This is a genomic window from Halorientalis sp. IM1011 (assembly GCF_001989615.1).
In the GTDB taxonomy this organism is placed as follows: domain Archaea; phylum Halobacteriota; class Halobacteria; order Halobacteriales; family Haloarculaceae; genus Halorientalis.
On the sequence record NZ_CP019068.1, the window covers coordinates 115,343 to 230,685 of the forward strand.

The following is a 115,343-nucleotide window of genomic DNA, read 5'->3' on the forward strand; positions in this document are numbered from 1 at the left end:
CACAGTCAGCAAACTCTGAGGCGACTGCGACTGCAGTTACACTCGAGGACCTCTATAAGGAATTCCCGTCACCCGACGGCGGGACGATCACGGCAGTGAACGGCATCTCTCTCGAAATCAAAGACGGCGAATTCTTCACCTTCGTTGGTCCGTCCGGGTGTGGGAAAACGACGACACTTCGGATGATCGCAGGTCTCGAAACACCGACGAGCGGGTCCCTATACTTCCAAGGCGAGGACGTAACGGACCTGGCCGCCAACGACCGGAATCTCGCGATGATGTTCCAGAACATCGCGCTCTATCCGCACATGAAGATCAAGGATAACATCTCCTATCCACTGAAGGTTCGGAACGTCCCGAAATCCGAACGTTACGACAAGGCGGCAGACGCGGCCGAAGTGATGCAGATTCCGGATCTCCTCGAGAAACACCCGGCCGAACTCTCCGGTGGTCAGCGCCAGCGGGCAGCTCTCGCACGGACCATCGTGCAGGATCCGGTCGCATTCCTCATGGACGAACCACTGTCTGACCTCGACGCGAAACTCCAGGTCGAAATCCGGAAGGAAATCCAGCGAGTCCACAACCAAGTCGAGAAACCCACCATCTACGTTACCCACAATCAGGAGGAAGCTATGACTATGTCCGACCGCATCGCGGTACTCAACGACGGTGAAGTCGCACAGGTCGGCACCCCCGAGGAACTCTATAGCGAACCGGCCAACGTTTTCGTCGCGGAGTTCATCGGCATGCCGTCGATGAACTTCATCTCGGGCGAACTCCGCGAGCTCGACCAGAGTGAAACGACGGTGTCAAGCTATGGCGAAACCTTCACTTGGGGTATCGAAGGCATTCGGCGCGAACCATCGAGCGACGACGTCACGATCGGCTTCCGCCCGGAAGCAACCTCGTTGGCAAAAGACGAGGCCAACGCCGATATCGAAGGTGAAGTCCAGTTACTCGAACGCATCGGTGATCGACTGCTCGCGTATATCGATGGTCCAGAAGATGAGATTCGGCTGACTGTCGATGCCAGTGACGATATTCGAGAAGGCCAGCACATCCCCATTTGCATCGACACGGACGGGATGTACCTGTTCGACCGTGACACGGAGGAACTGATCGCCTGCGGCCAGGGCGCCTGAGACTGCCCCAGAACCTCTCTCTATATATCGAACTGTTCCGCTCGCTCGATGACGTCTTCAGCGTGTCTGACGTGTGCCAAATCGAGCATTTCACCCTTGTAGCTGACGCTCCCATGAGCAGCGGCCTCTGCTTCGTCGACAGCAGAGACGATTTCCCGACAGCGCTGGACTTCCTCGGGATCCGGTGTGAAGATCTCGTTTACGGGGGCAACCTGCGACGGGTGGATACATTGATAGCCGGTGAATCCAAGCTGACGGCACCACGCAGCCTCATCGACCAGTCCCTCGGCATCGTCGATATCGAGCCAGGGACCAGCGAGTAGCTGAGTAATACCAGCAGCGCGCCCATCCATTGCGATTTTTGAGAGCATATACTGTTTCTCGTCACCGGCTGCTGTCCACTCGTAGCCGAGTGCCCGTTCGACATCAGCCCCCTTGCTCGTAGCACCGATCAGCGCCCCAACGCGGTCGCTGGCTGCTGCGATGTCGTGAGCATTGTGAAAGCCTTGAGCGGTTTCGGGTAAGGCGAGTATCTCGATTGGATCACCAATACCACGCACCCGTTCCAGGTACGTTAGCAGATGATCGACTCGCTGGACATCCGCAGCCGTTTCGAGTTTCGGGAGGACAAGTGCATCGACCGCCGGTGTCACGATTCGATCGAGATCAGCTTCGAAGAACCGCGAGTCGACCGGATTGACACGGACGGTGATCGTTGCATCCGGATCGTCGAATGTTTCGAGTCCCTCTATAAGTGTATCGCGCGCTTGGGCCTTCTCGTCGACCGGAACAGCGTCTTCCAAGTCGAAGATGAAGGCATCTGCATCGGTGTTGGTGGGTGCATCGACGACCCACTCGTGACGGTTCGCTGGAATGTAGAGGAGTGTTCGTAGCGGTCGCATCTCTAGAGACCCTCCTGTTGATGACGGTCACTCACACGACGAGAATCGTCGACTGTATGTAAAAATATTCTCCCCACTAGTCCGGTGGTGTTCAGATACGGTCGAAAGATGAGGCGTCGCGTTTGCTGAGGTGTACATGGCCGAAAACAAGAGCTTCAACGGCACGACCAGATGGAGTTATAGTTCGTGGAACGAGAGGCGACACCGGAGTCGGTAATGCGGCTCAGTATACCCCTTTCATGTGGCAGAATTATATATTTCAAATACTGCTAGTAGATTCGATAGTTTCGACGTCCAGTATGCTCAACCCACCGTTCACAACTGGGTGCTCGAAGCTGATCTACAGCCATAAGATAGGAAGAGTCCGGATCACCTTGCGGCCGACGAAAACATGATTTAACTTAACTGTAAACTAATTTGTCAGTACGCTGCTGTCGATCCCAAACGAACGTGTTTCTGCATCTTAGGCTGTTTCCAACACGAACCACCGTCTTGACAATTCAGTTCCTGCAGGAAATCCAAGAGGAACATGACGTCGTCGATCCCGTGGTTCCCGTCGATGGCGTCCCATGGTTGCAGGCTGCGCTATTCGAAGTAGACCTTCGATTTCAGCACGTCACCCGTGGGAATCAGAATGGTCTCGAACGTGTTTTCAAAACGGTAATACAGTGTATGTGTCGGATCTCTGACTATTGTCACGCTTCAGCAGAATCCGCTAAAACATGGCTGCAAACGTTTGCGTTAGCGTGGACCCAGCTAATCTGAACAATTCCTGTCGAGTCAATCCGGCAGGGGAGATACTCTGGTCACTGGCAAACCTCTTTCCTGAGTCATACCACATATATGATCCGAAGTTAGGAATCAAACTATAGAGAGGCTATTCTCCCCGCGACCGTACGTATTCGATTAGTCCGAAGACCTCGGCGGAACACCCCAGGTAGCTCGTGCTGAAGAAAGTGACGTGCCCGCAGTCTCGCCCTTGTAGCCGAGGATGTCGTCGTATCCTGTCTCGGACATCAGGATGGGGACGAAGGCGTCGTCGGCCACGTACTCACGGTCTTCGCTCCGTGCGACAGTCGTCCCGGGTTCGACCACCTCGAAGTTCTCGATCTGAAGTTCATAGTCGGTATCGGGCTGTTTCGAGACGGCATCGGTCACCGTATAATATGTCGAATCAGTCGTCGGCACCTCTCCCGGGAGCGCGTCGGTCAGTCGTAGAAACGCCGCAACGATATCCGTGGCGTTTTCGGTCGCTTCCTCGGTGAGCTGTCGCCCTGCTTCCACACTGACGACGGGAGCGCAAGCTGGGAACGCTCCGTCGAAACAGGGCGTTGGATCGACGATGTGAGATACCGGAAGGCGCGCGGCCAGGCCCTGAACAGGTGGGTTCGACCGGGAGACGAGCGCGATCGGATCGTCGTAGGAGTGCGTCGAATGAAGCGAGAGGACGACGCTACAGTCGTTGATTTCCTTGAGTGTCGCAGCGGCGAGTCTGCGTTCCTGGTCCGGGCTGGCAGGATCGCCCGGAAACACCCGGTTCATGTCCACATCGAGGTAGCGGCGGTGACTCGCGACGGCGGGCGGATTCGCTATCACGAGTTTGACGGGCCGCTGAAAGGAGGGATTGGATTCGATGACGCGTCGGACTGCGCGAACGCCGCTCGGTTCGTCGCCGTGAATACCTCCGACGATGGCAACATCAGCGTCAGCACCTGGCCCGAGTATCGTCGTGGCCGGCGTGACGTCTGCTCCGAACACAGCAGGTATAGCCGTGTCGGGCCAATAGACCTACTGGTTCGGAAAGGCTAGTCCGAGTGGGCGGGAGATCCAAGCTGATCGTTGCCGTCGCTAGAGTCGGTCGCAGCCACCTGATCTCCGTTCGCCGAGAGCAGGCGGCGCTTCGAGTTGAAGACGACGATGAGACTACTGATTGCCATCATCACGGCGGCGATCAACGGCGTGATGAGGCCAGCCATCGCCAGTGGGAGCGCGATCGCGTTGTAGCCAGCCGCCCAGAGAAGGTTCTGTTTGATTCGGCCTCGCGTTTCACTCGCCAGCTCGAAGACCTCGGGAACGGCGTCGAGACGGTCGTCCAGTACTACCGCGTCGGCCGCCTCGATCGCCAGATCGGTGCTGCTCGAGACAGCGATCCCGAGATCCGCGCTCGCGAGAGCGGGCGCGTCGTTCGTTCCATCGCCGATCATCGTCGTCGTCCCGCGCTCGCGGAGGCCCTGGACGATCACTTCCTTCGACTCGGGGCGCACGCCTGCGAATACGTGATCGATCGCGGGATGGTTCGCGAACGTCTCGGTCATCCGTTCGTCGTCGCCGGTCAGCACGACGATGTCCCGGTCCGCAGCCGCGAGATCGGAAACCACGCGGTCCCAGTTCTCGCGCGGCGTGTCTCGGACCGAGACGATCCCCTGGACGACACCGTCCCAGGCAACCGCCGTGGGATGAGTCCCCGATTCGTAGGCGTCCGTGACGGCCGCGCCGATCTCCGCTGGAATCGTCCACTCGTCGGCGCCGAAGGAGTCCGGATGACCGACAACCACGCGAGTATCGTCGACGAGGGCCGACACGGTACGGTCGGCGCTCTCGAAACGCGACACCGAGCGTGTGGTCGGCGGGGCGGCATCGTCGATCGCAGCGGCGATGGGGTGGCTCGACCGGCGTTCGACGGCGGCCGCCATCGCGAGCACTTCGTCGGAGTCGTCGCCGACGACGTCCACGAGTTCCATCTCCCCCGTGGTGAGCGTTCCCGTCTTGTCGAACACGACGACTGCGGAGTCGTCGATCTGCTCGAGCACTGACTCGTTGAGAACGAGCATGCGATTGTCGGTGGCATCGCGGGTGGCCGCCGCGAGGGCGAGCGGGGTCGCGATACCGAGCGAACACGGACACGAGACCACTAGCACGGAGACACCGGCCAGTATCGCTGTATTCAGGTCGTTGCCGAGGACGAACCAGCCAGTGGTAGTCAGTGCGGCGAGTCCGAGTACGAACGGAACGAACAGTACCGCAAAGCGGTTGACGATGTGCTGGACACCTGTCGCCGAGCTCTTGACGTTCCAGAGGAGTTCGACGAGGCGATCCATCGTGCTGGTGTTTTCTGGCCCAACTTCGACGACGACCGCATTGTCAGTGAGGATCGACCCGCCGAGTACGGTGTCCCCGACGGATTTCCGTTGCGGGAGCGATTCACCTGTGACGAGCGCCTCGTCGATCGTGGCCGTTCCGTCGACGATCTGGCCGTCGACTGGGATCCGTTCGCCGGGTTTGACTAACAGCCGGTCGCCGGGCTCACACGCTGCAATGTCGATGGTTTCGGTGGCCTCGCTGTCGTCGTCGAGCCGGCGTGCCTCCTCGACGCGTGAATCAGTGAGGTCAGCGCGATTCCCGAGCGCAGCGCGTTTGACCCGTGACTCGAGATGGTTGCCGATAGTGACGATCGCGAGTACCATCACTGCGACGTCGAAGTACGGATCGCGACCGCCCGTGAGGTAGGTGGCCAGCGAGTAGAGATACGCTGCGAGCACCGCGATGGCGATCAACACGTCCATGTTCGGCCGCCCGACTTTCAGGCTCACGTAGGCCCCGCGGAAGATGGGGTATCCGAGCCCGATAACGATGAGTGTGCTCCAGACCGCTAGCGGCCCGAACACCATCGCCTCGACGGTACTCCCGTAGAGGAAGCTCTCGGGATAGATGCCGAGATACACCGGATAGATGAACAGGACGTAGAGAATCAACACGGGCATCATCAGTACCGCCGCGAGTACTGCACGGTATTTGCCGAACTCGACGCGCGAACGCAGCGAGTCGTTTTCCTCGTCGGGATCGCGGGCCTGATAGCCCAGTCGACTGAGTGCCGCAGCGATCGCGTTGCGATCGATCTGGGCGGGATCGTACACCACCTGCGCCATTTCGGTCGCGTAGCTCGCACGTGCCTCGTGAACGCCGTCCTCTTCCTCGGCAAGGAGTTCGATGAATCCTTCGCAGGTCTGACAGTGCATGCCGTCGATCGAGAGGTAGGCTGTCTCGGCACCCTCGGGGACATCGGGTCGGGAATCCCCGGCCGCGACGCGGTCACGGACGGCCGCAATGGAGAGGTCGACATCCTCACCGTTGTCGACCAGGCGTGCGACCTCTAGACACCCCCGACAGCAGAACTCGCCGTCGATGGCCTCGTCGATGATTGGGTCTTCGACAGGGAGGTCACAGAGTGTGCAGGTGGACATGTTACGCAACCGCCCCCGAGTCGGCGATCGGTTGATAGTACGGGATGTCGGGCAACGGGAGCATGACGCCAAACCGCATGAGCCCCATCGCCAACAGTACGTATCCGAGCCCGATGAACAACACACCGAGTCCATAGTGGACCACCTGTCGCTGGCGGGCGCTCACTGACTGGATCACCGTTCCGTAGAGGAACACACTCGGGATCGTCCCGAGGCCGAGCGCGGCGAGCGAGAGGAGGCCATGTACAGGCGAGCCCTGTGCGAACGCGTACAGGAATGCGGGATAGAGCAGCATACACGGCAACAGTCCATGCAGTGCGCCGAGGCCGACGATGCCGATGCCGTTGACCCAGCGGTCGATCCGTGTCGAGATCACTGTGTAGGTTCGCGCGAATACTGATCCGATACCAGTATCGGCAATCACACCTTCGACGGCTCCTTGTTGGTAGCCGGCTACCCGGGTGACTCCCATCCCGAGGATTGCCACGCCGATACAGATGCCGACGACACCCTGGACTGGCCCGAGAATCCCGGCGAGCCCGATCGTCCCGTAGAGGAGCGCGCCGGCAGTCCCGAAGACAGCTCCGATGAGGGCGTAGCTCATCGTCCGGCCGAGGTTGAACAGCGTGTGCTGTCGCACTTCAAAGAGGGTGAGTGCGCCCGACCAGCGGTCGTCGGTTTCCATACGCTCGGCGTAGGTTGCGACGAGCGGTCCGCACATTCCAATACAGTGTGCACCGCCGAGGAGGCCAATCAGAAAAAACACCGCGAGTCCGTAGCCACTCGCGATGCCGATCTCACTCAGTTGTACTAGAACTGCTGATATCAGACTCACGGCTGGCAAAGCCAGCATAGATTAGAGTGTACCACCCGTCCTGTGTAGTTGGTTTCGGTTCGGGCCGTGACCTCGGGGGTTAGTAACACCGTAATATTACTGTCGAGGCCCTGACGCACGTACCAGTATGGTACTACTCCAGACGGTATCCGTCGATCCACAGCAATATATTCCACCGATCGTGAGCGCGCTCACGACGGCCGTCTTGTTCGTCGTCGCGTTCGCGGTCATCTACTGGCTCGGGAAGTACTTCCTGTCCCGGACAGTCGAGCGCGGGCTCGAACACCGGGATTTCGATCAAACACTCATCGACCTCGCTGTGAGCACGACCGTCGTCGTGGTCGCCGTCGTCGCCGCCGCGTTGGCCGCGACGGTCGCGGGCTTCGGTGTCGTCCTCGCGGCGTTCGCGACGCTCGCTGGGGCACTCGCACTGGCGGTCGGCTTCGCCGCACAGGATATCATCGCGAACTTCGTCGCTGGCGTGTTCATCATTCAGGACGAACCGTTCACGACCGGCGACTGGATCGAGTGGAACGGCAACTCGGCCGTGGTCCGCGAAGTCCAGCTCAGGGTAACGAAACTCGAGACGTTCGACAACCAGCTCGTCACCGTTCCGAATAGCGACCTCGCCGGCGCTGCGCTGATCAACAACGAGGCGAACGACGAACGCCGCGTCTCGGTCGGGTTCGGGATCGGATACGAGGACGACATCGAACAGGCCCGTGAGGCGATACTCGACGAAGGATCGCGGATCGAGGGCGTGCTGGACGAGCCCGAACCGACCGCGCCCGTGACGGAACTGGGCGACTCGGCCGTCGTGCTTCAGGGCCGAATCTGGATCGATCCCGAGGAACACAGTTACGGAGCGGTCCGCGCCCAGTTCCTCGAGGCAGTCAAGGAGCGCTTCGATGCAGACGGGATCGACATGCCGTATCCCAACACCGAACTCTCCGGCGGGCTCGAAGTCACGAACGTCGGTGAGATTGAGTCGGGCGCTGACGACTGAGCGCGACGTCTCCCAGCGTGACGAACAGGCAGGGCACCGACTCCTCGTCCGAGGCTGGCTGCCGTCACCGCGACTCCGAGCGTTCGGTCTCGTCGCGGTCGGCGTACTGGTGCTCGTCAAATCGCTCCTTGAGGACGGGGACTCCACTCGACGAAATTGAACCACAGGTCGTGATAACAATTCCCTTGTAAACGGCCCACACGCACGCTCTATCGCCACTTTGTTATCAGATGTTGTAATCGAGCCATAACCATTAGACCGGCAACCGGGAAATTGACCGACGATGGCAACACGCGCTACTATGCAGGATTTGGTCCCGGAGTCGATGGAGGGCGGTCAGGAGTTCTGGCTGCAGACCTTCGAATCTCTAGTCACCGATCTCCCCGAACCGGCCTTCGTCGTCGACGCGGACGGTGTAATCACGCACTGGAACGAGGCAGTCGGCGAGCTACTGGGACTGCCGGCGAGCAAAGCCGTCGGGATGAACGCCTACGACGTATTCGGGACCGAAGGCGAATCCGAAACCCTCGCCGAGGAAGTGATCCGAACCGGCACTCCCATACGGGAATCCGACTTCCGGTCCGCGGAGCGACCGGACGGGTCGGTTGGGCACGCCCGCGCGGTGGCGGTCCCCTTGCAGGGCCCCGACGGTGATGCCATCGGCGCAATGGAGCTGTTGGTCGATTTCAGTGATATCGTCGAACAGCGCAAGGAGCTACAGGAACTCCAGTCACAGATGGCCGACGACGTCGAATCCGCTGTCGGAGAACTCAGTGACTCGGCCGACGCCGTCACAGCACAGTCCAGCGATATCAGGGACGTCGCCGACGACCAGGCCAGTGATCTGGAGGAAGTCCAGTCCGAGGTCTCCGGATTCAGCGCAAGCGTCGAGGAAATCGCCTCCAGCGCCGAGGAAGTGAGCAACCAGAGCAAACGAACGAAAGACCTCGCCGACGAGTCCGTCGAGACGGCAACCGAAACCATCGAGCGGGTCGAGAAAGCTACCGAATCCGCCGAACAGGTCGCCGAGGAGACGACAGAACTCCAGTCTCACATCGAGGAAATCGACGAGTTCGTCGAGGTCATCAACGATATCGCCGACCAGACGAACATCCTGGCGCTGAACGCCAACATCGAAGCCGCCCGCAGCGAAGGCAACAACGACGGATTCGCGGTGGTCGCTGACGAGATCAAGGAGTTAGCCAACGAGTCCAAACAGCACGCCGACGAGGTCGAACGCATCGTCACAGAGGTCAGTGAGATGGCCGACGACACTGTCGAAGGTGTCGAGGCAGCCACGGACGAGATCCAACGCGGGCTCTCGGAGCTGGAGACGGTGCTCGAAAATCAGGAAGCGATCCGCTCGGCAACGATCGAAACCGACGAGGGGATCAGCGAGATCGCCGAGGCCACCGACGACCAGGCGGCAAGCGCCGAGGAGATGGCCAGTATGATCGACGACGTCGCCCGCCGGGCCGCTGATATCTCCGACTCGATCGACGAACTGGCAGAAGCCAACGAAACCCAGCATCAAATGGTGCAGGATCTCGGCGAGAACGTCGAACGCGTCGAACACCAGCTCTCCACGATCACGGAGTGACGACGGCCCCGTTTCGAAACGTCAGCACAAAACTAGTTTTCGCCGTGGTATACGCACCGTTCCCAGCGCAGAGAACTCCGAGCGTTCCACCGTTCCAATTCAATCACAGTTCATACTGTGCTACTTCTGCGGACCCACACTCAGGACAGTTCTCGGTCGGGTCGTCGATAGTGGCGCCACAGTGGCGACACTCACAGAATCGACGCCGCTGTCGCTGCCGTGTGACCACTCGCGTTATCCGTTTGATCATGACTATCGGTGCATGACCGACACGGGATAAATAGGCCAGCCAGCCATACCGGAACTGAAAACCACAGGACGGAACGTCGGTCACGAAATTCGCGTCAGACGTTCGTCTGACGGCCCCAGTAGCGCGGGTGGCCTGCTTCCCGGGGGTTTGAGAGACTCCTTGTGTTCAAGACGAGGTGGGGCTCGGAACGTCACATTTCCCCGAGCCAGTCGGCTGAGGCCTCAGAGTAGTCGCCTGGGACTGGAGTACACTGAATCCAAACGCCGGATACAATCCCGCGTCGAAATTCCACCAGAATGAAGCGGCAGCCTCGAGCAATACGCCGCACACCCATGGCCCTCCCCGGTGGACTGGCGATCACGACACTCTTCGGCGGTGCGATGCTTCTGATCGGCGGCCTCGTGCTCGCCGTGAGCGGCCGATACATCTGGCGAGCGACTGCCGTCCTCCGTGCGACGGAACTCGAGACACTCGACGACGTCCCAGCCAACACACTCGTCCGAGTCACCGGTGCCATCACTGCGGGCGAGGAAGGAACGCTCGTCGCGCCGTTCAGTGACGTCGACTGCGTCGCACTCCGGTACCAGATCGAGGAACGACGGTTGTCAGTTCTCTATTTGCTCCCGTGGTACGTGACAGTTCACGAAGCGACGGCAGCCGTCCCGTTTACGGTTCGAACGGGGGCGGGAACAGTCGAAGTCGTCGAACCCGTGCGGACCGTCGCGCTCACGTCCCAGGTCGTCGAGACGACGGCAGCCACCGACGATCCACCAGCGCAAATCGACACCTTCGAACGCGACCACGACGAGATCCCGACGACGACACGCTGGCAGGATCCACCTGCACTGCTCGCACCACTCGCCGGTCTGCTCTCACTGGGAACCCGACGCTACAGTGAACAGCGAGCACCAATCGACGCGGACGTCACAGTGGTCGGGCGCGTCACTCCTGACGGGACGGGGCTGGATCCACTCGTCGTCTCCGATCGGTCCCCGACTGCAACGGTCGGTCGAATGGCGAAAACGTCGATCGCAGGCGTGCTTATCGGCGTCTGTGGATTGTTGCTTGGGGTTGGGCTGCTGGTGCTTTTGTGACCGGCGTCTTCAACACGCGCCGCCGCCACCGCCGGCCGCAGCGCCCGCCCCGGCACAGCTCGCTGCACTCGCGCTCGCACCGGCCGCGGCCGCTGCCCCGGCGACGACGATCGCGGCGTCGTCGGTCTGGCTGTAGTCCCGACACTCGCCCCAGGCCACCGGTGCGATCTCGTCGTCGATATCGTCGGCTGCGACGACGGCGTCGCGAAGCTGCGACAGCGAGAACGCGGGATCCGTCGCGTACTGGTCGACGAGCGTGTCTGTGAGGAGGACACGACGGCACGTTTCGGCCTCGAAGAGTTCGTCGCCGTCGAAGGTGAACTGGACGTCGTAGTGGCGGACGAACACGTCGTCGAAGGGGTTCTGGAGGGCAGCCGCCGCCTCACCGACGAGTTCCCAGACGCGGTCCTTGTCTGGCGTCTCGACGTCCTCGCCGAGCGAGAAGCGAGCGATGGGGACGACGACCGGGTCGCCATCCGGACCTTCGTTGACGACTGCGACGCCGGTGACGCCACAGTCGTCGACGTCGTACGCCTGTTGCTCGACGGCAGTTCGGAGGGCTTCGTCGGCGGCTTCCTGTCGCGATTCGAGATCGACCTGTTCGTCCGGCGTGTCGCTTCCGAGGAGTCGTTCGAGCAGGGAGGGCATCGTGGCTCGGGATTTGTGGGGGCGAGACTTTTGTGTTGGGGTCAGGGTGTCATAGAACGGTTCTGATCTACTAGAAGGCTGTTTGAAACACGTGCAAGACTTGAACCATAATTGTTTGATATACAGAAACTTAATGGGAGCTGGATAATAATTCAAACTATGCGCCGACGCGTCTACCTCTTGTCACTTCTTGCGGGAACTGTCGGGTTCGCTGGCTGTTTTGGGTCCACCAGTTCAGACAAGCCCTCCAGTACCTCCCCACCAAGTGCAACAAGTCCTGAGGAACGGGCAGAACTGACAGGAAGCGTCCACACGGCGACTGTTGATAATGGGAAACGGATCCGCTATACACTCACCATGTCCGAACCGCCAACGGATCACGATGGTGACGCTCCACCGACTATCGAGTTCCAAGAAGATGGAACACGGATCACCGTCTCAGGTGGAATGTTTTACGGCTCAAGTACGTGTGATGAAATCGCTGTGCAGGAATTTTCGATGACTGTCGGACCCGAATTGCGAATCGTCATCGGCGCAACAACGAGGGACGATGCACCGCGAACCTGTACCGCTGACATGGCGTATTCCCTGTATGACCTCGTGCTGGAAACGGAAGGCACCTCTCTGAGTAAGATAACGGTGGTCGAGAAACCAGAGGGTGAAGATCAACAGCAATGGACTGCGACACCACCCACAGAGTGATACATTCGCACACGTACTGATCGGGTAATTCCTCCCGGCAGACTTGCGATCAATCACATTGAGAACTGTTTTTTGACACCCTGTTGGGGGCTCCCCGTCTGTCGTGCTTCGGTCGGGACGTCTATCGGTGTGGGGCTGTCCGGACCCGAATGTTCACATTCGCGAAACACGATCACGGAGTGTGTGCTAGACAGTGTGAGCGCGGATCGCGTGGTGGTGCTTACGGGTGGGACGAGTGGCATTGGTCGGATTGCAGCGACGGAGCTAGCCGAGGAAGGCGGCACTATAGCAGTGGTCGGCCGGAATCAAAGCCGTGGTGAACAACTCGCGACTGAATCGAATACGATGCCAGGCGAGATCCGGTTCCACCAGGCCGATCTCGCGACCCAGGATGGGGTTCGTGCGCTTGCCGACGACCTTCGCGACTCGTACGACCGGATCGATGCACTCGTCCACAATGCCGGATTGTCCGTCTCGACACGGACGGAAACTGCTGACGGGATCGAACGCACACTCGCGGTCAATCACATCGCCCCGTATCTCCTGACCCACGAGCTGCTCGATATGGTGACGGCCTCGGCACCGTCCCGAATCGTCGTCACGTCTTCGGAACTGCACCGCCGTGCGACCCTGGATTTCGACGACTTGCAGTGCACCACCGATTACGATGCACGGCACGCCTATGCCCGCTCGAAATTGGCGGTGACTGCATTCACTATCGAACTCGCGGCCCGACTTTCGGACGACCAGCAGGTGACCGCGAATTGCGTCCATCCCGGATTTATCCCCTCGACGAGCCTGTTCCGCGACGCCTCGCTCAGAACACGTCTCATGATACGTGCGGCAGCACTCGTCCCTGGTGTCGGCACCACCCCACAGGCTGGGGCCCGGCGGCTACACCACGTCATCACGGACCCGCGATTTGCCGAGGAGACTGGTGCCTACGTGACTGACGACGGGACCGAGCCACCCTCGGCCGAAGCGTCTGATCCGGCGATCCGAGACCGACTCTGGACTGTCAGTGCCGACCTGGTCGGCATCGATCCGGACTGGCCGTGACGGTTCGTGTCTCGGACCTGGTGCCCCAGACAGAGTCACAGGGCAGAAATGGTCTCGGGGAGGTCGAACAGTCGAACATCGGCACGGGCGTCGGCAACACGCTCGAGATCGGTCGTAAATCCGGAGCGGCTAAACAAGACGTATAGCGTCTCACCGTCTGCGGGCGCCTCTGCCCACCTGACGTCCGCTGCGGTTCGTTCGAGGTCGGTGAGAACACCTTCGCTCACGGGAGTGGACGTGAACTTACATTCGCCGGCGACGAGTCCGTCGTCGGTGAGGCCGAGGACGTCCAACTCCTGTTCTTTGAACCACCATTGCCCGACCTGATGGAACGGTCGGTCGACGAGGCCCGGAAGCGCCTCCTGGCAGAGCCGCTCGAACAATGGACTCACGTAATCTGCCAGTTCAGGTGTAACGAGTTCGTCGTATGCGTCCGCGCCGAGCAGACGCAACTGATCCTGATTACCGTACACGAAGCGGAACCAGAACCGAAACAGCGGCGCGGCGATTCGGTACCGGCCGCGTTTCGAGGCCGTCGGTGACTCGGTCACGGGGATGTGTCGTTCGACCAGGCGGAGTCGGCGCAGCTTCTGCAGATACGTGCTGAGTGAACCGGAGTCGACACCCGCCATGCCGGCGATCTCGTTGGGGGTACGACGCCCGTGAGCGAGCGCCCGGAGGATGCTGAAATACGTATTCGGCTGTCGGAGTTCGGTCCGGAGCAAGAACTCGGGTTCGGAGTACAGGAGGCCGCGTTCCGAGAGAATCGTCCGCTGGACGTTCGGTCCCAACGGCTGGTCGGGGTCGATGGTCTGGAGGTAGTGCGGTGTCCCGCCAAAGATCGACCATGCCATAATAGCGGTCTCGGGGTCGTACGCTGGGAAGAACTGGCGGGCGCCGGCGACAGAGAGGGGCTGGAGGTCAATCGTCGCCGTCCGTCGGCCGTACAACGGCGCGCTTCCCGAGAGGACCGTATCTTCCATGACACTGATCGAGGAGCCGACCAGGACCAGTGTCATCCCTGTCTCCTGTAGTTCCATGTCCCAGACGCGTTGGATTCGCGAGGGCAGCGACTCGTCTTCCTCGATGAGGAACGGAAACTCGTCGATGACCACGATAGCGTCTTCACTCCCGAGTGTCTCGAGGAACACTTCCCAGTCACGGCGGACGTTTTGCAACGATGGGAACTGCGCGGTGGCTGTATCGACGAACTGCTCGAGTTGATTCTGTGCTGTGGACTCGACTGCCTGGTAGTACACAGCATCGGTCCGATCAGCGATCGACTGGCGGACGAGCTCGCTTTTTCCAAGGCGACGACGACCGTAGATGACGACGAAGTCTGCAGTTTCGGATTCGTAGCAGTCCGCGAGTTGATCGAGTTCGGCATCCCGATCAACGAATTGCTCCATACTGAGTGGACTATGTCTGGGGAAATAGAACTGGCGATTTCAGAAATCTGGATTTCTGAATTCGCAATCAGGTTTCAGTGGGTTGAGTACCCCTCGGCTGAAGCGTCTGATCCGGCGATCCGAGACCGACTCTGGACTGTCAGTGCCGACCTGGTCGGCATCGACCCGGACAGGCCGTGACTGCCAGACTCCGCTGCTACTCGCGGAACGAGAGGAGATCCCGTTCGTCGAGCTGGACGAGGAAGTACGAGAGCGTTTCGTCGACTGGCTCGACGCGTTCCGGGTCGTGCTCGTCGGCGACGATCGACGCGATCTCGGCGACGGTGTGGTCGCCATCACAGTGCTGCCAGACCGTCGACCCGACCGGGTCGAGCGTGAGCTCACGCTCCCGATCCGTCCCGAACAGGTCGAACAGGAAGCGATCGAGACGGTTCTGTGCCGTAAGCTGCCACGTGATCGTGGCTCGCTCGGTCCCGTCGACGGGCTCCATCGACCACTCGGCGCAGTCGCGAACCGGGACCGACTCGGGACCGTGCGTGCTCATTGGCTCGTTCCTGACCTGGTGCGGAGGATGCTGGCTGTGAACAGGACGACGAGCGCGATGATCGCGACGATCCCGAGACGCTGCTGCAGTGCAGGGGAGAATCCGAGCGGGAAGGGGGCACCACTACTGCTCCCGATACCGGTGATGTACAGGGCGCCGATGACGATGCCCAGGATCGCCTCGCCGGTGATGAGGCCGGCGGCGACGATGCGGCCCCGATACGTCGTTTCCTCGGCCCGTGTCCCGTCTTCGTCGTCTCCTCGCGCGACGTAGCGATCGATGCCGCCACGGAGGAGGCCGCCGAGGAAGATCGGCGTCGCGAGGGTGATCGGCAGATAGATGCCGACCGCGAACGGCAATACGGGGACTCGCATGAGGATGAGCACGAAGGCGAAGACCGCGCCGATGAGGATCATCCCCCACTGTGCGGTGCCGGTGAGCACGCCTTCGGAGATCAGCGCCATCATCCCGGCCTGCGGTGCGGGAATCGTACTGCTCCCGATGCCGTAAGCCTGGTTGAAGAAGTACAGGACGCCGCCGGAGAACACTGCAGAGATGGTGATGCCGATTACCTGTGCGATTTGCTGTTTTCGGGGCGTCGCTCCGATGAGATAGCCCGTTTTCAGGTCCTGGGAGGTGTCACCGGCCACGGCGGCGGCGATCGCGACGACCGACGCCGTCACCAGCACGACGACCGGGTCGGTCACACCGGTGGATTTCATCGCGAGTGCGGCGATGAGGATCGTCGCGACGGCCATCCCGGAGACGGGATTCGAGGAACTGCCGACGACACCGACGAGATACGCAGACACGGCGACGAAGAGGAAGGCAGCGATGACGGCGATGAAACCGCCGAGCAGACCGACCTGCACCTGGGGAAGGACGACGAGGGCCAGCGCGATGAGTATCGCACCGCCCCCGACCACCTTCATCGGGAGGTCGCGCTTCGTTCGTTTCTGCGTGGTGTCCCCGGTGCTCTCCCCACCCACGAGTTCGTCGGCGGTCGTCCGGAGGGCGTCGATGATCGTCTGCCGCATCGAGAGAATGGCGTGGAAGCCGCCGACGATCATGGCGCCGGCACCGACGTAGCGGATGTACTGATCCCAGACGGCATTCGCCTGCGCCATCAGGCCGGCATCGGCAGCAGCGGCGGGGACGAATCCCCCGGTGATCAGGATCGGGATCAACATTAGCCACGCGATCAGGCCACCGCCGAAGACGTATCCGGCGATTTTCGGCCCGATGATGTACCCGACACCGACGAGTGCCGGTGTGAAATCGCCACCAACGGCAAAGCCGCGGGTCTCACCGACGGAGAAGGCCGTCTGGAGCGTGGTCCGGAACGCGGCCATGCCGTTTGCGAGCCACATGTAGAGGGCGCTGAGGAGGAAGCCAAAGGAGATGAGTTTCACGCCGCTCTCGCCGCTGTCCCCGGCCTCGAGGACGTCGGCACACGCAGTCCCCTCCGGATAGGGGAGTGTATCGTGTTTGTCGACGATGAGATAGCGCCGCATCGGAATCATGAACAGAACGCCGAGCAGCCCGCCGAGGATAGCGACGGCTGCGGTGTCCACGATATTGATGGATTCGCCGAGGAAGGTGACACCGGCGATCGTGAAGATGACCCCCGCCGCGAGCGCTTCGCCGGCCGAGGTCATCGTCTGGACGATATTGTTTTCGAGGAGGGTGCCGCCGATGCCGACCTGCCGGAGAACGTAGAACAGTCCCATACTGATGACGGCCGCCGGAATCGAGGCGCTGATCGTCATGCCGGACCGCATTCCGAGATACATATTCGCGGTCAGCATGATGACGTTCAGCACCAGCCCGATGGCGACCGCTTTGACGGTGAGTTCGGCGACAGTCCGCCCGGCCGGTATCGTCGGTTCGGGCCCCCCTTCTGGAGCGCCCTCAGTACTACGTGTCTCGTTAGCGTGCTCAGGTACCGAATCTGATGTCATGAATATTTATAATCTGGGTTATAAACTATCCTAGTTATTTTCTAGCGTCACTTTTCTAAACGCCATATAGTATCGCATTACACTCAGTTCGGCACAATTAACCCCGTATACAAGTGACTTCTCCCACGACTAAAGTCGTGGGCTTCCCTCACGGAGGGTTAGGCCCACGTCTTCCGGGGAATTCGCAGGTTCCATCTCACCGTTGGTTCCCTTGAGTACGACCTGCGTTTCGGGCTGAGCCACAACAGCCCCCACCGTCGATAGCGGACTCTGAATGTTCTTACCGACGGCTCGTTTGCCGATGTTCGACGCCCCGTTCTTGTCTGCGTTGTCGTCCAGTCCACAGTCGTGACACTCCAGACGCCCCTGCACCTCACGACTCGTGTTCTGCGACCCACACCGCCAGCACGTCCGAGACGTGTCGTACTCTGACACCGGAACGCACTCTCGCCCGTCCAGATGAGCTTTGTACGTGAGGATGTTCGCCATCTTCGCATACGGCATCTTGTGGGTCTTGTCGTTCACGTACCGACCCTTGTCGTTGTCGAAGCGCAACCCCGTCATATCACCGAAGACGATGACGGCGTTGCGCTCCCGAGCGCGAGCGACGAGTTCGTTCGCCACCTGATGCAACTCGTGTTCAACCGTCCGGGATTCCTTGTCACCGAGACGTTCGATGACCTGCGCTCCCGAGCGCACCTTCGCCTTCCCGATGGACTTGCGGAGTTGCTTGTAGTGTTCGCGGACGCGACGGACTTCCGCACCGTGGAACGTGGTGTCGCGGTCGGAGAGAAACGTGCTGACGGCTATCCACTTCGCACCCATATCGACGGCGAGAACGTCGTCGTACTCGTCTGCGACGGCCACAGACCGTTTGCAGACGAGGTGGACGTACCACTCACCATCTCGGTGGACGAGTTCCGAGTCGCGGATGTACTCGTCGGTGAGCAGGTGGGTGTCCTTCTTGGGGACGCAAACGGGAACCCAGATGCTATCCCCACGTTCCTTCTCGGGGTTGTAGACGGGAAGTTTGAACCACCACGACGAGAGAACCGTATCCTCGTCGTGTTCGATGGTGATGCAGTCGTTGCGGAGGACGACGGGTTGCTCGGTGTCCGCTCGCGGATTCTTGTTCGACCGGACTTTGCCCGCCTGTTGTTTGGTGGCGGAGTAGAGGTTCGCGTCGTCGTCACCGTGAACGGCGTCTTGGAACGCGGAGTATTCGCGTCCGACGAGTCGGGCTTTCCGTTCGGTGAGCGAATGGAGTTTGACCCGTACCGTGGTGGTGATTTCTTGGCGCATCGTCATCGTCCAGTCTGTGCTTCGATGTACTCCTCGATGGTCTGACTCGACACTTCGCCTGCTGAGGAGACGAAGTACGAGCGCGTCCACAGCGAGGGGAGGCCGAAATCGAACTCTTCGCGGAGGTTCCGCGAGGTGTAGCCCTTGACCTGTTGGATGATTTTGTTCGGGGCGAGTTTCGGGTTACCCGTGATGAACAGGTGTACGTGGTCGGGCTGGATTGCCAGTCGGAGGATGTCGAGGTCGAGTTCGTCGGCTTTCTCCTCGATGAGTTGTTCGAGGCGGTCGGCAACCTCGTCTGTTAGCACCGGCTTGCGGTACTTCGGGCACCACACGAAGTGGTAGTGAAGGTTGTGAACCGACGTTCGCTCTCGACTGTACCCCCGTGGCATACGATTAGATAGACATCAACCTATATTAGATGTTACGCTTTCATCAACCCTCTATCGGCTATCGAGGATGGTTTGTGTTGTGTGTGGTCGGATTCATCCCACGACTGAAGTCGTGGGCTTTCTCCTCGATTTTGTGTAATTCGACGGTTGTTCCGACGCCCTCTAACGACTCCGTCGGTTCATCGACAACCGTGAATCCCTGCGACGTGAGCGTCTGGTAGACGTGCTCGAATTCGGAAACAACACCCACCGCGAGATCGATATCTTCTGTCTGGTCTTTCAGCCCACGGATCGTCATCGCCGACCCGCCGAGGAGATACACCGTCACGGATTCCGACAGCCAGCTATCGAACTCTTCGAGAAACTCTTTGATCGCTTCGCCACCCTTGAATATCGTCATTTGACTCCGTACTGCTCTTTGAGCGCCATAAATTCTGATTCACTTGGAAGGACGACAGGGAACTCCTCCGAGTCTTCGACCCCTCCCTGTAGTGCTTGGTACATTGCAGCGACCGTGGACTCCAGTTCGTACCACGTTGCAGTGTCTGTGAGCGTCTTTTGGTCGATGTCTAACGCCTCGATCAACAACATTGCATAGCTAACCTGGCGGGCGCCGCTATCGAGGGCGAGCGTGTGACACACCACTTCGCCCGGTGTGAGTTCCTCGTCGGGCGCGTACCAGAACGCGGGCTCACCTGCAAGGAAGAATTGCAGCCCGTACTCCTCGAACCGACCAAGCCCGGTCACCTGCCAATCTGGTGCGTCTAGTAGCGCGTCTGTATCTTCAGTGGTCTGCACGCGGACGAGTGTTCGTTTCGGGTCGCACCACTCGATAGTCGCACTCGGCGCGATCTCCCGGGCTCGCGATCGGTGCTCGTGGATCACGACGGCCTGCGCGAACGCCAGCAGCGGTGCGAGGTCCTCACTTACCGCGTACTCGGGGCCGGACGGGGACAGCATCGCCCGATTTTTGAGCGGCGACAGCGCCTTGTGAACGCCTTGGCGCGTAATCTCGAGTCGCTCTGCAATTTCGGATACGCGGCGGGCCTCGTCGAGAAACCAGCACACTTTGAGGGTGGCAGGTGAGAGGAGGTCGGCCCATTCAACGTGGCTGAGTTCCGACTGCAGCGTCCGGTACGCTTCAATGACTGGGTGGTCCGCGACACGGACTTTCCGTTGGTTGTTGGGCCCACGGCGTTCGACCAAGAGCCCCGCGTCCAACAAGTCATCGAGCACCTCGTAGATGTGTGCCTGTGAATACCCGGTTTCAGTTGCGAGATCCACTGGCGTCGCTTCTCGGCCGGTACTCAGAGCGTCAATCACGGCGATTCCGGCCTTTGAAATCACTGTGTATACTCTAAACCCCACTCGTATATATAGGTTTCTGGATTTGGGTTGACAACCAGGCTATTCCGGTACGAAGTCTTCGAGTGCGTTCTCTAGAGATCCGTGGAATTACCAACTTACCCACTTGAAGGCCCCGTCGGTCGGTCCGTCCTATCGCTGGTGCCCGGAATGCTCGCTCACCCTGACTCTGTACCGGTAGGAGTTCGGGGCTCGATGCAGGACGGCTCGCGCACCGGTCTCGGTGTTCCGATACGTGAGTGTCGGCGACCGGCTCTCGCGTCGCCAGTTGGTGATGCGGGACATTGTTCAGAGGTGGACGTCAGCGGGCACGATCCAGAGCTCTTCACTCTCCTCGAGGAGTCGATCCAGCTGTCCACGGTGGCGAATGCCGGTTCCGTGTTCGGTGTACAGGAAGATCGTCGGGCCGTCGTACGCACCGACTTGGTGGAAGGCGTGCCGAGCAAGGTCCTCGTCGCGCATGATCTCCTCGTCGGAGAGCTCGTCGATGGCCTCCTTCACCCGGTCGAGATTCCGCTCGAATTCCTCCTTCGTCGCCTCCCAGCCACGCTCGAGGAGATTCTGGCCGTCATCGGAGTCGACGGGGGCTGCAGTCGGAAGCTCACCCCATCGTGCCTTCCCCGCAACGGACGTGTCCTCCTCCTCGAACGTGACGTAGTAGTCGAAGACGGCGCCGGCGTGTGGGTCCGCGCCGACCAGGCGGTCGAACACCGACTTTCCGGTGGCCAGTGCGTCGTCGTGCGTCGATGCCTCTACGAGTGCGTATATCACCATGTGCATCTCGAACACCTCGAAACGCCGACGCACCGGGAATCGTTGCTCGCTCCAGCTGCGCCGGCACCCATCGCCGGCGCTCGAAAAACTCTCCTCGTGACGGCGGAGTCTCAGGGTTCGTCCGCTCGTTCGACAGTGATGGTCAGGTCGCCCGACGCGTAGTCAGCCTCGAAGTCGACCGCGAACGCGTTCGCCTCGTGGGCGGCGTGGTAGGCGCGGTGGCGTTCGAGCGAGCCTGTCGCCTTGAAGTGGAAGAACGCGGCCGCCGTGTAGGGCTAGCTCCGTGTTTCGACCTGCGACTCGACGGACGCGGGGAGCGCGATCTGGGGCGTCTCCGTGTGGATACTCGCAGCGAACTCCTTCGCTTCCTCGACGGTTGCTTGCGAGTGCGCTGGTGTCTCGCCAGTGAGCACGTTCACCGGGGTTTCCGTCTCATCGGTGAACAGGACGTCTCCGAAGGTGTGTGTCCCGAGGATCGCCTCGGGATCCAACTCGCAGTCGTGGAACGGGTCGTCGTCTGAGATCATTGGATCACGAGCCTACGGCGGGGCTCACCATTTCGGCCCCTGAAAAACAGAGCTGGCTTCGAGTAACCTCGCCTACTGATGGATCTCCAAAATCCCTATGGGTTCTGTATTCGACGTTTCGGTCAGATGCCCTCCATATCGCGCCGTGAATACCTTGCAGTCTCAGCCACGACAGTTCTCGCGGCAACTACCGGCTGCCAGACCAGCTCCTGTACGCCGACAGAGCCTGGCGTCGCGCAGTGGCCACAGACACGTGCCTCTCCGCACAATACGAACGCCGTTCCCGATCAGTCGACGCTCACGCCTGGCGGTGACTATTGGACGAATTCGCTTGCGGACGATATCGATATCACTGGACTCGTTGCCACAAATGATACGGCTGTCGTCGTTGGCCACACACCTGGCGAGCAGAATGGCTTCCTGACCACCGTGCAACTCGACGATGGGTCCTCCGATACGACCCACGAACTCAACCGGGGTCCAACTGGGCCACCAGCCCTCGCAGGTTCGATCGCTGTGACGCCCGTACTTGGCGACTATACCGAGCCATCGACCGGCGGGCTCGTCGCACTCGACACCGCTAGCTGGACGACCACTTGGACCCACGAGACGGCTGGACGGCCGAATCCACCGACCGTCGCTGACGACCTCCTCGTCGCCACGAGCGACCAAGGCGATGTAACTGCGCTTGCGGCGTCCACTGGCGAAACGCAGTGGACGCGGACGTTTGGTGACGATCACCAGCGTGCAAGCATCCCTGCACCGCCAGCCGTCGACGACGACCACGTGTACATCACGGCAGATGGCTCTGCTGCCCAGGGAATCTATGCGCTGGGCCGCGAGACGGGTGAAACACAGTGGGAAATTCCTGGGCCAAATATTCCGAAACCGTTAGTTCGCACGGAGGATGTCGTCCTCGCGAGCTACGACCGCTATGAACTCGCGGCGTTCGACACTCGGAGTGGAGATCGGCAGTGGTCGAAAGCGATGTACGATGGTGGTCTGTTCCCACCAGCAATCGGACAAAGCCGCGTCTTTAGCGCGGACGAAGAAACCGTGTACGCGCTTGCCGTCGAGAATGGTGACGTCCACTGGGTACAAGACCTCGATGTCGCAGGCTCCCCAATGGTCGTTGGGGAGTCTGTCGTCGTTCCGACGACTGACCGGATTGTGGGTCTGAGTATTGAGGACGGTAACGAGCTGTGGGCTCGGTCTGAGACATCTGCCACAGGATGCGTTCCTGTTGGTCTGGGCCTGCTTTACACATCAGGGAATACGGTGACGCTGCAAACAAACTGTGACTGAAAGAAGCCGGCCACGAGGCGCTTTTCAAGTGGATCGAACGCCAGCAGCACGCCGATCCGAACGGCCCGGCGTTCACCGTTCTCGACGACCTCGAGGACGAATCACTCCCAGCGTCGGCGGCGACGGACGCTCGCGAGGAAGACGATCTCGTCGACGAGTGGCACGGGAGTGACGAATCGTTCAGGCTCGTCGATGATCCGTCCACTCAGCCTGACACAGATGGTTGGCCCAGTTGACACACCGATCGGGACGGTCGCAGCCGACCATTTCCGCCCTACCCCGGTCATTTTTGTTCGCCATTACCGGCGAACTCAAAATTAGTTCGCCCCTACAGCCGAACACAGTCCCAACCACAACACTCATCCGAGTTCGGTGGAAAAACCGAACTAACGCCTGGTTCGGTAATGGAGGCGAACAAATGACCAAGAATCAAGCCGACGCCGTGTTCGTGGCCGTCATCGGGGACATCCGGGGGTCTCGGGAGCTCGCGGATCGGAGCGAAGCACAGCGAGAGTTCAAGCAGGTGGTCAACTCCCTGAACGACGAGTTCCCGGACAGCTCCATCGCCTCCCAGTTCACCGTCACGACGGGCGACGAGTTCCAGGTGCTCCTGACAGACGCGACCGATGCCGTCGAAGCGCTGGTCTCGGTAAGCGACCGGTTCCACCCGGCCCGACTCCGGTTCGGCATCGGGCTCGGGCCGCTGGATACGCAGCTGAACCCGAACCAGGCAATCGGGATGGATGGCCCGTGTTTCCACCGGGCACGAGAGGCGATCGAAGCGGCCAAGGACGCGGGGGCGTGGGTCCGCGTCGATGGCTGGTCGAGCGAGCTAGTGGCGCACGTCAACTCGATGTTCGACCTGGTGCAGTGTGTCCGTGAAGATTGGACGGATCGGCAGGCGCAGTTCGCGCGAGCCCTCAAAGAGGAGGGCACCCAGAAACGCGTCGTTGAGCGCTTCGACGTCTCGAAGTCCACGGTGAGTGAATCACTGAGTGCTGGACACGTCCAGGAGGTACGGAACGCCGAGACCTCCCTCGGAGAGCGGCTCCAGACGGCGCTCGAGGAGGAGCGGGCATGAGCGGGTGGCTGACCGGGCTTGGCCCGGCGGGGACCGCGCTTGCACTGCTCGTGCTGGGGCACGTCCTTGGTGACTTCGCCTTCCAGACGGAGGCCCTGGCGATGGCCAAGCATCGACTCCAACCGTTGCTCACGCACTGGGCCATTGTCCTCGTCGTCCACGTCGCCGTGTTCGTGCCGTTGTTGACCGTCCAGTCAGTGGTGGTCGTCGCGATTATCGGGTTACTTCATCTCCCCATCGACGCCGTCTCGGCGCAGCTCCGCGAGCGCAGAGACGGGTCGGCACTTCTGTTTCTCGGTGACCAACTGGCCCATCTTCTGGTCATCCTCGCGGGGTGGTCGTTGCTTGCCCCCGGTGTCTGGCGCCTCACACCGCTGCTGACCGGGATTCGTGGCGTGACGCAGCTTCCTTGGGCGGCGGTGACCACGGGAGCGGTGTACCTCGCAGCGTTCGTGTTCGCACACGACGGCGGGAACGCCATCGTCCGTGGCGTGCTCCCGGACGCGGATCCTGTGCCTGACACGGAGGACGATCTGGAGGTCGGGTCGCTCATCGGGAGCCTCGAACGGTGGATCATCCTCTTCCTCGGCGTGGCTGGGCTGTGGGGCGCGGTCGGGCTCGTCGTGGCCGCGAAGTCGATCGCCCGCTTCGAGGAGCTGAAGAAACAGCCCTTCGCCGAGTACTTCCTCGTCGGTACTCTCACCAGCGTGCTCGTCGCCATCGCGCTCGTCGGGCTGGTGTCGGTCCTCGTTTGACGGGAGGATTAATTGCAGGGTCGGGGTCGAAGCTGCTCGCGAACAGCGGACCGACGTGGCTGACCGCGCCATGCGCTATTGACATCCTCCTTCGCGTGAACGCGGAGGAATCCCGAGCGGTGGGAGTTTCAGGTTTGCAGTCCAGTTAGCAGACTACCAGACCTTTCGGGCGCGGGTAGTCCCACAGTGTCGGACTGGTGAACTTGTGGCGGTGCCAAACCGCCGTTACCCCTATCCTCGGCCGTCTAAGGCGTCCCGATGTTATTTTTGCCACGGGGACGCCAGCAGGCGTCAGCGGAGTCGGGGGTATCGTCTGGTTCGCTTTGAGCAGTCGGCACGTTGGCATACCCTTCGAGGATATGTGTTCACCGACTGTTCTTTCGGATACTGCCTCGTTGCATGGGCGGACAGGCCGTCGTCCGAGAGACTTCGTCTCTCGTGATCACGAACATCTTCGATTTTCGAACGACCTCCGAAGGACGGTTCGGAATCCGCTCCGTTCCGGCCGATTCCCACCAGTTTGTACGGTGGCCTGTCACTTAAACGCCGGTATTCTGAAACTCAAGAGGAGCGTGATACGTGGACCCTCTCCCAAGCTGACGGCGCGTATCCACGGCCTGAAGGCCGTGGTATTGCGCCTGTTCAGCGTATAATGTCACCGTACTTGAGGTCGTGGCTGCGCGCGCAGCGGAGTCCTCGTGAGCATCGCGAACGAGGGCACGTGAGACGAGCGAATGCGAGTCTCACGGAGCGAGCACGGAGCGGAGGGTGGGGTGGCGGGGCCTGGGCTGGTCCGGCACATAGCAAAAAAGAATGCCGGGTGGACTGGCTATGCGTCCCACCAGCGGCCGCGCTCCGGGAAGTGGATGGTGCTCCAGCCGGTGACAGCCAGTGAGACCCGGCCCTCGTACCAGTTCCTGGCTGCCCCGTGGATGCGAACCTGCTCACCTTCTTCGAGCCACGGCGCCTCTGATGCCTTCCAGATCGTCACCCGGGTCTGCCCACTATCGTCCGCAACGAGCCCGACCTGGGCGATGCTCGGATGGGAGGGAGTCCACAGTGTTTCGATTTGACCTTCGATGCTCACCTCCTTGCGATCGACGTCCTCGAGTCTCCCGATGGGGACTACTGTCCCGGAAGCCGTCTGCAACTCTTCGACCACCTCCAGGACTGCACTCCGCACGTCTGTACCGTCGGCTACGGCTGCACCCAACCGCCGGCCGATCGCCGCCCGTGACCAGCCATCCAGCTGGTCGGCCAGTCGCATCGACTGCTCGTTGACCGCCCCCAACTCGTCCTGCGTGAGTTCGGCTCGGGGATCGTCTACGTCGGGATCTGCCATCGGGTGCACGCTTGCAGCCCGCTTGTGGAACTCACCACGCCGCTCAGCGCTTCGTTTGACGGCGATGTCTCGCGTGCGCTGCTCCCGACCCTCCTGCGTCCCCAACTCGGCCTGGGCACTGATGTGCTCCAGTTCGGTTTCCCGCGCCCGAATGCGCTCTTCCTGTTCGAGGGTGACACCGTGAATCCGATCCTCGCTCGTGTCTGCGATCCCGTCTGGGTGGTTCGCATCCACCTTGGCCTGGGTCTCCTGCTCGACTGCCGCCTCGAACGCCGGCGTCTCGTCGACGACCGGGAACCTGTCGTCATCGACTGCCTGTTCGTCCGCGTTCTCGAATGCCTGTTCATCGACCGTAACGACCTTTCCGCTAGCGTTGTTACTAGACATTGGAGTTCACTAACCCCGAAGGCGCTCACGCGCCGCCACCGCGATGCCCTTACATCGCGGATTTCCTCGACATCACGTCCGACAGACCCATCTGCGCGCTCTCGCTCGCGCCTTCGCGAGCGCCCTGTGGGCGCGAGCGAGAGCGCGCCTGCACGAGGTGCCCCCAACCAGCACCGCGCGCCGTCTCACCGAGCGTAGCGAGGTGAGACTCGGAAGACGAACGGAGTGAGGCTTCCGGCGACCCGCCCGGAGCGAGCGGCCAGCTTTAAGCCGTTTCTCGCGTCCGGCCCGGACGGCGGGTTCGTGTCCAGCGCGACTGTCGCCGAGAACGCGCGCCGCCCTGTGGCGCGCGACAGCGCAGGCGGCACCAAGCGCTGGAACGCGAAACGCCCGCGAGGGGCGCAACCGAAAACGCGCTTAATGCTGGCGTCGAGACCAGATTTACTTTAGCCCGGAACGGGCGCGGGCGGTGCGGAGAGCGCCCGCATGCCCGGAATGGTCGGTCGCGAGCGACGCGGAGGTCCCGCGAATGAAGTGAGCGGGACGCCGGTGAGCTTGCTCACCGGAAGGCGGCACGCGGCGAGCGGGGCGTGCCGTAACAACGAACCTGGTCACCCGGGCTCGACGCTCAGCCACACAGCCGATATCCTGGTGGACTCAGAAAGGGCGAGATCGTCTCGGTCACCGGGAGACGGCGTCTCCCGAGCTCACGGCGCGAAGTGCCGTGAACGTCCCCCGACCCCGCAAGCACCGCAGGCACGGGGAGCGCAGCGGGGTTCCCGTGAGCGAAGCGAACGGGAGCAAGCGAGACTGCGTCTCGCGTGGTCGCGGGATGCCGAGCGTCTGAGGGCTTTCGAGACGAGCACGACTGTCGGTGACAGATAACCAGCAACCGGTAGACGGGATCGCCCGGAAGCGGACTACTCGAGCAGGTCCTCGACGAACCGGAAGCCATTCACGTACGTCACTGAGTCGACGTACCCCTCACTGGCGAGGACGGTCTCGGCACCCTCGCCAGCGAGCGTATCTGTCGTGTAGATGTACGCGTGGTCTGCAGCCCCCTCGACAAACGCATGGGCAGCGACGCCTGCCAGCGCCGGATCGGCACGCTCAATCTCGTCGGCTGGCCGGTCATCCGCGTTCGCGATGTATCGCTGGACGCCATCCATCGTCCGCGACACCAGTCCCAACGAGTAGTCCAGCGGCGCAGCGACACGCGCCCACCCCTCCTCGATCGCCGTGTCGATCGGCGGGGTGTCGACGCCGTCCACCTCAGCGGTCAATTCGTCGTAGACCCGCCCAGGAAGGACGAACGTTTTGTCGTTCTGGCGGGCGAACGTGCGGACGGCCTGATACCGGAGGTTCGGCGGTTGGCCCATCGCGACGAGCAGGCCGGTATCGGCGATATGGATGGCGGTCACGCGTCGTCGACGACGTCCTCGTCGACACCTTCGATATCTGCGACCGACGCGCCAGACGCCTCGACGTCGAAGTGCTCGAGAACGACGGGGCGGAGTGCCTGCAGGATGATTTCGGCGGCGAGTGGCGAGATATCGAGATCCTGGGCCATCAGGCGGTGGGTGATCTCGCCCAGTTCGCGGTCGACAGCATAGGTGAGCGCCGTCGCCAGCCCGGCGATTCCGTGCCGGTCGATGTACGTATCGATGTCGTCGTCGGTCGTCCGCCGGCCGACGGCGTCGATGAGCGCCGGCGTGATCGTGTACTCGCGAGTGCCATCGGCGGCAGTTACCGTCAGATCGATCTCGTGGGCGGTGTATCGCCGGGGCTGGTCCTCACTGGTTGTTTCGATGACGCCGGCGTCGACGAGCCGGTTGACGTAGGTGTAGGCTGTGCCCTGTGCGAGGTCGAGAGCGTCCATCAGTTCCTGGACGGTCGACTCGCCCTCGCGAGCGAGATACGCATACAGCTGGGCGAGGGCTGGTTCTTCGAGGAGGTCCGCGACCGAGAGGAAGTCCCGGATGATGTCGCCGTTGGTTCGGTTTGACGTGCGAGACATGGGCAATTGGCTGTTTACAGTTTACAGCGAATCAGTAAAGAGTGTTGGGGGTCAATCTGTCCGGACTAGGTACGAGCAACGCGGAGGGCGGCAGCAGCGAGCGGGGCGTGCCGTAACAACGAACCTGTTTAATCGGGCACGGCGCGAAGCGCTGTGAACGTCCCCCGACCCCGCAAGCACCGCAGGCACGAGGAGCACAGCGGGGTTCCCGTGAGCGAAGCGAACGGGAGCAAGTGAGACTGCGTCTCGCGTGGTCGGGGGATGCCGAGCGTCTGAGGGCTTTCTATCTGTTCTCGGCCACCGCCTGTCGTCTCGACGGAAGCATTATCTGGCATTTCTGTTCACTTCGAAATATCTTCCACGGTGTCAGGACTCTTCGAGCAATGAGCAAGCTCGCTGCACGTAACTGTTCGCACCCCAGCTACGGGCGTTGCTAATCTCATCGAGGAGCAGCCGCGCATCAGCAGCTGACAGGTGGTTAGTTCGAACGAGAACTGAAAGCAGCGTCGGTGTCGTGACGAGTCGCGTATCAGCGAGCGAGGCGTGGATCAAGCCAAGGTGGTTGAACTCGTCACAGAGCAAGAGCGCAGCATCGAGATCGTTCGCGAGCGTGACCGCCGCGTTTTCACCGTCATCGAGCGGGAACTCGGCGTCGAGGTCGACCGACTGTGTCGTGAATGACTCCGCCTGGTCGAGTACGGCGGACGCGGCGTGTCCATGGACGTCATCGTAGGAGGCGATCTCTTGGAGTTCATCGATGACCGCTGTTGGGGCGACGACCTCGTACTGGGAGAGACATAGTGTGAGTGGATCGGGATTGCCGTCAGTAACGATCCCGAGACTCACGAGGGCGGAGGCGTCTGCGATCAGCCGCGACATCTATGGGTCGGCGACCTCGTCGATGAAGTCCCCGTCTAACTGCTGTTTCAACACTCGGAGGTTTGCCGCCTCCTCGGCGCCGACGAGTGCTTTGAGCTGCTCGAAGGTGATCTCGTCGTCGTAATAGGCGGCGGCGATCTCTTGGGTGAGTGCGTCGTCGTGAGCGGCGTCTTGGAGGTACTCCCGAAGCGCGGTCACGAGGACGTCTGTTCGGTCTTCCCCGAGGACTGCGGCCAGTGCGTCGGCCCGGTCGATGAGCCGATTGGGGGCCCGAAACTGCACGCGCTTCTTATCGGTACTCATGATGTGTACATTGTGAGCCAACGTACTTAGCCGTTTTTGTGTGTACAATGTGAGCCACATTTGGCCGAGCGTCACTGGGTCGCAAAGCAGTCGTCGATTGCTACGGAGGTGCTGAGAACCCTTTAACTCACTCGTCTTCGAGCGCGGCGTAGATCTCTGCGTGGCGGCGTCAGTCGAGTTTCCCCCATTTCGAGGACGATCTCGCGTCGTTCGGCGTCGCTCTCGGCCGCCTGATACCGCTCGTGGAGTTGCCGGACCTCGTCGTCGACCGCCGGCGAAGAATCGGTACTGGGCGCCATCGTTCTGTCGTACCTACTCAGTGAGTCCCTTAATGGAAGTTACAAGGCTAAAACCCCGCCTTCAGGGCGGGGATACAGCCGACACCTCCTACAGAACCCACCGCCAGTGACATCCTCCGCGCCGTAAACGGCGCGGCTTCCCTGCATGGGAATACCGGCTAACTACCGGCAGTGGGTTCTGACCCGACCTCGCCGAGCGTCATCTGCCGTGGTTGGCTCTGCTCGGTGGGGGCCGCGGCGCTGTCACAGGCGCTCCCATCCCGTGAGATGTCATCGCCCGCCGGTTTCAGCGGCAGGCTCTCACCCCACGGGTCATGGCGGTCAGCGATGTTGACCGCCGCGTTGATGTCTGCGTGGTACTCCGACACCCAACACTCGTCGTTCTGACACCGGAACTCATCGCCGTCCCGATACCCGATGTGGCCGCACTCGTGGCACGTCTGGCTCGTGTACTCCGGGCGGATGTATTCGACCTGGATGCCAGCCTCTCGTGCTTTGTCCTCGATACGCTCCTGCAAGCGAGCGAACGCCCATGCGTGGAGGCGTCGGTTCATCCATTCGCCGTAGTCGAGGTCTTCGCGGATGTCCGAGAGGTCTTCCAGAACGACCACAGGCTTCTCGAATCGACAGGCGTACTCGACGGCACGTCGAGACGCCTTTTCGATGATGTCTGTGAGTGCGTTCTGGTAGTGGTCGAACCGTTCGTCAATCAGCCACTCGGCGGCGTCACGCTCTTGGAGGCGCTTGAGCGTCGTGTGCATCTCCTTGCGAAGGTGACGAGCGCGGCCACCGTTGATTAGTAGTGGGTCGGTCGGAGTGTCCTGCTCGCAGGCACAGCCCGCGAGCAGGTGTGCTTCGCCAATGTCGAAGCCGACTGGTGTTACATCGTCGTCTGTCGGTTCGTAGTTCGGTTCTTCGACCGGGAACTCGACGGTGACGTGGAGTGTCCACGACGTGCGGTGACGTTGTAGGCGGAGTTGGCCTGCCGACGCTTCACCGTCCACGAGGTCGTGCCACAGTTCTTCTTGAGCGGGGTTGATACGGAGTGGTATCCAGAAATTCGTCCCGCGACCGGGCTGTGGCACCCACCACGTGAACTCGTAGTCCCGTTCCGGTGAGTGGTCGAACTCGGCGGCTTGGTTGGTGAGTCGAACTGGGTGGTCGTCGTCCAACTCCTGTGCATTGTAGGTTCCGTGCAGTTGCGGGACGTAGTTACACAGGGCCGCCTTCGCCTGATACGGCAGGTCGTAGGGCGTCACTACATCGCTGGTGGCGGTCATCGTCCCGCACCCGGCCTCGAACGCCTCGTGGAGTCCTGCCCGGTAGGTGCCGAGCAGGTCGCACAGTTTGCGCTCTTTGTGGGCTGTCGGCGGGGCGAGCGTGGCCTCCAGCGTTTTCGTGGTTGTCGCGGTCATGCTACTGGTTTTCCACGTAGTCCATCAGCACGTCGATGCTCACTTGGCCGGTCGTGGCGAGGAAATATCCCGGTTGCCAGAACGCATCTTCGAGCGTCTGTTTCACCTCGGGGTACTCCTGCCGAATCCGGCGGGATGTGACGCCCTTGAGCGAGTTGATGAACTTCGTGAGGTCTGTGGTTGGTTTGGTCGTGAACAGGATATGAACGTGGTCAGTACCGCCGTCCACGTTCTTGATGTCGGCCTCGAAGTCCTCTGCAATCTCGTGTGCAACTTCAGCCACGCGCTCCAGTCGCTCATCGGTGAGGATGTCGGCGCGGTACTTCGTGACGGTCACAAAGTGATATTGGAGCGCGTAGACCGTGTGCGATCCGGATTGCAGGTTATACTCCATTTGGCCTCACAAAATATAAGATACCCAATCTCAATAACTCTTGTGCCGTTGGGTATTCGGCCGGGCAGAACCGCGTGGACTGTCGCACCGGGCTTACGCGATTCACGCCCGTCCCCAGAACGCTTCGCGTTCTGGTGTGCGAACGAGACGCAATGCGTCTCGTCAACGCCGTGAACGGCGGGATTCTCTCGCTGAATCAAGATCACTCGCCCCCCTCGCCGACGTCGCGAGCGGCCGTCCAGCCTCGATGGAAGACGGCCAACTGCGTGATCGAGTCGAAGGCTCGGCCACTCGGCTCGTGAACGAGCGCTTTGGTCTTGGGAACGGGTGTGACGACGTCTGCGTCGACGAGCTCACTGACCAGGTTCTGGGCCGTTGCTTCGTCGATGTCCGCCGTCGCGACACTGACAGCGTCGCGATCCCGAGCGACCAACGTTCGCTCGAACTGTTCGTAGTCGGCACTCGTGTCGTCGACTGAGTTGGAATCAATCATCGGTATCACACCGTGTACGCTACTGCGCGCTGCACGCCTGCTGGCGCGAACAAACAGTCCGTGTCGTGCAGCGGTGGGTCGTTCGTGGGTTGAGACCGTCGATCGAAGGAACGCCCATGACTCTCCCCGAATCTCGGATGGTGGGCTACCGGAGACAGATACGGCCTTAACCAACAAACCGTAGTGCGTGCTTCGATGTTGGTTAACCGAAGTCTGACTTGGTTCTGGATTGATCCCATCCGTCGGATCGATTCACTCGTCGGGTGTGATCGCCTGCTCGATAGGGGTGTCACCACCGAAGAGCCGGATGGTCTCGCCGACCGTCGCCTCGCGATTGAGACAGGCGACGACCGTCTGTGCGACGTCGGCGCGCGGGATGTCGTCGCCGTCCTCGTCAGGGTGCTCGAAGGCCACCGAGACCTGGCCCGTCCCGTCGTCGTCGGTGAGCGCGGTCGGGCGCACGATCGTCGCATCGAGTCCTGACGCCCGAAGATAGTCGTCGGCGGATCGCTTGGCCACCAGATACGGCCGAATTGCCTCGGGGGCGGCGAGCGGGTCGCTGGCTTGGAGAGAACTGATCATCACGTAGCGGTCGATGCCCTGCTCGACGCAGGCGTCGATCGTTCGCCGTGCGCCCCAGAGATCGATCATGAGTGTCTTGTCCCAGCCAGTGTCCCCACCGGCCCCGGCCGTGAACACGACCGCATCAGCGCCCTCGAGTGCCTGCGCGAACTCGCCTTCGAGGTCGCCGAGTCGAGGTTCTCCGCCGCGCTCGCGGATTGTCTCGAACTGGGCCTCGTCACGAACGACCCCGATCGGGTCGTGCCCGGCATCCGCGAGTCGCGGAACTAGTTCGCGGCCGATCCCACCGTTCGCGCCGATCACTGCGACGTCCATCGTGGGTGTATTCTCCGTGTTCACGACAATAGGCCTGTGGGCGGGTACTGCCGTCCAGTGGAACACGTTGATGGAGAGTGTCTCTGTCTGTGTCAGGACGGCGCAATCCAACGGTCACCGACAGACGACTGTCTCGCAGTGGGCCGGTGACGACAGTCGATCCGTTCGATCACCAGAACTGATAGAAGTGTTCGATACGAACACGCACCCCATGAGTGAGCGCCCGGGAGTCCAGGAGTGGAACGAGGCGCACTCCCAGCTGTACGAGATCATCCGCAGTGACCAGTCTCTCTTCGATCGGCTGGAACGGGCGCTCGAACTCGGTGTGGAATTTCTCGGCGTCGATCACGGCTACATCACGCGGATCGACCAGGAGACGAACGCGTGGGAGGCGATTGTCAGTACGGATGCCGAGGATGGTGTGATTCCGCCTGGGCTCGACCTCGATCTCTCGACCACGTACTGTCGACGCACGATCCAGGAAGCGGAACTCGTCTCGTTTGCTGACGCGCTCGAGGCAGGCTGGGAGACCGATCCCCCGTACCAGGCCCAGCAACTCCGCTGTTATCTCGGTGCGCCGGTCATCGTCGCCGATGAACCCTTCGGGACGGTGTGTTTTGCCTCACGGGAGCCGAAACCTGACGGATTCTCCGAGAGTGAGCGGTCGTTTACGCATCTGATCGCCCAGATGGCTGGGTACGAACTGGAGCAGCGAAATTACGAGCGCGATCTCGCCGAACAGGAACACACCCTGGAGACGCGCCGGGAGATCTATCGAGCCGTCATCGATGCCAGCTTCGACTTTTTGTTCCGCCTCGACCTCGACGGCCAGTTCACGTTCGTCTCGGCCACGGTCGCGGAGTTTCTGGGGCATACCGCGGACGAACTGGGCGGGCGTCCCTTTACAGATGTCCTTCCACATGCGGAGTCGGCAGACGCGGCGTGGAATCTGTACGAACAGGTGCTGGCCGGTGAGACGGTCGAGGAGACGTACCTCCCACTCGAGACCGACGCCGGTGAGATCGTCTACGCCGACATCCGGGCGACACCGATCTACGATGCCGACGTGTCACCGGCCGATCGGGCCCCAGCCGATATCGTCGCGGTCCAGGGGACCGCGCGCGACGCGACCGAGCGGAAGCGTCGGGACCGGCTGATTGGCGTCATCCACCGGGTACTCCGGCACAACCTCCGGAATGATATGGGTGTCATCCAGGGCTATACGGAACTTCTCGAGCAGTCGGTGTCCGAGACGGACGCGGAGAAGGTCCGCCGGATTCACGATACGGCCGACCGGTTGATCGACCTCAGCGAGACGGCACAGAAACTCGCGGAGAATCTCGACACACCGCCGGAGCTCGAACCGATCGATGTCGTCCCGCTCGTCACCCGGGTCGCCGCCCAGGTCGACGAAGGCCATCCCGAGGCCTCACTCACGATCGACGCCGCGGAGACCGCCGTCGCACGGGCCGCACCGCGACTGGAGACCGCGGTCTGGGAACTCGTCGATAACGCAGCCACACATGCTGGCGAGTCACCGACCATCGAGATCGAGGTGGAGACGACCGATGCGGACGTCCTGGTTCGTATTCTGGACGATGGTCCCGGGCTTCCCGACATCGAGCGATCGGTACTGCTGTCCGGCGAAGAGACGCCATTGGTTCATGGCCAACGGCTCGGGCTGTGGCTCGTCTATTGGATCGTGACGAGTCTCGATGGCGAACTTGATGTCCGCGATGATCGGGCCGGTACAGCCGTCGAGATTCGGCTGCCGGCATCCTGATCGTCAGCACTCTGTCTCGTTTCACGAACGGAGAATCGATTCGAAGGATCGGGGAGGACTTTGCTCATCGTCCGGCCGAGGTTGAACAGCGTGTGCTGCCGCACTTCATAGAGGGTGAGCGCACCCGACCAGCGGTCGTCGGTTTCCATACGCTCGGCGTAGGTTGCGACGAGCGGTCCGCACATTCCAATACAGTGTGCACCGCCGAGGAGGCCAATCAGAAAAAACACCGCGAGTCCGTAGCCACTCGCGATGCCGATCTCACTCAGTTGTACTAGAACTGCTGATATCATACTCACGGCTGGCAGAGCCAGCATAGATTAGAAGGTACCACTCGTACTGTGTAGTTGGTTTCGATTCAGCCCGTAATATCCCAACGCTCAGGATTCCTTCGCGTTCACGCGGAGGAGGATGTCAAAAAAGCAGATCGTTCGAGAAGCATCCCTCCGAATTCGCACAGCAACACCCACAGGTCTCGGAGACGGGGTCGTCCCAGAGCCATGAAAATCACTGAACACCGCATCGTGATATCGAGTTTCGTGGCCAGGCAGCCCCGAATATTGCGTTTGTCAATCACAACTGGTACAGCGATGCCTCACAAACCCTCATGTATGAGCAAGTACGTTGGCGGATCCAGGTGGGGAAGATGAATCGACGGCGAGCAGATACAGTAGTCGGTGGCTTGGTCGCTGCCGTCATCATCGTCGGCGGGGTGCTCACCTGGCAAACGTACCAGCAACAGCAAGCCTTCGAGCAGATGGGTTCGATGATGGGCTCGTCGATGGGAGCGGTTCACGGAACGAATCCGCTCTGGTATGTCCTCGGAACCCTTCTCGTCTCGGCTGTCATCGGTGGCGGGTATCTCGTGGTGCGGGACGAACTCACTAGCACAGACGGACCCGACCGCTCACAGATGGAGATGACGAACCCGACCGATCCTGAGAGTGTCGAATCACCGGAGGGAGACACCCAATCAGCAGGGGATATCAATCCAGAGGCTCAGCCACAGGCTCGCGTGTTGGACCTCTTGCCGGATGATGAACGCCGTATCCTCGAACCAGTTCTTTCCTCGCCCGGCATCACACAGATCGAAATCAGGGACCGCTCGGACTTCTCGAAGAGCAAGGTCAGTCAGACGGTGAGCGCTCTCGAGAAGCGCGGCCTGCTGTACCGCGAGCGCCAAGGGCGGACGTATCGTATCTATCCGAGTGACAACCTACAAGGGAAACAGGCGAGCTAGTGAACCGTTCCCACGAGTCCAGCCCCCAAGACGTTGTTCCACTGTCACAACCTGCACAATCTCGATGCAAGGATGGCACGTGTCGTGGAATACGTCGAATGACCTGGTTTCGGATCGTTCACACTGCCGTCCGTGTGGTCATGGTTCTGTCCCGTGAGAAGGGTCCAGTGCCAATCCGGCGAATTCGAGCCGGATGAACGATCCTATCCCTGAAAAACGTTTAGAGCGCTCTATAAACGGTCTCGAACGTTCTCCTGCATGGGTTCACACCCACGTCGATAACTCCCGAGCAGTCCTACGAGTAACCGAGGAGAAAGACAATGACCAACTTCAAACTCGGCCGGTGGCTGCTCGTGGCGCTCGCGATCGTCGGACTTGCGTTCGCCACCCCCGTGGTCAGCGCACACGGCAACGACACGACTGCTGACGACGCGCCCACGGACAATGCCACCGCAGATGAATGGGCCACTTGGATGGAGACGCAGATGACCGAACACATGGGCCCTGGTAGCGTCGAGTGGGTGGAGTCGCACATGGGTGTAACCGTCGACGAGATGGCCCAGGACATGGCTGACGAGGAATACCACGACGGAGCTAACGACGGGTACCACGATGGGGCTGACGAGGAATACCACGACGGCGGGATGTACGGGCAGGGCCACTGCTGACGGCCCTGACCGTTTCGATCGCTCCAATTGAACACCGCGATTCACCAACGCAAGATTATGACGCAACCCATCACTCACATCGGACGCACTGCTCGTCGACTCGCGATGCTCGCCGCCCCGCTGCTGGTCGCGGCGACTGGAACGGCTGCTGCCCACGGTAGTGGGAGCTACGGCGGGGGCATGATGGGCGGCGGCTGGGGCCTCTTCGGCGGAGCGATGGGGCTCTGGGGACTCCTCTGGATTGGGCTCCTCATCGCCGTCCCGCTCTACCTCGTCTCTGCGCTCCGCAACCGAGGATCCGGTGGGAACGAAGAGCAGTCGCTGTCGGTTCTCCGTGAGCGCTACGCCCGCGGGGAGTTCTCGGACGACGAATTCGATCGACGGCGAAACCAGCTCGAACGCACCGGATAACTGGGACAGTTGCTGTTCCAGCCGATACATCACACTCCCAACGCCCGCCGTTGCGGCACCCAACCGTTAACCCCGTGGACGGGGTATAATATTACATGGAATACACAATACAGACGTCAGTCACTGGCGAGTTCGACGACGTCGTCGACACGACAATCGCAGCGCTCGAAGACGAAGGATTCGGCGTCCTCTGTGACATCGATATCCAGGCGACGCTCAAGGAGAAACTCGGCGAAGAATTCCGCCAGTATCGCATTCTCGGTGCATGCAATCCACCGCTGGCCCACGAGGGACTGACCGAAGAAATCGAACTCGGTACACTCCTCCCGTGTAACGTCATCGTCTACGAAACCGATGACGGCGATATCGTTGTGAGTGCCGTCGATCCGCAGCAATTGGTCGGCATCGCAGGCAACGATTCACTCGACTCCATCGCGACCGAGGTCACCGAGCGTTTCGAGCGTGTTCTCTCGGCCGTCACCGACGAACTCGGATCCACGTCGGAGGCCTGATCTCGATGTCTTCATCGAACCAGCTCGATACCACAACCATCGTTCTCCTCATCCTCGGAGCAATCATTGTCTTGCCCGTGCTCACGATGGGGATGGGCTTCGGCGGAATGATGGGGTACGGCGGGATGATGGGCCAGTATGGCGGTACTGGTGGATGGTGGCCATTCGTCGGAATGCTCATGCCGCTCATCTTTCTCCTCATCCTCCTCGGTGGTGGCTACCTCGTCTTCCGGCGCACGAGCGAAACGCAGACATCTCGAAATCCGGCGATGGAGGAGCTCCGCACGGCATACGCTCGTGGCGACCTCACTGACGAAGAATTCGAATCCCGCCGCGAGAAACTCAAACGGTCGGAGTGAGCCAACGAGTACGCACCAAGGTGCGTATCCTCGTGCCTGTGTGATCGAATTCGTGATGCTACTCCCGATCACCACTGCGTGACCGCGCTTTCGAATCGAAGGGATGGAGCTCTCTCGGCTTACGATTCCGAACAGTAATGTGGTTAAGTTACAAGACCGTAGTATACGATGTGACCGGGGTCATCCTCTTCACCCGAGAGCGTGCGGAGCATGCGCAACACAACGGGAGAAAAACGACGGGATCGAGGAGAAGTATCCGGACGTGGAGTTCCGGGAGGTCGATATCCAGAAAGATCTGGAACGGGCCGACGAGTACGGCGTCCGGAAGACGCCGACGACACTCGTCTACGCGAACGGTGAACAGACCGCCGAGTTCATCGGCATCGTCGAGCGGAACGACCTCGAGTCGGCCATTGAGTGCGCGACCGGACACTCGTCTGGACTCGTCCAACGTCTCGTCGATGTCGTGCGAAAATATCGACCACTAGACCAATTCAAACCACATGACGAACTATAATCGACGTCAGTTCCTGGGAGTGCTCGGTGCCGGCGCAGTCGCCAGCACAGGCCTCTCTCAGCCAGCGAGCGCACAGGAGACGCCCGTCGTGAAGATGGGCAACAACTACTTCGACCCGATCGGGCTCCACGTCGAACCCGGCACGACCGTCCGCTTCGAGATCGCGGCCGGTGCACACTCGGCAACGGCCTACGAGAACCGGATTCCATCCGACGCCAGCGCATTCGATAGTGGGACCATCTCGTCGGGAGAGTTCGAGCATACGTTCGAGAAGCCGGGCACATACGACTACTACTGCATTCCGCACAAGTCGGCCGGGATGGTCGGTCGCATCGTCGTCGGCAGCCGCGGCGGTCCAGCCGAAGACAGCCCGATTCCGGACGGTGACGTGCCCGAGAGCGACGCGATCGTCAAGCAGGGCGCGATTGCGTATGGATCTAGCACCGGAGATGACGGGAACTCCGATGGTGGAATGATGGGTCCCGGAATGGGGTCTGGCCCGGGGATGATGAACGGCCGAAACGATGGATGGGTCGGTGGGCTGCCGTTCGTCGGTGGGGCACTCGGAGTGCTGGGGCTGGTCGGCGGACTTCTGTACTGGGCACTGGGTCGAGGTGACGCTCCGTCCCGGCGTGATCAGTCCGCGATGGAAACCCTCCAACGCCGTTACGCACGAGGCGAGATCGACGAAGAAGAGTTCCAGAAGCGTCGTGAGCGATTAGTTGAGAAGCAAGAAAACTGAACTACCGGAAGCCCACGACGATTCCCCACGCAGGCGTCCAGAAGTTACGATAGAAGTGTCCTGAGAGATTTTATACTACGGACTCAAAATCTGAGCGGTTCTATTTGTGGTGGAGGTCACAGAAGTACCAGCACGGAAGCACACGGCTTTAGCCGTGGGAGGAGGCGCGTGACATGGCTGGACATTGTCAGTGGTGGTCGTGTCCCCCGGACCCCGCATCAGCGACTGGCTCGATCGTCGCGAAGTTCTCCGGCGTCTCCTCGAACGCTCGTTTACAACTCCGGGAACAGAAGTGGTACGTCTCGCCGTTGTGGGTCGCGGTCGGTCCCTCTTCGACCGTCCGCATCCCGCAGACCGGATCGCGATACTGCCCTGGCGCGCCCAGTCCACGGCGGTAGACATAGAGAAGAAATCCGGAGAGCGCGAACGCGATGAGATTTAGATAGAACGTATAGTTCAGTTCGAAGTACGTCTGCTCGGACGCGGTCATGCCCCCTGTCAGGTCCGGCACGATTCCGAGGGCGTCGAACAGCTGCTCCATGAGAAAGCCGGTGAAGGCCATCGTCACGAAGAACACGCCGAGGATGTAGGCCATCACTTTCCAGCCGTAGTACTTCCGGTAGACGTTGAGGACGGGGATCGTGATTAGGTCGGCGTAGACGAACGCGATGACGCCGGCAAAGCTGACGCCACCGCCCCATAGTGCGACGGCGAACGGGACATTGCCCATACTGCCCACGAAACTGATGACCGCGATGGCGACGCCCATCACTGCGTTCTCCGCGCTGGCCACCAGGCTATCGCCCTGGAGGAACAGTGCGTTCCACACCCACTGCGGGACGAACACGATGACGAACCCCGAGATGAGAAAGCCCGCGATGACGTCCTTGTACAGCATCGACCACTCTTTGCGGTACTGGTTACCCACCTTGTACCAGCCACCCCACGACAGGAGTTCGTCGCGCCACCCGCCGCCACTGGCTGCCGCTTGCTGGTAAGTCTCCATGCACCCTTCCGAGCAGAATTTGAGCGTCTCACCGCCGTCGGTGACGATCGAGTACTCGTCTTTGCCTTCCATCCCGCAGGTCGGGTCCTCGGTGACGCCGTGATCGTGGTCGCGTTCGTTCAGTTCCTCCCGAACGCGGTCGAAGAGGGTCTCCGGAAGCGTCAGGTGCACGATCACTGCCATGACCGCGATGAGGATCACACCGCCCAGAAGCTCGGCCACCAGGAACTCCCACCCCAGCAGAATGAGGATCATCAGCCCGAGTTCGACGATAAGGTTCGTCGAGGCGAACATGAACGCGAGGAAGGTGACGACGTGTGCGCCTTTCTTGAACAGGCCCTTCCCGATGGCGACGGCACCGAAGCTACAGCCACTGCTCGCGGCACCGAAGAGGGTTGCCTTCGTGATTCCTACGGCGTCGCCGTCTCCGAGGACTGCGGCCATTCGCTCTTTCGAGACGTAGACCTGGACGAGACTGGTAATGACGAGTCCCATGATGATCGCCCACGCCGCCGTCCAGAGGAAGCCGACACCGATTCGAAGCGCTTCGATCACCTGGGTGGTGACTGTCGCTTGCATTGGTGGTACCTATTCGTCTCGTTCGAGCCGTTCTCGTCGCTGTTCGAACTCCTCATCGGTCAACTCGCCGCGTGCGTAGGCCGTCCGAAGCTCCTCGATGGCCGGATCAGTCGATCCGTCCCGATTTATGAGTGCCTTGTACGCGAGATACCCACCGGTAATCAGGACCGCGAGGAAGCCGAGTTGCATAATCGCGCCAACGACGAACATCCAGGTTGGGACCTGTCCGGTCCCGTCCCACATGCCGTGGTCCCAGGCTCCGTCCATCATCGGTCCGGTGCCCATCATGCCAAAGCCCATCCCGAACGTCGGGATGATGACGAGGGCTGCGATAATTGCGACGACGATCCAGCCCAGCTGTCGGTCGGTTGTGTTTCCTGCCATCGTATTCACCCCCGAGCAGAGCGAGTTACTCGAGTTCTAGTTGTAGAAACGGGTGCATTACTCAATGCGATTGTCCTTCAGAATACAAAGTTATCAGCCACGATACCGGGGGTTTTCGAAGGCCCCAATCGCTTCTCGTACGACTGTGTCGGGCTGCACAGCGGATTATCGTCTCGAAGTCGGACCAATCACGGCATGGTGGTGCTTTGGATACGAAGGCGTAATCGAGAAAGGCCGCAAGCCCGTTTCTCGAAGTACGATGAGTCCAACACTCACGGTCCAAGGGATGACCTGCGAGCACTGCGAACAGACCGTCGAAGAGGCGCTCGAAGGCGTCACGGGCGTCAGAGATGCACACGTCGACAGGAACGCCGAGCAGGTGACGGTCGACGGTGACGCTGACGAGGCACAACTCGTCGCGGCGGTCGAAGACGCGGGATACGACGCGTCAGCCTGATCCGAATCCGTTCACCATCGTCGGTACAATTCGTCCGACCCGGCAGACACGTTCACTAGGGCGACCACTCGCAGGCATCTCCCGTCGTGAGTTCGTTCTCCTCGATGTGGGCAGACAGACAGGCGTAGTTACAGAAATACTCCGGTGACCCGCAATCGTCGGTGCAATCGCGCACGCAGATCGGGTCGTGGTCGAATATCCGGGAGCCACAGTAGGTGCAGGACTGGTCAGCATCAGGGGTCCTAACGGTCGTCGACATACGTGTACATTCGGGGCGAACCTTGAATTCGTTTTGACTATCGAGTGGTACTCCGTCAGGTGACTGATCTTCGAGGCGGACTCTGTGAGAGACATCGTAGTCGTACGTTGGTACAAACGTGGGTCGATGGATTGCCTACAATTTCAGGGTAGGAACTGAGCCGAGAGCTCAGCGAGAATGAACGGCGGCCGACGACAGATTTCCATTTGTACCTGTAGTCGGGAGTCAACTGCCCCGCGCACGGTGGCGCGGGGCTTGTCAGTGAACTCGGCCTCTGCCGACCGTGGTTAGTCGGATGGGACAAACCCCCGGTTCGGCGTCACCGTTCCTGACTTCAGGGCGAGTTGACTGTCGCCCGTCCGCCGCGACGACTGGAGGCCGCGACGGACGTACCGCCACCCAACGTTCTTCGCTCCAACGTAGTCCGCGTTCGCCGTCGCACCACACTTCCCGCACTCAAACGTCGCCTGCCTGACGCGGTTCCCTTCGCTCGTGTGTCCACACTCGGGACACCGCCGACTCGTGTTCTCCGGATCGACGTACTCCGTACAAATGCCCTCCTCTTCCGCCTTGTACTCCACGAGGTCAACGAGCTGGCGGTGCGCCCACTGGTGGAACTCCTTCACTGGGGGCGCACGTTCCCTGATGTGTTTCAGGTTCTCGAACGCGATGTACTCGCAGTCGTGTGCCACCGCTTCCTCGATGATGTCGTTGGCCACCCGATGTAGGACATCTCGAACGTATCGGGATTCCCTGCCACTCATCTGCTGGATGGTACGGTGGGCGGACTGCGTACCGGTCTGTTGGAGACTGCTGCGAATCTGCTCGAACTCCCGGTGTCGATGTCTGAGTTCTCTGCCGGACGCGAAGTACGCCGTTGAGGTGGTGGCGATGTTGACGATGCCGAGATCGACGCCGAGAACTGTCCTGTCCTCGTCGTCGCCCTGTTGTTCGACCTGTTTCTCGGGCTTCGGTTTGCGGAACCCAAGGTGCAGGTAGTAGTCTCCATCGCGTCGGGTGAGCGTGGATTCAGTGAGTTCCCAGTCATCATCGTTGAGGTACTGGTATTGATAGCCGTCTTTGTCGTCCGGTAACGCGAGGTCACACCGAATGCGGTCATCGACAGTGGAGAGCGAGACTGTCCCGTCGTCGAACAGTGTCATCGTCCGGGTGTCATATTTCACCGTCTCGGCGGTGAACTCCGGCCGTGAAGTCTTGTACTCCTCGTCCAGGTCTTCGAGTTCTTCAACACCTTGGAGTGCGGCTGCGGCTTGGTGGGTGGCGAGGACCGCGTGCTGACTCCCGAGACGCGTCTCCTCCAGTACCATGTCGTAGGCGAGACTTTGGAGGTAGGTTTTCCGCGTTTCACCGTGTTCCCATCCGATCTGGCTGCTGATGTTGCAGGCAGTTTGCCACTCGTTGACGGTGGTATCGAGCAGTTGCTTCTGCTCGTCGGTGAGGGTAGGGCGGGTGATTGCGGTGCGCCTCAGGTAGTCGTCTCCCACGAGTTTCAATAGGTGGTAGTGGTACTTAATAGATCGTGGTTTGTGGCAGCGGGTGTCGGCTTCCTCCCCGCCCACGGTGGGGCGGGGAATCCGCCTTGCTACCTAGTTTGAACGTAGGCGGGTCCAACCGACGACCAGCAGGACTCCGTCCCGATTGTGAGTCGCAGAAAACGGTACCTCCAGCACTGGGCATATCTGTATATGGGAAACCACATCGAGCACGACTCTCACAGCCTCCCGAGGGGATACGGACCGTCTGGACATGCAACGGTCGGTGGACTGGCAGTCGCCGCAAACGGCTATCGGTTCGCCCCGTCATCCACTCACTTCACACCGGGCGATTCCGCCGACTGGGAGTTCCGAGTCGTTCGGGAAGATGGCTCGGTCGAAACGGCATTCGAGGAGGCCCACGACCAGCGTGGCCATCTGATTGTCGTCCGACGCGACCTAACTCGATTCCAGCATCTCCATCCGACGCTCGAAGATAACGGAACGTGGCGCGTCGAGGGGTTCACCCTCCCTGAACCAGGCGTGTACCGGGCGTTCATCGACGTCGTGATCGACGGACGACCGCTCACACTCGGCTTCGACCTCTTCGCAGACGGCTCAACAGTGGTGGAGCCCCAACCGGACGCAGGCCGGCGTGCCACCGTCGAGGAGTACACAGTCGAACTCAGTACTGACGAGGCCGTCGCGACCAGACCCACGAGGCTAACCTTCGAAATCCGGCGTGATCGTGCGCCTGTCACTCGTCTTGATCCGTATTTAGGTGCGCTGGGTCATCTCGTCGGCCTCCGTGAAGGCGACCTCGCGTACGTCCACGTCCATCCGGAAGAGACGAACTCGGACAGCGGTCGGGTCGAGTTCGTCGCGACCTTCCCGACCCCGGGGAAATACCGGTTGTTTTTCCAGGCGAAACCCGACGGGAACCTGATTACGACCGCCCACGACATCCGTTCCAGTACGTAAACCGCGGGGACATTTCGCAATTTGCCGGCGAGTACTTCCACTGCATTCCGGATACGAGACCACTGCGACCGTGAGTGTCCGACGCAGGTGCCTCGTGTTGTTCGTCCGGGGATTGCCAGTGTCTGCCCGGTACTTCAGACAGTCAGTCAGCCGGTCGCGCATCCGCAGATGGAGACACACCCGGAAGGCTCGGAACCGAAAGGTCCACTCGCCGGAGTAGCTGGGCATTGATTGCGACGATCACAGTGCTAAGCGACATCAGGATAGCGCCGACGGCCGGCGAGAGCAGGATACCGATCGGCGCGAGGACACCAGCAGCGAGCGGGATGGCGAAGACGTTGTAGCCAGCCGCCCAGACGATGTTCTCCTGCATCTTCCGGTAGCTCGCCTTGCTCAGTTTCACCAACCGAACGACGTCCAACGGATTGTTCTGCACGAGGATGACGTCGGCCGACTGGACGGCGACGTCCGTCCCGCTCCCGATGGCGATCCCGACGTCTGCTCGCGTCAATGCCGGTGCGTCGTTGACGCCGTCGCCGACCATCGCCACGAGTTTGCCCTGGTCCTGGAGTTCCATGACCTTCGTGTCCTTGTCCTCTGGGAGTACCTCCGCGAACACCGTGTCGATGCCCAGTTCGTCGGCCACTGCATCGGCCACGTCCTGAGAGTCACCGGTGAGCATTGCCACCTCGATGTCGAGTTCGTGGAGCGCGTCGACGACGCGGTATGACTCCTCGCGAATTACGTCCGCCATCGCGAACGCGGCGATCAGGTTACCCTCGCGGACGAGATAGACCACGGTCTGTGCGTTCTCACCGGCTTCGTCGGCGAATGCGGCGAGGTCCGGGGGAACCTCACTGTCGAGATGGTTCAGAAGGTTCGGACCGCCGACGTAGATCTCCTGCCCATCGATGAACGCCCGAACGCCCCGACCTTTCATCGCCTCGAAGTCCGTCGCGTCGGGCGCATCGACGTCTCGTTCAGCTGCTGCCTCCCGGATAGCCCGTGCAATCATGTGCTCTGAGTCGCCCTCGACCGCGGCGGCGAGTGCGAGTGCCTCCTCGTCGGTGACGTCGTCGACAGTTTCCATCCCGACGACGCCGTGTTCACCCTCGGTGAGCGTCCCCGTCTTGTCGAAGATGATCGCGTCGAGTTCGCGAGCCCGTTCCATCGCGATGCGGTCGCGGACGAGCATGCCATTGCGGGCGGCGAGCGAGGTGTTGATCGCGACGACCAGCGGAATCGCCAGTCCGAGGGCGTGTGGGCAGGCGATGACGAGTACCGTGACGACTCGCTCAATGACCGATACGTCGAACGTCGTCGCGACGGTCCAGGCGAGGCCAGTCACGAGGGCCGCACCGACGGCGACGTAGAACAGCCAGCCTGCGGCGCGATCCGCGAGCACCTGCGTGTTCGACTTGCTGCTCTGGGCCTCATCGACGAGGCGCATGATACCCGCCAGCGTCGTCTCCTCGCCCGTCGCGTCGATCCGCACGCGGAGACTGCCGTCGCCGTTGACCGTCCCGCCGATAACCTCGTCGCTGGGCTCCTTCGAGACCGGCTTCGACTCGCCGGTGATCATCGCTTCGTTCACGTCCGAATCGCCCTCCTCGACGACGCCGTCGGCAGGCACGCTCGCGCCTGGACGAACGAGCACGAGATCCCCTTCCGAGAGGTCACTCACCGGAACTTCTTCCGTTTCGCCGGACTCCGTAATTCGTTCGGCAGTGTCGGGCATCAGCTTCGCCAGTTCGTCGAGTGCGCTCGAGGCCCGCCGGACCGACCGCATTTCGATCCAGTGGCCCAGCAACATGATGTCGATAAGCGTGACGAGTTCCCAGAAGAACGCCGACGTCGTCGGAACGACGACGCTGGCGAGGCTGTAGACGAACGCGACGCTGATGGCCATCGAGATGAGCGTCATCATTCCCGGCGATCGGTCCCTGATCTCGGGGATTGCCATCCTGAGGAACGGCACACCGCCGTAGGCGAAGACGATCACCGCGAAGACCGGATTGATCCACTCGCTGCCAGGGAATGCCGGGACTGAGAAGCCGAGTTGCGCCTGGAGGAATTCGCTGTACAGCAGGACGGGAATCGAGAGCAGTGTGGAGACGAAGAATCGTCGACGGAACATCTGTTCATGGCCTTCGTGCATGCCACCGTGGTCGCCATGACCGTCGCCGTGTTCCGAGCCTCCGCCCCCGTGTCCCATCTGATGATCATGCGTGTCCCCAATTTCCCGTTCGACGTCGTCGGCATCGGCTGCCTCATCTTCGAGCATCGACTGCTCCGTACGGGACTCCTCTGCGTCGGGTACCGGCTCGTCACTCTCTGAACGTTGGTCGTCTTGGTGAGAGTGGGTTTCTTCGTCGTCTGCTGAGTGATGATGGTCGTCCATGAGAATTCAGTACTCGATCTGTACGGTACCGAGGGTGATGGGTGTGGGGCCTCCTAGAATGATTTCAGTAACTCCGAAGCCCCAGTCTGGAATTTGAGCCCCAGAGAACAACATTTCGAGTTATCCGTGTGAGTCATCTCTTCAGACCCGCTCTTGATACCAACCATGCTGCATCCATACTCTGTATTGCTCACACCGATTCTGGCAGAAAGTGGGGAGGTCGATAGCGCCCGTGCGAAATAGGAAGCGCGTATCTTGCATAGGGAGAACCACAATTGCCAGAAATGGTTATTGATCGATACAGAACCGTAATCACTCACTGCAGAGAACGATCACTTATGGACATAACGCCGACCATGCTCTCACGGTTTGGGGCCTGGGGACAGATCGGCATCCTTGTTCTCGGAGTCGTCTTCTGGGCACTCGAGATAGGAACCGGTCTCCTTGCGGCATGTGTCGGATATTTCATCGTCACGATGGCGGGAATCATAGGGATCGCGAGAACAGAGTCGGCCATCGATGGAGCCATCGTGTTTCCCTTCTTGGTCCCTGGGTTCGTTCCCCTCTATCACTTCGCAACTCGGTAAGCACGCACACTGAGCAGCTAATTCTCAGCAGTAACAGCGCGGAAGCCTACCTCTTCAGAAATGGGAGAAAACGCGTACGCCACGCTATACACACCACCTGTGAAAGTGATCTGCTACTGGCGTGACTCGGCACTGACGTTTGGCACCGCAAGTGATCGATGGGACCACGCCATCGTCTGGCCAAATCATCTGGCAGCTGATACACCAACGAAGGCTGTTCGAAATGGGGCGTGGTCCCTGTACCAATACCTTCCCTCCTGTTTGAACGTCCCCCAGTTGGGTCCTTCGCGTGCTCACTCGGCGTCTCGTCAAATCCAAATCCTGGTTTTCTCAAACTGATAGCTCTATGGCCCACACCGGTTTTCGTGTCTCCATATGGCTCGTTACTGCACAACACTGACTCCACCGCTCGTTCCTTCCTATTCCTTTGGGCAAATCTCAAGGTGCGGGCTCCAAGATAACGGCTGTAGAATCACGGAACGACGCGTAGGGCTGATTTGAACCGGTTGAATACAGCCTGAGAAAGTGAGTTACTCGAATTGGGCTGAGGATGAGACCGAAGAGGCGCCGAGACTGCTGGAAACAGTACTTATGGAGATCGACATCAAAACTAACACTGAGTCACCCTGTGGCTGGATTGTCTACGTGGCCGATCCAGCTCTAGAGAAGGGTCGAAACAAGACCAATAGCCCACGAACCACCGCTAGAGCTGGGTTTTCTTCTGAAATTCCCTCACTGACGATCGACACCGGGAGACGATCCGAAAAGACGTGTCGAGATCAATATGGAATGGCTTGCACTTTCACTCACATCGGCTGTGAGTGAGACGACTCATCGAGTTGCTCGTACAGGTCGTCCGGGAAGGGGAGACTCCCATAGATCGAATAGGGACATTGGTCTCGCCCGATACAGTACCGTTGCATATCATCGTTCGAACAATGCATCGGGAGGGGATTCTCACCGTCGATCTCGTTGTCGAGTTCGTAGCGGATCTGGTACTCGGTCTCCGCCTCGTCGTACCAGGGCCACCGCGCGAACAGGTCCTTCATATCACTGATAAACTCGGCTGTACTGGCGTCCTGGTACTGGGGAAGCCACCACGCCATCCGCACCAGATTGAAGAGGTCTTTTCGGACCGGTTTCTGCTCCTGAAGTCGTTCGTCCATGGCGGCCAGACAGGGCAACTCGAACAGATCCTCGAGGTCGTCGACGTGGAGCGGGCGGACACCGTCGCTGAACGCCGTCAGAGTGTAGCGATTCAACCGTGCATCCTCGACGCTGACGCTCGAGTGCTCACGGTTCTGTGAGAGAATCGCGCCGAGACTTCGTGGCGACGAAATAGCCTGACAGGCCTGTTGCTCCCAGGGTCGCTCGGGCTCGTAGGCGTCGAGTGCCGCATAGAGATCGCGTGCCGTCTGGGTCGCACCGAGCTGGGCGACGTCATCGTCTGCGGCGGCGACTGCGTTGATGATCGTGCGCAGGTTCCGCGTCTCCCGGCTCCAGTTTGTCCATACGCGATGGGTCTGGCCGGCCTCGAAGAACCGATCGATACGGTCGGTGATCGCGGATTCGTTCGCCGTGAGCCAACTCCGTTGCTCGGCAGTGAGCGTCTCATCCTGCACTGTGAGGAGTCGGTCGAACGCGTCTTCCGCGTACTCGCGGTACTTCACCATGAAATCCGACACAGGAACGTAGAGGTTGTTGTCCGCAACGTGTGCCTGAATCTTGCCCTGCTGGTCCCCCTCGGCATCCGCACGGGCCAGACACTTTCGGGAAGCAGCGACGAGTGGGATTTCGAGATAATACGCCTCGCTGCCCTCGGGGCGTGTCGTCACGTCCGTACAGACCCTTCCCGGGTGGACGCCATCCTCGCCGGGCTCTTTCGCGTAGAGCGTCTCGGCGATCTCCTGGTGGAGCGCCCACCCCTCGTACTCGCGGACGAGCGAGGCGATATTGTTCACGTACAGTTCGCGGAGATCACCCAGGAGTGCGAGCCGGCGCGGTGGCGTCGCCTCGAGCTTGGGATGGGCCATGATACAGATCGCGCCGAGTGTACTCAGGACCGCAAGCGCGCCTGGATCGTCGACATAGGGACGGCTGGCTGCCGCGTCTCGCGTACTCGGCGCGAACGCATCGGTGGTGAACCGTTCGACATCGGCGAGCAACTGCTCTGGCTGTTGCTCACCATCGACCGACCAGCGCTGATACCCACGCTCGAACAACTGCCGCAATTGGAACGCCCCTTCATCCCGTGGGAGGGCCGCCACCCGATACGCTGTGTACTCGTCATCTACAGGTGTGTCTCGGCTCATGACTCGAGAAACGCTGGCGTCGCCTCCGTCCGGAAGTCGAAATCCGGATCACTGATAGGCTGGACGATGCGAGAGACGTCGGCGTGTAGCGAGTACGGCAGCCGCATCACACGGCGCCGATCGGCCGTGACCACGGGGTCGATGGGAATCCCGTATTCCTCGAGCAGCAGGTCGTTGATGACCTCGCGGCTTTGTTCGTCGTAGCGGTGCTCACGGTCGGTATCGAGGAGATAGACGTGACAACCCTGCCCCGAGTAGACGACCAGCGTCTCCGCGGCCTCGAAATCGTCCGCGAAGATTTCCTGGACGGTAAAGCCATACTCGAGGGCCTGCTCGATATCGGCGAACGTGTAGGGATAGCCCTCGGGCGGGCTGTCGAGAATGCCCGCAGCCTGGAGTTGCTCGTTGTCGATGCCGGCGACTCCACCGGCGGTAGTGTCAGCGCCAGCACGCTGGGCGGCGATGTCTTTCGCGTCGATATCGACGGCGAGTAGCCAGGGCCGCTCCCAGTGATCGAGGGCGAAGTAGACTGCGTCGGGGCGGGGCGCCGGGTGGTCGACGAGATCCGGATCGACGAGGGCGTACTCGCTCCCCTGCGCCGGATCGGCCCGGGCAGGATACTGGATGAACTCCAGCAGGGCCGCCATAGATTCGAACTGCTGGTTAGTGCGGTCGCCGGACGCAGTGGTCTGCCAGGTGTCCCGGCGAACGAACGACCGATCGGGTGCGTCCGCTGACCGGATCGGGTATTCGCTACGGAAGGCGATGGCGTACTGTTTGGGGCCGGCCACGGAGAGGAAGGTCGGGAATGCGTCGAGAGCCGCTGGAAACGTGTCCGTGTAGTAGGTGTGCAGTTCCGACCGCGTCGCTTCCCGCCAGGCGGGCGTCACGAGTCCTGATCGACCTCCGTTTTCAGACTCCGGAACGTGTTCAGGGCCGTCATCCCGGCCAAATCGTGATCAGTAATCGCGGCTCGGAGCGCGCTGACGGTCTGTTTTTGCTTCGCGGTCAGCGAGAGCTCGATCCGGCCGGCGTCGACGAGTCCCTCGAGGACCTCGACGCACAGTGCCCGATTCTCGAAGACCCAGACGGCCTGTGCATCGACGTTCGCGAGTTTCTCGTAGTCCGAACGCACGGCCTCGAAATTGTTGCTCTGTGTCTCCACCTCTCCAACCCAGCAGAGGTCGTCGTCGGCATCGAACGCGGCCACATCGAAGACCGCGTCCGTATCGTGTGCGAAGTATCGTTCTGTGCGTTCGACGGCCTCGTGTTGCTGGTGGAGCCAGCTCTCGAGGAAGACCACGCCCGCCTTGTGAGGTGTCTTTTCGCCGAGATCGCCGACGCCCGGACTGCAATCGAGTGACCGATCGAGGAACGCTCGCCCGTCAGGCAGCACGGTGTAGTACTTCTGGCGGAACGAGAGATGTTCTTCGAGGAATCCCTTCTCTGTGAGCCGCTCGAGATCGAGGTCGGAGAACGGGTCGTCGAAGTCGGTCATGCCCTCCCGGAGTGAATACCCCTCGAGCTGGTGGTTCATCGCATCCAAGACGAGGCCGAGGAACGCAGCTTCGTCCCGGGTGATGCCTTCCTCGCGGAGCGTCGCATCGGGAATCTCCGCCGTGGCCTCGGTGAAGCGAGTTGCATCCGCTGTCGCCTCGTCCCGTTGATCGTCAGGGTTGGAAGCTACAGTCTCGTTGGTGTCCTCCTGTGGTGCTGTCGGTGCGGACTCAGAAGGCGTGTCCGGTTGCTCCGGTCCGGCTGCCGGTGAGTCGTCCCCCGCGGCGCCGAACTGTGGCGGGCTTCCGATATCTCGCTCCGCATTCGATGCCGAATCAGAGTCCGTGTCGGCCCCTGATCCCGAGCCGTCCGTCACGGCGCCTGTGTCGTCGCTCGTGCTGTCCGCGCCAAAGAATGGGGCATCCGGTGCTTCCCCATCACCAGCCGTGCCAGAGTCTGCTGTGCGCTCATTCGCGTCGGCTGCAGCGATCTCGTCGGGATCGGCACCGATATCGCCGAGAATTGTCTCGGCCACATCCCTGGTGAGCTGCCACGACTGCCCTGGCAGGCTACACTCCGTGTTCGTTCGCCGCCGCACCCGTGGGATCGCCTGCTCTAGGAAGAGATGCCGCTCGTCGTCGGACAGCGGGTTCTCACTCTCCGGATGCCCCGGCGGAACCGGCCGTGAGAAGAGTGAGAACGGTGGTGGCCCCGTCTTCCCGAACCATGGATCCGGCAGTTGTACGATCCACTCGCCCTTCGGCAAGCGCGTCGTACGATTCCGGAACTCGGTCGGACTCATCCCCTCGTAGGCCATCGCCTCCGCGAGCCTGTCATCCGTCGAGATTTTGCCGACCAGCTTCGTTTCGACGTTGTTCAGAAGCTCCGTGTACGGCCTGTCGCCGGTGCTGAGATCTGCAACCTGCTCGGGAAACTGGAGAAGGAGCCCGAGACTCACGCCGAACGACCGCCCCTGTGGGATGAACTCCTCGTACATGAGGCTGGTTGTCACGATGGGCGAAGCTTCCTCGATAATCAGGTTCACCATCGGGTCGCCGGCAGATGGGTCGATTGCGGGCTGCCCACCCTGCAGCGACTGGCCACTGCCGCGACGGTTCCCCACAGCGTCCCAGAGATTGCTCAACAGAATCATCGTCAGGGCACGCTCGGATTCGGTGTGCAACTGCCCGAGATCGAACAGGAGGACGGCATCCTCCTCGACGAACTCGCGGAAGTCGAACGCGTTTCCGACGTATTCCTGGGCATCAGAATCCCATTCGGGGACCTGATTGAGCATCTGGTAGACGGGTTCGTACTCGACGAGTTTGTTGAGCCGATTCGCCGCCCCACCCATGATGTTCTGGAACTCGGACTCGTCGAGCTGGCACTTCTGGAGCAGTGCCCGTGCGACGTGATCGTTCTCCCTGTGGACTTCGGGTAACATCCGGTCGCTACTCATGCGCTCGACGGCCTCGATCAGCGTCTCGAGACTGAACGCGTCCGCGCCATATTCCTCGTCGAACAGAGCCTTGATGAGGAAGGTCAGAACATTCTTGGAGACGAACGCATCGTCGTGGCGTTCCTCGCCGAGGATGAGCCGCATAATCTCGTGGAAGTGGTCGACTTTGTCCTGAATGGCTTTGTCACGAGAGCGCCCCATCGCAAGCGCCGGGCGAATGTCGAATAACGAGACCGCCGGCAGCGTCTCCGGCGCGTCGAAGTAGTAGACGTCGTCCAGTGTCCCGAACCGCTTGTAATGGGCGCGCATGTAATTTTCGGGCATCCCGTCACCCTTGCCGTCGAAGAGGACTGTCGGCCCAGGCACGTGCTCGTGTAGCGAGAGCATATCCGTCTGTGTCGCCACCGACTTCCCGCTGCCCGACGCGCCCACCCGCATGTAATGCGTGGTCAGCAGTTCCGGCGGGATGCTGACCGGCTCGTCCAGCGGGTCGTTCAGATTGCGGAGCGGATTGCCGATCGTCATGCCCGGGCCGGAGAAGGCGTCGAGGAGATCCGGGTTCGGCAGGGGAAGTGGCTGCCGGAGCCGCTCCTTCCCGCGAGCGCCACGTGAGCCCTGGGTCGTGAGTGCCTGCGCACTGGGGACGGCCACGAAATTCGCGAGTTCGTCCGCATTCAACACGAGCTGTGACCGCCGCTTGCCCCTGAACGACTGGGTGAACGAGCGGGTGACGAGCCGCTCCAGTGTCTTCTGTGCCGGATCCCGGATGTCGGTCAGCCCCTCCGTGACGCGGCTTCCCTCGAGGCTGTAGAAGTAGCCATCGAGATGGTTGAACGCATTAGCTAGCGTCTCGATGGTCGTCGTCGCCTGGGCTTCGAGGTCGTCATCGGGATCCGGTGGCAGGACCGACACCGCACGCAGGTTGACGGTAAACGTCTTGGATGGGCCCTTCTGGTCGATCAACGCCTGCCGCGAGGCGACCTCACCGCTGCCCGCACTCGAGGTTGGCTGGGCACTCTCGCCGACGCGTGGCGGATCACGCCCTCGCCGGCGATCGCGGATGCGCTCCTCATCGGCACCGTAGACCAGATCCACGAGACTGGTCTTCGCCGACTGCAGGAACCCGTCGTGTTTGGTCTCGATCTGTTTCTTCCGGCTTTCGGCCCCTTTCTGCCAGTTGCTGTACCGCGTGAACAACACCTGCAGGACGGTCGGTGCCGTCGCGTCGGTGAGTCGCTCGATGGCCGTCGCGAGCGGCGCCCGTGACGGGCTGTCGTCCCCGCTGCTCTCCGGATGAACGCTTGAGTACTGTGTGAGGGGTGTCATCCAATCCCGGCTTCGCTCGCCGACCCCCTGCCAGCGGGCGGCGAGCGGTGTCCGGTCTGACAGGGAGAGGTCCGGGTCCTCGGCAGCGCCGCCCTCGGCTGGCTCTTCATCCGCGTTCGGTGGTCCAGTCACGTCAGTGGCCTCGCCACACAGCGCCGCCGAAAGGTCGACCGACTCCTGGGAGATCTCGTAGCTCTCCGGATAGGCCGTCTGCAGTTCCGATTCGATGACCGGGAGCAGATCCGTGTCGTCGACACCGAGATAGAATCGGACTGGTGCATCCTCGCCACGCGAAAGGGCGAGGAACTCGAACGTAGGCGGACTCTTCCGCGGGTCGTACTTGGTCCGCCAGTCGTTCCGGAGTTTCCGTAACCCGGCCAGCCGGGAGACGAGATCCGCCGGCTCGACTCGTTCTCGTGCCGGTTCAACACGGACGTAGCGACGTGTGTCAGTCATTGGCTTCCTGAGGTGCTGTCTGAACGCCGGCCTGTTCGAGGAGCTTGGCGGGGATGTCGTAGTCGTCGATGCGACCTGTGTCCGCGAGATAGGCAACGTCGTCGGCGTCGATGTAGCGCTGGTCGACGAGATACTCCCACGGGTCGAGATCGTCGTCGAGGACGTGCACTTCGTACTCGTTGACGTGCAGGGAGAGTGATTTCGTCCAGTCGTTGACGGCCAGCAGACACTCCGAATAGCCGCCGTCCTCGCCGGTCTGGGCGGTCGCGATGAAATTCTGTTCCGAGGCGGTCAGGTCGTGGAAGTCGATCATCTCGTCGCTCACCGATTCGTGGTGGAAGATCTGCTTGATATCACAGAGATTGTAGACGTTGCGCGCTTTTTCGACGGCCTCCTCGGACTTCTTGTCGGATTTGGCGATGAACTCGTCGACCGTCTGCGAGATGAGCGTGATTGCGGTGTTGAAGTGGCGACTGTGGCGAATGAACAGGTCGATCAGGTCCGTCGTCGCGGCCCGACGCAGGAGGTAGTGGGCCTCGTCGATGGTGACCTGCGTGCGGCGGTCGCTGCTCTGGGCGCGCTGGTAGATCCAGTCGAACATGACGTGCATGAACAGCGGCGCCTGCCCGGTGTCGGCGAACATCGACATGTCGATGACGACCAGGCGATTGTCGAGTTCGACGTTCGTGTGGCCGTTCAGGTTGTCGTTCTCCCCGCCTTGCTGGAACGCTTCCAGGCCCAGCAGGAGCTGGTAGGCGTACTGTTCGTCGGCCTCCTTGAACCGGGTCTCCAGTTGCCTGATTTCGGGGCGGACCCGCTCCGGATCCGCATCTGCGTGCAGGTCGAGAAAGTCCGAGGGCTGGTGCCCGTCCGTCAGTGCGTGCAGGATATCGAGGACGTCCTGCATCGTCGGACTCGTGTTCTCGTGTGTCGCCGGATCCGGGGTGATGCCGTATTTGAGATAGGCCAGGCGCACCGCCCGCCGAAGGATCCCCTCCTGTTCCTTGCTCAGCGCCTGGTCGGCGACCGCCGAGAAGTGGGTGCGGAACAGCTCCATCACGGAGCGGAACTTCTTCTTGAACGGATCGTCCGCGACGTCGTCGATCCCCCGCCGGATTTCGAGCGGGTTGACCGTGTTCTGCCCGCCAAAGCGAATCACCTGCCCACCCAGATCGTTCGCGAAGTCGACGAAATCCCCGAGTGGATCTAGGACGAGCATCTCGATGTCGGGGTCCATCATCAGGCGATGGTACATCTCGTGTTTCTCGGCGAAGGTCTTCCCCGACCCCATCTTGCCCGCGATAGCCTTCGAATAGGAGGAGAGCTCGTAGCGGTCGAGCAAGACTGGTGTGTTCGTCCCGTCGAAGCCGTAGAACACACCCTCCGGATCGGCGACCGCTGGCTCGATGAACGGGAACATCGTTCCCACTGCGGTCTCCTGCATGAGCTGGGTGGCCTTGATCGGGTCCGAACCCAGCGGGGCAAGTGCGTCTTGCGACTCGACCTGACGTTTGTCGAGCGTGACCGCTTCCGCGTTGGTCGTCCCGAGTGATTCAATGACGCGTTCGGTGGCGTCGTCGAGTTCCTGCTCGGTGTCGGCGATAATCTCGATGTAGATCGCGAAATCGAACAGTTTCGTCTCCCCGAGGATGATATCCCAGATGAGGTCTTTGACCATGTCCCGGTCGGCCTCGACCTCGTGGGTGTCGGTCTGGTTCTTCTGGTCTTTCTTGTGGAGGCGGGCCCGTAGTTGCGTCAGGCGTTTCTGGAGTTTGCGGAGGACTGACCCCGTATCGCGCGGTTCGATATGCTGGGTGACGCGGACGTGGTCGTTCGTGGTATACAGGTCTTCGAGCCAGCCCAGCGGCACCCGCTCGGGGTAGCCGTGGATGGTGAGCGTGCGGACGAACTGGTCGTTGCGGACCATGTACCCCGACTCGAAGAGCTTCGACACCTCCTGCAACTGGCGCGGTGCGACGACGTCCCGATCGGCGAGGGCCTGCTCGGTGTCGTCCTGCACGACGCCAAGCCGGAGTTGCCCCTCGTCGACGTCCTCGATCTCGAGGAGATGCTGGGCCTGCTGACGGATGTTCTCCTTCGTCAGGTCGTCACCGTTCGCTTCGAGGATCGCCGTCACCTGGTCGAACGTCTCGTCGTCGATATCGTCGATATCGTCGATGGATTGCTCGTCGCTTCCTCCGGGGAGGGTCGCCCGGAGGCGGTCCAATCGCTTGCCCATTAGGACTCCCCCTCCGTTCGCGTTGCGTGGGTGAACTCCTCGAAGGCCGGATCGACGTGATTGTAGTAGTGATAGAGAATTTCCATGGTTTCCTGGCGGTCGGTGACCCGTTCGATTGAGACGTCCGTCCGCCCGAGTTTGTTCGTGATCCGGCGCTGGCGCTGGCGGACTTCTCTGATACAGAGTTCCGTCCGGGCCGCCTCGTGACTGTCTCCGAATGGTGTCGATGCGAGAAGGCGCGAGCAGGCAGTCCCGACGACCGGCAGGGAACTGAGCTGGCTCAACACACTCCCGCTCTCGAGGTCCTTGGTGACCTGGTCGGCTTCGACCCGTGTGACGATGTAGAAATCGCGTTGCTTGAGGTCCTCGTCCTCGATGTTCGTGTTGGCCCACTCGATGTAGAATTTGCGGCCATACTGGAGGATCGGCGACTGGCCCCGCGAGGCCATGCTCGCACCGGCTGTATAGAATCGCTCGAGGTGGCCCGTGAGGTCGAACGTTTTCGGATAGCAGGGGACGGCGACACTGAACTCCAGGGACATCAGGAACGACATGTACGCACTCATCGTCTCGCGTTTGGCCTCGTCGCTGAGGGAGAGCCAGTTCTGTGGATGGACTTTCAACAGGCCGATGTAGCTGTCCCCATCGACGGCGATGCCGTCGTCACGGATGTACTCGAAGCCGAGTTTCGCCTGCGTGGTCGTCGACTCCCCGAGCCGGTTCTCGAGGGCGACGTGATCGCGAGCCCGCGCTCGTTCACGTGCCGTCGGGAGGTCCGTCTCGATGTCGTCGAGGAAGCGATCGAGTGCCCGTTGGATCTCCAGATCGGACGTGGGTGGGTCCGCAGGAATGTCGTCCCGGTCCGGTCCGAGGGTCACACCGTCCGGTGGCGCTGTCTCGGTCGATTCGGATTCGGCCGGTGGCGACCACTCGCTCGATTCGGAACCGTCGGTGCTGGCTTGAGCCGTCTCGGTGGTCGATCTCGTTGCCTCGTCGGCGTCGGAATCTGTTCCGTCGGGTGCCTCGTCGGTGGATGCTTGGCCCATGAGGTTACCTCGATTCGGTGTCGTCCACCGTCTCGATCGTCTCTAGGTCCAGGCCGTCCTGCCGGACCCCGACGACATCCTGCACGACGGGCGTCTCGGCCGCAGGTCGGGTCCGGCGGTTGTAGTAGGCGTTCGACGAGAGATAGTACTCGGCGGCTGCCCGGGCGTAGCTGATCGGCCGCTGGCCGGCAGGGGCGACGAGGAGGATGATACTGCCAACCGAGAGGCCGATGCCGCCGGCGATGAGAAACAGCGTGCCAGTAAACCCCAAACTCTGGGCGATGCCCAGTGCGAGGAACGGTATGATGAGGACCTCACCGACTTCGCGGGCGGTGAGTCCGAACAATAACTTGGTGTTAATGATTCGGCCAGCAATCGGGAAGGTGTCCATACACGGTACAGTCAGCGAGAGAGAAATTTAATACTTATTTACGTCTCTCTATTTGTCCTGAATATATATTTATTCATACAGTTAGCATCCGGATAGAGTGACCAGACATAGTCCGTGCTCTAGGAGTGCACAAAATGGGGGCCGGTGAAAACATGCCGCAACAGACCCGTGTGGTGATTACAGTGGGTAGAACAACCCCGGCTTTTTTCGCCGAACTCTGCGGAAGTTGGCCCAATGGACAGACGCGCGTACCTCGGCCTTGTCGGCATGACGAGCCTCGCTGGCTGTGCGAAGATTGCCAAACTGGTGGGGCCAGCGAGCCGTGCCGCAGACGATGCGGTGGACGACTCGGCTGAACCGGACACACCAACTCCAGAACCAGAGTTTAGCAACGGAGTGGAAGACATCAGCACGGAAGATCTCTCGGACCAGCTCGAGGACGCATTTCCGATTTACAGTATCGATTCCAGAGAAACGGTCGATGCGTACGGGTATCTCTCGTGGTCCGTGGATATCCAATCCGAAGTGGACCCGGATCGAGACACAGTCTCTCTCGAGTACCAGGTGACCGTCCGCAATGGCCCTGCGATCGACGTTTATCTGATGGAACAGCGCGAATTCGAGCATTACCGAAACGGCGACAATTTCCTCTACAAAGAGCCCTACAGCGCTGAGAACACGAAATATGCAGACGCGAGTGGACTCCTCGATGTCCAGAACTACGTCTTCCTGTTAGACCACTCATCTGCGGGGGTCGCAGGGCCGAAGCTTGCAGACTCACAGGATGCCGATGTCACTGTAGAATTCACGATCGAGTGAGACCTACCGAGATTCAAGCTCCGCTGTAGAGATTGGGGTGCTACCGCAGGCCGCTCCATTCCGGGCCGGCCCATATACCCTGCACGGTAACGAGAACTGCGACTAATTTGAGGGGTAGTGATCTGTCCAGGGTCGGACTCGTTCGAGTGCTGCGGCCACGCTCAGGATCTCTGTTTCTTCGAACCGGTTGCCGACTATCTGCAGGCCAACAGGAAGCCCATCATCAGTGAGACCGGCGGGCACTGACGCCGCGGGGTGGCCCGTCAGGTTGAACACCCACGTCAGCATTGCATCGGTTGGGACACCCATCACCGACTGGCCATCGATTGCTGTCGGGTAGCCGTCAGCGAGATGTTTGCTGTACGGTGGGACGATAAGAGCGGAGCATGGCGCCACAACACAACGTCGACGAAAAGCAACTATCTTCGAATCTGCCCCCCCAACTCGGAAAATGGGAGGGTGTTCAGGAAATCTCGTATCGAGCGATGCTCCTCCGACCGCAGGCCGGACACACGTCCGTGTCACCGTCGACGACGTCCCCGCAGTGGCGGCACTCGTAGTGGACCTGCCGACTGGCCGTCCCGAGGAGGAGCCGGTGCCAGAACCGGTTCATGCCGACCCCGTCCCGAGCTGTGCTTGCAGCGTGTTGCGATTGGCCCGAACCGTCACTGGACAGACGTCCGCTGCTGTTGCGAGTGCTTCCTGTGTGACGTCACCATTGTGCTCGGTGGCCGCGACTTCGAGACAGGCTGCCGCAAACCCAGCCGGATCGCGACCACTGGACAGGCCTGTCTCTGTTGCCTGGTCGGCGAGCGCTATCGCTGCACGTCTCGTCTCGGGTGCCGCGTCGACTGCCGATGCCAGCTTCGGGACGAATGCCGCCGGCTCTTGGGGTGGGATCGGCAAGTTTAGTTCCCGATTCAGGGTCTGGTAGGCGTTCCTGACACGGGACTCGGCAACGCGAGCGACGCGGGTGATCTCCGCGAGTGTCCGCGTCTGCTCCGCACACCGACACGCCGCGTAGACACAGGCAGCCGCCATCGATTCGATCGACCGACCAGGGAGGAGTGACGCGTCCTGTGCCGTCCGGAACAGTGTCGCCGCCTGTTCTCGAATTGCCCGATCGAGGCCCAGTGCCGAAACGAGCCGCGCGATCTCCGTACAGCCGTGTCCGAGGTTGCGTTCGGCCTTGGACTGCCACGTCGCCCGGCTGTGTTCGCGACGGAGTCGGGAAAGTTGTCGTCGCTTCTGGTTCGGGAGTTCGTTCCCCTTTGCGTCCTGTCCGCGGCCGATCGTCGTCGACAGGCCACGGTCGTGGCGTGCGTTCGTCAGCGGTGCGCCCGTGCGCTCGCGTTTGGTTTCATCTCTCGGATGGATCCGCTTTCCACGCCGGTCCAGGCGAGCTGCCTCGACGACCAGCCCGCAGGTGTCACAGCGCGTTTCGCCTTGCTCGGTAACGAGTGTGCCTGGACAGTCCGGGCAGTCGTTCGTCGGGAGTTTCCCGGTCGATTCCTCGTCGAAGCCATCTGCGTAGATGTCGCTCGAAGCCATCTCGAATCAGCGCGACCACTGTGTGTGGCCCCGCACCCCTCGGGGGCCACAAAACAACACATTGGCGCCGGGGCAGTGGTCTCCCATGACAGACCAAGTCGACCGAACTGAAGGGGTGTATCTGGCGCCAGTTTTATCCATACGGTGGGTGATGAGCTTCCTGTCACGGTTTCTCGCAGCCGCGGGTGTCTCCAACCCTCGGCAGTCACCGTGGTGTGTCTGTTCGACGTACTCCCGCGACGCTGCAGGAGTGCGTGACTTCAGACACCCATGTCAACCAACGATCTACCACCGATGGAACCGCTGGCTCCGATCGTCGACCGAATGCGTCTCCACGCTCAGAGACGAATTGATGGATCAGTGACTGGCGAGGTGACGCTCTTCGACGACGGCACCTTCCGCGCACGGATTCGACACACTATCGACGAGGATGAGCACAAATTGATTCGGTACGAACGGACGACCGGTGAGATAGTCTACCTACACGTTCGCGACGCCCGCTGGGAGACGACGACGTTCACCGATGGTGAAACCCTTCACGAGCCAGCCTACGATGTCGTCGACAGTGAAGTCTGTGAGGTAGTTTCGCCTCCATACCCCCGAGGGCTGGCCTAAGTCTAGGGGCGAAATGAGGCCCCAGCTGGCCTCACAGCGGCTGATCTCTCCGGACCCCTCGGGGCCACTAACAAACCGACGCGGTGGGTTCAAGCAGACTCCGGGTCAACTGGTACTTAGGATGGTCTCCGAGGCCGAGATCGAGCGTCTCCGGCTGGAAGCCGACACGATCATGACCCGCTATCAGACGGTCGAGGAGGCACTCAACCAGGCGCGCAACGAATCCGGCGATCACTGGGAAGAGGGAGAACTCACGGTCACACTGGAGACCCCACAGGGAGAGGACATCGAGGTGGTACTGGACCTCGATCAAGATCCGGCAGCTAACGCACAGCAGCGCTACGAACGGGCGAAGGATCTCGAAGCCGAACTCGAACAGCAACAGGCCGTCGTTGGCCAGCTCGCACCACTGCCGGCCGACCCGGTGGCCTATCGGATTCTGTACCACCTCGACACGGTCGAGGGGAACTATCCGCGATCGATGGCCGGCCATCTCGATGCCGAACGGAAACAGGTCGAAGCGCTGTGCGAGGAGATGGAGACGGCCGGCCTTCTGGAGCGCGTCGAGTCGGGAACGGTCAAGCAACGCCGCGTGAAGGCCAAGCAAGCCGACGAGGTCCGTCAGCACCACACCTACTACCGCCTCTCGCGGGAGGGCGATCACCTCCTGCGCTTTCTGGCAGAGCGGGACGGGAAGAAGAACGTCCTCCGGCACCTGCCGGATGGACAGACGATCGCGAAGCGGTTGGCTCGCGGTGGTCCGGATTATCCACGGATGACCGCCGACGAACTGGAGATGGACTTCGAGTACATCCGGCATCTCTACCGTGCGCTTCGGCGCGTGGGGCTGGTGACCACCTACCAGGGGAGTACGATCAAAGCCAGCGAGCGCAAGCTGAAACCCAAAGACGAGACCCACCGCAAGCACACCTACTACGTGACGACAGCTGTGGCTGACGAATTGCTGCGTGAGTTAGACGAGTAGGGGAAGTCGTGCTACGACGGGTTCTTACTTTCCAATCCGATGTGGTCCTCTGAACTTGGATGAGGGCCATGATGAGGTTGAGTGGTTAGAGCGGGCAGACGTCAGAACCGAATCCAGACGCCAAAGTGAAAATAGAGCGCTTTTGCGGGCGTATCGCATCTCATAGGGATATTAGATGGCGAAAAGTTATTGTGCCAGACCCTCAACGTTCTAGCCCAGACTATGTCGCTCTGGCGAGCAAAGCGGAAATACGAGGCCAATCAGGGCCTCAACGAAACCGCCGACGACGCTTTGCTAGCCATCGCTATACTCCAAAACGAGAGCGGCGACTTCGGAGTATACACACCACAGGAAGTGAGGGAGAATCTTGAGGATGGCTGCGAGATTCTACAGGGAGTCCGTGGTGCTCTTGAGAGCCCAAATGAGGCTTCGAGTTATTACCTTGCGCTAGCGGATCACCTCCGAACCACGGGTCGTAAGCAGACGGCCAAACAGTTCAGCCGGGATCTGGAAACCGCCACTACCGCCTTGGTAGAGTCTTCCGAGAGTCTCCAATGGAATTCTGAGTTGAACAAGGCCAAGCAACTCCTTCAGCGGGTCGAGGAGTTCACGTCGGAAACTTCTAAACGGAATGTAGACAATCTGAGAGGGAATCTTGCGGGAGGAACTCGCTAACCGACGCCTGACGAGGCTTGAGAGTCAGTTATCACAACTCCGTAGTGACCTCTTAGAGTTGGATGCAGGCCTTTCCGACAAAGAAAGCAAGACGTTCCTTGAACCAGTCGAGAAGACGCTCGAAAGAGCGAAGACACGCCAAGAGGCACTTGCACAGGCATCAGAAGACTCAGTGTCAGACTTCTATGATCGATACGTCTCCGCACTCGACGACCTTGATGTTCGCCTGGATAACCTCCACGAAATAACGGGGTACATCGAACTCCATGCCCGTCAACGCGCAGAGGATACAGAGATGATCGACGACATTAGCGAAGTGTGTTCAGAAGTCAGCAGCCCTCTGAACATCTCTATTACCGTTCTTCCGACGATCTGGGAGTCATACGCGATATTCCCCCTCCAAGAGAAGGGTGGCGAAATTTACAGTCTCTTAGCTCCTCGCCATGCGAACCCGAGACAGTACCAACCTCTGTTAGCACACGAGTTAGGTCACGCACTCTTCGACCAAGTCGGGAAGGATCGTGCATATCACGACCGGATGTGGGAGATCGACGACGATTGGGGAGGGGAGAGAGGGGCTTTCGCCGAATACTGGGATGAGTGGTACACAGAATTTCTCTGTGATGCCTGTGGTGTGCTCACTTTCGGCCCAGCTTATGTGTATGCGATCTCAGATTACCTACATAACCAGCGTCCGTACAACCTATTCATCGAACACCCCCCGAATGCCCTTCGCCTCAGGTTCATAAGCCAATTGACGAGGGACGTCTTCCCAGACGCCGCCCTGGAGATGGTTCAACCGGTTTTGAGCTCAATAGATGGCCACCTGAACAACCAATCACAAAACAAACCAGAGAACTACGATAGTTATGTCGCAGAGGAGTTGTTGGCTTTGGTCAGCGATGCTGCTCAGCGGGAGGTAGACAACGAACTCCAGAGGATAACGGAGCAAGTTAACTCTGATACGTCTCTTGAAGAGGTCGACACAGGGATTAGATATCGAGTGAAAGTGAACCGGAAGTGGGCTCAGAACGGTGGATAGCGAACGCGACTACACTTTTCAAAGATTTCGTTGAGGTCCTTCGGAATCTTGGTCGTTACTGGCGGTTTCATTTTCATCATCGGTGAACCCCAGTTCAAGAAAGACAGCTTGAATACGTCTTCACCGATAGCTGTGATGTCCTGATCATGGGACGTGGCTCGTCTCTTACAAAGGATTGGTTTGGGCGTCCCTTGGTGGATCTGAGGCTCACCGAACGTGGTCACTAATACGTGTTCATCATCCAATTTTGCGTATGCACCTGTGTCCGGTGCACGACTTCCTCGTTCCGAGAACAACCGATAAGCGTGATTTTCGATGATTTCAACCGCTGACCACGAAACATCCGTGTGAACGTATTCTTGATTCTGAAGCGCAGGAAGTTCTGATGATAGCGTTTCAAGTTCCGCATCTCCGAAATCACCGTTCCGATGGATGTCGAATGACTCGATTGGGCGGTCAAATGCTGAGCTGGCCGCCTTTAGACTTTGTTGGATAATTCGCTTGGCTGGGTATCCCTCGGACACAGTACTGGTACCCTGGCCAAGTGGTTCTTCTGTCTGATAGAGAAACCTGCCGTCCCTTCCGTCGATAGTAACAGCAGTTGCCGTCGTGGATCGATCTCCAGCGACGCTGAGTCCTAAATAGACATCTGAATTGAGTTCGTTTGCGAGACCGAATGGGTACGTACCCAATTTCACAGCGAGTCCACAAGCAGTGTTGAAGATGACGTCGTCCGATGCACCCTGACCTTCCGAGTACGTCGATGTAGTCACGTACTGGGTTGGAGCGCCTCCGAATGCATCGATGATTTCGTAATATTCGTCACCTTCGCCCTCAATGAGTCCGAGAACACCGTCGATGGAGTCTCCGAACTCAGCCACCCATTCGTCAAACTCTACTTGATCAGTGTAGCAAACACGGTGAGGGTCGGATCGGATTTGGACCCCACCGATCTCTAAGAGCTTCTCCCGAACATCTTGATAAAGGTTTTCGGCCCGCGTCCTTTCTCCCCCAGGATATGCGAGTACGATTTCGGAAATCTTGCTCTGAGACTCCCAGAACCCGTACTCTTCAAGGTAGTCACGGGTGATCCAGCGCCAATTTCCCGGATGGACCTCTTGACTCGGATCCACAGTGTTAGGTGTGCCAGTCGAAAGGACCTCATCGTTCCCAAACGCTAAGTCCGGATAATTAAAGTCACCCTGCTCGGTTGGTCTCACTCCGTCGTCGCTGACGAACACTTTCTCGTCCTCGACCTGAACGTAGTGAATTCGACCAGTGAAATTCTGAATGGCTTTTTGCCGTTCTTTTGCGGACAGGGCGGCCTCACTGGTTAAGTGGCGGTTCAGTTCTTCTGGAGATGCGTTCAACAACGAAGGTGCGGTATCGTACGGATCGCTGTTTCCAAATCGGATTTGGACTAATGGTTCGTCGGGATCTATCTTGTCTGCCCATTCGCTCCCGTATTCCCGCTGTGCGAATTCACGGACGGAGAGCATCTCATCTCCAAAATCGATAGTTTTGTCCGAGACTTTCCTCTCCGTCGAAATTCCGTGAAGCGTACATTTGGTAGGTTCTGGACGGTCCAACCTGAAGTTCTCTCCACCGTACTTCTCAATGGCTTCCTCGATCCCCTGGTGGTTGATTCGGTCTGCGAGCGACTCACTACTGATGAACTTCGTAACCGATCTCACCACTAACTGTGGACTGTCATGGAATTCAACTCTATACGAAAATCCCGTGTATACGTCGTACTCATCGATTTGACCGCGAGGGGAAGGATAGAATAGTGCGTCTGCGTCCTCGTGATACCAGAAGTCCTGATAGTTCGTCATGTACCACCGAACAGAATCCGAGATGGCTCGTTGAAGGACCATTCGGTCCCAGAAAGACGATGATTCCAAGGTGTGGGTCGTAGTAAACTTGGCGCTCGTACCACTACTCGGAGATTCGATGGTTTTCCGTTCGCTTGCGCCTATGACGGCAATGCACCAATCTCCATCCTCGGCCTGTCTCCACTTTTGTGCTTTCCCGTCGAGTTGCTGTTCGAAGCTCCTCTCTAGCCCTCCGAGAACTCGGTAAGGATCGTTCGATGGCTGTGGGTCTACTTTGTAAAGATCCGCATCGATATCCGGAATCTCTAACTCATACGCGTTGAGAGAGTACGCCATCTGATGGCTAGACACTACAGTGAAACTGATAAATACTTATTCCTCACATCAGAACTGATGTGACCGTAGCAGTGTGGTTTTGGTCCGTTATCTCAAAGTTGGGCGTTGTACCACGCGAGTGTCTCCCCAAACTGAAGCCCCTCGGTAGGAATCGAGAGTGTCGAACCGAGAAACGGATGTGACAGACCAGCTACGCACCAACTCTTACGGGCAATTGAATAGTCGCAACAGTCGTACACGGAGTATGGCGCGTTTGATCGGCGATTATGAGGTCTACGGGGTCAACGTGGGCCCGGAAACGCGGTGTGCCCACTACAAGAGCGAGCGGGACGTCATCGCGCTTCGACTGGGCTGCTGTGAGGACTTTTTTTCCTGCCACCGCTGTCACGAATCGGTCACCGATCACGAGTCACAGCCGTGGCCCCGTGAGCGCTTCAGGGAGCCGGCTGTCCTCTGTGGCGTCTGTACAACTGCCCTGTCCGTCTCTGCGTACCTCGACGCGGAGCATACGTGTCCGGCCTGTGGTGCCGAGTTCAATCCGGGCTGTCGCACGCACTATGACCGCTATTTCGAGGGTTACATCGAATAGTAATCTGTAGATGATAAATCCAGACTTCAGGATTCGGGGAGTTTGGACCTTAAGTACTCATTTTGCGCTAAAGAAGAAATCTAGGTTTCTGAAATCACGATTTCCAAAATAGGGAGTTCTATTGAGGTGGAGATGCAATCGGGTGTATGGAGCAATTCGTTGATCGGGACGTCGAACTCGATCAGCTCACGGACTGCTACGAGTCCGGGGCCGCAGACTTCGTTGTCATCTACGGCAGACGTCGCCTCGGTAAGAGCGAGCTCGTCCGCCAGTCCATCGCTGATCGGGATGACGCCGTCTATTACCAAGCAGTCGAATCCACGGCACAGAACCAACTCGAACAGTTCGTCGACACCGCCACCGCACAATTCCCCTCGTTGCAGAACGTCCGCCGCGACTGGGAAGCCCTCATCGAAACACTCGGCGAGGAAGACGCTATCGTGGTCATTGACGAGTTCCCGTTCCTCATCGAGGAGGACGAATCGCTTCCCTCACGGATCCAGCGAGTGTGGGATATGGAACTCCAGGAGACGGGGATGACGCTCGTGCTCGTCGGCTCCTCGATCAGCGTCATGGAGGACAAAGTGCTCTCCGGAAGCGCACCCCTGTACGGCCGTCGGACAGCGACGATTGATCTCAAACCGCTCTCTGTCGCTGATGCACGCCAGTTCTTCCCAGAGTACGACCCGGAGACAGCTATCACAGCATGGTCGATCTACGGCGGCACTCCGTACTACCTCCAGACCATTGATCCCGACCAGTCGCTCGGAACGAACGTCCAGCGGGGGATTCTCTCGGAGCAGGGGCTACTGTACTCTGAACCCGAGTTCCTGCTCCGCACTGAACTTCGACAGCCGAACACGTACTTCAGCATTCTCCGTGCGCTCGCCCACGGGCGTCGCACTCCGAACGAAATCGCCGGCATGGCCGGCGTAGAGTCGGGATCACTCAGCACGTACCTCCAGAAACTCCGTCGACTCCGTCTCGTCGAGCGCCATATCCCCGTGACGGAATCCCCGACGGCCTCGAAACGCGGTCGGTATCGCATCGCTGCGCCGTTGTTCCGGTTCTGGTTTCGCTTCGTCTACGGGAACCAGGACCAGCTTCGGATGCTCGACGATGACGCGTACGACGAACTTGTCGTACCAGAACTGGCGGATTACGTGAGTCCGCTGTTCGAACGCCTCTGCCAGCAAGCGCTCCCAGACCTCCTCGACCGACAGTTCCGCGATGTTGGGCAGTGGTGGTTCAAGGAACACAAACTCGATGTCCTCGGCCTCACTGGCGACGGCCTCGTCGCCGGCGAGTGTAAGTTCACATCCCAACCCGTGAGTGAGGGCGTCCTTGCCGACCTTGAACGAACAGCGTCAGAAGTCCGATGGTCAGAAGGACCGGCAGACGGCGAGACCCTGTACGTCTTGTTCAGCCGCTCCGGGTACACTGACGACCTCAAAAACGCCGCTGACATACGTGACGACGTTCGAATCTTTGAGTTGCCCGATTTGATCATGAGAAGTCACCAGGGATGAACGATTCGGGGTCAACATTGAGGCGGAGTTGGTACTTGCTGTCCCGGGTCCCCGTCGCTTCTCTCGTCGGGTCGAGCAGCGGGTACCCAGTCGTGAAGTTCTCGACGAGGTCCTGGTACTCCGGAAGATCGGTGTCCAACTGGTCGGCGAGATACACGAGTCGTTTCGTTGCGGCACCGTTCCCAACCCGCCGCAGGTACTAGACGACGCGTTCCCACGAACAGCGCGTGTCGACAGCGTTCTGCATTGCCGTCGCAAGCTCGCTGATACCCCCGCAGAACTCCGGATGGTCGGCACAATCGACTAGCGTCTTTTCGATACTCGACATATTCACCTGGTTCGACCCGACCGCAGTCGGTTGATACCCGAAGAACTTCTGCTCAGTGACCGTCACCGGTCGATACGTGACCCCGTGGATGTCGTGCTCCTGGGCGCGCTCCGTCGTCACGACATACACCGTGCGGGACATCTGCTCGGTCAGCCCGTGGTGATTCAACGCACTCCAGTACCCGATGTACATCGGCTCTACGAGTGCTGACGCGATTATGAACTCGTGTTCAGTATACACGGCGTTCTCACCGGCAGCGAGCGGCAGAATCAGATATTTCCCGCACGCGATCCGCTCAAGGCACCCTTTCTCCTTGGGCGCATACGCCATGTCCTTGGCCGACTTCCGCGGAATGTCAAAGCCGACTGTTGTACCACGCGAGTGTCTCTCCAAACTGAAGCCCCTCGGTTGGAATCGAGATCGCTGCGACCGGTGCGTCCTCGAACAGTGGTAGCAATTCCTCGTAGTACGATTTCCCCGCGTGAATGACGAGCGACGTCGAATCAGTCACAAGACCGGCGTCATCGAGTTCGTCGAACACACGTTCGGCCCACGTTCGTTTGCGTTCGACTGACGCACCGGTGAGGTCTCGTCGTAGGGTTCGATTGGGTCGCCATCGGGATCTACCAGCCCGTGCTTTGCCGAGAGTATCCACCAGGCATCATGCTCGCGGTCGGCGTACGTCCGCATCTTCTCGAAGTACGGAGAGGTGTAGAGGGTTTTTCGGGACGGCTGGCTCGTCTCGTTTCGATTTGACGCAGCTCACGAGCCCGATTTCACGGGTCGGTTCAGAGCCCATACAGGACACCTGACCAGTCACGGGATTTAAACACATTTCCAAACAGTAATGAATCATGTTCCGCTGGGTACGCCAACTTCTCGGTGGCGGCACCGCCTCACCCCAATCCACGGCCAGTCATCGCGTGACTACTGGCCGTGAGTGGAAATGGGATCGTACGAATGAATACCAATATGACCACTACACCGACGCAGTCGACGACATCAAGCAACTCAAGCGAGACCGGCGCCACGACGAAGTCATCGCACTCCTCAACTGGTGTATCGACTACACTGAAGCGGAGGCCGAAGCCGACGGTCCCATTTCCAACGCACCAGCCCCGACTTACTATCGTCACCTCGGCATCGTCCTCCGGAAAGAGGGCCGCTACAGCGATGAAGTTGCACTGTTAGAAGACTACATTGATTGGTTCGACCAACACAGCGGCACGCCAGACGAGGGACTGATTGATCGTCTGGAGAAGGCGCGAGAGCTAGCCGCTGCCGAGGAGTGAGATGATTAGTAGTAGCGGCCGTAATACTGAAGCTGCGCTCGTGTGAAATTCTTCATAGACCCTCTAAGATTCGCCGGCCCTTAGTGAACCTAAGAGCGTATGGGAGAACAGCAGCAATCAGCTATTGACCGTATATTAGAAACGGTAGATGTTATTGACCTGGTCAGTAATCTAGATGAGTTTGCGGAATGGCTACGAAACGAGTTTGGGACTGGGAGATCTGACGAACTGCTTGGTGGCTATAAGTTCTTCATGGAGAGGGCAGTCAGGGGTTTCCTCCGTCAAATCATCTACATCAAATTTCCTTTGTTACATGAAGGTCTTCGTTCCTCTTGTACAGTGTACAAGAATTCCCGTACCGTATTGCAAATCGCTCTCATTTAATATATCCTGGAGACACGCTCTATAGGAATGGTTTCAAAAAAGGACTTGGCTGACTTTATTGAGGATTTTGTGGTTGAGACACCGAACTGGGCTCTGTTTGGGATGGCATTGCTTTTCGTCTTTTTCGGCTGGTTCATTGATCACGCGTCTTTTGTTCAGAGGTTTGGTGGCGTTCTAGTCGCTGTGATATTGGTGAATGCGTTTTACAGCTTCGACGTATTCTCGAATGAGTCTAACAAGACACTGATTCAGGTGATGTTGATCTTCGCTGCTGTAGGTGGTTTGGTCGCCAGTGAAGTCCTCAAAAGCGTGCTCATCGCAGCCATAGGAGATCTGGTCATTATCCAGGTTTTGGGTATAATTGCTGTTGTCAGCCGTATTAGCGTGAATATCACAGAGGCATACTCTGAAATTGACCGGCCAAATCCCAGAAATCGGTCTCCTGCGATTGTTTTTGACGGACGGAATGACACCTACGGAATGTACACTGCTGGACTCATAGCGGTCATCCTACCCGAGATACTCGAATTTCTATGGCTCGGGGAATACTTTGACTGGATGTCTTGGGTTTGTCTACTCATCGCTTGTACCGGCTTTGGAGCTGTGTACGTCTACAGAGACTGATCTAGTAACTGCTCCCAAAAATAAAGATCAAACACCTGTTTCATATAACTGATTTCATACAAACACTTAATCCAGGGTGGGCTCTTTGATTCGCTATTATGTGTGGAGGAGGAAGTCGTAATTGGAATAACGGTTCTTCTGGATCTAATGGTTCTGGAGACGGGAGAAATACTGAAGGTGTCCCTCCAGAGAAAGAGACGAATTCGCAGGCGAGGGAGGAAACTGAGAATCCCTGCCTTATCAATGAGACTATAGAGTTAGATTCGACGGATCCCGATGCTTTGGACGACGTATCGGAAGGAGATATTCTTCCTATCGAGGTCCGGGATGGAGTACCCAGCGTGATTGATGATGAGGACCGAGTTGTGGGTACTATCACTGGAGATCTGGGTGAAAGATTGCTTGACTGTATTGAGAACGATTACAGCTACCGGGCAGAAATCATTGAGATTGACGGCAGGAAGTGCGAGGTGCGAATAATCAACAAGTGTTACATCACCAGTACTGCTACGATCGCTTCGCCTAACCCGGACGCCCTCAGTAAAGTATCAGAGGGAGACGTACTCGCTGTCAAAGTCCGAGATGATAGCCTCTGTGTTGTCGATGATCAGGACAAGGTAGTAGGCTCTATTGCCAAGCCTTGGACGAAGATTCTTATCGAGTGTGTTGAGTCAGGGGTGGAGTACGAGGCTGGAGTCACAGATATCGATGGTGGTGCCTGCGAAGTCGAAGTTTACAACAAGTCTTCTGAGGAATGATTATCGTCGGCGGCACCTACTTCGAGCAGTGTAAGTTCCCGTACGACGAGGAGTTATGGGGGCCGGGGCTTCGCGGCGTCAGTGCTGTGCAAAATATTACTTCCGGAGAAAACACGCTCTACACCTGTATCGGCACTAATCACGAAACTCAGCTCAATCTGAAAGCCAGTTCGTACGGCTTTGCTTCAGAAGTAACGGAAATCCCCGAAACCATTCAGTTCCAGTATCTGCACAACCACTCGAACGCCAGGTTTCTCCCCCCGGAAGCAAACGAGTACGAGGGTGAAATCGATTCTGTCAGGGGTGATGCAGTACTGAGGTTTGGGCTTGTGGAAGGAACGGCTGTAGTCAATGGAACTAGGGTGGTATACGATCCGCAGTCCGCGGAGCCAGACCCCTTCCACAAGAATGGGTCCGAAGCAGAGGAATTGACTATAGTCCTCAACAAGCACGAAGCGAAAGAGTACACCGCTGAAGACTCTGTCGAGGAAATGCTGGCAGACCTAACGGAAGGACAAGACAGCGCCGAGGTGGCCGTGATCAAATGCGGTGCATCCGGTGCTATCCTCCGTGAAGACGGTGAGAACCATGAGATCCCAGTCTACGAGACTGAGAGAGTTTGGAACATCGGTTCTGGTGATGTCTTTACGTCAATCTTCGCGGCGTATTGGGCAGAAAAAGACTGGCCAGCGAAACAGGCAGCGGAAAAGGCCTCACTCGCAACGGCCTACTACTGCAGTAGAAGGCAACTCCCGATTCCAGAAGAACCTGTAGAGATAGAGGAGTTTGATCCCGAAGAGAAGCCACCAACAATCGGTGAAGAAGGTCCTACTGTCTATATCGCGGCACCGTTCTTCTCCATTGGTGAGTTCTGGCTTGTTGACGAAGTGCGACGAATCCTACTGGATGAAGGTGCCCAAGTGATCTCCCCATACCACGATATTGGAGGAATAGATGACTACGAACGGGATGAAGAGATTGCCGATAGGGATCTTGCTGCAATCGATGAAGCGGATACAGTCCTCGCATTGATCGATAACTGTGACTCGGGAACGTTCTTCGAGACCGGGTATGCCAGAGAAGTCGAGAAACCGGTGGTAGCCTATGGGAATGAGATTGAGAACAGTGAATATACGATGCTTGAAGGAACTGGATGTAAATTGTATGATGACTTGGCTACGGCGGTCTTCAAAGTGTTGTGGACAGCATAATGGTTGAAACAGTCCTGCTGATTTCCGGCGGCGTGGATTCAGCGTGCCTAGCTTATTCGGAGCAACCTGATCTGGGTGTTACGGTTGACTATGGCCAAGCCTGTGCCGAAGCAGAAGTCAAGGCAGCAGCGCAGATCTGTGATCAATTAGACATTCAACATTCTGTGATCGAAGCAGACTGTAGCGAACTCGGATCCGGGACCATGTCGGAGCAGAGCCAGCTCAATATTGCTTCTACGCCTGAGTGGTGGCCGTTCCGGAATCAACTAATTATAACCATGACCGCCACTGAGGCCGTGAAGATCGGTGCCTCAGAACTCATCGCCGGATCAGTGAAAGATGACCAGGACCATGCTGATGGGAGAGCAAAATTCTACGAGAAGATGGATGATCTTCTCTCTTTTCAGGAGGGCGACCTCAGTATCTCAGTTCCAGCAATAGAACAAAGGACTACAGAACTGATCAAGGAAACTGGTGCGCCTTTCTCTTTGCTAGGCTGGACTCATTCCTGCCACACCTCTAACAATCCATGCGGAGACTGCCGCGGCTGTAGAAAACGTCACAGAGTTCTGAGTGAGGCGTTTGACGGAAGAGCTTGAGCTCCCATATGATATTGGAAGGGGGATAGTTCTGGGAAAGCCAGGGAGAAACGAAATGAATGCTATTCAGGACGGGAGAGCGCGAGATGAAGATAAAGTGCCTTCAGTTATTGATGACGACGTTTAGGAGGAGTATCGCAACTTCAACGTTAACGCATAGATGGATTAACAACCACCCGATGAACCTGGGAGTTGGTCATCGCTATGCTCCTGCTCACGTCGCTTTCGTTTCAGCCGCTCTACCTCATCAAGGCACTCGTTGAGTACATTCTCCTGTTCATCAAAGTACTCTACAAGTCGCTGAGCTATTTCTTCCTCCAGTACCTCGTTACGGACATAGTTCGGAGAATCTACTATTCCGATAAGATCTACACTATCTTCGAAACTGACCAACGTAGCGTCGCCTTGTACAGCTGTTCGGTCCCCCATCTTGAGGCTACGCTTTTTATCGATATATCCGACAATCCGGCGTTCGCCATGTGTGTATAAACTATCGTTTTGGCACCGGGTGAAGAGGAAGAGATATCTTCGAGAATCAGTTTCTGCAAACGTTTTTACCGAGGGCTGGTAGCATTCGCTACAGAAATTTTCAGCCTCCTTCTCAAGGAACGGTTCTGTTTTCCCTCTGTTAACAATATCACGGACTGGGTATTTGGAATGAGAGGCATGGAAAAACCATTGCAGCTGGCCTTTTTCACCGAGTTGGGTGCGGTCGAACTCTGTCTCAGAGACAACATCTGGCTCAGTTAGCCGCTCGTCATGGTAGTCTCGTTGAGCCTGTAAGAGAATCCTCGTTCCCTCCGTGTCGAATTTTAGGGGCCGTCGATACCACCCCTCTTCTCCAGAGGCTCTCGAATGTTCCGTAACAAATTGATTTGCTTCGATCCCTGACTCACCACTCAACGGAAGAGGTGTTTTGTATAATCGTGAGTCATCAGGATTACCTAACACAAGATACTTTGCGTCGAACTCATCCCGGCGAACGTGAGCATTGGTCTCGAACTGTTCCTTTACGTTCTTGGGAAGAGAATGATATTCCTCCTTGGAAATTGGGTCGTGTTCTAAAACGAAGTGGCCAATAATATAAGCTCCCCAATCATCGTTTATCCATTCCTGGCTGGGGCTTTCTTCACCCACGTAGTCCAACGTTGCATAAAAGAAGAGGATATCTCCCTCTTCAAGCTCTGCTATGCGAGCCGTCTTTGGTTGATGGCGGTCGCCATAGGTGTAGTGATTGCTGTAACCCAGTTCAGGAAACTCTGGGTCAAGGTGAGCTACCGTATCCTTTGTACTTTCTGGTCGAATTGGGTCGAGATTTAGATCTTGGTACGTCGGTTCCATGACCGCCTCGTTTCCTTCTGGTATAGGGATATAACGAAATGTGCCGTCTTCGTATATTGGTCCACGCCCACCAGTATGACTACTATTGGCCGCGACGTTGATAGCAACTGACTTCATGCGCTTGCATGTGATATGCTATCACCAAAAACAGTGGTACTATGTCGAGGGCCTAATGCCGGGCCTGTCTAACCCACTCTGGGCTTATTGAACAAATACGAGGGGAGTAAACCAACAATTGTCTCAAAGAGCATCAAGAAGGTCGTCTTTCCTAATGGCTGGTGCGTCCCGTTCTGCGGCGTTCATCGCGGCATCCTCAACGATGCCGACGATATCCGCGGCGGTACAATCCGCCGTTTTCGCGGCGAGTTCCTCGTACGCGTCGTCGTCGACATCCGTCGGGCGATCACGCAACTGCACCCGGAAAATCGCTTCCCGAGCCTCCTCGTCGGGTTGACTGATCTCGTATTGCTGGTCGAACCGGCCGCGGCGCGTCGCCGCGTCGTCCAGTAACTCCTTCCGATTCGTCGCTGCGATTACGAGATAATTCGGATCCTCGGCATCCAGATGCGCGAGGAACTCGTTGACGACTTGGGCGTGTTCCTGATGGAGGTCGTCACCCCGGCCAGCGAGCAAGGCGTCGATCTCGTCGATAAAGATGACACAGTGCTCGAACTGCGCTGCGTCGGCGAAGAGTTGGTTGACCCGCTCGGTGGACTGGTTGATCCACTTGCTCTTGATGTCACCGGCGGAGAGTTCGAGATAGGGGGCGCCGAGTTCGCCGGCGATCGCCCGGGCAAACAGGGTCTTCCCTGTCCCCGGTGGCCCATAGAAGAGAATGCCGTTCGGTGGGGAGATATTGAACCGCTCGTAGGCGGCATCAGGCTGGGTTAGCGGGCGGAGGACTGTGCTGGCGAGTTCGGATTTCAGGTCCTCCATCCCGCCGACGTCGGTGAAGGTGGTTTCAGGGGCAGGTGTCCAGTCATAGGACAATTCGGATTGGTCCGCGTGTCGGCGATGACTATATTGAGGGTTGTTTTGTCCACCTTGGTCTGGAGAATTGGCCTGTTGAGTAGAAGAATTAGTGGACTTAGTTCTTGAAGAGGGTGTTCCTCTTGAGGCACCATTTTCCATGTCTGAATGGGCAGCGATATCTGCGTATGTCATCACTGGAATGGTGACCACCCAACTTAGACCGATTTTCCAGGGATCATCGAACAGAGGTGCGACTCGAAGAAATTGAAGTGGTCCCGATATCGACGGATAAGCGTTACCCCAGAGGGGTAGAAACCAGACAGCAGTAAGACCTATTGATCCTGCTATAATCCCGGTCACCCATCCACGTTCAATATCTGCATTCTCCTCATCCACTGGCAACTCCATAATCGATGTAATTGCAATAGCAGCAAATCCTGGTAGGAACCAGATCGCCGGAACACAGACTACTGCTACGAGCCATTTCGTTGAAATTGGTACTTTGGTCGTCGCCCATACAATTCCTAGAGGAATGAGAAGATAACATCCAGCCAATACAATCGACGAGGTTAGCGATAGAGAAATTGACTTTGCAATCTCTCTGTATCGCTCACCAACCCCTCCCTCAGATTTTAGGCGTGTATTGGATTTGCGATCTTCCATAATCTATTCACCTTGGAAAATTTTCATGCCAAATCCCCCTACCCGGTAGTCCTTCATTCTGACTGAGATGAACTGGATGTTTCAGATGTCCAATTATCCAGCTTCTGCTGCGTGGTTCCCGATTCACTGGATGTATCTACAACTGGCTTTTCTCTATATCTCTCGAGACCTGCTTCAGCCCAATCAACAGGTGACTGATGGAGATTCCGGGTTGCGTAATCTGCTCCCGCATGAAGGTCTTTGGCAGTACGTTTACTCCCTTTTTCGATCGTCTTTCCTTTGCTTTTGCTCCATTCTCGCTTCCCCTCAGAGACATGGTTTGCAACTGCACCGCTAGCGGTACTCTTGACCCGATTCATTGCGTTGCCGGCAGTACTAGCTGCAGAACTTCCAACACCGTTCGTACTCTTATCGACTCTTCGAAGCCCCCTCGAGGCACCATGTCGTGCCTGTTCCATGAGCGCCGTCCGAGTAGAGCCTCCGTCAGACTGACTCGCTACCGATTGCTGAGATCCAGACGAACTCTTTGCACCCTGCCGGCCGGACACCCGCCGCGGTGACAGCCCGGCCATCGTGACGGCCTTGATCCCGACCAGCGCCGGGGCCACGAGTCCAATTAGCCAGAAAAAGTACGCCTCGAGGACGTCGCCAAACCCGGAATTACTCGCTGCAGTTGCGGCCTGGCCGGTTGCATCCGCGTACGCCCCGGCCGCGGCCGCTCCAGTCTGGAGGAGGCCCGCCATGACCACCCCGGCGACCAGCAGATAGCCGGTGACCTGCAGGACCATCTTCGCGAGTTCGGCGGCGTAACTCAACGGGCCAAAGTCCAGATACAACATTGCGCCGATGACCGGCAGCAGGATGAACGTCGCGTTGAAGAGGAACTCCCGGAGCACGAACACACCGAGTGAGAGGAGGATCCCGGCCACAGAAACCATACTCAGGACCAAGGCGCCAATGACGATCCCGGCACTCGACCCGGCAGCACTCTCGAGGCCGGCCTTGAGCACCTCTGGGCCAAAGGACGACCCGTAGTCGGCTGTGAAGATGTGCCGGATCGCGGCGTTCGTCAACAGCAGGCTGTAATGCATCACCTGCCGGGCGACCGCGACGAAGATGATGACCTTCAGTGCCTTCCAGGCCAGCATGAAATTAGTCACCTCCCGCTGGTCGGCGAACGGCTTGCTCGCGACGCCGGCCATGACCATGATCACTAGCAACTGCGGGAAGATATCCAGATTGTGCTGGAAGGCCTCCTGCATCCGGGGGTCGGCGTAGGGGCTGTCGAAGAGGATGAAGGTCCGGATCCCGGTAGAGATGATGTCTCCGATGAAGCCGAGGACGCCCGTCACCAGGTAGGTGAAGAAATCCGCGACCCACCCCTCCAAGAGGCCGCCAATCGCGATCAGGTGGATGGACGCCGTCATGGGTGGTGTGAGCGGTGTGGTGGTTGGGTGGCAGTGCGATCAACGGCTCTGTTATGGTGGGTACTCGCGTGCATGCTGTCAGGACCTCCCCCGTCGCAGGTACGCGACCGGGATGAAGAAGACGAGAAACGCTGCGATCGAGACCAGTGCGCCGGCGATGCTGGACAGGAGGGCGTAGATATTGAACGCCTTCGATGTGAATTCGATCTGTGTCTCCGCAGTATCGTAGTACACCCCCCGGGAGACGTCCGTCGCGCCGGCAAACGACGCCGTGACGAACAGATCCCGCCGCTCGACGATGGCCGTCCCGTCGGTCGACGTCGTTACTGTACTTTTGGCTGCGCCCTGGAGGGTGAGCGTGCGATTCCTCAGTGGCTGGCCGGATACACCATCCTGGAGTCGGACGCGGGCGTGAGTGTCGTTGAGACGCGTCGTGTTGATGTTCGTCGGGCGTTCCTGTGCGTCGGTGGTCGTCAGCGGAATCCGGTCACCGTGGATATCCCGCAGCGTGTCGATGGGCTGGTCGACGTTCTCGATGACGACCGTCGAGGCCAGAGAGGGGGCGACCGAACTCAGATTGACCTGTGGAGCTATTGGCGCAGCCTGGCTCGAGAGTGACTGCTGTTCGACGCCGGTGATCGTCGGCGGGTCGACCATGCTTCGGTTCTCTGGGCGCTGCAGTGTGGGTGTCTGCCGAGCCGCGGCGAGCTGGAGTTCCAGGACATTCGGGGACGAGCCCGTGGCCTTCTGGCCGGCTGTGGCCTGTGTGGGTGACTGCAGTGGCTCGGAGCCCGGTTGTGGTCCCTCACCGTCCGTCGATTGGGAAGCGCTAGCGGTGGGGCGATACTGCGTGCCTCGCGTGGCCGTCTCGAACTGCCGCTGTGAGTAGATCCCCCAGACGTTTCGAAGCCGCAGGTTCGATTCCTCGAAGGTCGCCTGACTCCACAGGCGCCGGTTGTTTAGCGCGGCTGGGCCGTCGAATTCGAGGACGAGCCGATCTACCTCACCGTCCGACCGGACGACCGTTTGTGTCACCGACAGAGGTTGGTTCGTCGTGACGATGACGGGCGTCTGGTCGGTTACCGTGTGGGTCAGATCCGTCTGGGAGGTCGCGCGTGAATCGACGACCCACTCCCCGTTCTCGCGTTCGGAGGTCGTGGTCTGGGTCGTCACTGTCGAGGTGATCGTCGCCGTCACACTGAGCGTCGTCGGGGCTGAGGCTGTTGCACCCGAGTACTCCAACTGCCGCGGTGATCCGTCGGCAGTGGCCCACGACTGGTTCCCGATCGAGAGCTGCCGCTCGGTGTGTTGGTCTGCCAGCGAATACGTGTGACAGATTCTGGTTCCGTTCGTGGTGGAACAGTGACGCGGTGGCAGCGTCGTGGCGAAATCGAGATGCGCAAAGACCGTTCCGTTGCGTGGGATATACCGAACTGTGTCGTTGGACGGGGTGTTTGGCACTTCTGGGACACTGAGTCGAGACTTAGTGCCGGCAGCCGTCCCGAGGATCGTAATGTGTGCATCGGCGATGACCGTGCCATTCGAGCGCTCGGAGGTCGGCAACCACAAACTGCTGGTCCGGTTCCGGCGGATCTCAGTGACCGACGCCGTCCGGTACTCACGTAGCGTCTGTTGTTGGGGGCCAGCGCGATACGATGGCGTCGTGGTGGGATAGTAGAAATCCCGGACACGACTGGCATCCTGTTCGACTGTCTCGTTCGCCTCTGTCAGTGTCGACAGGTCGGGAACCACGAATTGCGGGACCGTCCCCTGTGCTGGATCGGGATCGTCGGCGAGAAACACGCGCGGTGGATCGTTTGGTGCGGTCTCAGCAGGGGCACCGATAGCACTCGCGAAGGGCACTGCGAGCAAGCCAACGAGTACGAGCCCGGTGCTGAGACGAGCGACTGGCATTGGCTGGAATGGCGTGTGACCGTTAGAGGAGTATCGGGGCGATCGTTCCCGGCGCGAGGTTCTCGAACAGGCCGACGAACACGTTGTAACTGACCGAGAGGACGATCATTCCGGCACCGCCCCACATCCCCCGCCAGCCCCACTGGGCCCGATCGGCACTGCGGCGGGAGACGAACCAGGCCGCGGCACCCAGTAAGAAGACGATCACCCCGATCTGGCCGAGCGTTGTGGCGACGAACTCCTCGATCTGCGTGAGCGAGTCGGTTATCTCGCTTTGTTGCGCGGCAGCGACACCGGTGTACACTACCAGCGAACCGACACCCCCCAAGGCTCGTGCGACATCCTCTTGATGGCGCATGAGTGAACTGTTCAGTCGATTGTACTAAAACCCTCAGATTACCGTGGTTTGATTGTATGTATTACTTACATCAAGCGATTCACTTAGCTAGTAATAGTGATATAATGTCCATTGGCCTATGACGGAATTCTCTCGAATCAATATACCCACGAACGATTATGTGTGTCGGGGGTAGCAGTTTCGAATAGATGTCACTGCTGTTCGAGCACGCTGTCGAGCAGTTTTCTCCAGCCCGTGCCTCACTGTGTGCAGCCGACGAGAGCGATCTAAACACGACCGACACGGACGTGCCGGTTCGCCCTATCGGCGAGTTCGCCAGGCACCACGCGTCACTCGCCCACCCCGAGCGGGACTGGACCTGCATTCCGCTCCACGGCCGCGACGATGCCGAGCCCACCGACGAGTTCGTCGCGTACACCGATCACGATGTGCGCGGCGAAATTTTTCTCGTCGAGCGCGATGGCGACTACGAACCGATCGCGGCCGAGGAGTTCGGACGAACGCAAGTGGCGGACCGTATTCGTTTCTGGCACTCCGATTACTTGCCCGAGTCGTACCCGCCGGGGTACGACGCACCGATCGACGACCACGAACGGCCGCGCAATCCCGTCGACGGTGACCTGCTCGATGAGTTTCGGTCGTACGTGGCCGAGGAGCGGGACGCCACTCGCGACGGCAACTGGGAGAGCGCGCGCAGACAGTCGGCGCGGACGCGGTATGAACAGGGCGAATCTGCGATTCCGTCACTCACCTGTCTCGGCGAGGACGACGACACCTACCGATTCCGGGTCGAACTGGATTCCAGCCAGGAGGATCGCAGAAACGGTGACTGGGCGTACTTCGTCGAAAACGAGTTCGGCATCTACCAAGACAACGAAGTATTGCTACACGCCGACGACGACGCTGATCAGTTCCCGATCGCAGCCACCGTCCAGCGCATCCGCGGGCTGACCCTCTGGCTGACAGTCGACTGGAGCGCCGTCGAGGACTCTGCCGCCGTCGGATCGTCCCTCGAACAGGACCGTAGGTTCGGGCTCTCCGAGCTGCTCAATCCCGTGCCCTTTCAGCGAGAACTGGATGCGATCGACGACCTTTGGGACGACGCGTTCCGGGAGGTTCTCGTCGGCGACCGGCCGCTAACCTTCTCCAACGAAGCGGCTGCGTTGAGTGAGTCGTTCGACGCGGAACTGAACCAGGAACAGCAACTGGCGGTCGAGTACGCCTTGCTGGCCGACGACCTGTTCTGCATCCACGGGCCGCCCGGCACCGGGAAGACCCGTACCTTGCTTGAGATCATCCGGCGGGCGGTCGACGCCGGCGAGGACGTGCTCGTCTGTGCCGACTCCAACCAGGCGCTCGACAACCTCGTCGTCGGGTCGTCCACGCCCGACGAACCCGATGCCCAGTCGCTGCACGCCCACGGGCAACACGGCGACGGCGAGTTCACGCTCGACCGCGCGAACGCCGGACGGTCGGCGCACGAACTCGTCCGGCGCCAGTACGGCGACGTCCCCGATCGCGCCGACGTCGTTGCAGCGACGAATAGTAGCGCGGCCGCGCTCGCCCGCGACTTCGATCTGGTAGTCCTCGACGAGGCGACCCAGTCCACCTGCACCGCCTCCTGCATCCCGCTGGCCCGGGCCGACCGCGCAGTGCTGGCGGGTGATCACCGACAGCTCCCACCGTTCAGTGCAACTGAGGATCCACCCGCGTCGAGTTACGGGCTCTCACTGTTCGAGCATCTCTACGCCGACGGCGGCGTCTACGAAGGGGTCGGACTCCAGCTCAAGACCCAGTATCGGATGCACCCGGACATCGCCTACTTCTCGAACCGAGAGTTCTACGACCGCACACTGCGGAATGGCGAGATCGTCACACCACTCCCGGACAGACCGGCCATTCAGGGGTACAACGTCGGTGGGTCAGTCGATCTCGTCGACCACTCCCGAGCGAACACGGCCGAAGCCCGACTGGTCGTCCACCTCGTCTCGGAGTTACTCGACGAGGTTCCACCCGCCGAGATCGGCGTAATATCGCCGTACGCCGCCCATGTCCGACTCGTGCGGGAGCGCCTCGACGACCACGTCGACGCCAGCGACGCGATCACGGTCGATACGATTGACTCGTTCCAGGGCAGCGAGAAAACTGCGATCGTCCTCTCACTGGTCCGGAGTAACGCCGAGGGTGATCTCGGCTTCCTCGGACGGCCACAGGACGGTCCCAGACGGCTGAACGTCGCGTTGACGCGGGCGAAGCGCTACTGTGCCGTCGTCGGCGACTTCCATACGCTCCGATACGATAGCGATGGCAAGTCGACCGAGCTATACCAGGACTTCCGCGATTTCTTCGCGACGACCGGGCGACTCAACGACGTTGACCCGGATTTCATTCCTGTCTGAGTTCGAGGACGCTGCCACGACGAGCTCCAAGCCTCCAGAGTGAATTCTCGCAACTGACACGTCCCGAATACGAGTTGGTGGGGCCTGCTCAGTCTCGGTGCACTGCTGGCACGAGGTGGCATCGTTGACAGCGTGCATGCCGAAGAGACGACAGTCGGTAGTCGGGTGTACCGGCCGGAGCCGACAGCCGACGACTGACTACCCGCAATTTACGCGGAGATGTGACTCCCTGAGTCTGTCGCCAATCGAGGGACATGGAGCAAGATATTAACTAGACCTCTGAGAAGTCACTCCGGTACATCATATGTCCCGCATCGAGAAGTACATGGCAGTCGGACTCTCGCCGACAGTCTGGGGCGCAGAAGAACGCAGTGATATCGAGAAGAATCTCGATCACATCCACGAGAATCTCTCTGCAGCGACGTGGTTGAGCAGCGTCGACATGCCAGTGAAACTGGCGGTCATTCCGGAGGGTGGTCTCCAGGGCTTCACCGACGAAGTCAAGGACATGGACCACACCGAGTACCGGGAGGAGATCGCCATCGATATTCCGGGTAAAGAGACCGAGACGCTCGGTGAATACGCCAAAGAGTTCGATATCTATATCGTGGCCTCGGCAAAGGAGAAAGCCCCCGAATACGACGAGAAGTTCTACAATACGGCCTTTATCATCAATCCCGACGGGGACTTGATTCTCAAACACCGGAAACTGACACCCTTACTCCCTGTTGAGCGGTCTGTCTCTCCCCACGATGTCTGGGACGACTGGGTCGAAAACCACGGTGATGATCTCGACGATCTCTATCCCGTTGCTGATACCGACATTGGCCGTATCGGGATCTCGTTAGCCATCGAGGGTGCCTACCCGGAATACGTCCGCGGCCTTGCCATGAACGGTGCTGAGGTGATCTGTCGTATCGCCTGCCCTGAACCGCTCGTGGCCAACGAGGGCTGGAAGATTCAAAACCGAGCCCGCGCCCTGGATAACAGCTGTTACGTTGTTGCGCCAAACCTTGGGACGTACTATCTGACTCCGGATGCGGAAACACCAGTGGACACGTTCGGCGGCGGGTCGATGATCGTCGATCACAAAGGGAAGATGATCTCCGAGCATTCCTACGGTGCCGGAAGTTCCTATTGTGCGGGTGTGATCGATATCGAAGGCTTGCGCGAATTCCGCACCGAGTCGCCGCTCATGAACTGGACCAAAGATCTTCGGACCGAACTCATCAAGCCGATCTACGACCGTGAACTCTACCCGAAAAACCTCTGGCTTGACGAGAAACCTATGCAACACGATGAGTACGCTGAGCAAGTGACAGAGCCCCAGATTCAGAAGATGATCGACGAGGACATCTTCGTTCCACCGTACTGGGAGCGCACCGACGACGATTGATCGTCCCCAAGTGACCGCCTCCAAGGCCTGAAGACCGGTGAGAAGATCACGTATTCTTGTACGAGGCACGGGCACTTCGTGCGATCCCCTTCCTCGTATTTTGTTCTCTGCGGTATCACTGCACAGATGGGTCCACAAACACCAGTCCACTCCGCGACGGTGCCGGTAACAAGCTTAGCAGTTGTTTTTGATTTTGGAGAGTCCTTGTTGCACTCATACTGCGGCCGATCGTGATACAGAGAGGTTCATCGTGTATAGGCGTTGCTCCAGTGTGCAACAACGTCAAAAACCGAGTCAACTGCCTGTGTCTCAGGAGCCGTCAGTCAGAGTCAGGCCTTTCTCTGGTGTCGTCAATTTCGTCGGCCAGCGCCCAGCGGATGCCACTGTTGTCCAGTTGTTCGATCTCCTCACGTGCCTCGAGGAACTCGCGCACAAACTCATCCCACCACGCGTCTGCTGACTCGAAGCCAGCTTGGTGATCAGGATATACTTGAATCCGTAGATCACGCGCTGTGACCGCAGGTCCATCTTCCAGTTCGTCGAGGACGGCGTCGATCGCGGCCTGTTTTTCGGCTGGGAGTTCGTCGAGTGCTGCCTGGAGTTCAGATGGAGAGCTCACTTTGTCCGTTGTCTCATCGGCTGCCGTCTCCATCGCGTCTGTTGTATCCGTGCCGGACTCGGACACTTCTTCAGCTGGCGCATTCGCTGTGCTCGTGTCAGCTGGTGGGCCCTCATTGGAGATGGCGTAGGCACTGGCGAAAGTGGCGATCGCCCCACCGAAGAGGGTCAGATACAGCCCAATCTCCGGGATGACGGCCTGTTCAGTGATTTGGGTAGTGGAATTGTTCGGCACGCCTGCCAGAGGATCGAATAAGTACAGCGCTCCAACTCCGGTCACGCTCAAGCCACCGAGCGTACCGAACACTTGCGTCCCAGTAGACCATTGGGCCAACGCAGCACCACCGATGAGCAACGCCACCACGAGCGTAATCACGCCGTCGGCCTCGATGCCGCGCTTCGAGACTGTCGTCCCCAGTACACGCACCGAAAACCAGGGCAGGAACGCCCCGGCGCTAATCATGGCCGCACCGGCGAGCAACCACTTGCGCCCACTAGGGTAGCCGACGCCCGATTCTTCACCTGTATCCGTCTCTGGCGCTGTGGAATCCTGATCGGTGATAGTTGTTGTGTCTACCCCGCCCGACCGCTCGGGGAGTGTCATTCCACACTCCTGGCAGTGGTTCCAATCTGGCTCGGTTTCTGCCCCACACTCTGGGCAGTAGGTCATATCGTAGTATCTCCTTGGCAGGATTATATATTCACGGCTATACTAGAAGTCTGAAATCCACCCAAAGGACCTGGTTGCGCCCTCCTGAAGCAACTCCTCTATCTATCTGTGATTTTCAGCCTCTCATACTTTTCTCAACTTGAGCCAGTTGCCGGGAGAAGCTTGGAGGCGGGTCAGATCCAGGCGCCAACTACGAGTGCGGCTCCGGGAGCGACGACACCAGCGGCCAGCAGAGCGTAGTTCACAATCGGGTTCGCAGCCTTGGCGACGTCGAGCGTGTATCGGTCATCGCGAACAGGAGCGAATGGACGAATCCCAGTCGGTGAGAGGACAGGGGCAAGCAGATGGGCACCAACAGTAAGCGTCCCGACGAACACGCCAAACAGGCCAATCCCAAGCGCGGCCAGGGGCTCACGCTGCCACCCTATCAGGCCGCCGATAACGCCAGTTCCGATTCCAATTACAAATGCGAAACACACGGTATGTGTCGGTCCTGGGTGGGCGATGCCCGGGACACGCTTGTCGAAGACGGGGACCATGACACCATCGGTGACGACAGCTCCACTGATGTCGGCGTACCCGTGAATTCCGGGAGCGGCGTAGGTATCCTTGACGAATCCCCAAAGCTCGTCGAGCTGTCATTGGGTATCCTGATCGGCTGTCGATACAGGGCGTAGATGCCGATCTCAGACAACTTCTTGCGGGCGCCAGCTGACTTATAAATTACACCACCTTTCTGCGGAAGCGCAGGAAGAACTACCTTTTCACCCGTATTTTGAGAAGTACCCTACCAAAGAGTGCCGCAAATTGAGCCACACTCTGGTGTCTACTGATACAACGTAGTGGACTTCTGGAAATCAACGGGATCTGAAAAACTTGATAGACAATATTTGCTCATTAGCCTCTGAAAGGCATACCAAAACTGAAGTTAGGGGTACTAAACACAATTTTAGTGTGGAATTCTACTACCCAAACTTCTATATGGTGGTGGTGTGCCAAACAAATCATGCGACTCACGGAGGCTCGTGAAGGGAAAACCAGAACCCAGGTCCTTGCGGCCATCGCAGACTTGCAACGGAACGATGGCCCGCCGATCCAGAAGGACCTCGTGGAGAAGCTCCCGATGACGAAGGGTGCCGTCTCACAGAACTGCAGTCGACTCGTCGAGGAGTCATTACTGCGAGAACACGATGGCCGGTATCGCGTCGATACAGGCCGTCTCCTCGATGATTATCGAGAGCACTTCGAGGAATACCTGCGACGCGCACCACAGAGTGAGCTCTACGAGCAGGAGGTGTCAGACACCAACGAAACCCGCACGCGGACCAAGCGCTCAGCGACTGAGTACTTCGAAGCCGACCTCCTCGAAGACATCCTCCTCACGTCGCTCGTGAGCTCGCTCGGAAAGAACAACATCCAGACCCTCCGGGAGGTGTTCCTGTACACGGACGATGTGCTATATCACGTCGCCTACCGTGCTGTGAGCGCGGAAACCGACGTGCCAGCAGAACTGAAACCAATCCTCAAGCTGGCGGCGTGTCTGGACGCCACCCCCGACCTGGTAGAAGAACTCGCGAACAGACACGACCTCCACGCCGAACTCGCTGGCCAATCGCCGGCGACCGAGATCGCCAAACACGCCTACGGAGGAGCCTAATTATGTCAAAGATCACCTCGTATACTGACTCGATCACGCTGGAAGAGCTCGAAAATCACCTGTTCGAGTGTGCGGACATCATCCGCAACACCGTCGACAAGACCGACTACAAGGACTACATTCTCCCGATGGTCTTCTATAAGACGCTCAACGACACGTACGAAGACCAGCGAGAGGATGTCCTCGAGGAGTTCGGCGACGAGGAAATCGCCGACGACCCGAGTTTCTACGACTTCCCGATCCCCGAGGGCTACCAGTGGGCCGACCTCCTCGATACGAACAAGAACGTCGACGAGTTCCTGAACGAGGCATTCGAGGCGATCGAACGGGAGAACCCCGAGCTCCAGGACGCGTTCCGCGCCGACTACGTGAGCGCCGACGCGCTGGACGACGACCGCCTCAAGGATCTCGCCCACCATCTCGACACGTACAACCTGAGCGCCGAACGCGTCCCCCCCGACACGCTCGGGGAGGCGTACATGGACCTCGTAAAGCATTTCGCCAGCGAGGAAGGGAAGGAGGGGGGCGAGTACTTCACCCCACCCAACATCGTACAGATGATGGTTCGGCTTCTCTCACCCGTCGAGCCCGGGGACTCAATCCACGACCCGACGTGTGGCTCCGCGGGAATGCTCGTCGAGGCGGCGCGGTACTTCCGCGAGGAGCAGGGCGGCGACCCGACGAAGCTGACACTCACGGGCCAGGAGATGAACCCCGACATCGCCGCCATCGCGAAGATGAACCTATTCATCCACCGGTACGAGGGAGAAATCGCCCGGGAGGACTCCCTTCGCAACCCGCAGTTCACGACGGGCAAGGGCCAGCTCCAGACGTTCGATTACGTGCTTGCCAACTTCCCGTTCTCGGCGGACTGGGCTAAGGACCACCTCCAAGACGACAAGTTCGGCCGGTTCGACTGGGCGGACAAGCTCCCACGTGCCGATCGGGGCGACTATGCCTTCATCATGCACATGGAGGAACAGCTCAACGAAACAGGGCAGGCGGCTATCGTCGTCCCCCACGGCGTGCTGTTCCGGAAGCACGAACGGCGGTACCGGGAGCCGATGATAAAGCGGGACATTATCGAAGCGGTGGTCGGGCTTCCCGAGAACCTGTTCCAGAACAACTCGATTCCGTCGGCAGTCCTGGTACTCAACGAGGACAAGCCCGACAAGCGCGCGGACGAGATACAGTTCATCCACGCCGCCGACGAGGACTTCTATCGAGAGCTCTCTAACCAGAACGAGCTAACCGAGGACGGACTGGACCACATCGTCAAAAATTTCGACGAGTGGCGAACCGAAGAGCGGGTGAGTCGGACGGTCCCGCTGGAGGAGATTAGAGAAAACGACTACAACCTGAATATCGCGCTGTACGTTGATACGACCGAACCCGAAGATTACATCGATGTTAACAAGGAATTAGATGAGCTACGGAAGTTACAGGCCGAACGCGAAGAGATCGAGGCGAAGATGACCCAGCACATGGAGGCGCTGAACTATGAGTGAAGACTCCACGCTGGATGAGTTCGTGGAAGATCACGAAGGTACCTCAGACCACTCGATAAAGTCTGTGCCTTCCTCTGAAATTAAGTCGAGTCTCGATGAAACCGCAGTCGGGGAAATCCCGTCAGAATGGAAAGTTACCCGACTTGGAGATATTGCAATCGAGCGAGAATATGGCTTATCCGAATCTGCGGAAGAGTATGACCCAGAGAAGCCACGGTACATACGAACCCAGGATTTCGACGACTTTGCAGGTCTAAAAAAAGACAGCAAGGCGAGCCTCTCCTGGGAGAAAGCTAAAGATGAGCTTCTGGAAGAGGGCGATATGTTATTTGCTCGTAGTGGATCAGTTGGAGCTTCTCTCGGTAAAATATATCTATACGATCCAAATCACGGTCCATGCTGTTATGGGGGATATTCCATTCGCCATCGACTCCAGAAAGAAGGTCTCAATCACCAATATATTGCCCAGTTTGCGCTGAGCGAGCGTTATTGGGATTGGATTCGTCGAAGAGCGAAAACAACCGCTCAGTCTAATATCAATACTGGCGAGTATGGATCTCTTCCGATCCCTGTTCCCCCACTCGAAGAGCAACGCAAAATCGCCAGCGTACTCTATACCGTCGATCAGGCTATTCAACAGACTGGGGCGATAATTAAACAACTCGAAACGGTCCGCCAAGGGACAGAACAGGACGTGCTTTCGAGAGGCGTTTGCGAGAATGGTACACTTCGTTCGGACGACGAAATCGAATATCGAAACAGTTGGGTCGGTGAAATTCCTCAAGACTGGGCAGTCAAACAGTACAGTGAGTTGATTTCAGACTCGTCAGTCGGTATCGTCGTCAAGCCCTCTCAATACTACGATGACAGTGGGAGGGTCCCAATCCTTCGGTCTAAAGACATCTCCCCCGACGGAATCGCGGATGGGGACTTCGAGTATATGACTGAAGAATCAAACGCAGAAAATGAGAACAGTCAACTACGAGAAGGAGATGTAATTACAGTGCGATCTGGTGATCCCGGACTTTCCTGTGTTGTCTCCTCTGAGTTCGACGGAGCGAACTGCGCCGATTTACTCATATCTACACCCGGCCCAGATTTAGACTCCCATTATGCCGCTCTGTGGATCAATTCGTTCGCAGGAAGAAAGCAAATAAATAGATTTCAGGCTGGGTTAGCACAGAAGCACTTCAATCTCGGAGCTCTCAGAAAGCTTCAAGTCGGAGTGCCGTCGCTCGATGAGCAGAAGCGGATTGTCGAAAAGGTATCATCAATATCAGAATCCATCGAACGCGAGAGAGAGTGCAAAAGACAGCTCCAATGCCTCAAACAGGGCCTGATGCAGGATCTCCTCTCGGGAAGAGTCCGCACCGCTGATCGCGACATCCACGTGCATCCAGAGGTGGAAGAACATGGATAGTGGGCACCCACTCACGGACGGCGGATCCGACGCTCTCTACGATGTCTTCGAGGACTGCCTCGACCAAATGGAGGACGACAGCGAGATCGATAAGACCGAGTACAGGGAATTTCTACTCCCACTAATCTTCTACAAATGCGCCAACGACACCTACTTGGACGAGTACGAGGAGGCGGTCGAGGAGTTCGGGGAGGACCTAGCAGACGACCCCGCGTTCTACTGGATGCAAGTGCCCGACGGATACCTCTGGGAGGACCTGATGGCCACGAACAAGCGGGTTGACGAGGGTCTCAACGAGGCGATTGAGGCGTTCGAAGAGGCCAACAACGACCTCGGGATCTCCTTCGGGGTGGACTACCTCTCGTTCGACGCGGAGGATACTACACTCAAGAGTCTACTGCAGATGTTAGACACCGTCGACCTAAGCGTGAAGAGCGTCGACCACGACGCCGTGACTGAGGCGTACATGATGCTGGTGCGCCAGTTCGCCGAGGAGGAAGACCGGGACGCCGGTGAGTTCTACCAGCCCCCCAAGGTGATTGATATGGTCGTCCAGATGCTGGCCCCCTTCAGGAACGGCGAGTCCGTCTACGACCCGACTGCGGGCGCGGGCGACATGCTCGTCGGCGTGGCCAGTCACTATCGAAACGCAGGCGGAGATCCGAACAAGCTGACCTTCGTCGGTCAAGAGTCAATAAAGGGGATGACAGAAGCGGCAGATCTCAATTTCCTACTTAACGATGTTGAGGCAGAAATTGAGGACGCGGATCCGTTAGACGAGCCGCGTAGAAGTGATGACGGCACCCTAGAAAAGTTCGACTACGTTCTCACTAACTTCCCATACTCCGCAGACTGGAACAAGGACGAACTACAAGACGACCCCCGGTTCGGGCACGTCGACAAGGACCCCCGCACGGACCGGGGCGACTACGCCTACATCCTGCACATGTACAGTAGTCTGGCCGAGGACGGGCAGATGGTTACTCTGGCACCGCAGGGTGTCCTCTTCCGGCAGAACGAGTCACCGTTCCGAAAATTCATGGTGGAGCAGATGGACGTCATTGAGGCGGTAATCGGCCTCCCCGAGAAGTTGTTCGGCGAGGACACGGGTATCGCGCCCGCCATCCTAATTCTGAACAAGGACAAGCCTGCGGAGCGCGAGGACGAAGTGCTATTTCTCCACGCTGCACACGAGGACTTCTACCGGGAACTCGACAACAAAAACCGGCTGGAACCAGATGGAGTTGACCGGACGGTCGAGATCTTTGAGGAGTGGCGGTCCGAGGAGCGGGTGTCTCGGGTGGTGGACACCGACGAGATCGAGGAGAACGACTATAATCTCAACCTCGCACTCTACGTCGACACCACCGAACCCGAAGAGGAGATCGATACGGTGGCGGAGGCGAAGGAGTTGGCCAGACTGGAGGCCGAACTCTCGGAGATACGCAACCGGATGAAACACGATCTCCAGGAGCTGTATGGCGAGGGAGTAAACCAATATGAGTGACACCAGTCCAGAACCTGTCGAAACCCCCAGCGAAACCGGCGTCGAGATCAATGTCCTCCAGTGGCTCGATGAGATGGGCTGGGAGACGTACGGGAAAGACGGCAGCTACGGCGCGACCGTCTTAGACCAGCAGTACGACCGCGATCTCTCTGAGGTCGTCTACTGGGAGATCCTCAAAGAGCAGCTCATCGCGCTGAACGAGAAGATGGACGAGAGGGAGGCCGACCGGTTTCTCAACTCGTTGCAGCGGGATCTACGGACCGAGAACCTCATCGCGGCCAACGAGAAGTTCACCAAACTCCTCAGAAACGGAAAGAAGCACACCTACGACGACGGCGAGACCGAATACGTCACCCTCGTCAAATTCGATGGCCTCGACGAAAACCGGTGGATAGCAGCCAACCAGTTCCGCGTCCATCGGGAGAAGGCGATCCGGCCCGACGTCGTCTGTTTCGTCAACGGCATCCCGCTCGTCGTCTGGGAACTCAAGTCGGCTACCCAGGGGAACACCTACCAGGACGCGATCACGGACCTCGTCTCGTATCAGGACGATGTGCCCCGGCTCTTCGTCCCGGTACTTTTCAACGTTGCTGCCGACGACCTCGAGTTCAGATACGGCTCTGTGAACGCGCCGGCAGAGCACTACTATCCCTGGCGGGATGACGACACGGATCTCGACAACGACCTCAAGGAAGCGGTCGTGGCCCTCTTCCAGAAGCAAGTGCTGGCGGACCTCCTCGACAGATACGTATTCTACGAGGAGGCCGCCGGCGGCGATCTCAAGATTGTGCCGCGATATATGCAGTACTACGCGACCGAAGCGATTCTCGACCGCGTCGAGGACTCGGACGAAAACAACGGCCTTATCTGGCACACCCAGGGGAGCGGGAAGTCGTATACGATGGTCTTTGCCGCCTGGAACCTGTTAGAGCGTAGCTTCCTCGATAACCCGCAAGTGCTGCTCGTCGTCGACACCGACAAGCTCAGAACCCAGATGGAGAACACCCTCTCCAATATCGATTTCCCCCGGTTCGAGGTTGCGGAGAGCATGGATCACCTGCAGGGGCTACTCGAGGAGGGGAGCAGCAAACTCGTGCTCACCACGATCCAGATGTTCGAGGATGTCGATGCCGAGGTTCAGACGAACGATGAAACTGTCGTGTTCGTCGACGAGGCCCACCGGTACATGGAGAAGGATCTTGGAATCAGCCTACACGCTGCTATTCCCAACGCCCAGCATTTCGGCTTCACCGGCACGCCCGTCCGAGAAGAGGAAAGGGACACATTCGACAACTACTCGCCAGGGGGCGAGGAGACGCTCCATCAGTATTCGATCAAAGACGGGATCGACGACGAAGTGGTCTTAGAAGTTCACTTCGATGTGAGACAACAGGAGTGGCAGATCGATGAATCCTCGCTCGACGAAGAGTTTGAACGCTCTTTCGCGGATCTAGATGTTGAGGAAAAGAGCGAGATCATCCGCAAACACGTCACGCGCTCCGAACTCGCGGAGCTACGGCCGCGCGTCGAAAGCGTTGTCCTAGATATCGTTGAGCACTACGAGGAGAAAGTCGAGCCCAACGGCTGGAAAGCGATGGTCGTCACGCCCACCCGTCGCGCCGCTGCGTTGTACGGCGAGGAGCTCCAGAAGCTCCGTGATCCCGAAGACGTCGAGGTCCTCGTAACCTCGCAGGGTGACGACGAGAAGCTCATTCAGAAGTTCCACACGACGAAAGAGCAGCGGGAATCGATCGTCCAGCGGTTCAAGAACCCCGACGAATACGAGGACGATCCCAAGATCCTCGTCGTCTGTGATATGCTGCTCACGGGGTTCGACGCCCCGATTTTGAAGACGATGTATCTAGACCGGAATCTCAAGAATCACAACCTTCTCCAGGCGATCGCCCGCACCAATCGGCCCGCCGACGGCAAGGTGAACGGCGAGATCGTCGATTACGCGGGGGTCTTCGCGAGCGGCAACATCGAGGACGCACTCGAGTACGACGCCGAAACGCGCAACCACGCAGCGAAGGACGTCGACGAACTCCTCGACGACTTCGAGGAACTGCTCGCAGAGACGATGGCGATCTTCGAGGATGTCGAGAAGGTCGACAGCCAAGAAGCAGTGAACCACGCCGTTGCGCTCGCGAACGAACACAGGGCGGAATTCGAAGACAGCTACGCCCGATTGCAGGACATGTACGAGTCGATCGCCCCCGACAAACGGCTGGAGACACGGGGGCTGCGGGACCCGTACCAGTGGCTCAACCGGATCTACCTTGCCTACCGGCGGAGCCAGCGCGACCCTGACCCCGAGGAGGACGTACGGGAGAAGACGCTGGAGATCATCGAAGAGAACGTCGATGTCGGCGAAATCAAGAACAATACGCCGATCTACAAGATCAGCGAAGAGCACCTCGAGAAGGTCCAGGACCTGGAGCCGAAGGCGAAGGCCACCGAGATCGCCCATGCCACGCAGGACCACCTGCAGGGCCGCCGAACCACGAACCCCCGGTACCAGCGCATCAGTCAGCGCGTCGAGCAGCTGGTGAACGATTGGCGGTCGGGTGATCTAGAAGCACCTGAGGTCGCAGAGGAACTCGAAGAAGCCGAGAAAGAGGCTCTCGCTGTTGGTGAGCAACGGGACGAACTCGACATGTCCGAGTCGGTGTTTGCTGTCTACTCCGCTCTCACAGACAGCTACGATGTCGAAGAGACCGAGGCTGCTGCGATTGCTGCGGACATTCTCGACGGCTTCGACGAGATTGATACCAGCTTCGAGGGCTGGCATATGAGCGATCGCGTCAGGAAGAAAATCCGTCAGACAGTGATTCGCACACTGGTGGGCGAGGAGCATGACCGAAAAGACCTCTACGACACAGAAGGTCTAGTCAGGGAGATTGTCGAATACCTAATCCGCAACGAACAGGCGGAGTCCGACGAGTCTGCACCGATGGGAGGGTAACATGGGTGTGGGCAATACGACGGGCACGGCCGAGATCGAGATCGCCGGTTCGGAAATCGAGTACCGTGTCGTCGAGAGCGCTGACGCTACACAGCCCAGGATCGACGTCGACATTCACGAGGTCAAAGTAGTCGTCCCGGAGAATGGTGCTGTCGATCCGCATGAATTTATTCGCGAGAATACCGATTGGATCGCTCGGAAATGGCGCAAGTACGACGAGTACCGTGACCGAGCCCCGGATAGGACGTTTGAACCCGGTGAGACGTTCCCGTATCAAGGTGACGACCACACTTTTCGCGTCCGGGATGTGGATGAGCACGGAATCACCGACGATGAGATCGTTCTGGCCAAGCACGCCGTCAAGGAGTCATCCATCAAAGACGAGTTAGAGGCGCTCTTTCGAGAGCAGGCCCGGACGCTCTTCGAGGAAGTAGTAGAGGAGCACGCCGACGAAATGGGTGTCGAGTACGAAGGGCTGGCCGTACGGAACCAGCGTACTCGATGGGGAAGCTGCTCCCCAAAACAGAACCTGAGCTTCAATTGGCGACTCATTATGGCGCCGCCAGAGATCGCAGAGTACGTCGTCGTACACGAACTCGCCCACCTACGGGAGCAGAATCACACCAACCGCTTCTGGCGTATCGTTCGCGAGCAGCTCCCGGATTACCGCGAACGGGCCAACTGGTTAGAAGAGCACAGTGTAGATCTCATCTTTACTGAGGACGATCTGTAGGTAGAGCCGCGGTTCAGCGTCCGCCCCAGCAATTAGTCAAGACGGGAGGCCAGATGCTCGACCGGCCCTCGCGCTGTCGCTTCAGACATCGTTCCACCGATGATGATCTTTCCGCTGGAGAATACGAGGTGTGTGACATCAAGTTCTGGCGGTCGGTAGATCAGGGCAAGAAACTGTTCCGGTTCGTATTCAGTTTGCTCGAGCCCGAGTTTGAGTACCAATCGTTCCAAATCCAAGCTCCGATCAAACGTCTCCATGAAGACGGCCGTTCGTTGCTCAAAGGAGTAATCAGGAAGCTCCAGCCCAATTTCATCCAGCAGGTCAAGTAACCAACTCTGTGCTGCCTCAAGATCTGCTTCGGTCTTTGCCCCTCTGATTTGGATAGTGCCAGTCCGATAGAACTGATACGCAGCGCCATCCGGATCAAGCCGGACAGTAACCATTCCAGACCGGTGAAATTTGCTGTGACATCATGGTCCACAGCCTCCTGTAAGCGTCTACGGACACATCGAGATCAAGCTCACGACCGAGCGAGCCTGAGCCCATCGTACTAACAATCTCCATCAGTCAGGATGTCACCTACTTCCCCCACCGACTGCTTATGTATTGTTGAATCGCGAAGTGGTATCTGAGGAAAGGAACGGTATAGCAATGGTCGTATCTTACCTAACAGTAGTCGCTACTTCGTATACACTTGTTTGGTAAGACAGTCAGTGAAGAGCCGATCCACATCGCATTTCGAGAGGGCCCTTTCAGACGACGGCTTGAATCCGTCCACGGAGATCGTTGACCGCTTCGGAGACAGCCTCAAGATCGGTGAGCCCAGTACACAAGAGTTTCCCGCTCGCGAAGACGAGGATCACGTGGTCCGCCCCACGATACATCAGCGCTGGAAACTGCTCCGGCTGGTACTCGAGGGCGTCCATCCCTAGCTCGAGGGTGAGCAGTTCCAGCGGAATCGGCGAGCCGAGATCGCTCGTCGCCACGATATTACTGATTTCAGCCACCGGCACGTACTCGAAGTCCAGCAGCTCACGCATGACTGCATTCACACAGTCGACCATCGTTTCGAAGTGTTCGATGGACCGACAGCCAGCGATTGAACAACGTCCCGTCCGATAGAAGGCAACATACGTGTCGTTGGGGGCAAAGCGCGTCTGTAACCAGTGGTTGTCGGCCGGTTCGTAGCTGACGTCCGTGATTTTGTCCCGCTCGTCGAACGTCTCAGCAAGCGCCGCGAGGTCGAGTTCCTGCTGATTGGTGATCATCCCGACGACGTTAGCGACCTCAAGCTCCGTCACTGTCTCATCGTAGACCGCACCAGGCGAAAAGTCCGATGATGACGCTAATACTACTTGATTCGGTGGTCATGATTATCGCGCTAATCGAGTATAGTTCAAAGAGTACAGTAATCAATCAAATATTCCTAAGGTTCCACTCTGTTGATTGCTACCGCGGACAGTCGTGCGCTTGAATCCGCTCTGCCATCCCAAGTCGTCCACAGACAGGACACTCCACCAGCTCATCCACCCCGTCATTGTCGAACTCGTCCAAGGCCACCCGCAGATGTGCAACCACATCGGGCAGCACAGCACGAGTGTACGCCTGGACTAACTGATGCCGAACAGCCTCTGTATCAACACAGGCAGTCATACTCAACTCACCCCAGCAGCTAACGCATCACCGAAGGTTTCGAAGAGCCGTCGATCGGCCCACCCGCGTTTCTGAGCGACGAAGGCCATCCACTCGTCGATACTCGCCTCCGCGAGGTCAGCGACGTGTTCGCGGTGGCCATCCGGCGCAACCGCGACGACGGAGTCAGTGACTGTGTTGTAGACGTGATCGGTGCCAGTTTCATCCGTACCACAGAACAGCCATCGTGGCCGGACGGAAGCGTTTTCAGAAGTGCGTGTGTTCGTTGCCATGGGTTCAAACCTCGCTTGGAACCCTAGCTCGCCTGTCTCAGCAGGCGGGCGGCTTTCTGCCTGATACCACCCTTGAGAGCCAGTGTTCCTACCAAAATGGTTTGGCTAGAAGGACCATAATACTTTTGCTATTGGTAAAGTAAAATGCGCAGTGATGGCGCAGGGAAAGCAAACGGTCTCCGACGAGGAGATCATAAGCGCATTCGAATCTAACGAGGCACCCTTCACGACAGCAATTGAATTAGCTGAGGAGTTCGAGATGACGCGCCAGTGGGCGCACAATCGGCTCCAGGCCCTTTACGAAGACGATACAATTAACCGGAAAAAGGCAGGCTCCCGGAATGTGATTTGGTGGCTGCCCGACGGCTAATCTTCACTTCTCGTGTCCGCTAAGTACTGTTCGCCAGTGGTGGTTATCCAGTAGAATCGAGCGCGTCCGCCCGGGTTCTTACTTTCAAGGCACCCGTCGTCCTTGAGCTGCTTTAATCGCTGATCTGCCCATTGGCGAGTCTTATCGAATTCATCTGCGAGTTCTTGAGCGGTAAATGCCGGATCTGGCGACTCCACGAAGAACTCGAGTACCTCGCGTTTCGAGACCGACGGGTCCGGGCCGCGTGTCACACTCAGAGTTATCGGATAGGTGGTTTAGGTATTCCGTCACATTACCATTTACCATTAGCAAATATTAAGTGCGCGCTGGATGTCATTGTCACTCAGGTTCTACACGGTGGTGACGTCGCCCACGAAAATGGCGACCGTGTGCATCCACGGCCGCCGTGTGGAGCCGGTGGTACCGACATGTTCGATTCGTTCACGGGGACTATTCAATCCCCCGCACGACCAGACGCATCGCTCACAACCACACCCACCACTGGAGGGCGGTCCCAATGACGGACCTCGAGACCCTCGAAGCTCGCATCGCCGACCTCGAGGCGACCGTCGAAGCCCAACAAGACCGGATCAACCAACTCCAGACTGACCTCGAAGACGAACGCCAAGCACGCAAGAACGCCGAAGCCCGCGTCGACGACCTCGAAGCTACCTGCGAAGAACAGGCCGCACTCCTCGACGCACTCCGAAATCGCACGGACACGACCCAGTCCCAGATTGCCGAACTCCAGGCCCGGGAACTCGAAAAGGGCGCGCACCTCGACTACGAGCACGTCGCACCCACCCAGGACAAACTCGATCTGCCGGACGATCGCCTCGAACGCATCACTGACGACGATGGCACCACGTGGGTCCGCTTGCCCGACCACGAGGACCCACTCGATCGCGGGTCGGACACGCTCCCAACAGCGGACCTCCTCCCCATCCAGCAGCTGGCCCGCCTGGACGACGACACACTCGCGTCGGCCACCAACACCAGGGCGGACTACATCGCGGCCCAAGTCTGGGCCGAGCGCACCACACACAGTCCAGGCAGTCTCTGGACCAAGGGCTGCAAAGACGTCGCCGCGTACGTCGACGCCAGCGACATCCGCGTGTTCATCAAGTCGAATCTGGAACGCGACGACGAGTCGCTCAGCCGTGACTACGCCAAGAAGTTAGCCGGCCGTGCGATGGACCGCCTCCGCGAGCTCGCCAAATCCCGGGTCTACATCGACCGCCGTACCCACCGCAAGGACGGCCTCGAGTATACCGAGCGGCGACTGGTCCTGCCCAGTGATGCCGACATCCCGGGCGGGACGGGCACGACTGACGACCCACCGGCGACAGACGCCTTCACCGGGTAGGGCTGTCCCCGGGGGCGAGTCACACCGCTGAGTAAGTGCCACACCCCACGACAGGCCAGCCACCATACCCCACGCGCCGCTGTGTTCATGGGTTGGATACTAGCTGGTCTCTCCCTCGAACGGCTGTCGACGGCTCACACCGAGACCATGGCAGCGAGAACCCACTGGGGACACGAGCTGTCCCCGGCCGATCGACGCACTCGGCCGTAATGGGGCCTCGTCTACTCAAGCCCAAATCCGACAACAGATCGGCTTCTGGTGAAACCAGCAAATCCTGAGAGAGCTAAACTGCTAAGAGAGGATATATTCAGCAATCAACCCGCTCCATGCCGTTGTGACAGAGACGTGGTTGTCATAGAATAGTTCTCATACTAGTTCTTCGCTCCCTTAGTTTGATCAGTACAGACAAATCACTTGCCAATAGATTGAGGCTCCGCTGGATGAACTATGGATCGGTGTGAGTCCGGTTGTAGAGGTGATGCGGCCCTTTTGCGACTTCATTCCAGACCAGGGTTCCTGACCGGTCCACGAAGAGGGATAGAAACGTTGGAGTAGTGGCAAATGGATTGAATGTGGGTGTTCCCCCTTCATCGGGAGCCGTCCCGTCGAGCGTCAACTGGAGGCTGTAGGTCACCGATTCCGTGAATACGTCAGGAATGAGCAATCGATCGTCTGGCTTCAGCGACACACTCGACGAGAGGGTCCGTTGGCTCTCAGGAACTGGATCGGATGTTTCGATTACTTCCACCCCGATAGTATGGGGTAACTCGTGAAGATTGGCGAATCCAAGACTCCCAGCTGAACCAACTGCTGATTCGTTTGGCTGATCGCTTGTCCTGATCTCCGGGCACCCGCTGAGACCGGCACAGACTCCACACCCGACCATCGATAGTAACCTCCTCCTTGTGGCCATAGTTCCTGTCATCTTAACAGTGAGTCATGTAGTATTTGGGGGAAATCAAACCCCGTGGCCCTGATGTGATGCACATCTTGTGAGTTGGATACTTGTATCACCTCGCACGACCAATTATATACGATGAAGAGAGCTTAATCTCTCCCATTACAACTTTTCTGCTATTCAAACGCTAAGTAAGTAGGCTGTAGTGAGCAGTAGAACTGCGTCTTCACTCACGTTTTTTGTTGGTAAGCTGTCCAGTACCCACATGGTCTCGGCCCACTGGCTCATTGCGGCAGCACTCGGCACCGCCGCATCGGCCATCGGGCTGTTGTTGCTCTGGCTGGCACTCACCGGCTCACACGAGGAGCTTCGTCCGCCGGTGGACTGGGGCGCTGATCTGGGACTCGTCGCCGTCGAGCAGACACGTACCAGACGGCTTATCTGGGCAGGATACGGGTTCATATCGCTACTCGCAGGGCTGGCGTGTTTCGCCGTACTCGTCGTCGCGTTCTGACTCCTGAGAAGGGGCCGGTCCCTTCCACAGTGAACGCATTGGTCACCGCGACGCGAGCACCACAGTTCTACGTCAGCGGGGTGGTCCGGAACCGGTCTCTGAGCGCCGTCCGGTCGATCTTTCCGGTCGCTGTCCGGGGTATCTCCTCGACGAACTCGATACGTTCGGGGACCTTGTGATCGCCGAGGCGGGCATTACAGACGGATCGGACGTGCGATTCGGAGACACCGCCATCGCTCGTGAGGACGGCTGTGATGACAGCCCCCTGGCGCCCGTCGAGGGCGTCGACGATCGCTGCGCCCGACACACCGTCGATTTCGTAGAGGACGTCCTCGATCTCGCGCGGGAAGACGTTTGCACAGCCGACCGAGAACATGTCGCCGCGTCGGCCGACCACGAAGAGATGCCCGTCCGAATCGAGGTAGCCGACGTCGCCCGACCGGAGCCAGCGGTCGCCGTCCCGCTCGACGAACGCGTCGGCCTCGTGCTGGCTTCGCTCGAACCCTGGCGTCACCGTGTCACCGCGCCAGAGGAGTTCGCCCCGTTCGCCCTGGTCGACGACGTCGCCGGTCTCGACGTCCTCGATCCGGAGGGCGACGACCTCCGACGCCGGTGGCCCGACGCTCCCGGCCTTCCGCTCGCTCCCGGGCCGGTTGAACGCGGCCAGGGGCGTGGTTTCGGTCATCCCGTAGCCTTCGAGGACCGTCGCGCCCAGCGCAGCTTCCACGTCGGCGATCTTGTCTGCCGGCATCGGCGCGCCGCCGACGACGAGGCGCGTCAGCGACGAGAGGTCGTAATCGGCGACGACCCCCGCCTCGAGCAGGTCCGTCGCCATGTCCGGCGTGAGGAAGGTGTAGGTAACCCGCCGGCGTTCGATAGTCGCTGCAACCCGTTCTGGATCCCACTCGGGCAGGAACCAGTTCTCGGCCTCGGCCAGAAGCAGCGGCGTCGTCGTCACGTTGAGGCCGGTCACGTGATAACACTGGCTGACCGTGAGCCCGACCTCGTCTCTGGTCAGCCGGTGATAGCGACAGATCCCCCGCACGTTCGCGAAGACGTTCCCGTGGGTGTGTCTGACCCCCTTCGGACGCCCGGTCGTCCCGCTGCTGTAGACGACGGCCGCGGTCTCGTCGCGCCGGCGTGGGTGGACGGCGTAGCTCGTGGCGGCCGCCGCGAGTTCGTCCGAGAAGTCCGCGCCGGCGCTGCCGTCGACGGTCAGCGGCGTCGGCACGCTCCTCGCGACCGAACTGAACCCCTCGTCGGTCACCAGGACCGACACGTCGCTGGTGTCCAGGACGTACCGGACCTGCTCGTCGGTAAACCGGGTATTGATCGGGACCGGCACGGCGCCACACTTCATCGCGCCCAGGTAGGCGACGAGGAACGGCACGCCGTTCCGCAGACAGATCCCCACACGGTCGTCGGGCGTTACACCCCGTTCCTCGAAGACGGTCGCCGCCGCGTTCGACGCCGCCGAGAGCTCCCCGTAGGTCACCGCTCGATCCGGGTCCCCCACTGCTCGCGAACCCGGTGCGGCCCGCGCCCCGTGGTCCACGACGTTCCCGAAGTTCATGGGACCACGATTCGGCCCCTTTGGCTTCCTATTTTTTAATCTCGTTTGACCTGTCTAGTACAATTAAGGTATGTCGAACGGGTGGGGAGCGCCCCCATCGGCACAAGCGAGGGTTCGACGCCGGTCGAGTTCTGTCCCACATCGTGGGACGAAGACTGACCAAAATCCGCCTCGGCCGGCTCACTCGGGAGTCGCGAAGACGATGTCGGCTCGCACGTCGTCTGCGGTCTCACGGACACGCGCCGGGAGTCCGGCGTCGAGTGCGGCGTCCATCTCCTCGCCGGGGCCGTAGGCGGCGACCGCGCCGTAGACGCGGTCGTCGGTCGCGATGGGGGCAGCGACGCCGACCATCCCCCGGATGAGTTCGCCGCGGTCCAGAGCGTGGCCGCGCTCGTCGATCGTCGCCAGTTCCGCCCGGAGTTCCTCGCCGTCGGTCACCGTCAGTTCCGTCCGGGACCGGAGCCCATGCTGGTCGAGGATCGCCGTCACCCGGTCCTCGGGCAGTCGAGCAAGGATCGCCTTCCCCGGTGCGTTCGTGTGGAGATACGCCCGCCGTGGATAGGCCTGCGGGGAGGGACGAGCCCCCTCATCCGGGGCCCAGCGGGTGGACTGCAGCGCCACCGCGCGACCGTGCTCCTCGACGACCAGCTGGCAGTATCGGCCCGTGTCTTCCGAGAGGGTTTCGACCGCGCTGCGACCGTGTTCGAAGACAGTCCGACTATTTCGTGCGGCTTGCCCGAGATGCAGGTACGGTCCCCCGAGCCGGTAGGCGCCGTCCTCCTCGATGAGGTACCCCAGCTTCGCCAGCGTTCGGAGGTGGTTATGGACCGTGCTCTTCGGGAGGTCGAGCGCCGCGGCCAGTTCCGTCGCGCCGGCCCGGTCGCGCTCACGGATCTCGTCGACGATCGCGTACGATCGCTGCACCGAACTGATCGGGACCGACGGGGCCTCGTCCATACACGCTAGTCGATCCCGCGTCACTTCAACGTGTACCACATTGTGGGACGACAGATCCCGAAATAGACAGGTGAAATATGAATGATTACAGTAAAGATAATTATCCATTCACAATATTCAGCCCGAATTTCGATATTTTCTAAGACGGTCTAAAATATCTGTATATTTCCTATAACACGATTTTGGCCTTTCTTTTCGACTCTCCTTCGTGTGCTGTAAGCGAGTAATAATGTAGTTTGTATCAGTTACGAGGTTTTATCCACCTGGTATCGTTCTACTTGCGCTGCGGTCACACAGTGACCCACTGCGGGATGCTGTGGTGACCGGGACCACACAATGCACGAATCAGATGGGAGCGACGTGAGCAGGCGGGGAGTCGTCAAGGGCATCGGGGGCCTCGCGGCGCTGTCGATGTCGAACGCGACCTTCGCGGACGCGAAGGCCGCGATGACTTCGCCACTGCAGAGCGATCCACATACGGCAGACACGTATCGAGCGATCGTCGACGCGATCGTCCCGCGAACACCACAACTCGAGGACGAACTCGGGCCGGAACACGTCCCCGGGGGCGTCGACGTGGGCCTGGAGAAGTTCCTCATCTGGGACTTCAACCACTTCCAGGAGATCCGCGCGGAGATGGTCACCGAGAAGACCCACCTGTTGGGCGGCGTCTTCGAGGCCGACGAACCGAGCGGCCCCGAGATGGAGCGGAGCCTCTTCGAGTTGAGTCTGGATCTGACCCAGTACGGATCGACGGTCGACGCGCTGTTCGACCTCCTCGACGTGAGCCTCCTCGGACTGGACGTCGACGGCGACGCGCTCCAGGAGTACCTCACGCTCGGGCCGATCGAACGCTTCGAGATCTCCTTCTCGGACTTCGAGGCGCTCACCGAAGGGCCCGCCGAATTCGAGTTGGTCGTCGAGACGGCCAACGAGACCGTCCACCGCGTTCTCCAGAACTACCCGTACGCGGCGCTGTTCACCATCGTCTTCGATATCGTCGCTGCGGAGTTCCTCGTCCTCGGGAAGAACGAGGACCCGGTCTCCGTGAACGAACAGTTCCCGGCCGGCGGGACGTTCGCTCGACTCTCCCGCGAGGACCGGCTTCGGTGTCTCTGGAGCATCGTCGACGGCGGTCTGATCGACACGCTCGACGAAGTCCTCTCCCCACTGGTACCCGACTTGGGCATCCTGAAGTACGTCGTCATGGCCGTCAACGGCCTCCACGGCTTCGGCTACTACACCGAGTGGGCGGGCCTCGGCGACACCAAGACCAACATGCCGACCGAACGGGAGATGCAGAAAGACCCCAGCCAGGTCCAGAGTCGGCAACAGACCGACTACCCCGGGCCGTCACCGGGCTACGCCGCGGACTGGCGACACGCCGTCCCCGACGGGTTCGCGGACCCCGACGTGGAGGACCTCGACCTGCCGGACGACCTGACTGGCGACGACGTCGTCGACGGCATCGGAGGTGACACCTGATGCGTGACCCCGACGTGGTCGTCGTCGGTGCCGGCGCCGACGGTCCGGCCGCAGCATCGCGGCTGGCGCGCGAACACGGCCTCGACGTGCTCATCCTCGAGGGAGGTCCGTGGCACGGCAACGAGAAGTGGCCCGAACCCCACGCCGACGCCGGCGGCACGGTGAGCACCGATCCCGATGACCTCGACGGGGAACTGCTCGACGAGCAGTTCACCCACCGCGAGGCCGACGCGAACGACCCGACCTACGGCTACCTCCGGGTCGGCCCCGCTGATCACTCGCGGGCCCCCTGGTTCCGCAACCTGCACCAGAACGCGTTCATCTGGCAGGTCGGTGCGGTCGGCGGCACCTCGCTGCACTACTTCGCGAACCACCCCCGTGCCTACCCCCACGCCATCGACGAACAGGGCCACTGGCCCATCGACTACGAAGACCTCGTCCCCTACTACCAGTTGAACGAAGAGGTCACTAGCACCCAGCAAGCCCCGATGACGGCCAAGGAGGAGGTGTTCATCGAGGGCGCGACGAACGCCGGCTACGAGCGCCTCGACACGAAAAACGTCACCAGCACCGGCTGGCGGCCCCAGGCCAACGCCGTCTCCGTCCCGGGCAAGGAAACGACGACCGGCGAACCCCTCGATTCCGAGTACGAGGGCTCGTTCAGTTACGACGACGGCTTCCGCGGGGACACACTCGCCGGCGACCACTTCCAGGGCGGCTCGACGCCCGTCGACGCCCCCGTCCGGGAGAAGGCCCGGAAGTCCGCGAACGTCAGCTGGGTCCCGCGAGCACTGGACACAAACGAGGAACCGAACGCAGGGAACGTCGCCATCCGGCCGAACGCCTTCGTGACTGACATCGAGACGAACGAGGGTCTCGGGACGACGGAGGCGACCGGCGTCACGTTCCGCGACTCCTGGTCGGGTTCCTCCCAGACCGTCTCGGCGGACGCAGTCGTGCTCGCGGCCGGGTGTATCGAGTCGCCGCGACTGTGGCTCAACTCCGGCCTGCCCGACGACGGCTGGGTTGGAAAGGGGCTCACGACCCACTGGTTCGACTGGATCGTCGGCGTCTACGACGACGAGACTGTCGCCGAAATCAACCCCGAGAGCGACCATATGGACCCCTACATCGGGCAGAACTCCGCAGTGCGCTTCGACAAGCCCGGCGTCGGCGGCCTGGAAGACATCGGGATGTCGCCTGGGCTGGTCTCCTACGCCGACTACCTCTTCTCCGATGCCGGCTACAGCTTCGACACGCCCGTCGACCCCGGCGAGCCCTGGGACACCCGTGGCTTCGTCGTGGGCGAGGAGCTGAAACGCCGGATGGCCAACTACCGACAGACAAAGGCCTTGCTGGTACTCACCGACGACCAGCCCCATCAGGAGAACGGGGTCTCGCTGGACACCACCTTCGCCGACGAGCACGGCCCGGTGCCGAAAGTCCGGTACGAACCCAGGGAGGAGGACGACGCCCGACGGGACGAACTCGCGCGCATCGCCGCGAATATCCACCGCGAGGCCGGTGCCAGCCACGTCCACCGCTGTGAGTGGCCGCCGCTGCTGCTGCATATGCAGTCCTCGATGCGGATGGGCAAAGTGCTGGATCAGAACGCCGAGGCGAAGAACGTCTCGCGGCTCTTCGTCGCCGACCACTCCGCGATGGCCAACGGCCTGGGCGGCCCGAACCCGACCAACACTGGGCAGGCCCTCGCTCTGCGGACCGCAGACAAAATCGGCCAACTCTACTTCTGAGACGCCCCTTCCAACCCCTCCCCTCTCACCACATCCGTCTTCTCGCTTCCAGGCCTCGTGAATGTTCACCCCGCCCGCGGTGGGGCGGGGCTTCGCCCGTCCTCGCAAACGGACGTTCCTGCTTCGACGACACGGCTTGCAGGCACGTCACCGGCGTTTGCCTCGGTGCCCGCAGCGGCCGCAGTCTCCACAGGCGTGCCTTCGGAGCATCCCACTCCTAGCCGCGCGAGACCACGCTGAAGAATGTTGAGTGCCGCGTTCCAATCCCTGTCCGTCTCGAACCCACAACTCGGACAGGAATGTTCACGCATCCACAACTCCTTCTCAACCTCCACACCACACCGGGCGCATTCCTTCGTCGTTCCCGGTGCAGGGACTTGCTTGACGTGACACCCGTACAGCTCCGCCTTGTACTCGAGGAGGGTGATGAATTGGCGCCACGCCGCATCCTGCTTGCGACGCGCGTTGTGGGAATCCTCCAGCATCTTCTTCACGTCTAAATCCTCGACGAACACAGCGTCATACTCTCGGCAAAGCCACCGGGTGAGCTTGTGCTGGAAGTCGCGGACTTTCCGCTGAATCCTACGCTTCTGCTTGGCGACGCGTCTGCGTGCCTTCTCCCAGTTATCCGATCCCTCCACACGGCGGCTTTGCGTCCGCTGGGCCTTCTCGAGTCGCTCGTACTCGTCCTCAAGGTCAAGCCGACCAACGCTGAGGCCATCGCTGGTGTGGATGTAGTTCAGGATGCCCAAGTCCACACCCACGCAATCCTCGACATCAATCTCCTCCACGTCGGGTTTCTCGGGAAGGGCGTCCTCTGGGTAGTCGAGGGCGAAGGAGACGAACCACTCACCCGTCGCCTCCTTCTTCAGTGTCACCTCTTTCACCACTGCATCGTTGGGAAACGGACGATGTTGGCGGAAGGGGATCCAGCCGATTTTGGCGAGGCGGACGTACCCAGTGTCGGAAGAGCCCCTCTTCTCGTCAAGGTCGAAGCTCTTCCCGACGTAGGTAATCGAACGGTAGTCCCGTGGTGCCTTCCACTGGAGTTTGCCAACGTTGTAGCCGTTTTCTTTGAGCGCGGAGAGACCGTGGAGGTTGTGGTGGAAACGGCGGACGGTGGCCTGCATAGCAGTACTGGAGAGCTGCTTCCATTCGGGCCACCTGCTGCGCCAGTCCTTCACTTTCTGGTTTTGGTCGTACCGCGTGGGCTTGTCGTCCTCAGGGGCGTTCTCGTAGTCGTGAAGAACGTGGTTGTAGAGTTGGCGGTGGTGGTCAAGATGGTACTCACACGCTTCCTCGAGCCCTTCTTGCTCGGGGTACGCTTGAAAGCGGTGCGAGTAATCCATCGCTGTATGGCGAATGTGCGACTCTACGGTGTTAAAAGCTGCCGTGGGTGTCGGCCTTCACCCCCGCCCACGGTGGGGCGGGGTACCCGGCCTCGGTCTCTTTATGGATCCGAATCTGGTCAGTGACTCGCCCCTGAACGGTGGGCTGCCGCACTGTTACTGCTGGGAGAGGTACGGTTTCCGGTGACTCCAAGAACGACACAGAGAGATCGACGCCAGTCCCGCCGACTCCGTTCGAAGTTTGGGGCCGGATGGCCCTTAATTAAGTGCGTTAGGGTTGAATCCAGCGGTATGGCGACCATTTCGGTCGACGATGAGACGCTCTCTGTCGAGGTAGTCGCTGCAGAGACCGACTGCAATTACTACATCCGCGTCGAGTATGATGACTCCACAGGCTCGCGACAACGCACCGAATGGCAACTCGAGGTCGATAGCCGAAGTGAACTCACCGTCGACAGAATCGAACAGATCCTGACCGAGTGGACGAGCAGTCGTGACGATGTTGCATCCCTCACCAGTTTCTCGATCCAGCGAGTGGACATCGCTCGACGGGGGACATCCACAACGGACGAAGCCAGCAGCGGCACAGCAGACAACCAACCCATCGACCCAGCAACGGCAACGAGTAGGTTCCCATATTCACCTGGGGATCGGATTGCTTACTATGTGGACGGGCCCGACAGTACTGTCTATGGGTACACCACTGAAGCGGTTGTAACAGAACTCCCACCGATTCAGAAACAGAACAGAGAGCCGATCCGTGGCAAGGTCGAAATCGATACTGGGGCAGACACAAAAGTAATCCCGGACGATTGGATAGTCGGACCAGCAGCGGACGTAACAGTGGACAAGCCGAATGACCGTCTTTGACCTCCTTCCCGGCGTAAACGTACGGAATACTGGCGAATGCTAGATGGGCGGGTTCGACCTGCTGTTCCTCCGGACACGACTCTGTTCCCACGAAATCGACTGGCCGTTCATCTTTGCTGTAGCGAGGAAATCCCGCCGTTCACGGCGGGTGAGGAAGTCACCATGCGGTCACTCAATCCAACCGCGTGAACGGCGCGAAAACTAAGTATGTGTAGGACCTACACATAGATAATGGCTGAAGAGAAAACCCGGGTCGATTTCAACGCCCCGAAGTCCCTCGTCGATCGCGCCGACAGCGTCGTTGAAATCCTCGATATCTCTCGTACCCGCCTCCTCATCAAGGCTCTTGAGGACGAACTTGAGGACCTCGCAAACGACGAAGAGTTCCGCCGGCGACTGAGCGACGCCTACTATGAGGGCCGGGTCGACTATGACACCGTCGAAGCAATCCTTGGCCGTGAGGAAGCGATGCGATTGAAACTCCTCCGGGAGTCGATCGACCGAACGCCTGCCATCCCCAGACTCAAGGATGGCCTCCCGAGTAACGATCCCTTCTACGACGGCAAAATCTCCGAATGGAGGGACGCAAGCCCGTCTGATTTCGACGATGAGTCACGTCCCTGAGGATGTCGGAGCGAGCCGTTGCCGTCGTCGATACGAACGTACTGTTGAATCTCGCCACACCGGTCGTTGACGGCCGACCACAGGCACCCTCGGGCGGGGACCCACTCAAGGCACTCCTCACCGCGTACGACGTCCACACTCCCGCAAGCGTCCTCGGTGAGGTCACCGACGCGACAGGGAGCGATGACCTCCTCGCGGCAGCTGCCGAACTGGTGCTCCAAGCAGCCCGCCATCTTACGACGCACGATGTCGACAACCGAGCTGATGGGCCACTCGATTACGGGCTTGATCCCGGGGAATCCGACTGCATCTGGCTGGCCAACGAACTGGACGCAGACGTCTTCATCACCGATGAATTCAATACGACGAATTATTTGCTCGTCACCCTCGCGCTCGACGACCGGAATATTCTCTTCACGACACCGCACATCCTCTGCACGTTCGCAACTCACGGGATTCTACCCGAGGAATACATCGACGCAGCGCTCACGTACTACGTTGAAACCAAAGGCTGGGATGCACAGTATGTGGTCCAGTTGCGCCAGCAGTATCTCGATACATCAGACGAGAGCATCCATCGAGAGTGATTTTCGCTGTTGAATCCACCGTCTGCGTCGAGGCACACGGGGAGGCGCTGTACGAGATGCGAGCTGTCGATCAAGGTGCCTTTGAGTCGCATCGGTCGACGTCCGTTACCCGATAGCACCGCTCTTACCAGCAGAACTAGTCTTCCTGATTGAATGCCTCCACTCACGCAACCATACCCGTTCGCACGATATCGATGAGGTCATCGCGCGTCAGCGGATCGATTTCGACGCGCTCCCCTTCAGCAGTGTAGAAGATACTGGTCGTAACATCTCGATCGGGATACGACGCACTCACGACGTGGTAGTAGACACTCAGCTGCTTGCGATACTCCGGTTGGCCATGACGGCCCCGATCCGTTTTGTAATCGATGATCTCGACCGTCTCGTCCCGCACGTGAATCAGGTCGACTGTCCCCGACACCGTAACCCGGTCGCCGTCCACGGTCAGTGGCAGATAGGCGTCTTCCTCGACCAATAACTCGCCTTCGAGGGACTCGAGGAATTCCTGCACATGGTGGAAGTCCTCTTCAGCACCGGAGTCTACAGACTCACCGAGCGCATACGCCTCGGCGAAGTCGTGGACGCGGTTCCCGAATTCGGTTCCCTTGCCGTCGGTGACGTCCTCGAAGACATCACCCTGCATCAGCGTGTGTGGCGTGTGGCCAACCGGTCCATCCGGTGTCGGAATCGTCGCACCCAATGTCGTCTGTTCGTAGCCTGTCGGTGATTCTTCGACCAACGCCGGTTCGTAGGCTTCGACCCCGACGTCGAGTTCTTCGAGGAACTGGTTTGGCTTGTCGCCGCCCGCAAAGATGACGTGGTTTTTCGCTCGCGTCGTCGCCACATAGAGTAGCCGCCGTTCTTCGTCGTAGTTGTCGGGCAGACACCGGCGGAGGATCTGCAGACGCCAGTTATCGTAGACGTGGGCCTGGCCGTGATCGGCGGCAAAGATGTCGTGCTGGCGAAGACCGATCGATTCGTCGTAGGTGATCGTCCCACCGCCTCGTCGCCGGGGCGGGAACTTCCCGTCGTTCATGTTCGCGAGGATAACGATGGGATACTCCGTCCCTTTCGCGCCGTGGATCGTCTGGACGGTCACCGAATCGTCGCCGGCACTCGTACTGATCTCGTGTTCGCTACCCGCCTCGATCCCGCGTTCGATATGGCGAATGAGATCGCCGGTAGTGAGCGTCGTCGTCTCGTGGATCGACTGGATCGTGTCCAGCAGGACGTCCGCATACGCCCCCTGCATCCCATAGCGATCGAACACCCGGCGGGCGACTGCGCCGACGCTCTGCAGTTCAGCCAGGGCGTCCCGGAAGTCACACATTGCCCCGGGGCGGGCCACGTCTCCGTCGAGTATCGCGTCGATCTCGTCGAGCGTGTACCCAGCGCGTTCGAGAACGACCGCCCAGCCACGGTCGCTGTCGTATTCGAGGATGCGAAGCCAGGCGAGAAGGAGTTTCGCCTCGTCCGAGCGGAAGAGTTCGACGCCGCCGTCGTACGAGACCGGCAGGTCGTGCTCGCGAGCAATCTCCAAGAGTTCCCGACCGTAATCACGGGTCCGTGTGAGGATCGTAATGTCCTCGTGGCGCGGCGGCCGTCTGGTGCCAGCCTCGTCTTCGACGGCATACTCCTCGTTGTCGACGATTGCCTGAACTTTCGTGAGGACACTCTCGTGTTCGTCCTCGTGCGTGTAGCCCTCGATCCGTGTATTGTCAAACGCCGCATTGGCATCCAGTTCGACGATTTCCTCACGGATCGCGTCCGCGTCGACGTCGTCGGATTTGGCGGCCGGCGTGACGAGCGTCTCCGGGGCGAACTCGAGGATGGTCTCGGTCGAGCGGTAGTTCTCGGTCAGTTCGACGCGGTCGACGTCCGGGACGCCGAACGAAACGCGCTCACGGTCGTCGTTCAGATCGGCCCGGAAGCGCTCGAATCGCGTCTCGAAGTCGGTGATATTCTCGACGGCGGCGTACTGGAAAGAGTAGATGCTCTGTTTCCAGTCACCGACGACACAGATATTGTCGGTGCCGGCCATCAGCAAGGCGAGTTTGAACTGGATCTCGCTGGTGTCCTGGAACTCGTCGATCATCACGTACTCGAAGGCCGTCTCCTCCCGGACCCGGTCCTCCGCACAGAGCAGGACGAACGCGAACAACTGGAGGAAGGCGAAGTTCAGGTAGTTCCGGCCGAGGGCGAATTCGAGATACTCGAAGTAGATATCGTGGACGAACTGCTTCAGCTCGGCCCGGTCTTCCTCGAAGGCCGCCCGGGCCCACGCTGCATCGATCTGTTTCGTTCCACGCCCGCCACGAATCTCGTCTTTGCTGGGGGCATCGCTCCGGTAGCAAGCGTTTTTGTCGTAGCTGCCCAGTTGTTTCCGCAGCCGTGACTGCCTGCTACCCCCGCCCTGTGGGGCGTTGGCTGTCGCGAAGCGGTCCTCGAAGCGGTCGAAATCTCCTTCGAGTCGAGCCTCGCCATCGCGATACCAACCCTCGGCCGTGGGGAAGATCCCCTTCGCTGCGAGCTGTTTGGTCAGATCGAGCAATTCGGTGGGGTCGTCGACGACCCGGAACAGATCGCGGTGTTCGGGATGGTCGGCACGGAAGCGGTCGTAGAACTCCCGGAAGTGGGCCTCTTCGACGAGGTCGTCGTCGAGAATCGTCGTCGAGCCCGTAATCCGATCGTCGATCCCGAGATGGGTGGGCGCGCCGTAGCCATGTGTATCCAGCAGGTCGTGACAGCGAGAGTGGAACGTCTGGATCGGCGCGTCCGCGAGTTCGCGGATACCGTACGACGAGTGGGAGACGATCCGTTCCTTCATCTCCGTCGCGGCACTCTCGGTGAACGTCGCCAGCAAGACGTCGTCGGGTTCGACGTCGGCGTCGTCGAGGATCGTGGCGTACCGCCGCGTGACGGTGAAGGTCTTGCCTGTCCCGGCGCCGGCGTCGACGAGATAGCATCCGTCCGTGTTGTCGATCAGGTACTGCTGGTCGTCGTTGGGAGACGGCCCCGACGCCGTTTCCGACGCAAATTCTGATTCGGGCCGAGAGTCTGCGTCGGCGCCCGTCTCAGCTCCGGGCTCGACCTCGGATCCGAGATCGGGGTCAGGCTCAGACATCTTCACCCTCCAGGAGCATGTCGCGATGATCCACACGCCGGTAGTTCGGTTCGCCGCCCGGTCCCTCGACGGGGAACCGTTCCTCACCCCGACGATAGCGATTCAGCGTCTCGCGTTGCTCGCGAACGAACGCCTCGAACTGATCGAGATCCTCTCGGAAGAACGCCCGCTTGCGAACGCCGTTGAGTGCGCGGATCGCCTGATCACAGCCCTTCGCGGGATCTCCAACGTCCGCCGAGACGGCTGCATCGACGGCACTCTCGAACGACGCGGCGAACGCCGAAGCACGGAGTTCCTCCCTGTCGGTCGTCTCGGGGAAGGACTGCTGGCCCATAATGTCGCTGTAGGCCTCGAAGCCAAGATCCTCGAAGGTCTCGACACAGTCGTTGTATCCATCCAGCAAGACCTCGTAGGCGTCCCGCGAGGCGACGAATTCGTCGAACGTAACGGGATGGTAGGTGACCGTCGTCAGCATTTCGTCGAGACTGGCGTCGCCGGTCACGAGGTCGTCCAGTGCATCGATGAAGTGGAAGAAGGTGAATTCGAGGCGCTGGTCGGACCGGATGGTCCGCCAGTGGGCGAGATACAGCAGCGCCTGGAAGTTCGGCGTGTCCGCAGGTGGGTCCATAGTTGCCTGTTTGACGACGTCCCGCTCGGATTTCTGCGAGCCGCTTTTGTAATCCAGCAGGTGGGCTGGCCCCTGGACGAGGTCGATCATCCCCTTGATCCCGAGTGTATCGTTCTCGAACCAGCGTTCGGTGACCGGTGACTCGACCGTGAGGTCGAGGCGTGTGGCGACGACGTTCTCGCCCCAGCCCGACGTCGGCGTGAGGACCGTCTCCGTCGGTGGCGGGTTCTCGTCGAGATACGTGACGATCGTTTCGAGCCCCGTCCGGTATTTCGTCTCGCGGAGCTCGCGGTCCTCGTCGGCATAGTATGGCTGAACGTCCGAGAGCATGTACTCGACGAGATCGTCGATGACGGCTCCATCGATCGCCTCGGGATGGGTCGCATACACCTCTGCGAAATCGTGAAAGAGCGTCCCCTCGGTGAAGTAATCCTGATCCGGGGAGTCGACGAGGCGACCGAAGAGATGATCGCGGGGGGAGTTGACGAGCGTATTGAGCGTCGACTGGCTCAGCCGGTCGACTGTGTCAGGTTCGACGGCCGTGGGGTCGCGGTCGAAGCCCTCACCGGTACCATCGAAGGTTCTCGTATGGTCGACACACTCGAAGTCGGTGAACCGCTCGACGTCGTCGAGGAGTTCGTGGAAGTAGAGACATGGTGTGACGGGATCACCACCGGCGGTGTCCTGGACCAGGTAATAGCGCTCCACGCCGTTCTGCAGCAGGCGCTGGAAGCTCGAGAGGTAGCGGTCGAACTGGGCGTCGCGATCGACCCACGGCCGTCGTGGGGCCGAATGCGTCCAGCTCTCGTCCAGGCCGATGTAGAACACGAGGGGGCGGTCGACGTGGCCCGCTGCTTTCGCGTCGGCGAGCAGTACGCCCTCGTTCTCGCGGTCGACCGGCACCTCGTAGGTCTGGAGATAGAAGGCCAGGTCGTCCACCCGGTCGGCCGTGACGGGTTTGGCTGTGAGCCCGAGTTCGTCGAGTTCCGTCTCGAAGGCTGTGAGATCGGTCCCGAGTCGCTCCTCGACGGCGGTGAGTGCCTCGCCGAAGGTCTGTCCCTCGAGTGTAGCCGCAAAGTCAACCAGCCAGTCCAGATCGGGACTCTCCATGTCGAGATCCCGAAGTCGTTTCTGATCGTGTTCGACGGGAACGTCGATTCCGAGTCGGGCACAGAGCGGGCGGACATCCTGGACTGTCGTATTCTGACCCGCCTGCCCCAGTCTGAGCAGGCCCACGAACGCACGATTGGCCGGTTCGTCAGCAAAGCCCGGTCCACCGTAGAACGGAATGTCCGCGGCTTCGAGTGCCGATTCGACGAGCGAGGCGTAATGACTCGACCCGTCGAGGACGACCGCGATACGACCGGCCGAATCCCCGTCGATCGCTTCCAGCAGTGCGTCGACAAGGGCCGCCGATGAGTCGAAGACGTGGAACGGTGGCAGCCCGAAGGCGTCGTCCGTGAAGAGATCGACGGTGGTGTAGTCGTCGGGGAGGATACTCCGTTCGAGCGGCGTGAACTCCTCGGGCCCGACCACAGCGAGTGACTGGTCGGAATCGATCGTGTAATCCGTGAGTTTGCGGGAGGTCGTCTGGAGGGGGCGCATGTACTCGACGGCGTCCTGTGTCGGGGTATCGGCGTAGGCGTCGTAGTCCAGAATTGCGTCGATCGACGCCTGGTGCTCCCAGCACTGGAGGATGTTCCCGACGGAGTAGGCACACGATTTCCAGTCGAGATCAGTTTGCTCTATCAGTTCGAGGAAGGCGATCCGATCCTCAGCCTGCTCCCGTCGGCCCGCGGCAACCCGTCGTGGTGTGGTCGCGAACGTTCCCAGGTGGGGACGATCCAGCCGGCGGTTAAGCGCGCTAGCGAGCGGTGCATCGGGGACGAGTACGAGATCGTGGTTTGCGACATCGGTGTAGATATCGTCGATTTGTCGAGCCCGCTGAATTGGCACAGCGGAAAGATGTAAGGCCAGTCGATAAATGTTGGGCGGTGTTTGGCAGGCTGAACCGGGTGGAGTCAGCGGCTGCGATCCCGTGTTCGTCGCCCACGCAATCGTCGGGGTGTGTTTCCGGGTGGCTTTGGAGCGCGAGAATCCCCTTGAATCGTCGACTCCCAGTGTTCGATCACGAAATTCCCCTCTCGGGTTTCGTAGATCGGCCCCTCGTACTC

101 protein-coding genes and 8 pseudogenes (1 of these 109 cut by a window edge) are annotated in these 115,343 nt (G+C 59.5%); 51 read left to right on the plus strand and 58 right to left on the minus strand.

The genetic code is table 11. From position 1 onward, the window contains the following. Positions 1-1,142: the 3' portion of an ABC transporter ATP-binding protein gene (locus tag BV210_RS18095; protein WP_084802717.1), read on the plus strand. The gene continues 79 nt to the left of window position 1, outside the view; the window shows 1,142 of its 1,221 coding nt (coding positions 80-1,221); its start codon lies beyond the left edge, outside the window; its stop codon occupies positions 1,140-1,142. Positions 1,143-1,162: 20 nt separating this feature from the next. Here the strand turns inward: BV210_RS18095 and BV210_RS18100 are convergent, their stop codons facing one another. Then, entirely contained in the window at positions 1,163-2,044 is an 882-nt protein-coding gene (locus BV210_RS18100; protein ID WP_077208180.1) for a CoA ester lyase, read from the minus strand. Positions 2,045-2,230: 186 nt separating this feature from the next. Here BV210_RS18100 and BV210_RS20385 point away from each other — a divergent pair. Beyond that, positions 2,231-2,809: pseudogene (locus tag BV210_RS20385) on the plus strand (IS6 family transposase). Positions 2,810-2,950: 141 nt separating this feature from the next. Here the strand turns inward: BV210_RS20385 and BV210_RS18110 are convergent. Genes BV210_RS18110 through BV210_RS18120 form a run of 3 tightly spaced genes read right to left on the minus strand, consistent with a single transcriptional unit; the run spans position 2,951 to position 7,138 of the window. Beyond that, positions 2,951-3,802: a succinylglutamate desuccinylase/aspartoacylase family protein gene (locus tag BV210_RS18110; RefSeq protein WP_172824931.1), complete on the minus strand. Its 852-nt coding sequence runs from the start codon at positions 3,800-3,802 to the stop codon at positions 2,951-2,953. A 47-nt stretch (positions 3,803-3,849) separates the two neighbouring features. Continuing rightward, positions 3,850-6,285: a heavy metal translocating P-type ATPase gene (locus BV210_RS18115; protein WP_077208181.1), complete on the minus strand. Its 2,436-nt coding sequence runs from the start codon at positions 6,283-6,285 to the stop codon at positions 3,850-3,852. A gap of 1 nt (position 6,286) precedes the next feature. Continuing rightward, positions 6,287-7,138: a sulfite exporter TauE/SafE family protein gene (locus BV210_RS18120; RefSeq protein ID WP_084802719.1), complete on the minus strand. Its 852-nt coding sequence runs from the start codon at positions 7,136-7,138 to the stop codon at positions 6,287-6,289. 109 nt (positions 7,139-7,247) lie between these two features. Between BV210_RS18120 and BV210_RS18125 the strand changes: the two genes are divergently transcribed. From BV210_RS18125 to BV210_RS18135, 3 genes are all read left to right on the plus strand, one after another. Beyond that, the gene (locus tag BV210_RS18125) at positions 7,248-8,126 is read left to right on the plus strand and encodes a mechanosensitive ion channel family protein (protein WP_077208182.1); all 879 of its coding nucleotides are present in this window, start codon (positions 7,248-7,250) and stop codon (positions 8,124-8,126) included. 325 nt (positions 8,127-8,451) lie between these two features. Further along, entirely contained in the window at positions 8,452-9,726 is a 1,275-nt protein-coding gene (locus BV210_RS18130; RefSeq protein ID WP_077208345.1) for a methyl-accepting chemotaxis protein, read from the plus strand. Positions 9,727-10,308: 582 nt separating this feature from the next. After that, positions 10,309-11,070, plus strand: a complete 762-nt coding sequence (locus BV210_RS18135) for a hypothetical protein (RefSeq protein ID WP_077208183.1) — start codon at positions 10,309-10,311, stop codon at positions 11,068-11,070. Between the two features lie 9 nt (positions 11,071-11,079). Here BV210_RS18135 and BV210_RS18140 read toward each other — a convergent pair whose 3' ends face one another. Next, positions 11,080-11,718: a hypothetical protein gene (locus tag BV210_RS18140; protein ID WP_077208184.1), complete on the minus strand. Its 639-nt coding sequence runs from the start codon at positions 11,716-11,718 to the stop codon at positions 11,080-11,082. A gap of 159 nt (positions 11,719-11,877) precedes the next feature. Here BV210_RS18140 and BV210_RS20055 point away from each other — a divergent pair, with 159 nt between their 5' ends. Together BV210_RS20055 and BV210_RS18145 are read left to right on the plus strand one after the other, a co-directional pair. Next, positions 11,878-12,420 (plus strand): hypothetical protein, encoded by a 543-nt coding sequence (locus BV210_RS20055; RefSeq protein WP_157526153.1) that lies wholly within the window; start codon positions 11,878-11,880, stop codon positions 12,418-12,420. Positions 12,421-12,603: 183 nt separating this feature from the next. Then, a complete protein-coding gene (locus BV210_RS18145; protein ID WP_077208185.1) occupies positions 12,604-13,479 on the plus strand; it encodes an SDR family NAD(P)-dependent oxidoreductase in 876 nt (291 codons plus the stop codon). 35 nt (positions 13,480-13,514) lie between these two features. On the opposite strand, the gene BV210_RS18150 is transcribed toward BV210_RS18145, so the two are convergent. The 9 genes and pseudogenes from BV210_RS18150 to BV210_RS18190 all read right to left on the minus strand — a co-directional run bounded on the left by BV210_RS18150 (position 13,515) and on the right by BV210_RS18190 (position 21,753). Then, a complete protein-coding gene (locus tag BV210_RS18150) occupies positions 13,515-14,888 on the minus strand; it encodes an ATP-binding protein (RefSeq protein WP_077208186.1) in 1,374 nt (457 codons plus the stop codon). Positions 14,889-15,084: 196 nt separating this feature from the next. Further along, positions 15,085-15,432: a PqqD family protein gene (locus tag BV210_RS18155; protein ID WP_077208187.1), complete on the minus strand. Its 348-nt coding sequence runs from the start codon at positions 15,430-15,432 to the stop codon at positions 15,085-15,087. Continuing rightward, the gene (locus BV210_RS18160; RefSeq protein ID WP_077208188.1) at positions 15,429-17,393 is read right to left on the minus strand and encodes an OPT family oligopeptide transporter; all 1,965 of its coding nucleotides are present in this window, start codon (positions 17,391-17,393) and stop codon (positions 15,429-15,431) included. The genes BV210_RS18155 and BV210_RS18160 overlap by 4 nt, the downstream gene beginning before the upstream one ends. A gap of 129 nt (positions 17,394-17,522) precedes the next feature. After that, positions 17,523-18,695 carry an RNA-guided endonuclease TnpB family protein gene (locus BV210_RS18165; RefSeq protein WP_077208189.1) on the minus strand — a complete coding sequence of 391 codons (1,173 nt, stop codon included), beginning with the start codon at positions 18,693-18,695 and terminating at the stop codon, positions 17,523-17,525. 2 nt (positions 18,696-18,697) lie between these two features. Then, positions 18,698-19,087, minus strand: coding sequence for an IS200/IS605 family transposase (gene tnpA / locus BV210_RS18170; protein ID WP_077208191.1), 390 nt, complete (start codon positions 19,085-19,087; stop codon positions 18,698-18,700). 133 nt (positions 19,088-19,220) lie between these two features. Continuing rightward, positions 19,221-19,487 (minus strand): annotated as a pseudogene (locus tag BV210_RS18175) (hypothetical protein); the annotation flags it as partial. After that, positions 19,484-20,434, minus strand: coding sequence for a MarR family transcriptional regulator (locus BV210_RS18180; RefSeq protein ID WP_077208192.1), 951 nt, complete (start codon positions 20,432-20,434; stop codon positions 19,484-19,486). The gene BV210_RS18180 and the pseudogene BV210_RS18175, both read right to left, overlap by 4 nt. Before the next feature lie 306 nt (positions 20,435-20,740). Further along, on the minus strand, positions 20,741-21,232 hold the full coding sequence (locus BV210_RS18185) for a hypothetical protein (RefSeq protein ID WP_077208347.1): 492 nt from the start codon (positions 21,230-21,232) through the stop codon (positions 20,741-20,743). A 104-nt stretch (positions 21,233-21,336) separates the two neighbouring features. Next, positions 21,337-21,753, minus strand: a pseudogene (locus BV210_RS18190) (hypothetical protein). Between the two features lie 126 nt (positions 21,754-21,879). Here BV210_RS18190 and BV210_RS18195 point away from each other — a divergent pair. The 3 genes from BV210_RS18195 to BV210_RS18210 all read left to right on the plus strand — a co-directional run bounded on the left by BV210_RS18195 (position 21,880) and on the right by BV210_RS18210 (position 24,894). Beyond that, entirely contained in the window at positions 21,880-23,058 is a 1,179-nt protein-coding gene (locus BV210_RS18195) for a PQQ-binding-like beta-propeller repeat protein (protein WP_077208193.1), read from the plus strand. A 418-nt stretch (positions 23,059-23,476) separates the two neighbouring features. Next, positions 23,477-24,139 (plus strand): SatD family protein, encoded by a 663-nt coding sequence (locus tag BV210_RS18205; protein WP_077208195.1) that lies wholly within the window; start codon positions 23,477-23,479, stop codon positions 24,137-24,139. After that, a complete protein-coding gene (locus BV210_RS18210; RefSeq protein ID WP_077208196.1) occupies positions 24,136-24,894 on the plus strand; it encodes a DUF3307 domain-containing protein in 759 nt (252 codons plus the stop codon). Before BV210_RS18205 ends, BV210_RS18210 begins: the two co-directional genes overlap by 4 nt. Before the next feature lie 829 nt (positions 24,895-25,723). Here BV210_RS18210 and BV210_RS18215 read toward each other — a convergent pair. The 9 genes from BV210_RS18215 to BV210_RS18255 all read right to left on the minus strand — a co-directional run bounded on the left by BV210_RS18215 (position 25,724) and on the right by BV210_RS18255 (position 33,320). Next, positions 25,724-26,623, minus strand: a complete 900-nt coding sequence (locus BV210_RS18215; protein ID WP_077208197.1) for a DNA-binding protein — start codon at positions 26,621-26,623, stop codon at positions 25,724-25,726. Positions 26,624-27,543: 920 nt separating this feature from the next. Then, positions 27,544-28,044, minus strand: a complete 501-nt coding sequence (locus BV210_RS18220) for a hypothetical protein (protein WP_077208198.1) — start codon at positions 28,042-28,044, stop codon at positions 27,544-27,546. Beyond that, positions 28,041-28,640, minus strand: a complete 600-nt coding sequence (locus BV210_RS18225) for a helix-turn-helix domain-containing protein (RefSeq protein ID WP_077208199.1) — start codon at positions 28,638-28,640, stop codon at positions 28,041-28,043. Before BV210_RS18225 ends, BV210_RS18220 begins: the two co-directional genes overlap by 4 nt. Positions 28,641-29,006: 366 nt before the next feature. Beyond that, positions 29,007-29,519: a hypothetical protein gene (locus BV210_RS18230; RefSeq protein ID WP_077208200.1), complete on the minus strand. Its 513-nt coding sequence runs from the start codon at positions 29,517-29,519 to the stop codon at positions 29,007-29,009. Further along, positions 29,520-29,822 (minus strand): hypothetical protein, encoded by a 303-nt coding sequence (locus BV210_RS18235; RefSeq protein ID WP_077208201.1) that lies wholly within the window; start codon positions 29,820-29,822, stop codon positions 29,520-29,522. It lies immediately after the preceding gene. Positions 29,823-30,279: 457 nt separating this feature from the next. Then, positions 30,280-31,536: an RNA-guided endonuclease TnpB family protein gene (locus BV210_RS18240; RefSeq protein WP_077208202.1), complete on the minus strand. Its 1,257-nt coding sequence runs from the start codon at positions 31,534-31,536 to the stop codon at positions 30,280-30,282. A 1-nt stretch (position 31,537) separates the two neighbouring features. Beyond that, on the minus strand, positions 31,538-31,930 hold the full coding sequence (gene tnpA, locus BV210_RS18245) for an IS200/IS605-like element ISNph5 family transposase (protein ID WP_077208203.1): 393 nt from the start codon (positions 31,928-31,930) through the stop codon (positions 31,538-31,540). A gap of 202 nt (positions 31,931-32,132) precedes the next feature. Beyond that, the gene (locus BV210_RS18250) at positions 32,133-32,423 is read right to left on the minus strand and encodes a hypothetical protein (protein ID WP_077208204.1); all 291 of its coding nucleotides are present in this window, start codon (positions 32,421-32,423) and stop codon (positions 32,133-32,135) included. A gap of 252 nt (positions 32,424-32,675) precedes the next feature. Continuing rightward, a complete protein-coding gene (locus BV210_RS18255; RefSeq protein ID WP_077208205.1) occupies positions 32,676-33,320 on the minus strand; it encodes an SDR family oxidoreductase in 645 nt (214 codons plus the stop codon). Between the two features lie 211 nt (positions 33,321-33,531). Between BV210_RS18255 and BV210_RS18260 the strand changes: the two genes are divergently transcribed. Then, positions 33,532-35,103: an ATP-binding protein gene (locus BV210_RS18260; RefSeq protein WP_077208206.1), complete on the plus strand. Its 1,572-nt coding sequence runs from the start codon at positions 33,532-33,534 to the stop codon at positions 35,101-35,103. Between the two features lie 62 nt (positions 35,104-35,165). Here the strand turns inward: BV210_RS18260 and BV210_RS20065 are convergent. Beyond that, positions 35,166-35,420: pseudogene (locus BV210_RS20065) on the minus strand (sulfite exporter TauE/SafE family protein); the annotation flags it as partial. A 329-nt stretch (positions 35,421-35,749) separates the two neighbouring features. Here BV210_RS20065 and BV210_RS18270 point away from each other — a divergent pair. The 7 genes from BV210_RS18270 to BV210_RS18300 all read left to right on the plus strand — a co-directional run bounded on the left by BV210_RS18270 (position 35,750) and on the right by BV210_RS18300 (position 39,552). Beyond that, complete coding sequence (locus BV210_RS18270) at positions 35,750-36,343, plus strand: MarR family transcriptional regulator (protein WP_077208348.1); 594 nt, start codon at positions 35,750-35,752, stop codon at positions 36,341-36,343. A 320-nt stretch (positions 36,344-36,663) separates the two neighbouring features. Then, positions 36,664-37,011: a hypothetical protein gene (locus tag BV210_RS18275; RefSeq protein WP_077208208.1), complete on the plus strand. Its 348-nt coding sequence runs from the start codon at positions 36,664-36,666 to the stop codon at positions 37,009-37,011. Between the two features lie 57 nt (positions 37,012-37,068). Continuing rightward, positions 37,069-37,422 carry an SHOCT domain-containing protein gene (locus BV210_RS18280; protein ID WP_077208209.1) on the plus strand — a complete coding sequence of 118 codons (354 nt, stop codon included), beginning with the start codon at positions 37,069-37,071 and terminating at the stop codon, positions 37,420-37,422. Positions 37,423-37,517: 95 nt separating this feature from the next. After that, positions 37,518-37,934, plus strand: coding sequence for a DUF302 domain-containing protein (locus BV210_RS18285; RefSeq protein ID WP_077208211.1), 417 nt, complete (start codon positions 37,518-37,520; stop codon positions 37,932-37,934). A 5-nt stretch (positions 37,935-37,939) separates the two neighbouring features. Further along, on the plus strand, positions 37,940-38,293 hold the full coding sequence (locus BV210_RS18290) for an SHOCT domain-containing protein (RefSeq protein ID WP_077208212.1): 354 nt from the start codon (positions 37,940-37,942) through the stop codon (positions 38,291-38,293). A gap of 103 nt (positions 38,294-38,396) precedes the next feature. Further along, positions 38,397-38,810 carry a thioredoxin family protein gene (locus BV210_RS18295; RefSeq protein WP_253741705.1) on the plus strand — a complete coding sequence of 138 codons (414 nt, stop codon included), beginning with the start codon at positions 38,397-38,399 and terminating at the stop codon, positions 38,808-38,810. Continuing rightward, positions 38,797-39,552 carry a plastocyanin/azurin family copper-binding protein gene (locus BV210_RS18300; RefSeq protein WP_077208213.1) on the plus strand — a complete coding sequence of 252 codons (756 nt, stop codon included), beginning with the start codon at positions 38,797-38,799 and terminating at the stop codon, positions 39,550-39,552. The genes BV210_RS18295 and BV210_RS18300 overlap by 14 nt, the downstream gene beginning before the upstream one ends. A 187-nt stretch (positions 39,553-39,739) precedes the next feature. Here BV210_RS18300 and BV210_RS18305 read toward each other — a convergent pair whose 3' ends face one another. After that, positions 39,740-41,137 carry a permease gene (locus BV210_RS18305; protein WP_077208214.1) on the minus strand — a complete coding sequence of 466 codons (1,398 nt, stop codon included), beginning with the start codon at positions 41,135-41,137 and terminating at the stop codon, positions 39,740-39,742. Between the two features lie 9 nt (positions 41,138-41,146). After that, positions 41,147-41,521, minus strand: a complete 375-nt coding sequence (locus tag BV210_RS18310) for an SHOCT domain-containing protein (protein WP_077208215.1) — start codon at positions 41,519-41,521, stop codon at positions 41,147-41,149. A 259-nt stretch (positions 41,522-41,780) separates the two neighbouring features. On the opposite strand from BV210_RS18310, the gene BV210_RS18315 reads away from it, so the two are divergent. Then, positions 41,781-41,978 (plus strand): heavy-metal-associated domain-containing protein, encoded by a 198-nt coding sequence (locus tag BV210_RS18315; protein ID WP_077208216.1) that lies wholly within the window; start codon positions 41,781-41,783, stop codon positions 41,976-41,978. 55 nt (positions 41,979-42,033) lie between these two features. On the opposite strand, the gene BV210_RS18320 is transcribed toward BV210_RS18315, so the two are convergent. Then, positions 42,034-42,237: a hypothetical protein gene (locus BV210_RS18320; protein WP_077208217.1), complete on the minus strand. Its 204-nt coding sequence runs from the start codon at positions 42,235-42,237 to the stop codon at positions 42,034-42,036. 287 nt (positions 42,238-42,524) lie between these two features. After that, a complete protein-coding gene (locus BV210_RS18325) occupies positions 42,525-43,742 on the minus strand; it encodes an RNA-guided endonuclease TnpB family protein (protein ID WP_077208218.1) in 1,218 nt (405 codons plus the stop codon). A 201-nt stretch (positions 43,743-43,943) separates the two neighbouring features. Between BV210_RS18325 and BV210_RS18330 the strand changes: the two genes are divergently transcribed. Continuing rightward, positions 43,944-44,711 (plus strand): hypothetical protein, encoded by a 768-nt coding sequence (locus BV210_RS18330; protein WP_077208219.1) that lies wholly within the window; start codon positions 43,944-43,946, stop codon positions 44,709-44,711. Between the two features lie 142 nt (positions 44,712-44,853). Here BV210_RS18330 and BV210_RS18335 read toward each other — a convergent pair whose 3' ends face one another. Then, positions 44,854-46,869, minus strand: a complete 2,016-nt coding sequence (locus tag BV210_RS18335) for a copper-translocating P-type ATPase (RefSeq protein WP_084802722.1) — start codon at positions 46,867-46,869, stop codon at positions 44,854-44,856. Between the two features lie 15 nt (positions 46,870-46,884). Between BV210_RS18335 and BV210_RS20690 the strand changes: the two genes are divergently transcribed. After that, positions 46,885-47,049 carry a hypothetical protein gene (locus BV210_RS20690; RefSeq protein WP_157526159.1) on the plus strand — a complete coding sequence of 55 codons (165 nt, stop codon included), beginning with the start codon at positions 46,885-46,887 and terminating at the stop codon, positions 47,047-47,049. A 401-nt stretch (positions 47,050-47,450) separates the two neighbouring features. Then, a complete protein-coding gene (locus BV210_RS20505) occupies positions 47,451-47,699 on the plus strand; it encodes a hypothetical protein (protein ID WP_077208221.1) in 249 nt (82 codons plus the stop codon). Positions 47,700-48,505: 806 nt separating this feature from the next. Here the strand turns inward: BV210_RS20505 and BV210_RS18345 are convergent. From BV210_RS18345 to BV210_RS18370, 6 genes are read right to left on the minus strand one after another with little or no spacing between them, the layout of a single operon-like run. Further along, the gene (locus tag BV210_RS18345; RefSeq protein WP_077208222.1) at positions 48,506-50,011 is read right to left on the minus strand and encodes a primase-associated protein; all 1,506 of its coding nucleotides are present in this window, start codon (positions 50,009-50,011) and stop codon (positions 48,506-48,508) included. Next, positions 50,008-50,901 (minus strand): DNA primase, encoded by an 894-nt coding sequence (locus tag BV210_RS18350; protein WP_077208223.1) that lies wholly within the window; start codon positions 50,899-50,901, stop codon positions 50,008-50,010. Before BV210_RS18350 ends, BV210_RS18345 begins: the two co-directional genes overlap by 4 nt. Next, positions 50,898-54,749 carry a hypothetical protein gene (locus tag BV210_RS18355; RefSeq protein ID WP_077208224.1) on the minus strand — a complete coding sequence of 1,284 codons (3,852 nt, stop codon included), beginning with the start codon at positions 54,747-54,749 and terminating at the stop codon, positions 50,898-50,900. Before BV210_RS18355 ends, BV210_RS18350 begins: the two co-directional genes overlap by 4 nt. Next, positions 54,742-56,988 (minus strand): VirB4 family type IV secretion system protein, encoded by a 2,247-nt coding sequence (locus BV210_RS18360; protein ID WP_084802723.1) that lies wholly within the window; start codon positions 56,986-56,988, stop codon positions 54,742-54,744. Before BV210_RS18360 ends, BV210_RS18355 begins: the two co-directional genes overlap by 8 nt. Continuing rightward, on the minus strand, positions 56,988-58,034 hold the full coding sequence (locus BV210_RS18365) for a hypothetical protein (protein WP_253741707.1): 1,047 nt from the start codon (positions 58,032-58,034) through the stop codon (positions 56,988-56,990). Before BV210_RS18365 ends, BV210_RS18360 begins: the two co-directional genes overlap by 1 nt. Before the next feature lie 4 nt (positions 58,035-58,038). Next, a complete protein-coding gene (locus BV210_RS18370; protein WP_077208225.1) occupies positions 58,039-58,425 on the minus strand; it encodes a hypothetical protein in 387 nt (128 codons plus the stop codon). Between the two features lie 234 nt (positions 58,426-58,659). On the opposite strand from BV210_RS18370, the gene BV210_RS18375 reads away from it, so the two are divergent. Next, on the plus strand, positions 58,660-59,244 hold the full coding sequence (locus BV210_RS18375) for a hypothetical protein (RefSeq protein WP_077208226.1): 585 nt from the start codon (positions 58,660-58,662) through the stop codon (positions 59,242-59,244). A 102-nt stretch (positions 59,245-59,346) separates the two neighbouring features. On the opposite strand, the pseudogene BV210_RS18380 reads toward BV210_RS18375, so the two are convergent. The 3 genes and pseudogenes from BV210_RS18380 to BV210_RS18385 form a co-directional block, all read right to left on the minus strand. Next, positions 59,347-59,622, minus strand: a pseudogene (locus BV210_RS18380) (amidase family protein); the annotation flags it as partial. An 85-nt stretch (positions 59,623-59,707) separates the two neighbouring features. Continuing rightward, positions 59,708-59,857, minus strand: coding sequence for a hypothetical protein (locus tag BV210_RS20390; protein WP_172824932.1), 150 nt, complete (start codon positions 59,855-59,857; stop codon positions 59,708-59,710). Then, the gene (locus tag BV210_RS18385) at positions 59,854-60,795 is read right to left on the minus strand and encodes a transcription initiation factor IIB family protein (RefSeq protein ID WP_077208227.1); all 942 of its coding nucleotides are present in this window, start codon (positions 60,793-60,795) and stop codon (positions 59,854-59,856) included. The genes BV210_RS20390 and BV210_RS18385 overlap by 4 nt, the downstream gene beginning before the upstream one ends. A 360-nt stretch (positions 60,796-61,155) precedes the next feature. Here BV210_RS18385 and BV210_RS18390 point away from each other — a divergent pair, with 360 nt between their 5' ends. From BV210_RS18390 to BV210_RS18405, 4 genes are all read left to right on the plus strand, one after another. Then, positions 61,156-61,410: a hypothetical protein gene (locus tag BV210_RS18390; protein ID WP_077208228.1), complete on the plus strand. Its 255-nt coding sequence runs from the start codon at positions 61,156-61,158 to the stop codon at positions 61,408-61,410. Positions 61,411-61,531: 121 nt separating this feature from the next. After that, positions 61,532-62,395 carry a DUF2250 domain-containing protein gene (locus BV210_RS18395; RefSeq protein ID WP_077208229.1) on the plus strand — a complete coding sequence of 288 codons (864 nt, stop codon included), beginning with the start codon at positions 61,532-61,534 and terminating at the stop codon, positions 62,393-62,395. 222 nt (positions 62,396-62,617) lie between these two features. Next, positions 62,618-63,070 (plus strand): hypothetical protein, encoded by a 453-nt coding sequence (locus tag BV210_RS18400; RefSeq protein WP_077208230.1) that lies wholly within the window; start codon positions 62,618-62,620, stop codon positions 63,068-63,070. After that, positions 63,051-64,112, plus strand: coding sequence for a hypothetical protein (locus BV210_RS18405; RefSeq protein WP_157526163.1), 1,062 nt, complete (start codon positions 63,051-63,053; stop codon positions 64,110-64,112). The genes BV210_RS18400 and BV210_RS18405 overlap by 20 nt, the downstream gene beginning before the upstream one ends. Here BV210_RS18405 and BV210_RS18410 read toward each other — a convergent pair. Continuing rightward, positions 64,097-66,283: a hypothetical protein gene (locus tag BV210_RS18410; RefSeq protein ID WP_077208232.1), complete on the minus strand. Its 2,187-nt coding sequence runs from the start codon at positions 66,281-66,283 to the stop codon at positions 64,097-64,099. The genes BV210_RS18405 and BV210_RS18410 overlap by 16 nt on opposite strands. Positions 66,284-66,527: 244 nt before the next feature. On the opposite strand from BV210_RS18410, the gene BV210_RS18415 reads away from it, so the two are divergent. Together BV210_RS18415 and BV210_RS18420 are read left to right on the plus strand one after the other, a co-directional pair. Further along, on the plus strand, positions 66,528-66,872 hold the full coding sequence (locus tag BV210_RS18415) for a CHY zinc finger protein (protein ID WP_077208233.1): 345 nt from the start codon (positions 66,528-66,530) through the stop codon (positions 66,870-66,872). 146 nt (positions 66,873-67,018) lie between these two features. Beyond that, complete coding sequence (locus BV210_RS18420) at positions 67,019-68,401, plus strand: ATP-binding protein (RefSeq protein ID WP_077208234.1); 1,383 nt, start codon at positions 67,019-67,021, stop codon at positions 68,399-68,401. Here the strand turns inward: BV210_RS18420 and BV210_RS18425 are convergent. Next, positions 68,379-69,086: pseudogene (locus tag BV210_RS18425) on the minus strand (type IV toxin-antitoxin system AbiEi family antitoxin); the annotation flags it as partial. The gene BV210_RS18420 and the pseudogene BV210_RS18425 overlap by 23 nt on opposite strands. Then, positions 69,085-69,419 (minus strand): annotated as a pseudogene (locus tag BV210_RS18430) (DUF6884 domain-containing protein). The pseudogenes BV210_RS18425 and BV210_RS18430, both read right to left, overlap by 2 nt. 164 nt (positions 69,420-69,583) lie before the next feature. Here BV210_RS18430 and BV210_RS18435 point away from each other — a divergent pair. The 5 genes from BV210_RS18435 to BV210_RS18455 all read left to right on the plus strand — a co-directional run bounded on the left by BV210_RS18435 (position 69,584) and on the right by BV210_RS18455 (position 73,597). After that, positions 69,584-70,021 carry a hypothetical protein gene (locus BV210_RS18435; RefSeq protein WP_077208235.1) on the plus strand — a complete coding sequence of 146 codons (438 nt, stop codon included), beginning with the start codon at positions 69,584-69,586 and terminating at the stop codon, positions 70,019-70,021. A 411-nt stretch (positions 70,022-70,432) separates the two neighbouring features. After that, positions 70,433-71,029, plus strand: coding sequence for a hypothetical protein (locus tag BV210_RS18440; RefSeq protein WP_077208236.1), 597 nt, complete (start codon positions 70,433-70,435; stop codon positions 71,027-71,029). A 98-nt stretch (positions 71,030-71,127) separates the two neighbouring features. Next, the gene (locus tag BV210_RS20075; protein WP_157526165.1) at positions 71,128-71,787 is read left to right on the plus strand and encodes a hypothetical protein; all 660 of its coding nucleotides are present in this window, start codon (positions 71,128-71,130) and stop codon (positions 71,785-71,787) included. Then, on the plus strand, positions 71,784-72,998 hold the full coding sequence (locus BV210_RS18450) for a PfkB family carbohydrate kinase (protein ID WP_077208238.1): 1,215 nt from the start codon (positions 71,784-71,786) through the stop codon (positions 72,996-72,998). The genes BV210_RS20075 and BV210_RS18450 overlap by 4 nt, the downstream gene beginning before the upstream one ends. Continuing rightward, a complete protein-coding gene (locus BV210_RS18455) occupies positions 72,998-73,597 on the plus strand; it encodes a 7-cyano-7-deazaguanine synthase (protein ID WP_077208239.1) in 600 nt (199 codons plus the stop codon). Before BV210_RS18450 ends, BV210_RS18455 begins: the two co-directional genes overlap by 1 nt. A 165-nt stretch (positions 73,598-73,762) precedes the next feature. Here BV210_RS18455 and BV210_RS20395 read toward each other — a convergent pair whose 3' ends face one another. The 5 genes from BV210_RS20395 to BV210_RS18485 form a co-directional block, all read right to left on the minus strand. Then, positions 73,763-75,055, minus strand: a complete 1,293-nt coding sequence (locus BV210_RS20395; RefSeq protein ID WP_172824933.1) for a hypothetical protein — start codon at positions 75,053-75,055, stop codon at positions 73,763-73,765. A gap of 123 nt (positions 75,056-75,178) precedes the next feature. After that, positions 75,179-75,874, minus strand: coding sequence for a 26S protease regulatory subunit (locus BV210_RS18470; RefSeq protein ID WP_077208242.1), 696 nt, complete (start codon positions 75,872-75,874; stop codon positions 75,179-75,181). A gap of 752 nt (positions 75,875-76,626) precedes the next feature. Further along, positions 76,627-78,000: a hypothetical protein gene (locus tag BV210_RS18475; RefSeq protein ID WP_077208243.1), complete on the minus strand. Its 1,374-nt coding sequence runs from the start codon at positions 77,998-78,000 to the stop codon at positions 76,627-76,629. Between the two features lie 78 nt (positions 78,001-78,078). Beyond that, positions 78,079-79,803: a hypothetical protein gene (locus BV210_RS18480; protein WP_084802724.1), complete on the minus strand. Its 1,725-nt coding sequence runs from the start codon at positions 79,801-79,803 to the stop codon at positions 78,079-78,081. Between the two features lie 133 nt (positions 79,804-79,936). Next, a complete protein-coding gene (locus BV210_RS18485) occupies positions 79,937-80,272 on the minus strand; it encodes a hypothetical protein (RefSeq protein WP_077208245.1) in 336 nt (111 codons plus the stop codon). 188 nt (positions 80,273-80,460) lie between these two features. Between BV210_RS18485 and BV210_RS18490 the strand changes: the two genes are divergently transcribed. Together BV210_RS18490 and BV210_RS18495 are read left to right on the plus strand one after the other, a co-directional pair. After that, a complete protein-coding gene (locus BV210_RS18490) occupies positions 80,461-82,671 on the plus strand; it encodes an AAA domain-containing protein (protein ID WP_077208246.1) in 2,211 nt (736 codons plus the stop codon). 304 nt (positions 82,672-82,975) lie between these two features. Next, positions 82,976-84,067 carry a nitrilase-related carbon-nitrogen hydrolase gene (locus BV210_RS18495; RefSeq protein ID WP_077208247.1) on the plus strand — a complete coding sequence of 364 codons (1,092 nt, stop codon included), beginning with the start codon at positions 82,976-82,978 and terminating at the stop codon, positions 84,065-84,067. Positions 84,068-84,386: 319 nt separating this feature from the next. On the opposite strand, the gene BV210_RS18500 is transcribed toward BV210_RS18495, so the two are convergent. From BV210_RS18500 to BV210_RS20920, 3 genes and pseudogenes are all read right to left on the minus strand, one after another. Next, positions 84,387-85,289, minus strand: a complete 903-nt coding sequence (locus BV210_RS18500; protein WP_253741709.1) for a hypothetical protein — start codon at positions 85,287-85,289, stop codon at positions 84,387-84,389. Between the two features lie 3 nt (positions 85,290-85,292). After that, a pseudogene (locus BV210_RS20915) lies at positions 85,293-85,355 on the minus strand (zinc ribbon domain-containing protein); the annotation flags it as partial. Between the two features lie 173 nt (positions 85,356-85,528). After that, the gene (locus BV210_RS20920; protein WP_371340836.1) at positions 85,529-85,816 is read right to left on the minus strand and encodes a hypothetical protein; all 288 of its coding nucleotides are present in this window, start codon (positions 85,814-85,816) and stop codon (positions 85,529-85,531) included. On the opposite strand from BV210_RS20920, the gene BV210_RS20695 reads away from it, so the two are divergent. The 7 genes from BV210_RS20695 to BV210_RS18535 all read left to right on the plus strand — a co-directional run bounded on the left by BV210_RS20695 (position 85,700) and on the right by BV210_RS18535 (position 95,145). Then, complete coding sequence (locus BV210_RS20695; RefSeq protein ID WP_253741710.1) at positions 85,700-86,032, plus strand: hypothetical protein; 333 nt, start codon at positions 85,700-85,702, stop codon at positions 86,030-86,032. The two genes, BV210_RS20920 and BV210_RS20695, sit on opposite strands and share 117 nt — an antisense overlap. Positions 86,033-86,361: 329 nt before the next feature. Beyond that, positions 86,362-87,012: a helix-turn-helix domain-containing protein gene (locus tag BV210_RS18510; protein WP_077208250.1), complete on the plus strand. Its 651-nt coding sequence runs from the start codon at positions 86,362-86,364 to the stop codon at positions 87,010-87,012. A 2-nt stretch (positions 87,013-87,014) separates the two neighbouring features. After that, positions 87,015-88,520: a class I SAM-dependent DNA methyltransferase gene (locus tag BV210_RS18515; protein ID WP_077208251.1), complete on the plus strand. Its 1,506-nt coding sequence runs from the start codon at positions 87,015-87,017 to the stop codon at positions 88,518-88,520. Next, entirely contained in the window at positions 88,513-89,940 is a 1,428-nt protein-coding gene (locus tag BV210_RS18520; protein ID WP_077208252.1) for a restriction endonuclease subunit S, read from the plus strand. Before BV210_RS18515 ends, BV210_RS18520 begins: the two co-directional genes overlap by 8 nt. A 67-nt stretch (positions 89,941-90,007) precedes the next feature. Then, entirely contained in the window at positions 90,008-91,447 is a 1,440-nt protein-coding gene (locus tag BV210_RS18525; RefSeq protein WP_172824934.1) for a class I SAM-dependent DNA methyltransferase, read from the plus strand. Next, entirely contained in the window at positions 91,440-94,412 is a 2,973-nt protein-coding gene (locus tag BV210_RS18530; RefSeq protein ID WP_077208254.1) for a type I restriction endonuclease subunit R, read from the plus strand. Before BV210_RS18525 ends, BV210_RS18530 begins: the two co-directional genes overlap by 8 nt. Before the next feature lies 1 nt (position 94,413). After that, on the plus strand, positions 94,414-95,145 hold the full coding sequence (locus BV210_RS18535; RefSeq protein ID WP_077208255.1) for a M48 family metallopeptidase: 732 nt from the start codon (positions 94,414-94,416) through the stop codon (positions 95,143-95,145). Positions 95,146-95,177: 32 nt separating this feature from the next. On the opposite strand, the gene BV210_RS18540 is transcribed toward BV210_RS18535, so the two are convergent. The 3 genes from BV210_RS18540 to BV210_RS18555 form a co-directional block, all read right to left on the minus strand. Then, entirely contained in the window at positions 95,178-95,588 is a 411-nt protein-coding gene (locus tag BV210_RS18540) for a hypothetical protein (RefSeq protein WP_084802725.1), read from the minus strand. 309 nt (positions 95,589-95,897) lie between these two features. After that, positions 95,898-96,446, minus strand: a complete 549-nt coding sequence (locus BV210_RS18545; RefSeq protein WP_077208256.1) for a TATA-box-binding protein — start codon at positions 96,444-96,446, stop codon at positions 95,898-95,900. Between the two features lie 354 nt (positions 96,447-96,800). Continuing rightward, the gene (locus BV210_RS18555; RefSeq protein WP_077208258.1) at positions 96,801-97,070 is read right to left on the minus strand and encodes a hypothetical protein; all 270 of its coding nucleotides are present in this window, start codon (positions 97,068-97,070) and stop codon (positions 96,801-96,803) included. Between the two features lie 154 nt (positions 97,071-97,224). Here BV210_RS18555 and BV210_RS18560 point away from each other — a divergent pair, with 154 nt between their 5' ends. Then, positions 97,225-97,440: a hypothetical protein gene (locus tag BV210_RS18560; RefSeq protein ID WP_077208259.1), complete on the plus strand. Its 216-nt coding sequence runs from the start codon at positions 97,225-97,227 to the stop codon at positions 97,438-97,440. 517 nt (positions 97,441-97,957) lie between these two features. After that, positions 97,958-98,806 (plus strand): hypothetical protein, encoded by an 849-nt coding sequence (locus BV210_RS18570; RefSeq protein WP_084802726.1) that lies wholly within the window; start codon positions 97,958-97,960, stop codon positions 98,804-98,806. A gap of 445 nt (positions 98,807-99,251) precedes the next feature. On the opposite strand, the gene BV210_RS20085 is transcribed toward BV210_RS18570, so the two are convergent. Continuing rightward, positions 99,252-99,692: a hypothetical protein gene (locus BV210_RS20085; protein WP_157526167.1), complete on the minus strand. Its 441-nt coding sequence runs from the start codon at positions 99,690-99,692 to the stop codon at positions 99,252-99,254. Between the two features lie 277 nt (positions 99,693-99,969). Here BV210_RS20085 and BV210_RS18575 point away from each other — a divergent pair, with 277 nt between their 5' ends. Further along, a complete protein-coding gene (locus BV210_RS18575) occupies positions 99,970-100,218 on the plus strand; it encodes a hypothetical protein (RefSeq protein WP_077208263.1) in 249 nt (82 codons plus the stop codon). 67 nt (positions 100,219-100,285) lie between these two features. Here BV210_RS18575 and BV210_RS18580 read toward each other — a convergent pair whose 3' ends face one another. Continuing rightward, on the minus strand, positions 100,286-101,791 hold the full coding sequence (locus BV210_RS18580; RefSeq protein ID WP_077208264.1) for a class I adenylate-forming enzyme family protein: 1,506 nt from the start codon (positions 101,789-101,791) through the stop codon (positions 100,286-100,288). A 180-nt stretch (positions 101,792-101,971) separates the two neighbouring features. Beyond that, on the minus strand, positions 101,972-102,748 hold the full coding sequence (locus BV210_RS18585) for an IclR family transcriptional regulator (RefSeq protein WP_077208265.1): 777 nt from the start codon (positions 102,746-102,748) through the stop codon (positions 101,972-101,974). Between the two features lie 336 nt (positions 102,749-103,084). Here BV210_RS18585 and BV210_RS18590 point away from each other — a divergent pair, with 336 nt between their 5' ends. Both BV210_RS18590 and BV210_RS18595 read left to right on the plus strand, forming a co-directional pair. After that, positions 103,085-104,233 carry a hypothetical protein gene (locus BV210_RS18590; RefSeq protein WP_077208267.1) on the plus strand — a complete coding sequence of 383 codons (1,149 nt, stop codon included), beginning with the start codon at positions 103,085-103,087 and terminating at the stop codon, positions 104,231-104,233. Then, the gene (locus BV210_RS18595; RefSeq protein WP_077208268.1) at positions 104,233-105,987 is read left to right on the plus strand and encodes a GMC family oxidoreductase N-terminal domain-containing protein; all 1,755 of its coding nucleotides are present in this window, start codon (positions 104,233-104,235) and stop codon (positions 105,985-105,987) included. The genes BV210_RS18590 and BV210_RS18595 overlap by 1 nt, the downstream gene beginning before the upstream one ends. Before the next feature lie 65 nt (positions 105,988-106,052). On the opposite strand, the gene BV210_RS18600 is transcribed toward BV210_RS18595, so the two are convergent. Then, entirely contained in the window at positions 106,053-107,336 is a 1,284-nt protein-coding gene (locus tag BV210_RS18600; RefSeq protein WP_077208269.1) for an RNA-guided endonuclease TnpB family protein, read from the minus strand. Positions 107,337-107,627: 291 nt separating this feature from the next. On the opposite strand from BV210_RS18600, the gene BV210_RS18605 reads away from it, so the two are divergent. The 3 genes from BV210_RS18605 to BV210_RS18615 all read left to right on the plus strand — a co-directional run bounded on the left by BV210_RS18605 (position 107,628) and on the right by BV210_RS18615 (position 109,417). Next, positions 107,628-108,206, plus strand: a complete 579-nt coding sequence (locus tag BV210_RS18605; RefSeq protein WP_077208271.1) for a hypothetical protein — start codon at positions 107,628-107,630, stop codon at positions 108,204-108,206. Between the two features lie 231 nt (positions 108,207-108,437). Beyond that, complete coding sequence (locus BV210_RS18610) at positions 108,438-108,830, plus strand: hypothetical protein (protein ID WP_077208272.1); 393 nt, start codon at positions 108,438-108,440, stop codon at positions 108,828-108,830. 2 nt (positions 108,831-108,832) lie between these two features. Further along, a complete protein-coding gene (locus BV210_RS18615) occupies positions 108,833-109,417 on the plus strand; it encodes a hypothetical protein (RefSeq protein ID WP_077208273.1) in 585 nt (194 codons plus the stop codon). Positions 109,418-109,580: 163 nt separating this feature from the next. On the opposite strand, the gene BV210_RS18620 is transcribed toward BV210_RS18615, so the two are convergent. Both BV210_RS18620 and BV210_RS18625 read right to left on the minus strand, forming a co-directional pair. Beyond that, on the minus strand, positions 109,581-112,541 hold the full coding sequence (locus tag BV210_RS18620; RefSeq protein ID WP_084802728.1) for an exodeoxyribonuclease V subunit beta: 2,961 nt from the start codon (positions 112,539-112,541) through the stop codon (positions 109,581-109,583). Next, positions 112,534-115,125 (minus strand): PD-(D/E)XK nuclease family protein, encoded by a 2,592-nt coding sequence (locus BV210_RS18625; protein WP_077208275.1) that lies wholly within the window; start codon positions 115,123-115,125, stop codon positions 112,534-112,536. The genes BV210_RS18620 and BV210_RS18625 overlap by 8 nt, the downstream gene beginning before the upstream one ends. Between the last annotated feature and the right edge of the window lie 218 nt (positions 115,126-115,343).

What these genes read in the sequence shown, in the direction of transcription:
- BV210_RS18305 (WP_077208214.1), bottom strand. Translation starts at nt 41,137, where the DNA reads ATGCAAGCGACAGTCACCACCCAGGTGATCGAAGCGCTTCGAATCGGT.
- BV210_RS18205 (WP_077208195.1), top strand. Translation starts at nt 23,477, where the DNA reads ATGACCAAGAATCAAGCCGACGCCGTGTTCGTGGCCGTCATCGGGGAC.
- BV210_RS18155 (WP_077208187.1), bottom strand. Translation starts at nt 15,432, where the DNA reads ATGAGCACGCACGGTCCCGAGTCGGTCCCGGTTCGCGACTGCGCCGAG.
- BV210_RS18575 (WP_077208263.1), top strand. Translation starts at nt 99,970, where the DNA reads ATGGTCTCGGCCCACTGGCTCATTGCGGCAGCACTCGGCACCGCCGCA.
- BV210_RS18355 (WP_077208224.1), bottom strand. Translation starts at nt 54,749, where the DNA reads ATGACTGACACACGTCGCTACGTCCGTGTTGAACCGGCACGAGAACGA.
- BV210_RS18560 (WP_077208259.1), top strand. Translation starts at nt 97,225, where the DNA reads ATGGCGCAGGGAAAGCAAACGGTCTCCGACGAGGAGATCATAAGCGCA.
- BV210_RS18450 (WP_077208238.1), top strand. Translation starts at nt 71,784, where the DNA reads ATGATTATCGTCGGCGGCACCTACTTCGAGCAGTGTAAGTTCCCGTAC.
- BV210_RS18370 (WP_077208225.1), bottom strand. Translation starts at nt 58,425, where the DNA reads ATGGACACCTTCCCGATTGCTGGCCGAATCATTAACACCAAGTTATTG.
- BV210_RS18520 (WP_077208252.1), top strand. Translation starts at nt 88,513, where the DNA reads ATGAGTGAAGACTCCACGCTGGATGAGTTCGTGGAAGATCACGAAGGT.
- BV210_RS18335 (WP_084802722.1), bottom strand. Translation starts at nt 46,869, where the DNA reads ATGCACGAAGGCCATGAACAGATGTTCCGTCGACGATTCTTCGTCTCC.
- BV210_RS18250 (WP_077208204.1), bottom strand. Translation starts at nt 32,423, where the DNA reads ATGATTGATTCCAACTCAGTCGACGACACGAGTGCCGACTACGAACAG.
- BV210_RS18210 (WP_077208196.1), top strand. Translation starts at nt 24,136, where the DNA reads ATGAGCGGGTGGCTGACCGGGCTTGGCCCGGCGGGGACCGCGCTTGCA.
- BV210_RS18360 (WP_084802723.1), bottom strand. Translation starts at nt 56,988, where the DNA reads ATGGGCAAGCGATTGGACCGCCTCCGGGCGACCCTCCCCGGAGGAAGC.
- BV210_RS18580 (WP_077208264.1), bottom strand. Translation starts at nt 101,791, where the DNA reads ATGAACTTCGGGAACGTCGTGGACCACGGGGCGCGGGCCGCACCGGGT.
- BV210_RS18125 (WP_077208182.1), top strand. Translation starts at nt 7,248, where the DNA reads ATGGTACTACTCCAGACGGTATCCGTCGATCCACAGCAATATATTCCA.
- BV210_RS18385 (WP_077208227.1), bottom strand. Translation starts at nt 60,795, where the DNA reads ATGGCTTCGAGCGACATCTACGCAGATGGCTTCGACGAGGAATCGACC.
- BV210_RS20055 (WP_157526153.1), top strand. Translation starts at nt 11,878, where the DNA reads ATGCGCCGACGCGTCTACCTCTTGTCACTTCTTGCGGGAACTGTCGGG.
- BV210_RS18515 (WP_077208251.1), top strand. Translation starts at nt 87,015, where the DNA reads ATGTCAAAGATCACCTCGTATACTGACTCGATCACGCTGGAAGAGCTC.
- BV210_RS18605 (WP_077208271.1), top strand. Translation starts at nt 107,628, where the DNA reads ATGGCGACCATTTCGGTCGACGATGAGACGCTCTCTGTCGAGGTAGTC.
- BV210_RS18280 (WP_077208209.1), top strand. Translation starts at nt 37,069, where the DNA reads ATGACGCAACCCATCACTCACATCGGACGCACTGCTCGTCGACTCGCG.
- BV210_RS18320 (WP_077208217.1), bottom strand. Translation starts at nt 42,237, where the DNA reads ATGTCGACGACCGTTAGGACCCCTGATGCTGACCAGTCCTGCACCTAC.
- BV210_RS20695 (WP_253741710.1), top strand. Translation starts at nt 85,700, where the DNA reads ATGGGCACCAACAGTAAGCGTCCCGACGAACACGCCAAACAGGCCAAT.
- BV210_RS18500 (WP_253741709.1), bottom strand. Translation starts at nt 85,289, where the DNA reads ATGACACTCCCCGAGCGGTCGGGCGGGGTAGACACAACAACTATCACC.
- BV210_RS18530 (WP_077208254.1), top strand. Translation starts at nt 91,440, where the DNA reads ATGAGTGACACCAGTCCAGAACCTGTCGAAACCCCCAGCGAAACCGGC.
- BV210_RS18490 (WP_077208246.1), top strand. Translation starts at nt 80,461, where the DNA reads ATGTCACTGCTGTTCGAGCACGCTGTCGAGCAGTTTTCTCCAGCCCGT.
- BV210_RS18395 (WP_077208229.1), top strand. Translation starts at nt 61,532, where the DNA reads ATGGTCTCCGAGGCCGAGATCGAGCGTCTCCGGCTGGAAGCCGACACG.
- BV210_RS18240 (WP_077208202.1), bottom strand. Translation starts at nt 31,536, where the DNA reads ATGACCGCGACAACCACGAAAACGCTGGAGGCCACGCTCGCCCCGCCG.
- BV210_RS20085 (WP_157526167.1), bottom strand. Translation starts at nt 99,692, where the DNA reads ATGGTCGGGTGTGGAGTCTGTGCCGGTCTCAGCGGGTGCCCGGAGATC.
- BV210_RS18215 (WP_077208197.1), bottom strand. Translation starts at nt 26,623, where the DNA reads ATGTCTAGTAACAACGCTAGCGGAAAGGTCGTTACGGTCGATGAACAG.
- BV210_RS18540 (WP_084802725.1), bottom strand. Translation starts at nt 95,588, where the DNA reads ATGGTTACTGTCCGGCTTGATCCGGATGGCGCTGCGTATCAGTTCTAT.
- BV210_RS18595 (WP_077208268.1), top strand. Translation starts at nt 104,233, where the DNA reads ATGCGTGACCCCGACGTGGTCGTCGTCGGTGCCGGCGCCGACGGTCCG.
- BV210_RS18260 (WP_077208206.1), top strand. Translation starts at nt 33,532, where the DNA reads ATGAGTGAGCGCCCGGGAGTCCAGGAGTGGAACGAGGCGCACTCCCAG.
- BV210_RS18590 (WP_077208267.1), top strand. Translation starts at nt 103,085, where the DNA reads ATGCACGAATCAGATGGGAGCGACGTGAGCAGGCGGGGAGTCGTCAAG.
- BV210_RS18475 (WP_077208243.1), bottom strand. Translation starts at nt 78,000, where the DNA reads ATGACGGCGTCCATCCACCTGATCGCGATTGGCGGCCTCTTGGAGGGG.
- BV210_RS20390 (WP_172824932.1), bottom strand. Translation starts at nt 59,857, where the DNA reads ATGAACCGGTTCTGGCACCGGCTCCTCCTCGGGACGGCCAGTCGGCAG.
- BV210_RS18345 (WP_077208222.1), bottom strand. Translation starts at nt 50,011, where the DNA reads ATGAGCCGAGACACACCTGTAGATGACGAGTACACAGCGTATCGGGTG.
- BV210_RS18485 (WP_077208245.1), bottom strand. Translation starts at nt 80,272, where the DNA reads ATGCGCCATCAAGAGGATGTCGCACGAGCCTTGGGGGGTGTCGGTTCG.
- BV210_RS18310 (WP_077208215.1), bottom strand. Translation starts at nt 41,521, where the DNA reads ATGGCAGGAAACACAACCGACCGACAGCTGGGCTGGATCGTCGTCGCA.
- BV210_RS18470 (WP_077208242.1), bottom strand. Translation starts at nt 75,874, where the DNA reads ATGGAGGACCTGAAATCCGAACTCGCCAGCACAGTCCTCCGCCCGCTA.
- BV210_RS18555 (WP_077208258.1), bottom strand. Translation starts at nt 97,070, where the DNA reads ATGGCAACGAACACACGCACTTCTGAAAACGCTTCCGTCCGGCCACGA.
- BV210_RS18495 (WP_077208247.1), top strand. Translation starts at nt 82,976, where the DNA reads ATGTCCCGCATCGAGAAGTACATGGCAGTCGGACTCTCGCCGACAGTC.
- BV210_RS18165 (WP_077208189.1), bottom strand. Translation starts at nt 18,695, where the DNA reads ATGCGCCAAGAAATCACCACCACGGTACGGGTCAAACTCCATTCGCTC.
- BV210_RS18195 (WP_077208193.1), top strand. Translation starts at nt 21,880, where the DNA reads ATGCCCTCCATATCGCGCCGTGAATACCTTGCAGTCTCAGCCACGACA.
- BV210_RS18150 (WP_077208186.1), bottom strand. Translation starts at nt 14,888, where the DNA reads ATGGAGCAATTCGTTGATCGGGATGCCGAACTCGATCAACTCGCGGAC.
- BV210_RS18365 (WP_253741707.1), bottom strand. Translation starts at nt 58,034, where the DNA reads ATGGGCCAAGCATCCACCGACGAGGCACCCGACGGAACAGATTCCGAC.
- BV210_RS18585 (WP_077208265.1), bottom strand. Translation starts at nt 102,748, where the DNA reads ATGGACGAGGCCCCGTCGGTCCCGATCAGTTCGGTGCAGCGATCGTAC.
- BV210_RS18295 (WP_253741705.1), top strand. Translation starts at nt 38,397, where the DNA reads ATGGAGCTCTCTCGGCTTACGATTCCGAACAGTAATGTGGTTAAGTTA.
- BV210_RS18525 (WP_172824934.1), top strand. Translation starts at nt 90,008, where the DNA reads ATGGAGGACGACAGCGAGATCGATAAGACCGAGTACAGGGAATTTCTA.
- BV210_RS18600 (WP_077208269.1), bottom strand. Translation starts at nt 107,336, where the DNA reads ATGGATTACTCGCACCGCTTTCAAGCGTACCCCGAGCAAGAAGGGCTC.
- BV210_RS18100 (WP_077208180.1), bottom strand. Translation starts at nt 2,044, where the DNA reads ATGCGACCGCTACGAACACTCCTCTACATTCCAGCGAACCGTCACGAG.
- BV210_RS18435 (WP_077208235.1), top strand. Translation starts at nt 69,584, where the DNA reads ATGTTCCGCTGGGTACGCCAACTTCTCGGTGGCGGCACCGCCTCACCC.
- BV210_RS18330 (WP_077208219.1), top strand. Translation starts at nt 43,944, where the DNA reads ATGGGAAACCACATCGAGCACGACTCTCACAGCCTCCCGAGGGGATAC.
- BV210_RS18375 (WP_077208226.1), top strand. Translation starts at nt 58,660, where the DNA reads ATGGACAGACGCGCGTACCTCGGCCTTGTCGGCATGACGAGCCTCGCT.
- BV210_RS18455 (WP_077208239.1), top strand. Translation starts at nt 72,998, where the DNA reads ATGGTTGAAACAGTCCTGCTGATTTCCGGCGGCGTGGATTCAGCGTGC.
- BV210_RS18230 (WP_077208200.1), bottom strand. Translation starts at nt 29,519, where the DNA reads ATGTCGCGGCTGATCGCAGACGCCTCCGCCCTCGTGAGTCTCGGGATC.
- tnpA (WP_077208191.1), bottom strand. Translation starts at nt 19,087, where the DNA reads ATGCCACGGGGGTACAGTCGAGAGCGAACGTCGGTTCACAACCTTCAC.
- BV210_RS20075 (WP_157526165.1), top strand. Translation starts at nt 71,128, where the DNA reads ATGTGTGGAGGAGGAAGTCGTAATTGGAATAACGGTTCTTCTGGATCT.
- BV210_RS18290 (WP_077208212.1), top strand. Translation starts at nt 37,940, where the DNA reads ATGTCTTCATCGAACCAGCTCGATACCACAACCATCGTTCTCCTCATC.
- BV210_RS18535 (WP_077208255.1), top strand. Translation starts at nt 94,414, where the DNA reads ATGGGTGTGGGCAATACGACGGGCACGGCCGAGATCGAGATCGCCGGT.
- BV210_RS18160 (WP_077208188.1), bottom strand. Translation starts at nt 17,393, where the DNA reads ATGACATCAGATTCGGTACCTGAGCACGCTAACGAGACACGTAGTACT.
- BV210_RS18255 (WP_077208205.1), bottom strand. Translation starts at nt 33,320, where the DNA reads ATGGACGTCGCAGTGATCGGCGCGAACGGTGGGATCGGCCGCGAACTA.
- BV210_RS18285 (WP_077208211.1), top strand. Translation starts at nt 37,518, where the DNA reads ATGGAATACACAATACAGACGTCAGTCACTGGCGAGTTCGACGACGTC.
- BV210_RS18510 (WP_077208250.1), top strand. Translation starts at nt 86,362, where the DNA reads ATGCGACTCACGGAGGCTCGTGAAGGGAAAACCAGAACCCAGGTCCTT.
- BV210_RS18115 (WP_077208181.1), bottom strand. Translation starts at nt 6,285, where the DNA reads ATGTCCACCTGCACACTCTGTGACCTCCCTGTCGAAGACCCAATCATC.
- BV210_RS18440 (WP_077208236.1), top strand. Translation starts at nt 70,433, where the DNA reads ATGGTTTCAAAAAAGGACTTGGCTGACTTTATTGAGGATTTTGTGGTT.
- BV210_RS18570 (WP_084802726.1), top strand. Translation starts at nt 97,958, where the DNA reads ATGACGGACCTCGAGACCCTCGAAGCTCGCATCGCCGACCTCGAGGCG.
- BV210_RS18300 (WP_077208213.1), top strand. Translation starts at nt 38,797, where the DNA reads ATGACGAACTATAATCGACGTCAGTTCCTGGGAGTGCTCGGTGCCGGC.
- BV210_RS20505 (WP_077208221.1), top strand. Translation starts at nt 47,451, where the DNA reads ATGGACATAACGCCGACCATGCTCTCACGGTTTGGGGCCTGGGGACAG.
- BV210_RS18615 (WP_077208273.1), top strand. Translation starts at nt 108,833, where the DNA reads ATGTCGGAGCGAGCCGTTGCCGTCGTCGATACGAACGTACTGTTGAAT.
- BV210_RS20690 (WP_157526159.1), top strand. Translation starts at nt 46,885, where the DNA reads ATGACCGTCGCCGTGTTCCGAGCCTCCGCCCCCGTGTCCCATCTGATG.
- BV210_RS18415 (WP_077208233.1), top strand. Translation starts at nt 66,528, where the DNA reads ATGGCGCGTTTGATCGGCGATTATGAGGTCTACGGGGTCAACGTGGGC.
- BV210_RS18315 (WP_077208216.1), top strand. Translation starts at nt 41,781, where the DNA reads ATGAGTCCAACACTCACGGTCCAAGGGATGACCTGCGAGCACTGCGAA.
- BV210_RS18620 (WP_084802728.1), bottom strand. Translation starts at nt 112,541, where the DNA reads ATGTCTGAGCCTGACCCCGATCTCGGATCCGAGGTCGAGCCCGGAGCT.
- BV210_RS20395 (WP_172824933.1), bottom strand. Translation starts at nt 75,055, where the DNA reads ATGAAGTCAGTTGCTATCAACGTCGCGGCCAATAGTAGTCATACTGGT.
- BV210_RS18135 (WP_077208183.1), top strand. Translation starts at nt 10,309, where the DNA reads ATGGCCCTCCCCGGTGGACTGGCGATCACGACACTCTTCGGCGGTGCG.
- tnpA (WP_077208203.1), bottom strand. Translation starts at nt 31,930, where the DNA reads ATGGAGTATAACCTGCAATCCGGATCGCACACGGTCTACGCGCTCCAA.
- BV210_RS18140 (WP_077208184.1), bottom strand. Translation starts at nt 11,718, where the DNA reads ATGCCCTCCCTGCTCGAACGACTCCTCGGAAGCGACACGCCGGACGAA.
- BV210_RS18185 (WP_077208347.1), bottom strand. Translation starts at nt 21,232, where the DNA reads ATGCACATGGTGATATACGCACTCGTAGAGGCATCGACGCACGACGAC.
- BV210_RS18130 (WP_077208345.1), top strand. Translation starts at nt 8,452, where the DNA reads ATGGAGGGCGGTCAGGAGTTCTGGCTGCAGACCTTCGAATCTCTAGTC.
- BV210_RS18420 (WP_077208234.1), top strand. Translation starts at nt 67,019, where the DNA reads ATGGAGCAATTCGTTGATCGGGACGTCGAACTCGATCAGCTCACGGAC.
- BV210_RS18610 (WP_077208272.1), top strand. Translation starts at nt 108,438, where the DNA reads ATGGCTGAAGAGAAAACCCGGGTCGATTTCAACGCCCCGAAGTCCCTC.
- BV210_RS18270 (WP_077208348.1), top strand. Translation starts at nt 35,750, where the DNA reads ATGAATCGACGGCGAGCAGATACAGTAGTCGGTGGCTTGGTCGCTGCC.
- BV210_RS18400 (WP_077208230.1), top strand. Translation starts at nt 62,618, where the DNA reads ATGTCGCTCTGGCGAGCAAAGCGGAAATACGAGGCCAATCAGGGCCTC.
- BV210_RS18275 (WP_077208208.1), top strand. Translation starts at nt 36,664, where the DNA reads ATGACCAACTTCAAACTCGGCCGGTGGCTGCTCGTGGCGCTCGCGATC.
- BV210_RS18225 (WP_077208199.1), bottom strand. Translation starts at nt 28,640, where the DNA reads ATGTCTCGCACGTCAAACCGAACCAACGGCGACATCATCCGGGACTTC.
- BV210_RS18410 (WP_077208232.1), bottom strand. Translation starts at nt 66,283, where the DNA reads ATGGCGTACTCTCTCAACGCGTATGAGTTAGAGATTCCGGATATCGAT.
- BV210_RS18120 (WP_084802719.1), bottom strand. Translation starts at nt 7,138, where the DNA reads ATGCTGGCTTTGCCAGCCGTGAGTCTGATATCAGCAGTTCTAGTACAA.
- BV210_RS18235 (WP_077208201.1), bottom strand. Translation starts at nt 29,822, where the DNA reads ATGAGTACCGATAAGAAGCGCGTGCAGTTTCGGGCCCCCAATCGGCTC.